98 protein-coding genes, 20 tRNA genes, 1 other RNA gene and 8 pseudogenes (2 of these 127 cut by a window edge) are annotated in these 115,343 nt (G+C 44.2%); 70 read left to right on the top strand and 57 right to left on the bottom strand.

The features are described from left to right. From ATG66_RS16635 to ATG66_RS16610, 7 genes and pseudogenes are all read left to right on the top strand, one after another. On the top strand, positions 1–1,148 hold the 3' portion of the coding sequence (locus ATG66_RS16635) for a TRAP transporter large permease (RefSeq protein WP_098416337.1). 142 nt of this gene lie to the left of the window's left edge; the window shows 1,148 of its 1,290 coding nt (coding positions 143–1,290); the start codon falls outside the window, past its left edge; the stop codon is at positions 1,146–1,148. A 78-nt stretch (positions 1,149–1,226) separates the two neighbouring features. Further along, entirely contained in the window at positions 1,227–1,493 is a 267-nt protein-coding gene (locus ATG66_RS16630) for a PTS transporter subunit EIIB (RefSeq protein ID WP_098416336.1), read from the top strand. A gap of 61 nt (positions 1,494–1,554) precedes the next feature. Next, the gene (locus tag ATG66_RS16625) at positions 1,555–2,805 is read left to right on the top strand and encodes an AGE family epimerase/isomerase (protein WP_098416335.1); all 1,251 of its coding nucleotides are present in this window, start codon (positions 1,555–1,557) and stop codon (positions 2,803–2,805) included. A gap of 174 nt (positions 2,806–2,979) precedes the next feature. Continuing rightward, the gene (locus ATG66_RS21240; RefSeq protein WP_441351607.1) at positions 2,980–3,165 is read left to right on the top strand and encodes a helix-turn-helix domain-containing protein; all 186 of its coding nucleotides are present in this window, start codon (positions 2,980–2,982) and stop codon (positions 3,163–3,165) included. Positions 3,166–3,336: 171 nt separating this feature from the next. Next, positions 3,337–3,531, top strand: a pseudogene (locus ATG66_RS21235) (IS30 family transposase); the annotation flags it as partial. Between the two features lie 381 nt (positions 3,532–3,912). Continuing rightward, positions 3,913–4,785 (top strand): transporter substrate-binding domain-containing protein, encoded by an 873-nt coding sequence (locus tag ATG66_RS16615; protein WP_218925183.1) that lies wholly within the window; start codon positions 3,913–3,915, stop codon positions 4,783–4,785. A 28-nt stretch (positions 4,786–4,813) separates the two neighbouring features. Then, complete coding sequence (locus tag ATG66_RS16610) at positions 4,814–6,307, top strand: methyl-accepting chemotaxis protein (RefSeq protein WP_098416333.1); 1,494 nt, start codon at positions 4,814–4,816, stop codon at positions 6,305–6,307. Between the two features lie 302 nt (positions 6,308–6,609). On the opposite strand, the pseudogene ATG66_RS16605 reads toward ATG66_RS16610, so the two are convergent. Further along, positions 6,610–8,136, bottom strand: a pseudogene (locus ATG66_RS16605) (ISNCY family transposase). A 250-nt stretch (positions 8,137–8,386) separates the two neighbouring features. Here ATG66_RS16605 and ATG66_RS16600 point away from each other — a divergent pair. From ATG66_RS16600 to ATG66_RS16580, 5 genes and pseudogenes are all read left to right on the top strand, one after another. Beyond that, positions 8,387–9,429 (top strand): annotated as a pseudogene (locus tag ATG66_RS16600) (IS481 family transposase). A 71-nt stretch (positions 9,430–9,500) separates the two neighbouring features. Continuing rightward, positions 9,501–9,802, top strand: a pseudogene (locus tag ATG66_RS21120) (transposase); the annotation flags it as partial. Between the two features lie 9 nt (positions 9,803–9,811). Further along, entirely contained in the window at positions 9,812–10,093 is a 282-nt protein-coding gene (gene tnpA, locus ATG66_RS16590) for an IS66 family insertion sequence element accessory protein TnpA (RefSeq protein ID WP_098416332.1), read from the top strand. Then, on the top strand, positions 10,090–10,446 hold the full coding sequence (gene tnpB / locus ATG66_RS16585) for an IS66 family insertion sequence element accessory protein TnpB (protein ID WP_143699714.1): 357 nt from the start codon (positions 10,090–10,092) through the stop codon (positions 10,444–10,446). The genes tnpA (ATG66_RS16590) and tnpB (ATG66_RS16585) overlap by 4 nt, the downstream gene beginning before the upstream one ends. Before the next feature lie 41 nt (positions 10,447–10,487). After that, a pseudogene (locus tag ATG66_RS16580) lies at positions 10,488–10,643 on the top strand (IS3 family transposase); the annotation flags it as partial. A gap of 215 nt (positions 10,644–10,858) precedes the next feature. Here ATG66_RS16580 and ATG66_RS16575 read toward each other — a convergent pair. Then, positions 10,859–11,719 carry a LysR family transcriptional regulator gene (locus tag ATG66_RS16575; RefSeq protein ID WP_098416331.1) on the bottom strand — a complete coding sequence of 287 codons (861 nt, stop codon included), beginning with the start codon at positions 11,717–11,719 and terminating at the stop codon, positions 10,859–10,861. 200 nt (positions 11,720–11,919) lie between these two features. Here ATG66_RS16575 and ATG66_RS16570 point away from each other — a divergent pair, with 200 nt between their 5' ends. The 10 genes and pseudogenes from ATG66_RS16570 to ATG66_RS16520 all read left to right on the top strand — a co-directional run bounded on the left by ATG66_RS16570 (position 11,920) and on the right by ATG66_RS16520 (position 19,340). Beyond that, positions 11,920–12,414 (top strand): YgjV family protein, encoded by a 495-nt coding sequence (locus ATG66_RS16570; protein ID WP_306471569.1) that lies wholly within the window; start codon positions 11,920–11,922, stop codon positions 12,412–12,414. 497 nt (positions 12,415–12,911) lie between these two features. Then, the gene (locus ATG66_RS16565) at positions 12,912–14,297 is read left to right on the top strand and encodes a carbohydrate porin (protein WP_098416330.1); all 1,386 of its coding nucleotides are present in this window, start codon (positions 12,912–12,914) and stop codon (positions 14,295–14,297) included. Positions 14,298–14,416: 119 nt separating this feature from the next. Further along, the gene (locus ATG66_RS16560; protein WP_179885706.1) at positions 14,417–15,094 is read left to right on the top strand and encodes a DeoR family transcriptional regulator; all 678 of its coding nucleotides are present in this window, start codon (positions 14,417–14,419) and stop codon (positions 15,092–15,094) included. A gap of 5 nt (positions 15,095–15,099) precedes the next feature. Continuing rightward, the gene (locus ATG66_RS16555) at positions 15,100–15,330 is read left to right on the top strand and encodes a hypothetical protein (protein WP_143699713.1); all 231 of its coding nucleotides are present in this window, start codon (positions 15,100–15,102) and stop codon (positions 15,328–15,330) included. A 114-nt stretch (positions 15,331–15,444) separates the two neighbouring features. Beyond that, positions 15,445–15,617, top strand: a pseudogene (locus tag ATG66_RS16550) (transposase family protein); the annotation flags it as partial. A gap of 452 nt (positions 15,618–16,069) precedes the next feature. Then, positions 16,070–16,369: an IS66 family insertion sequence element accessory protein TnpA gene (tnpA, locus tag ATG66_RS16540; RefSeq protein ID WP_143699712.1), complete on the top strand. Its 300-nt coding sequence runs from the start codon at positions 16,070–16,072 to the stop codon at positions 16,367–16,369. Continuing rightward, positions 16,366–16,710 carry an IS66 family insertion sequence element accessory protein TnpB gene (tnpB, locus tag ATG66_RS16535; RefSeq protein WP_098416327.1) on the top strand — a complete coding sequence of 115 codons (345 nt, stop codon included), beginning with the start codon at positions 16,366–16,368 and terminating at the stop codon, positions 16,708–16,710. The genes tnpA (ATG66_RS16540) and tnpB (ATG66_RS16535) overlap by 4 nt, the downstream gene beginning before the upstream one ends. An 84-nt stretch (positions 16,711–16,794) precedes the next feature. Further along, positions 16,795–17,022: pseudogene (locus ATG66_RS16530) on the top strand (IS66 family transposase); the annotation flags it as partial. A 2-nt stretch (positions 17,023–17,024) separates the two neighbouring features. Continuing rightward, the gene (locus ATG66_RS20880; protein WP_179885705.1) at positions 17,025–17,618 is read left to right on the top strand and encodes a hypothetical protein; all 594 of its coding nucleotides are present in this window, start codon (positions 17,025–17,027) and stop codon (positions 17,616–17,618) included. A 3-nt stretch (positions 17,619–17,621) separates the two neighbouring features. Continuing rightward, complete coding sequence (locus tag ATG66_RS16520) at positions 17,622–19,340, top strand: hypothetical protein (RefSeq protein ID WP_098416325.1); 1,719 nt, start codon at positions 17,622–17,624, stop codon at positions 19,338–19,340. Positions 19,341–19,387: 47 nt separating this feature from the next. Here ATG66_RS16520 and ATG66_RS16515 read toward each other — a convergent pair whose 3' ends face one another. Both ATG66_RS16515 and ATG66_RS16510 read right to left on the bottom strand, forming a co-directional pair. Then, on the bottom strand, positions 19,388–20,449 hold the full coding sequence (locus ATG66_RS16515) for a formylglycine-generating enzyme family protein (protein WP_098416324.1): 1,062 nt from the start codon (positions 20,447–20,449) through the stop codon (positions 19,388–19,390). 370 nt (positions 20,450–20,819) lie between these two features. Continuing rightward, positions 20,820–21,257, bottom strand: coding sequence for a DUF2787 family protein (locus ATG66_RS16510; RefSeq protein ID WP_098416323.1), 438 nt, complete (start codon positions 21,255–21,257; stop codon positions 20,820–20,822). Positions 21,258–21,749: 492 nt separating this feature from the next. On the opposite strand from ATG66_RS16510, the gene ATG66_RS16505 reads away from it, so the two are divergent. From ATG66_RS16505 to ATG66_RS16475, 7 genes are all read left to right on the top strand, one after another. After that, entirely contained in the window at positions 21,750–22,877 is a 1,128-nt protein-coding gene (locus ATG66_RS16505; protein WP_257145762.1) for a type I restriction endonuclease, read from the top strand. A 101-nt stretch (positions 22,878–22,978) separates the two neighbouring features. Continuing rightward, positions 22,979–24,493 (top strand): IS21 family transposase, encoded by a 1,515-nt coding sequence (istA, locus tag ATG66_RS16500; RefSeq protein WP_143699666.1) that lies wholly within the window; start codon positions 22,979–22,981, stop codon positions 24,491–24,493. Further along, positions 24,483–25,238 carry an IS21-like element helper ATPase IstB gene (istB, locus tag ATG66_RS16495; RefSeq protein ID WP_098413846.1) on the top strand — a complete coding sequence of 252 codons (756 nt, stop codon included), beginning with the start codon at positions 24,483–24,485 and terminating at the stop codon, positions 25,236–25,238. Before istA ends, istB begins: the two co-directional genes overlap by 11 nt. 26 nt (positions 25,239–25,264) lie before the next feature. Beyond that, the gene (locus tag ATG66_RS16490) at positions 25,265–27,301 is read left to right on the top strand and encodes a type I restriction endonuclease subunit R, EcoR124 family (RefSeq protein ID WP_306471570.1); all 2,037 of its coding nucleotides are present in this window, start codon (positions 25,265–25,267) and stop codon (positions 27,299–27,301) included. Then, positions 27,294–28,550, top strand: a complete 1,257-nt coding sequence (locus tag ATG66_RS16485) for a restriction endonuclease subunit S (protein ID WP_098416322.1) — start codon at positions 27,294–27,296, stop codon at positions 28,548–28,550. Before ATG66_RS16490 ends, ATG66_RS16485 begins: the two co-directional genes overlap by 8 nt. Next, positions 28,547–29,617: an AAA family ATPase gene (locus tag ATG66_RS16480; RefSeq protein ID WP_098416321.1), complete on the top strand. Its 1,071-nt coding sequence runs from the start codon at positions 28,547–28,549 to the stop codon at positions 29,615–29,617. Before ATG66_RS16485 ends, ATG66_RS16480 begins: the two co-directional genes overlap by 4 nt. A gap of 11 nt (positions 29,618–29,628) precedes the next feature. Then, positions 29,629–31,275 carry a type I restriction-modification system subunit M gene (locus tag ATG66_RS16475; RefSeq protein WP_098416320.1) on the top strand — a complete coding sequence of 549 codons (1,647 nt, stop codon included), beginning with the start codon at positions 29,629–29,631 and terminating at the stop codon, positions 31,273–31,275. A 73-nt stretch (positions 31,276–31,348) separates the two neighbouring features. Here the strand turns inward: ATG66_RS16475 and ATG66_RS16470 are convergent, their stop codons facing one another. The 3 genes from ATG66_RS16470 to smpB all read right to left on the bottom strand — a co-directional run bounded on the left by ATG66_RS16470 (position 31,349) and on the right by smpB (position 33,672). Then, positions 31,349–32,587: an integrase domain-containing protein gene (locus ATG66_RS16470; RefSeq protein WP_098416319.1), complete on the bottom strand. Its 1,239-nt coding sequence runs from the start codon at positions 32,585–32,587 to the stop codon at positions 31,349–31,351. A 165-nt stretch (positions 32,588–32,752) separates the two neighbouring features. Then, positions 32,753–33,120: a transfer-messenger RNA gene (gene ssrA / locus ATG66_RS16465) on the bottom strand. A 66-nt stretch (positions 33,121–33,186) separates the two neighbouring features. Continuing rightward, positions 33,187–33,672, bottom strand: coding sequence for an SsrA-binding protein SmpB (gene smpB / locus ATG66_RS16460; protein WP_098416318.1), 486 nt, complete (start codon positions 33,670–33,672; stop codon positions 33,187–33,189). Positions 33,673–33,787: 115 nt separating this feature from the next. Here smpB and ATG66_RS16455 point away from each other — a divergent pair, with 115 nt between their 5' ends. Beyond that, positions 33,788–34,231 (top strand): SRPBCC family protein, encoded by a 444-nt coding sequence (locus tag ATG66_RS16455; protein ID WP_098416317.1) that lies wholly within the window; start codon positions 33,788–33,790, stop codon positions 34,229–34,231. Then, on the top strand, positions 34,221–34,574 hold the full coding sequence (locus ATG66_RS16450; protein WP_098416316.1) for an RnfH family protein: 354 nt from the start codon (positions 34,221–34,223) through the stop codon (positions 34,572–34,574). The genes ATG66_RS16455 and ATG66_RS16450 overlap by 11 nt, the downstream gene beginning before the upstream one ends. A gap of 193 nt (positions 34,575–34,767) precedes the next feature. Here the strand turns inward: ATG66_RS16450 and bamE are convergent, their stop codons facing one another. The 4 genes and pseudogenes from bamE to nadK all read right to left on the bottom strand — a co-directional run bounded on the left by bamE (position 34,768) and on the right by nadK (position 38,666). Next, positions 34,768–35,127 carry an outer membrane protein assembly factor BamE gene (gene bamE / locus ATG66_RS16445; protein WP_098416315.1) on the bottom strand — a complete coding sequence of 120 codons (360 nt, stop codon included), beginning with the start codon at positions 35,125–35,127 and terminating at the stop codon, positions 34,768–34,770. Positions 35,128–35,400: 273 nt separating this feature from the next. Further along, positions 35,401–37,065, bottom strand: coding sequence for a DNA repair protein RecN (recN, locus tag ATG66_RS16440; protein ID WP_098416314.1), 1,665 nt, complete (start codon positions 37,063–37,065; stop codon positions 35,401–35,403). Between the two features lie 165 nt (positions 37,066–37,230). Then, positions 37,231–37,740 (bottom strand): annotated as a pseudogene (locus tag ATG66_RS16435) (DUF3103 family protein); the annotation flags it as partial. Positions 37,741–37,781: 41 nt separating this feature from the next. Further along, on the bottom strand, positions 37,782–38,666 hold the full coding sequence (gene nadK, locus ATG66_RS16430; protein ID WP_098416313.1) for an NAD(+) kinase: 885 nt from the start codon (positions 38,664–38,666) through the stop codon (positions 37,782–37,784). Between the two features lie 145 nt (positions 38,667–38,811). Between nadK and grpE the strand changes: the two genes are divergently transcribed. The 3 genes from grpE (at position 38,812) to dnaJ (ending at position 43,125) form a co-directional block, all read left to right on the top strand. Next, complete coding sequence (grpE, locus tag ATG66_RS16425) at positions 38,812–39,417, top strand: nucleotide exchange factor GrpE (RefSeq protein WP_098416440.1); 606 nt, start codon at positions 38,812–38,814, stop codon at positions 39,415–39,417. 440 nt (positions 39,418–39,857) lie between these two features. Continuing rightward, the gene (dnaK, locus tag ATG66_RS16420) at positions 39,858–41,771 is read left to right on the top strand and encodes a molecular chaperone DnaK (protein ID WP_098416312.1); all 1,914 of its coding nucleotides are present in this window, start codon (positions 39,858–39,860) and stop codon (positions 41,769–41,771) included. Positions 41,772–41,976: 205 nt separating this feature from the next. Then, a complete protein-coding gene (gene dnaJ, locus ATG66_RS16415) occupies positions 41,977–43,125 on the top strand; it encodes a molecular chaperone DnaJ (protein WP_098416311.1) in 1,149 nt (382 codons plus the stop codon). A gap of 79 nt (positions 43,126–43,204) precedes the next feature. Here the strand turns inward: dnaJ and ATG66_RS16410 are convergent, their stop codons facing one another. Continuing rightward, on the bottom strand, positions 43,205–43,639 hold the full coding sequence (locus ATG66_RS16410) for a type IV pilin protein (protein ID WP_098416310.1): 435 nt from the start codon (positions 43,637–43,639) through the stop codon (positions 43,205–43,207). Between the two features lie 103 nt (positions 43,640–43,742). Here ATG66_RS16410 and ATG66_RS16405 point away from each other — a divergent pair, with 103 nt between their 5' ends. From ATG66_RS16405 to tadA, 6 genes are all read left to right on the top strand, one after another. Continuing rightward, positions 43,743–44,258, top strand: a complete 516-nt coding sequence (locus tag ATG66_RS16405; protein ID WP_098416309.1) for a pilus assembly FimT family protein — start codon at positions 43,743–43,745, stop codon at positions 44,256–44,258. After that, on the top strand, positions 44,233–44,862 hold the full coding sequence (locus tag ATG66_RS16400; protein ID WP_098416308.1) for a PilW family protein: 630 nt from the start codon (positions 44,233–44,235) through the stop codon (positions 44,860–44,862). Before ATG66_RS16405 ends, ATG66_RS16400 begins: the two co-directional genes overlap by 26 nt. Next, positions 44,859–46,175 (top strand): hypothetical protein, encoded by a 1,317-nt coding sequence (locus tag ATG66_RS16395; RefSeq protein ID WP_257145761.1) that lies wholly within the window; start codon positions 44,859–44,861, stop codon positions 46,173–46,175. Before ATG66_RS16400 ends, ATG66_RS16395 begins: the two co-directional genes overlap by 4 nt. Then, complete coding sequence (locus tag ATG66_RS16390) at positions 46,165–46,575, top strand: type IV pilus modification PilV family protein (RefSeq protein WP_098416307.1); 411 nt, start codon at positions 46,165–46,167, stop codon at positions 46,573–46,575. Before ATG66_RS16395 ends, ATG66_RS16390 begins: the two co-directional genes overlap by 11 nt. Before the next feature lie 298 nt (positions 46,576–46,873). Beyond that, positions 46,874–48,433, top strand: a complete 1,560-nt coding sequence (locus ATG66_RS16380) for an AbgT family transporter (protein ID WP_098416306.1) — start codon at positions 46,874–46,876, stop codon at positions 48,431–48,433. A gap of 179 nt (positions 48,434–48,612) precedes the next feature. Next, positions 48,613–49,140: a tRNA adenosine(34) deaminase TadA gene (tadA, locus tag ATG66_RS16375; RefSeq protein WP_098416305.1), complete on the top strand. Its 528-nt coding sequence runs from the start codon at positions 48,613–48,615 to the stop codon at positions 49,138–49,140. Positions 49,141–49,409: 269 nt separating this feature from the next. Here tadA and mltF read toward each other — a convergent pair whose 3' ends face one another. Then, the gene (mltF, locus tag ATG66_RS16370) at positions 49,410–50,984 is read right to left on the bottom strand and encodes a membrane-bound lytic murein transglycosylase MltF (RefSeq protein ID WP_098416304.1); all 1,575 of its coding nucleotides are present in this window, start codon (positions 50,982–50,984) and stop codon (positions 49,410–49,412) included. A 298-nt stretch (positions 50,985–51,282) separates the two neighbouring features. Here mltF and purL point away from each other — a divergent pair, with 298 nt between their 5' ends. Further along, the gene (gene purL / locus ATG66_RS16365) at positions 51,283–55,176 is read left to right on the top strand and encodes a phosphoribosylformylglycinamidine synthase (protein WP_098416303.1); all 3,894 of its coding nucleotides are present in this window, start codon (positions 51,283–51,285) and stop codon (positions 55,174–55,176) included. Between the two features lie 227 nt (positions 55,177–55,403). After that, positions 55,404–55,706, top strand: coding sequence for a DUF3622 domain-containing protein (locus tag ATG66_RS16360; RefSeq protein WP_098416302.1), 303 nt, complete (start codon positions 55,404–55,406; stop codon positions 55,704–55,706). Between the two features lie 461 nt (positions 55,707–56,167). Here the strand turns inward: ATG66_RS16360 and ATG66_RS16355 are convergent, their stop codons facing one another. Both ATG66_RS16355 and ATG66_RS16350 read right to left on the bottom strand, forming a co-directional pair. Further along, positions 56,168–57,235, bottom strand: a complete 1,068-nt coding sequence (locus ATG66_RS16355) for a succinylglutamate desuccinylase/aspartoacylase family protein (protein WP_098416301.1) — start codon at positions 57,233–57,235, stop codon at positions 56,168–56,170. Positions 57,236–57,523: 288 nt separating this feature from the next. After that, positions 57,524–58,996: an aminoacyl-histidine dipeptidase gene (locus ATG66_RS16350; RefSeq protein WP_098416300.1), complete on the bottom strand. Its 1,473-nt coding sequence runs from the start codon at positions 58,994–58,996 to the stop codon at positions 57,524–57,526. A gap of 1,024 nt (positions 58,997–60,020) precedes the next feature. On the opposite strand from ATG66_RS16350, the gene ATG66_RS16345 reads away from it, so the two are divergent. The 14 genes from ATG66_RS16345 (at position 60,021) to pgpA (ending at position 72,935) form a co-directional block, all read left to right on the top strand. Beyond that, entirely contained in the window at positions 60,021–61,310 is a 1,290-nt protein-coding gene (locus ATG66_RS16345; protein WP_098416299.1) for an NCS2 family permease, read from the top strand. 271 nt (positions 61,311–61,581) lie between these two features. Continuing rightward, positions 61,582–62,046, top strand: coding sequence for an oxytetracycline resistance phosphoribosyltransferase domain-containing protein Tet(34) (tet(34), locus tag ATG66_RS16340; RefSeq protein WP_054389787.1), 465 nt, complete (start codon positions 61,582–61,584; stop codon positions 62,044–62,046). 91 nt (positions 62,047–62,137) lie between these two features. After that, positions 62,138–63,385: an esterase FrsA gene (frsA, locus tag ATG66_RS16335; protein ID WP_098416298.1), complete on the top strand. Its 1,248-nt coding sequence runs from the start codon at positions 62,138–62,140 to the stop codon at positions 63,383–63,385. Between the two features lie 113 nt (positions 63,386–63,498). Continuing rightward, complete coding sequence (gene crl / locus ATG66_RS16330) at positions 63,499–63,888, top strand: sigma factor-binding protein Crl (protein ID WP_098416297.1); 390 nt, start codon at positions 63,499–63,501, stop codon at positions 63,886–63,888. Between the two features lie 121 nt (positions 63,889–64,009). Continuing rightward, complete coding sequence (proB, locus tag ATG66_RS16325; RefSeq protein ID WP_098416296.1) at positions 64,010–65,149, top strand: glutamate 5-kinase; 1,140 nt, start codon at positions 64,010–64,012, stop codon at positions 65,147–65,149. Positions 65,150–65,166: 17 nt separating this feature from the next. Continuing rightward, positions 65,167–66,417 carry a glutamate-5-semialdehyde dehydrogenase gene (locus ATG66_RS16320; RefSeq protein WP_098416295.1) on the top strand — a complete coding sequence of 417 codons (1,251 nt, stop codon included), beginning with the start codon at positions 65,167–65,169 and terminating at the stop codon, positions 66,415–66,417. Positions 66,418–66,611: 194 nt separating this feature from the next. Next, positions 66,612–67,061: a transcriptional regulator NrdR gene (nrdR, locus tag ATG66_RS16315; RefSeq protein ID WP_098416294.1), complete on the top strand. Its 450-nt coding sequence runs from the start codon at positions 66,612–66,614 to the stop codon at positions 67,059–67,061. 7 nt (positions 67,062–67,068) lie between these two features. Beyond that, positions 67,069–68,193, top strand: coding sequence for a bifunctional diaminohydroxyphosphoribosylaminopyrimidine deaminase/5-amino-6-(5-phosphoribosylamino)uracil reductase RibD (ribD, locus tag ATG66_RS16310; protein ID WP_098416293.1), 1,125 nt, complete (start codon positions 67,069–67,071; stop codon positions 68,191–68,193). 12 nt (positions 68,194–68,205) lie between these two features. Beyond that, positions 68,206–68,859, top strand: coding sequence for a riboflavin synthase (locus ATG66_RS16305; RefSeq protein WP_098416292.1), 654 nt, complete (start codon positions 68,206–68,208; stop codon positions 68,857–68,859). A 123-nt stretch (positions 68,860–68,982) separates the two neighbouring features. Continuing rightward, positions 68,983–70,092 carry a bifunctional 3,4-dihydroxy-2-butanone-4-phosphate synthase/GTP cyclohydrolase II gene (ribBA, locus tag ATG66_RS16300; RefSeq protein WP_098416291.1) on the top strand — a complete coding sequence of 370 codons (1,110 nt, stop codon included), beginning with the start codon at positions 68,983–68,985 and terminating at the stop codon, positions 70,090–70,092. Positions 70,093–70,261: 169 nt separating this feature from the next. Beyond that, the gene (gene ribH, locus ATG66_RS16295; RefSeq protein WP_098416290.1) at positions 70,262–70,732 is read left to right on the top strand and encodes a 6,7-dimethyl-8-ribityllumazine synthase; all 471 of its coding nucleotides are present in this window, start codon (positions 70,262–70,264) and stop codon (positions 70,730–70,732) included. Then, a complete protein-coding gene (gene nusB, locus ATG66_RS16290) occupies positions 70,732–71,199 on the top strand; it encodes a transcription antitermination factor NusB (RefSeq protein ID WP_098416289.1) in 468 nt (155 codons plus the stop codon). The genes ribH and nusB overlap by 1 nt, the downstream gene beginning before the upstream one ends. Positions 71,200–71,420: 221 nt before the next feature. Continuing rightward, complete coding sequence (gene thiL, locus ATG66_RS16285; protein ID WP_098416288.1) at positions 71,421–72,386, top strand: thiamine-phosphate kinase; 966 nt, start codon at positions 71,421–71,423, stop codon at positions 72,384–72,386. Positions 72,387–72,428: 42 nt separating this feature from the next. After that, positions 72,429–72,935: a phosphatidylglycerophosphatase A gene (gene pgpA / locus ATG66_RS16280; RefSeq protein ID WP_098416287.1), complete on the top strand. Its 507-nt coding sequence runs from the start codon at positions 72,429–72,431 to the stop codon at positions 72,933–72,935. 74 nt (positions 72,936–73,009) lie between these two features. Here the strand turns inward: pgpA and dxs are convergent, their stop codons facing one another. The 3 genes from dxs to xseB are packed head-to-tail and all read right to left on the bottom strand — an operon-like array spanning position 73,010 to position 76,044. After that, positions 73,010–74,875, bottom strand: coding sequence for a 1-deoxy-D-xylulose-5-phosphate synthase (gene dxs / locus ATG66_RS16275; protein WP_098416286.1), 1,866 nt, complete (start codon positions 74,873–74,875; stop codon positions 73,010–73,012). 20 nt (positions 74,876–74,895) lie between these two features. Further along, on the bottom strand, positions 74,896–75,780 hold the full coding sequence (gene ispA / locus ATG66_RS16270; RefSeq protein WP_098416285.1) for a (2E,6E)-farnesyl diphosphate synthase: 885 nt from the start codon (positions 75,778–75,780) through the stop codon (positions 74,896–74,898). A 21-nt stretch (positions 75,781–75,801) separates the two neighbouring features. Next, positions 75,802–76,044: an exodeoxyribonuclease VII small subunit gene (gene xseB, locus ATG66_RS16265; protein ID WP_098416284.1), complete on the bottom strand. Its 243-nt coding sequence runs from the start codon at positions 76,042–76,044 to the stop codon at positions 75,802–75,804. A gap of 263 nt (positions 76,045–76,307) precedes the next feature. Here xseB and pomA point away from each other — a divergent pair, with 263 nt between their 5' ends. Together pomA and ATG66_RS16255 are read left to right on the top strand one after the other, a co-directional pair. Further along, positions 76,308–77,069, top strand: coding sequence for a flagellar motor protein PomA (pomA, locus tag ATG66_RS16260; protein ID WP_098416283.1), 762 nt, complete (start codon positions 76,308–76,310; stop codon positions 77,067–77,069). Between the two features lie 14 nt (positions 77,070–77,083). Beyond that, entirely contained in the window at positions 77,084–78,034 is a 951-nt protein-coding gene (locus ATG66_RS16255; protein WP_098416282.1) for a flagellar motor protein MotB, read from the top strand. A 246-nt stretch (positions 78,035–78,280) separates the two neighbouring features. On the opposite strand, the gene ATG66_RS16250 is transcribed toward ATG66_RS16255, so the two are convergent. Continuing rightward, entirely contained in the window at positions 78,281–78,832 is a 552-nt protein-coding gene (locus tag ATG66_RS16250; protein ID WP_098416281.1) for a gamma-glutamylcyclotransferase family protein, read from the bottom strand. 183 nt (positions 78,833–79,015) lie between these two features. Here ATG66_RS16250 and ATG66_RS16245 point away from each other — a divergent pair, with 183 nt between their 5' ends. Next, positions 79,016–80,200: an NnrS family protein gene (locus ATG66_RS16245; RefSeq protein ID WP_098416280.1), complete on the top strand. Its 1,185-nt coding sequence runs from the start codon at positions 79,016–79,018 to the stop codon at positions 80,198–80,200. A 62-nt stretch (positions 80,201–80,262) separates the two neighbouring features. Here the strand turns inward: ATG66_RS16245 and ATG66_RS16240 are convergent, their stop codons facing one another. The 5 genes from ATG66_RS16240 to ATG66_RS16220 form a co-directional block, all read right to left on the bottom strand. Beyond that, a complete protein-coding gene (locus tag ATG66_RS16240) occupies positions 80,263–81,210 on the bottom strand; it encodes a CorA family divalent cation transporter (RefSeq protein WP_098416279.1) in 948 nt (315 codons plus the stop codon). Between the two features lie 186 nt (positions 81,211–81,396). Then, a complete protein-coding gene (gene glpD / locus ATG66_RS16235) occupies positions 81,397–82,956 on the bottom strand; it encodes a glycerol-3-phosphate dehydrogenase (protein WP_098416278.1) in 1,560 nt (519 codons plus the stop codon). Between the two features lie 174 nt (positions 82,957–83,130). Continuing rightward, positions 83,131–83,925 carry a DeoR/GlpR family transcriptional regulator gene (locus ATG66_RS16230; protein WP_098416277.1) on the bottom strand — a complete coding sequence of 265 codons (795 nt, stop codon included), beginning with the start codon at positions 83,923–83,925 and terminating at the stop codon, positions 83,131–83,133. A 159-nt stretch (positions 83,926–84,084) separates the two neighbouring features. Then, positions 84,085–85,602, bottom strand: a complete 1,518-nt coding sequence (gene glpK, locus ATG66_RS16225; RefSeq protein WP_098416276.1) for a glycerol kinase GlpK — start codon at positions 85,600–85,602, stop codon at positions 84,085–84,087. A gap of 59 nt (positions 85,603–85,661) precedes the next feature. Beyond that, a complete protein-coding gene (locus tag ATG66_RS16220) occupies positions 85,662–86,516 on the bottom strand; it encodes an MIP/aquaporin family protein (protein WP_098416275.1) in 855 nt (284 codons plus the stop codon). Between the two features lie 890 nt (positions 86,517–87,406). On the opposite strand from ATG66_RS16220, the gene glpT reads away from it, so the two are divergent. Together glpT and glpQ are read left to right on the top strand one after the other, a co-directional pair. Beyond that, complete coding sequence (glpT, locus tag ATG66_RS16210; RefSeq protein ID WP_098416273.1) at positions 87,407–88,771, top strand: glycerol-3-phosphate transporter; 1,365 nt, start codon at positions 87,407–87,409, stop codon at positions 88,769–88,771. 56 nt (positions 88,772–88,827) lie between these two features. Beyond that, positions 88,828–89,883: a glycerophosphodiester phosphodiesterase gene (glpQ, locus tag ATG66_RS16205; protein WP_098416272.1), complete on the top strand. Its 1,056-nt coding sequence runs from the start codon at positions 88,828–88,830 to the stop codon at positions 89,881–89,883. 83 nt (positions 89,884–89,966) lie between these two features. Here glpQ and dapD read toward each other — a convergent pair whose 3' ends face one another. The 6 genes from dapD to miaB form a co-directional block, all read right to left on the bottom strand. Further along, positions 89,967–90,998 carry a 2,3,4,5-tetrahydropyridine-2,6-dicarboxylate N-succinyltransferase gene (dapD, locus tag ATG66_RS16200; RefSeq protein WP_098416271.1) on the bottom strand — a complete coding sequence of 344 codons (1,032 nt, stop codon included), beginning with the start codon at positions 90,996–90,998 and terminating at the stop codon, positions 89,967–89,969. A gap of 351 nt (positions 90,999–91,349) precedes the next feature. After that, entirely contained in the window at positions 91,350–92,867 is a 1,518-nt protein-coding gene (gene lnt, locus ATG66_RS16195; RefSeq protein WP_098416270.1) for an apolipoprotein N-acyltransferase, read from the bottom strand. Positions 92,868–92,899: 32 nt separating this feature from the next. Continuing rightward, on the bottom strand, positions 92,900–93,799 hold the full coding sequence (gene corC, locus ATG66_RS16190) for a CNNM family magnesium/cobalt transport protein CorC (protein ID WP_098416269.1): 900 nt from the start codon (positions 93,797–93,799) through the stop codon (positions 92,900–92,902). Positions 93,800–93,904: 105 nt separating this feature from the next. After that, positions 93,905–94,369, bottom strand: coding sequence for an rRNA maturation RNase YbeY (gene ybeY, locus ATG66_RS16185; protein ID WP_098416268.1), 465 nt, complete (start codon positions 94,367–94,369; stop codon positions 93,905–93,907). Between the two features lie 2 nt (positions 94,370–94,371). Beyond that, the gene (locus ATG66_RS16180) at positions 94,372–95,469 is read right to left on the bottom strand and encodes a PhoH family protein (RefSeq protein ID WP_098416267.1); all 1,098 of its coding nucleotides are present in this window, start codon (positions 95,467–95,469) and stop codon (positions 94,372–94,374) included. Positions 95,470–95,542: 73 nt separating this feature from the next. Then, positions 95,543–96,967, bottom strand: coding sequence for a tRNA (N6-isopentenyl adenosine(37)-C2)-methylthiotransferase MiaB (miaB, locus tag ATG66_RS16175; protein ID WP_098416266.1), 1,425 nt, complete (start codon positions 96,965–96,967; stop codon positions 95,543–95,545). Positions 96,968–97,224: 257 nt separating this feature from the next. Here miaB and ATG66_RS16170 point away from each other — a divergent pair, with 257 nt between their 5' ends. After that, entirely contained in the window at positions 97,225–98,403 is a 1,179-nt protein-coding gene (locus ATG66_RS16170) for a 2-octaprenyl-3-methyl-6-methoxy-1,4-benzoquinol hydroxylase (RefSeq protein WP_098416265.1), read from the top strand. 134 nt (positions 98,404–98,537) lie between these two features. Here ATG66_RS16170 and ATG66_RS16165 read toward each other — a convergent pair. The 25 genes from ATG66_RS16165 to lolB all read right to left on the bottom strand — a co-directional run bounded on the left by ATG66_RS16165 (position 98,538) and on the right by lolB (position 105,748). Then, positions 98,538–98,622 (bottom strand) — tRNA-Leu (locus ATG66_RS16165). Between the two features lie 53 nt (positions 98,623–98,675). Continuing rightward, a tRNA-Gln gene (locus tag ATG66_RS16160) sits at positions 98,676–98,750 on the bottom strand. Positions 98,751–98,800: 50 nt separating this feature from the next. Beyond that, positions 98,801–98,885, bottom strand: a tRNA-Leu gene (locus ATG66_RS16155). Positions 98,886–98,914: 29 nt separating this feature from the next. Next, positions 98,915–98,999 (bottom strand) — tRNA-Leu (locus ATG66_RS16150). 46 nt (positions 99,000–99,045) lie between these two features. Continuing rightward, positions 99,046–99,122: transfer RNA gene (locus ATG66_RS16145), tRNA-Met, on the bottom strand. A 22-nt stretch (positions 99,123–99,144) separates the two neighbouring features. Then, positions 99,145–99,229: transfer RNA gene (locus ATG66_RS16140), tRNA-Leu, on the bottom strand. A gap of 53 nt (positions 99,230–99,282) precedes the next feature. Beyond that, positions 99,283–99,357 (bottom strand) — tRNA-Gln (locus ATG66_RS16135). A gap of 50 nt (positions 99,358–99,407) precedes the next feature. Continuing rightward, positions 99,408–99,492, bottom strand: a tRNA-Leu gene (locus tag ATG66_RS16130). A gap of 52 nt (positions 99,493–99,544) precedes the next feature. After that, positions 99,545–99,621 (bottom strand) — tRNA-Met (locus ATG66_RS16125). A 22-nt stretch (positions 99,622–99,643) separates the two neighbouring features. After that, positions 99,644–99,728: transfer RNA gene (locus ATG66_RS16120), tRNA-Leu, on the bottom strand. Between the two features lie 53 nt (positions 99,729–99,781). Next, positions 99,782–99,856 (bottom strand) — tRNA-Gln (locus ATG66_RS16115). Between the two features lie 50 nt (positions 99,857–99,906). Continuing rightward, a tRNA-Leu gene (locus ATG66_RS16110) sits at positions 99,907–99,991 on the bottom strand. A 53-nt stretch (positions 99,992–100,044) separates the two neighbouring features. Next, positions 100,045–100,119 (bottom strand) — tRNA-Gln (locus ATG66_RS16105). Positions 100,120–100,170: 51 nt separating this feature from the next. Beyond that, positions 100,171–100,255 (bottom strand) — tRNA-Leu (locus ATG66_RS16100). A gap of 53 nt (positions 100,256–100,308) precedes the next feature. Continuing rightward, a tRNA-Gln gene (locus tag ATG66_RS16095) sits at positions 100,309–100,383 on the bottom strand. A 50-nt stretch (positions 100,384–100,433) separates the two neighbouring features. Next, positions 100,434–100,518: transfer RNA gene (locus ATG66_RS16090), tRNA-Leu, on the bottom strand. Positions 100,519–100,572: 54 nt separating this feature from the next. Further along, positions 100,573–100,649, bottom strand: a tRNA-Met gene (locus ATG66_RS16085). Between the two features lie 77 nt (positions 100,650–100,726). After that, positions 100,727–100,801, bottom strand: a tRNA-Gln gene (locus ATG66_RS16080). 51 nt (positions 100,802–100,852) lie between these two features. Continuing rightward, positions 100,853–100,937: transfer RNA gene (locus ATG66_RS16075), tRNA-Leu, on the bottom strand. Positions 100,938–100,978: 41 nt separating this feature from the next. Further along, positions 100,979–101,055, bottom strand: a tRNA-Met gene (locus tag ATG66_RS16070). 282 nt (positions 101,056–101,337) lie between these two features. Next, positions 101,338–102,429, bottom strand: a complete 1,092-nt coding sequence (gene ychF / locus ATG66_RS16060; RefSeq protein ID WP_098416264.1) for a redox-regulated ATPase YchF — start codon at positions 102,427–102,429, stop codon at positions 101,338–101,340. 10 nt (positions 102,430–102,439) lie between these two features. Continuing rightward, the gene (pth, locus tag ATG66_RS16055; RefSeq protein WP_098416263.1) at positions 102,440–103,030 is read right to left on the bottom strand and encodes an aminoacyl-tRNA hydrolase; all 591 of its coding nucleotides are present in this window, start codon (positions 103,028–103,030) and stop codon (positions 102,440–102,442) included. Between the two features lie 238 nt (positions 103,031–103,268). Next, entirely contained in the window at positions 103,269–104,213 is a 945-nt protein-coding gene (locus ATG66_RS16050; RefSeq protein WP_098416262.1) for a ribose-phosphate pyrophosphokinase, read from the bottom strand. 27 nt (positions 104,214–104,240) lie between these two features. Then, on the bottom strand, positions 104,241–105,113 hold the full coding sequence (ispE, locus tag ATG66_RS16045) for a 4-(cytidine 5'-diphospho)-2-C-methyl-D-erythritol kinase (protein WP_179885704.1): 873 nt from the start codon (positions 105,111–105,113) through the stop codon (positions 104,241–104,243). After that, entirely contained in the window at positions 105,110–105,748 is a 639-nt protein-coding gene (lolB, locus tag ATG66_RS16040) for a lipoprotein insertase outer membrane protein LolB (protein ID WP_098416260.1), read from the bottom strand. The genes ispE and lolB overlap by 4 nt, the downstream gene beginning before the upstream one ends. 134 nt (positions 105,749–105,882) lie before the next feature. Here lolB and hemA point away from each other — a divergent pair, with 134 nt between their 5' ends. The 8 genes from hemA (at position 105,883) to ybaK (ending at position 113,874) form a co-directional block, all read left to right on the top strand. After that, positions 105,883–107,139, top strand: a complete 1,257-nt coding sequence (hemA, locus tag ATG66_RS16035; protein ID WP_098416259.1) for a glutamyl-tRNA reductase — start codon at positions 105,883–105,885, stop codon at positions 107,137–107,139. Between the two features lie 29 nt (positions 107,140–107,168). Beyond that, complete coding sequence (gene prfA / locus ATG66_RS16030; RefSeq protein ID WP_098416258.1) at positions 107,169–108,257, top strand: peptide chain release factor 1; 1,089 nt, start codon at positions 107,169–107,171, stop codon at positions 108,255–108,257. Positions 108,258–108,260: 3 nt separating this feature from the next. Continuing rightward, a complete protein-coding gene (prmC, locus tag ATG66_RS16025; RefSeq protein WP_098416257.1) occupies positions 108,261–109,118 on the top strand; it encodes a peptide chain release factor N(5)-glutamine methyltransferase in 858 nt (285 codons plus the stop codon). A 42-nt stretch (positions 109,119–109,160) separates the two neighbouring features. After that, positions 109,161–109,544 (top strand): SirB2 family protein, encoded by a 384-nt coding sequence (locus ATG66_RS16020; protein ID WP_098416256.1) that lies wholly within the window; start codon positions 109,161–109,163, stop codon positions 109,542–109,544. A 5-nt stretch (positions 109,545–109,549) separates the two neighbouring features. Next, the gene (locus ATG66_RS16015) at positions 109,550–110,359 is read left to right on the top strand and encodes a SirB1 family protein (RefSeq protein WP_098416438.1); all 810 of its coding nucleotides are present in this window, start codon (positions 109,550–109,552) and stop codon (positions 110,357–110,359) included. A gap of 84 nt (positions 110,360–110,443) precedes the next feature. Next, positions 110,444–111,295 (top strand): 3-deoxy-8-phosphooctulonate synthase, encoded by an 852-nt coding sequence (gene kdsA, locus ATG66_RS16010; RefSeq protein ID WP_098416255.1) that lies wholly within the window; start codon positions 110,444–110,446, stop codon positions 111,293–111,295. Between the two features lie 320 nt (positions 111,296–111,615). Further along, positions 111,616–113,298, top strand: a complete 1,683-nt coding sequence (gene ushA, locus ATG66_RS16005) for a bifunctional UDP-sugar hydrolase/5'-nucleotidase UshA (RefSeq protein ID WP_098416254.1) — start codon at positions 111,616–111,618, stop codon at positions 113,296–113,298. 102 nt (positions 113,299–113,400) lie between these two features. Then, positions 113,401–113,874, top strand: coding sequence for a Cys-tRNA(Pro) deacylase (ybaK, locus tag ATG66_RS16000; RefSeq protein ID WP_098416253.1), 474 nt, complete (start codon positions 113,401–113,403; stop codon positions 113,872–113,874). Positions 113,875–114,000: 126 nt separating this feature from the next. On the opposite strand, the gene rluF is transcribed toward ybaK, so the two are convergent. Together rluF and smrA are read right to left on the bottom strand one after the other, a co-directional pair. Further along, on the bottom strand, positions 114,001–115,062 hold the full coding sequence (gene rluF / locus ATG66_RS15995; RefSeq protein ID WP_098416252.1) for a 23S rRNA pseudouridine(2604) synthase RluF: 1,062 nt from the start codon (positions 115,060–115,062) through the stop codon (positions 114,001–114,003). A gap of 93 nt (positions 115,063–115,155) precedes the next feature. Beyond that, a protein-coding gene (gene smrA / locus ATG66_RS15990; protein ID WP_098416251.1) for a DNA endonuclease SmrA crosses the window boundary here: on the bottom strand, positions 115,156–115,343 show its 3' portion. The gene runs 394 nt beyond the window's last position; 188 of the gene's 582 nt are visible here — the last part of the coding sequence; its start codon lies off the right edge, out of view — the gene reads right to left on this strand; the stop codon is at positions 115,156–115,158.

Below are 115,343 nucleotides of genomic sequence, written 5' to 3'. Positions count from 1 at the left end.
TGTACTCGGGATTAGACAGCTTCCTATTACTAGCTCTGCCGTTTTTTATGCTGGCAGGTGAGTGTATGACTGCTGGTGGTATCACACCGCGCATCATCGCTTTCGCGCAAACTATGGTACAACACTTTCGTGGCGGTCTTGGTCACGTAGTTATCCTTGCTGCAACCATTTTTGGAGCGTTAACTGGCTCGGCGGTAGCAGCGACCTCAGCGATTGGCGGTATGTTGATCCCTGAAATGAAGAAGTATAAGTACGATACTGGCTACTCGGCGGCGTTGACTGCAGCAGCTACAGTGCTAGGTAACATCATTCCGCCATCAGGGATAATGCTGCTGTACGCATTTGTTATGAACACCTCTGTAGCGGCAATGTTCTTGGCTGGTGTTACTCCAGGTATCATTTTTTGTATCGGTCTGATGATTATGAACCGATACCAGATTCGTAAATACCCAAATGTAAAACCGATGGAACGTGCGCCTGCTATGGAACGTAAGCAAGCTTTCCGTCTTGCTATGCTTCCATTGCTTACCCCAGTTATTATTCTTGGCGGTATTTACGGTGGTATCTTTACGCCAACTGAAGCCGCAGCAGTTGCGGTAGCGTATGCGATTGCAGTTTCACTGTTCATTATCAAAGTAACGAATGTTAAAGCGACCTATGCGCTATTTGCCAAAGTTGCAGTGAATGCTGCTTCGATTCTTATCATTGTTGCAGCAGCAAGTGGCTTCGCATCACTGATCAGTCTGTCTGGCGTTTCGAATATGGTTGCGGATTTCATGAACGGAATCACCGATAACCCGTACCTTCTGTTCGCGATTATCAACGTATTGTTGTTCATCATCGGTATGTTCTTGGATGCAGGTCCCGCGATTCTTATTTTCGCTCCAATCTTCGCTCCAATCATGATTAACGCTGGTATCGACCCGGTTCACTTTGGTGTGGTGATGTGTGCAAACCTATCTATTGGTCTAGCAACGCCTCCAATGGGACTCGTGCTGTTTGTAGCGTCAGGTGTATCTAAAGTTTCGGTATCGGAAATCTCTCGCAAGATCATTCCTTTCCTAATGGTCGAAATCGCGTTGATTTTCATCGTGTCGTGTTTTCCACAACTGGTTATCGGATTACCGCAGCTAGTGGGCATTATGTAGTTAGTTTTACAGCAAGCCTTTATGCGTGGTACTTGACTTCTACTTAAGTGTCGCGACTCAAGAATCAGGAGAAATTAAGTGATTAATGACAAAGGTAATTTACAAGTGAAAGCACAAAAGATATTGGGAGCGCTTGGTGGCATCGCAAACATCGCTGAAGGGAATATCGATAACTGTGCAACACGTCTGCGAATTCAAGTAAAAGACATGGGTGCGGTAGACGAAAAGATGCTTCTTCGCCAAGGAGCTCTAGGTTTTATTCGCCTTCCTGAAAACCAAATCCAAGTGGTATTCTTTGATGTTCATAACTTGGCTGATGAATTAAGAAATCAAGCGGAATGTTGAGAAGCAACGCTTCACGCTAGCTTCAAATTATAAAATTAGATTGACAAAAGGTAACGTTGAAATGAAATGGATAAACACTCGTTCTCACGCTTTCTGGTTAGAGACTGAAACCGACCGTATTTTTGAGTTTGGACGCAATTCGGTTGTACCAAATGGCTTTGGCTGGATTGGCAACAACGGTAATGTTCGCGAAGAGATGGGGACTCGTCTTTGGATTACGGCTCGTATGCTTCACTGCTACGCGCTAGCCGCTCATATGGGACGCCCAGGTGCTTACGATCTGGTTGAACATGGCATCGCTGCACTTGAAGGGCCTTTGAAAGATAAAACTCACGGAGGTTGGTTCGCGACTATCGAGAACGAAGGAGGTGGCATCATGGACTCGTCAAAGCAAGGCTACCAACACGCTTTTGTCCTGTTGGGTGCTGCAAGCGCGGTCACTACAGGACACCCACGTGCACAGGCTCTATTGGATGAAGCCATCAATGTTTACGAAAACCATTTTTGGGTAGAAGAAAAACAGATGTGTTTCGAGTCTTGGGATCAAGCTTGGACTGAAACCGAAGACTATCGTGGCGGCAACATGGCGATGCACTCGGTTGAAGCGTTTCTGATTGTTTATGATGTAACCAAAGACAAAAAGTGGCTAGATCGTGCATTGAATATCACCGAGTTTATGATCAACAAAACTGCGAAAAGTCTGAACTATAGAGTAAACGAGCACTTTGACTCGGATTGGAACCCACTGCCTGATTACAATAAAGAAACTCCGGCGAGTCATTTTCGAGCATACGGTGGTACTCCTGGGCACTGGATCGAGTGGGGACGTCTGATCTGTCATTTGCGCGCAACGTTGCAAGAGATAGGTGATTACTGCCCAGATTGGCTGCTAGAGGACGCTATTGGGTTATTTGATGCGACAGTGCGAGATGCTTGGTATGTGGACGGAGCGCCAGGCTTTGTTTACTCTGTTGGCTGGGAAGGTAACCCAGTTGTCCGTGAACGTATTCGCTGGGCACCTGTTGAAGCTATTGGTACGGCTTACGCACTTTATACCGTCACCGGTGACAAGAAATATGAGGATTGGTACCGTACTTGGTGGGATTACTGTCGTACTTATCTAATCGACTACGAAGGCTGTTCATGGTGGCAAGAGCTCGATGTCAACAACCAAGCGGGAACAAGCGTAGTTTGGGACGGAAAGCAAGATATCTACCACCTCATGCATTGTTTATTGATTCCTCGATTGCCATTGACTCCAGGTTTAGCACCTGCATTATCAAGTGGATTGTTGGATTCACAATGTAAATAGTTTTTTATAGGGTCACTTATAGTGTTATAGGCTGGCCCTCGGTTTCAGATAATAAATGCGACATTCATGGGGCGGTATAGGAGAGGAAGCCAAACACTGAAAGTTGTATGCTCTTCTCGCAAAAGAAACAAGCAGTACTACCATTAATTATCAGCAGTTGACTGAGGGCAGAAGGTGCTAGGTTTTTATCTTCTGGAACGGGGGATTTCGGTTTCTGAAATAGCTAAAACAGTTCATTGCCATCGCTCTACGGTGTATCGAGAGCTTAAATGGAGCCATTACTGCCCAGACGAAGCTCAGATGTTATCAATCAAAATCGCAAATCTACATGTAAGTACCGCACCCACAGGAACATGTTGACTTTATCCGTCTCCTTTGGAAATGGATGGAATCCTGAGCAGATACCCAATGTATTAACGTAGGTCGGTGCGCCAGTCAACCATGAGTGGAACTAGCGACTTATTGGGTAGGATAGACGCTTTGGTGGTAAGTTATATCGCCACCTGAGGCAAGAAGCGATCTTGTGATTGAGAAATCGACACTGCATTAAGCAAGCACGGCACTAGCGTTATGGTGACGATTTTAGAGCGTAAAACACGATTTACGTGGTAAAGAAAGTCTCATTCAAGTCAGTGGATTATGTCACCAAAGCAACAATAGAGGTACTCATGCCTCATAAGGAGCATGTCCATACCATCACAGCAGATAACGGGAGAGAATTTTCAGGTTATGAAATAATCGCAAAGGAGCAGGAGGTTTATGTGTACTTAATGAGAATACGAACGGCCTTTTAAGGCAATATGTGAAGAAAGTAACCGATCTAACAACGGTAACAGACAGCGATATTAAATTCGCTTTATCGCGGAAAAATTATCGACCGAAAAGTGTTTAGACTTCAAGTAAACAGCGATTGCCTTTAAAGAAATGGCATTAGCTGCTTGATATTGGCGAAAGTCGCACTTCGTAGTTGAATTCGGGAATTTTTGGTTTTCTTTACAGTGTTGTAACTCCAATTGAAAACAAGTTTAATTTTCTATGGGAGGGTAATGTCGTTTAATGAGGTACTAGAGCATGTTAAAAAATATAATGTTATTTGGAATATAACGTATGAAATTGAAGATTAGTGTTGTAAGGATAATGTTAATTTCCGTCTTGCCGATATTAACAGTTCCATTTAGTCCGTTGGCTTACGCCGAAACAATAAACGTGCGTAAAGTGGAGGGGTTAAAAGAGGAAATGGTCTTCGATATCCTCAAATTGGCATTGAGTAAAACTCGCCCTGATTCGAAGTTCATTACTTCAAGTCAATATTATAATGAAGCACGCTTAATGGGAGAGGTTATAGCTGGGAATATTGACGTAATGTGGGCTGGTGCCACACTTGAAAAAGAAGAACAAATGCTCTCGGTGCGCATTCCAATATTAAAAGGGCTTCTAGGTCATCGAATATTTATTATCCATCAAGAAGATAAGGGAAAATTTGCATCTATTCAAACGTTGAGTCAGCTCAAAGCTTTTGATGCAGGTCAAGGTACATTCTGGGGGGATACGAAAGTGTTAAAAGCCGCACAAATCCCCACCATCACTACTATTAAATATTCTAATCTCTTCCCTATGCTGGAAGGCGGGCGGTTCGACTATTTTCCTCGAGCAGTCCATGAACCATGGAGTGAAGTTGACTCTCGTCCAGAGTTGAATCTTACCATCGATAAGAATGTGATGTTGGTCTACCCATTCGCAATGTACTTTTTTGTTAGTCCTGACAATCAGACGCTGCATGATGATATTTATAACGGTTTCGAAATGGCAATTCAAGATGGTAGTTTCGATGAGCTTTTCTTTAACCATCCAATGATTAAAGAAGTCTTAGAGAAAGCTAACTTAAAAGATAGAACCGTCTTTCGTATTCCCAATCCATACATGCACGATAAAACGCCTTTTGAACGCAAGGAATTTTGGCTTGATGTTTCTAAATTGTAAGCATGCGTAACAAGAACAGGAAAGAATAATGAACTCTATTAAACAGAAGTCGATGGCACTATTGTCATTAGTGACGCTTGTGGTCATGATAGTTGCATTTATGGCGACATATTATGTAGCGAAGGGCTATCTAGATAAATCTTTGCAAAGTGACATCATAGACACTAACCAAACACTAAGTATCGTTCTTCAAGAGCCAGTTTTTGCATATGACCAAGCGCTCATTACGAATATTATCGATTCTTTTGTGGTGTATCCACATATTGAAAGTATTCAAGTAGCCGATCATCGCGGTAAAATCTTGGCAACAGCTAATGCTGACGAGGCAGCGGCAAAGCATGTCCTTAACTCTCAAATTGTGGATGTTTTTTGGGGAGAAGATAAAAAGGTAGGAGCTCTATCCATAGAATATCGTCTGGATGCCAATGACAGCTTGCTGCAGGCTCTCAAGTTCGTGTTGATAATGCTAGGTGGAGCGCTATTAGTAGCACTTCTAGCGACTAATTGGATAGTTCTTTCACTGTTTGTTGTGAAGCCTGTCGAGAAGGTTGCACAGGCGCTTCATGAAATTGCGGAGGGAGGGGGAGATCTGACTAAGCGACTCAATATCATAACAAATGATGAGTTTGGGCGTTTAGCCACGAGTTTTGACAGTTTTGTTGAACACCTACAGTCTTTAGTTCAAAGTATTGTGCATTCTGCAAACTCTTTAGGAGTGTGCTCAAGTGATATAAAGCGAAGTGCGCACATCAATGCCCAATCCATGAAAAGTCAGTCCGCTGATGTAGAACAAGTAGCGACGGCGTTGAATGAGATGAGTAGTGCGACTGAAGAGGTGTCTGGTAATGCGGTACAAACCTCAGAAAAAACAGTACAGTGCAGTGAGTTGGCTAATTCAGGGAGTGCAGTAGTAAGTAAAACAGTGTCGGAAGTTAAAGAACTCGGTGTACAAATAGAGCAAACATCACTTACGATAGGTGCTTTAAGAGAGAAAAGCTCTGATATTAATACCGTATTAGAAGTGATTAAAGAAATAGCAGAGCAAACCAACTTACTGGCGTTAAACGCAGCAATCGAGGCCGCGAGAGCAGGTGATCAAGGGCGTGGCTTTGCGGTTGTTGCAGATGAAGTTAGAGGACTCGCACAACGTACTCAAAACTCGACAGAGGAAATAGAGGAAATCATTCGAGAGTTACAGACTGCATCAACTCAAGCGGGTGAGCAGATGAGCAAAACGAGTGAGCGTTTGTCATATACGTTAGAAGAGTCAGATAGAGCCTTAGAAGCGTTAGCTGATATTTTAGAACATATCTCAGTAATCACTGACATGAATACGCAAGTGGCTACGGCAACTGAAGAGCAAAACGCAGTGGCAGCGGATGTTAGCGAGAAAGTAGAGAACATTAACACAACAACGCAGGAAGTCACTCAGAACGCGCTTCACGTGGGGGAGGTGGCTGAGAAACTAGACAAGCTTAGTGGAGAGATTAAGCTGGGCTTAAATAAGTTTAAAACCGATTAATGTTGATTAAACCAGTTCCGCACCAGCAATTTTGGACACCGAGTTAAGTGAGTACAATAATTAACGAGGTGAACCATGACAAGCAAGAAAACGTATTATTTGTATTCGTTCGGACTAGATCTGATACTTCAATTTGAGAAGAAGAGAGTTATCCGCTTTGATTAAAGGTGCTTAATCCGTAATCAAAGACAACAAGGGGTAACTCTCATGTGTATTAGTGTGATTACCAAGGGAGACTGACGGTATAACTACCAACCGATTTTGTCGTAGTCACACTAGCAATGATTTCCCAAGTTGGCAACTCAAGCCGACTTGGGAAGTAGCTCTAATTTCGCCAGCCTCAATGCTGCTGTATTCATGTTTTCTCTCAACCAGATCAACCTGACGCCATTCGGGCTGATTTCCACATCGTATTTGGCTTTTAACTGCCGTGAGACTTGGACCTGACCCAAGTGAGGATTTTGCAAGCTAAACTCTATGACAAGGCTTTCTAGCTCTGCGTCTGGCCTGTTTTTATGTCGCAGGTTAGGTGTTTCTTGACGTCTAGTGCGTCGATGCCTCCTTCTTTGAGCAATCGAATCGCCTATGACGATAGATGGTATCTCTGGACACGCCTGTAAGGCGAGAGGCTTCGGTAACGTTACCCAGCTTGTCCGCTAACGCTAATACGTCCAGCTTTTTCTGTATCTCGATGTCTTCTATTGCGGCTTTTGTAGGCTCAACCACTTCGCTAATTTGTAAGTGACGCCCAGCGAAGTAAGCGTCAAATTTGCCGTTGGAGACATTCCGTATTTCTATCTTTTGATGGGCAATCGAGTGCTTGATTGGAGACTCAATGAAGTAAAGTTTGTTGCCATAACTAAAGGTATGATCATTACGGATTTTACGATGCACTTTGGCCACACAGATATCATCTAGATTTATGTGAGCTGGCAGAGGCTTATATTCCGAGGCCAATGCCTTTGACTTAACGGTGAGTTTCTTGTGCCAGTACTGAGGGATAAACACATGCTGCAAATAGCTGTTTGCACCAGCCATATCCTTGATATTGTTTAACCTTAATTCAGGTATCAGCCTGTCTTGCAATGTATCGAATGCGCGTTTTATTCGACCTTTGCCCTGAGGAGAGCTAGCGAAGATGATCTCAATACCCAGCTCTTAGCACGCCCGCTGCATTTGAGAGAAGTTATTTCGCTTAGAGCCACCAAAGATACCTGCGCGGTCAACATACAGCGTTTTAAAAAGGCCACGCTTTTCAATGATCGTCCGCAATACTTTGAAACAGCCCGCAGTTGTTTCTGAGGGGAAGAACTCGGCAAATAACTCACTGGTGGCATCATCGATAGCGGCAATGAGACAGGATTTTTTATTGCCAAACCAACGGTGTGGACTGCCATCCATTTGCAGCATCAGGCCAGAGGCACCCATCCGTTCTCGATGCTTATGAACTCGACTTCTTCGGCGTTTAGCCCGTTTTACATGGTGGATATCATGCGCCCACCTTCTCAGCGTTTCACGCTTAACAACGATGTTCTCATTTGCTTCGAGCATGTCAGCCAGATTAAGCAGGTTTAAGTCATAGTACTTTTCACGGATAAGCCGCTGAACCTCTTGTTTAAGCTTATCAGGGGTTTTATTAGCAGGAGCCTTACCAGTGTTACCGTGAATGATGAACTGAATACCGACCTTGCGATACCGTTGAAGGTAACGCTCAACAGTCCGTCTGGATTTACTGAGAAGTTAGTAGCATTGGTAATGGTTAACTTACCTTCGGCTACTTTAGCAATGACATCGACGGTCAACTGAGCTTTGGAGTTCATAGTGGTCATCTTTAGCACCTCTCAAATGTTCAAAGTAAACATTTAAAAAGCACGGTTAAAGACCACCGTCAATTTCCCTTGGTAATTAGCGACTACGACAGAATCGCTTGGTAATTAAGATACGACAAAGTCGTTTGGTGTTCACACTCTCATGTGTATTAGTTCAGACTAGATCTGACACTTCAATTTGAAAAGAAGAGAGTTACCGCTTTGATTAAAGGTGCTGAATCTGTAATCAAAGACAAAAGAGGTAACTCTCATGCTTCATACTAACAATCCAATCATCAAACACAAAGCAGGCCTTCTCAGTCTTGCATAAGAATTCGGTAATGTCTCTAGAGCCTGTAAGGTTATGGGCGTATCAAGAGACACTTTCTATCGTTATCAAGAGCTGGTTGAAACTGGCGGTATCGATGCGATGATTAATCAAAATCGCAGAACACCAAACCTGAAGAATCGTGTCGATAGTGAAATTGAGCAAGCCGTTCTCAAGTATGCCATCGATTTCCCTGCTCATGGACAAGTCAGAACAAGCAATGAACTGCGTAAACTTGGCGTGTTTATTTCACCAAGTGGCGTCCGTTCAATCTGGCTTCGCAATGATCTGGAAAACTTCAAGAAACGGCTCATTGCTTTAGAAAAAAAGGTTAATGAGAACGGTATTATTTTAACCGATGAGCAAGTCGCTGCGCTTGAGCGTAAGAAACATGACGATGAGGCCTGTGGCGAGATTGAAACTGCACACCCAGGTTATCTCGGCTCTCAAGATACGTTTTATGTTGGTAACTTGAAAGGCGTTGGGCGGATCTATCAACAAACCTTCGTTGATACGTATAGCAAAGTCGCATTCGCTAAGCTCTACACAACAGAAACACCGATCACAGCAGCTGATATGTTGAATGACAAGGTTTTACCGTTATTCGAGGCTCATAAGCTACCGATGCTCTGAATCTTGACCGATCGTGGCACCGAATACACTGTGGTCGAGTTGAACAGCATGACTACCTGCTTTACCTAGCCATTAATGATATCGATCATACGAAAACAAAAGTCATGTCACCGCAGACAAATGGTATCTGTGAACGCTTCCACAAGACCATATTGAATGAGTTCTACCAAGTGACATTCAGAAAGAAACTGCATGGTTCGATGGACGAATTGCAGAAAGATCTGGACGAATGGATAGACTACTACAACAATCATCATACTCATCAAGGAAAAATGTGTTGCGGCAGAACGCCAATAGAAACAATAGAGGATGGGAAATCAATCTGGGCAGAAAAGAATCTAACCCAGATATAATCTGACAGACACCGAGTCCAAAAGTGGGTAACTGTCAGTTCAGGTCTGAATTAGTACATCTCATGCTTTATATGTCTGAAAGTGAAATAATGACCATCATTATTACTTTTCATATGTCACATCAACGTGATTTCAAGAATTTCTATCTTGGTATCATCCACCGATACCAAAAAAAATGAAGTCCCGACATTACTTAGTTACACGCTTTCTTGAAGTAATGCCTTCTGTGCTTGTTCCCCTCAGCTCCTTTTTTACTCATGTAAAAGGAGAGCTAACAGGTATTGAGTTTATTGACTCTACCAGTATTAAGGTTTGCCATAATTTGCGCATCCGAAGGCACAAAGTATTTAAAGGAACGGTCGCAAGAGGTAAAGGGTAAGCACTGTTTGAACAATATGAAAGCAGCAATATTACTCAGCGCGCTTTTTGCGAACAACATAGACTGAGTTTATCCACGTTCTTTTCAAAGCGACGTCAACTCCAAACGACAGACCAATCTGAGTCTATCGGATTTGTTAGAGCCGAAATCGTCGAAAATACAACAAAGTATCAGGCCCAGATAGCAACGGCGAATATGATACTTCTCATCAATGATGTAGAGCGGAGTATCCCTCAAGGCACGCCAGCGACCTATCTTGTTGAACTCATTGGAGCGTTGTCATGAAACGTATGCTCAGTGCTCCAAAGATTTACCTCTATCGTGAAAGCGTTGATTTTAGAAAGTCCATCAACGGGCTTGCGGCGATTATCGAGGAAAATGATACGAACTTGCCTCTTGGCAGCGGTGCATTGTTCCTGTTTACCAATAAACAACGCGATAAAGTCAAAGTGTTGTATTGGGATAAAACAGGCTCTGCCCTGTGGTATAAACGCCTCGAAAAAGCCAAGTACAAGTGGCTTTCAAAAGAGAAAAATGAGGTGTTTACCCTCACTAAATTTGAGCTTGAAAGACTGCTTTCTGGCTTCACAATTATCGGCCATGAACCCGTTGAAATAAACGATTTTACAATGAGTTAATCGAGAATAAAGCCTTATTCACCAAGCGTTAACAGCACGATTTTAGTATAATGAAAGTTGAAGCGATCCAATATGAGCCGTTCATGACCAGAGACGATATGCGTCAAACGGACTTCGAGTACATTGAAGTTGATTATAACCGGGCGAGAAGGCACAGTGCTCTTGGGTATCTAAGCTCAGTTAACTTTGAACAGTAAAATGTCGCTTAATGCAGTGTCCAGTCTGGCTGGAGCAGATCACAGCTGAATGTGACCGTCAAATCGAACGTTGTTTTGACTATAAAACGTTCACGAGCTCACACTGATCATACAGGAGATCATTCGATATGATCTAATCTTTACGTTGAGTGTCTCCTTGAAGCTAATACCAAACTTTATGAAATATTAAGGGCTAGAAAAGTGAAGAGACTTTTTTAGATTTTCACTTTCTGTATAAATGCATGTCGCACAGGGTCTGAAAAATTAGAGTTCCACAATAAGCCTACTGACCACAGAGCATGTTCTCCGGTTAATGGAATGAAGCGTATATGAGGTTGACTGATACGTGCCACACTTGCTGGAATGATAGTATAACCCAAACGAGCAGAGACTAATGCTAATACAGTAATTATGTCATCTGCTTCTTCAACAATTGTTGGTTGCTGCTGTGCTTCCCACAGGTAGGTGGTGATGTGCTTGTTCATTGTCGGGTTTTTATCACGGCTTAAGGCAAGGTAATTGAGGTGACTCAATGATCTCCACAAATTTTTAATGTCTATCATCTCTTTTTCATGGACGGCTATTGCCAGACGATCTGAGAATAAAGATATTGCTGTTAATGGTGATTCTATAGGAAGTCGGTCAAATCCCAATTGAAGATTACCCAACAGAAGTTCTTCGACTAGTTTATGAGATGGGTAATCGTTTAAAGTAACATGTACATTAGGGAAATCTTGTTTAAATCGGCCAATGTAGTTTGGGGCTTCGTGAAACGATGATATACCAAATCCGATATTCAAATGTCCTGATGTTCCTTCTGCTACAAACTTTGATAAAGCTTTGAACGAGTCAAATCCTTTCAAAACACGTTTTGCTTCTGGTAACAAGACCTTACCCATTGGGGTTAACTCTGCGCCATGTCTACCACGATCAAATAGCACTACATTGAGCTGCTCTTCGAGACGCTTTACTTTTTTTGTGAGTGCTGACTGAGTTATGTAAAGGTGTTCAGAAGCGACACGAAAGTTCATATCGTCAGCCAACTGGCAAAAAGTGCGAAGTAAATCTATATCCATTCTGTTTTGGAATCGAAAGCTGAATTTTATTCATTATAAATCATTGAATGTATCTTTTATAGTCATCAGCATGATAAGGCTGAAATATAGTTTAACATAAATCAATAACTGAGCTAAACGATCAATCTGTATAGGTTAACTGATAGTGATGTGGAACTCCTTGTTACAGTTTTACTCTTTGTTTACTTCTTGGAAATGAAATGATGAATGAAGTTTTGATTCAATCAATAGGATTTGTGGCTTTAGGCGTTAATATACTAGCCGCTTCATCGGTTAACGGTAACCGAATGAGAGCATTGATATGTGTGTCTTGTTTCATTTCCTCAATCCAGTTCATCTTACTTCGTGCTGTTGTTACTGGCTTTAACCTGTTTGTGAATTTTTCTCGTGTATCAGCTTCTGTTAAATTCAAGGGGATTAAAGTCTTTTTCATTTTCTTTGTAATCCAAGTTTTAATTAGTAGTTATTATTACTCTGGGCCTCGATATTCACTTCCGACTATAGCGTCAGTTATAAGTTGTTACGCTTTATTCAGTGCGCATGTTATGCGTATGAGAGTAGCTTTCTTTAATTTTACTCTTATCCGGGAAACTAATTGTTTTTTTGTTAGTTCATATAGTGGACTTTTTAAAAATTTATTCAATTTTATAATAATTCGCAATACTTTTTTTAGACTGAATAATAAAAAATTCTAGATAAAATCAATTAATTACTTTCCAGTTACTTATATTTAAAAATAACTTCTCTTCGTTTTAATAAAACAGTAATAAGAAGAGTCGTAACCAATAACCAATAACTAATAATCAATAATCAATAATACAGAAGGAAAAAATATGAAGAAAACACTACTGAACCTCACTTCGGCCTATCTTACCATCGCATCTACTGCAAATGCAGCAGAGTACATGTTAACAGTGCCTCATGTGACAACAACGGACGGCTATTACTAACAGTAGCTACTCGTACTTAATAACTATGTAGAGTAACGCTCGATCGAATGGCCAGATAGTAGTAGATATCTACCCTTCCGGTCATTTATGCTCCTCTACAAAAAAATATATCGCGGGTATACAAGCTAGTCTTTCCTAAAAAATCTAGGACTAAATTCTTCCTTTCTCTATTTAATAGGGAGAGGTTTACATATCTAAAATATAACAAACATATGTTAAACTTTACATTCAGGATAATATAAATGAAACAGATAACTCCTTTTTCTATTCCACATCTAATCTGTGCTAGCTTAGCAGCAGCTTCTATAAATGCGAACGCAGAAGACATAAGTCAAAAAAATTCTCAAGCGATTGAAGATATGAAAATTGAACTCAATAAACAAAAAGAAGAAGCAGTGCAATGGCACGGTTATTTTCGTGCTGGATTTACTTCCAACGAAAATGGATCGGGAGCCGGAAATTCAACTATACAAGCACCAAATGCCGGAGCTTTCTATCGTCTTGGTGGTGGTGAGAGTAACTACGCTGCTACTAATTTTAGTCGAAAATTCAATACTGACAGTGGAGCATGGGCAAAAGCTTATTTTGGCCTAGTATATGAAGATCGTGATGCAAGACGTTGGGTTTTTGATACTCAGAATAAAACCATTTTTATGGATAAGGCTTACGTAGAAATGGGTAATTTAGATTTTTCTCCTGAGGCTTTATTTTGGGCTGGACGTGTAAACTGGTCTGATGATATTCATATTTTGGACCGAAAATATTATGAAATTCGTTCTCCGGGTATTGGTATCAAAGGGGTTGAATTAAGTAACGGGAAATTGGATCTTTTCTTAACCTCCCACGATAGTGATGGAGATAAAACCTACACTGATGAGAATGGTACAACTGTGATCTATGAAGATGACGCAAGACCAAGAACACATACACTTGGTGTAGAATATCGCACTGGTCCATGGTGGTTAACTGGTAGCGTACAAACAAATAGTGAGAACAGTAGTTACTCTGTGACAAAAACAATCAACGGTGTGGAAGATACTTATGTCGGTGAAACTGCCAAAACCGGTGCACATATCATGGTCAATTACGCTCAGCCAACCTATTTTGGATTGACAGATGGTCGAGTGAAGTACGTCGCGCAATATTCTACTGGAACTTCAGCTGCATTTTTAGGTCGTCATGGTGATACTAACCAATCGAATGATGGTGGCCAGAACTACCGTGTGTTTGTCGATGGTTTGGCATCGTTTGGTAACTGGGACATTAATACTATTGCCTTGTTTCAGCAGAAGAACGACGTAGATTTTGAGGGTAACGACAACACATGGTGGACGATTGGTGGGCGAACTTCTTATTACTTCAATCAAAATTTAGCGTTGCAGTTTGAAGCTGGTTACAACGGTAGTAGTTATTCAAGTGATACGGAAGAAGAAGAGGGAGGGTTAGCTACATTTACTATCGCACCAACGTTAAAGCTTAAAAAAGCATTCTTTAGTCGTCCTGAAATCCGTTTTTATGCTACATATGCGAAATACACTGGTGATTACAATGCGGGCAGTTTAGACGGGTACAGTTCTAATGAGGATGATAGCTTTACGTTTGGTGCACAGGCTGAGATTTGGTTCTAAATACGTCCTCTAGGTAGAATTTAAATATAGTTTCACGATATTAATCGATATAAAAAAGGGGAAAGGTTTTTCCCCTTTAATTAGTTTAACTATTCTACGTAGTTTATATGAAGGGCAGTATGATAAAAAAGTATATAAAATTAAATCGAAGAAAAAAAATATTAGCAATGTATGAAAAGTCGGAGGATATAAGGACAAAGGATATCGCAATATATTTTAATGTCAGTACGCACACTATCAGACGTGACCTTAATGCTATTTCAATTGAAAATAATTTAAAAATTTATCATGGAGGGGCAAAGAAAGTTAAAAAAAACAAAATTGAAGATGGAATAAAATTTGTTGATGATATTATCTCTATTATATTTGAAGGATGTAATATCTATATGGAAACTTCTAGTGTTTCTGAGTATTTAGCGGACTTGTTACCCAATATAAATATCAAAGTTCTTACAAATGATATTAATATATATAAAGTAATAAAACACAAAGATAGAATACGGATGTTTTTCTTTGGAAATCACTCTTCAAGAGATGATTTAGGAATTAATTTTTCAGAATTCATTAATAAAGATATCTTTGAATCTATCGATATCGCCATTATCGAATCTGAGTATATTGATAGTGACGGATTTATGTTAAGTGAAAATTTATCTAGAGCGACATTAAATCGACTTGCTATTGATAAAGCAGAATACAGCTATCTTATTAAAAGCAAAAAAAAGTGTAATTCGACGAATTGTATATATAAAACCTGTTCAATAAAAAGTTTCGATAATGTCTTTGATGGGGAGTAATGGTTTTGGAAAATGAGAAAGTAAAGCATGAGTTAGAACATGCTAGAGCAAATTACTGGATATTGACAGTAATTTGTGGAGTTTTTCTATCTCTTATTATAAATAAAATCATGTTGTTGGAATTTGATGCTATCAGTGGTACGTATGTTCTTGCACTAATTTTTTCAGGAAATTTCGCAATAAAACTTTCTGCATATATAAACAAGTTAAAAGATATAAATATAAGAGGTGAGTAACCGTTCACTTCAGGGCGAGATCGCGAATGTTTTTTGACCGTTTAGATTGATCGATTTGACGATCGAAATTAGCTGTGATCATATACTCTCTTTGAGCGAGAGAGACTAACCATAATGCATATCGTTCAGTTCAAAGAACACTTCCAAGCCGTTACAGACAGCGTCAATCAGCAAAGGTAACGTATTGCTTATTCGAAGTCCTGTTTGGCTCATTGTGCGCTGTTATCGCGGGAGCTAAAGGTTGGTTTGATATTCGTGAGTACATTCTAGGTCATTACGAATGGTTTGGTAGTCAGTTTTGAGCATATGATGTTCGACGATTTCACGCAGCCAGTTATAAGCTGAGAGCTGTTGAAGTTTCGCAGTCTCGATAAGTGAAACATCCGTTCACGGAACAGGTCTCCTCGATATGAACGAGTTACGTAACAGCACTTTCTCATCAATATGTAATTACGACTCGTTCCGCTGCGTTGTTCGTTAACGGACATTCGGAGTCATTCATAAAGTGCCAGACCATAACATCATCTGTGATGAGATTACGGCACCGACCTCGATATCGTTTTGAACATTGATAACTGCCCAGTTTGAGCCAATGAAGCCTGCTCTTTCTTAATCGTCTGAGTCGACGATAATATTGGTTTTCGGTAATTTTGTTCTCGATATATCGTAAACGGTTAATCAACCACACATACTAAACGAGCTCGTCGTTTGCCATAGTACCTTTTTCATTGGAGGAACTATGGAACAACAAAGTAAACGAGACCATTGGGCTAATATTCTAGAGGAACAGCGGCAAGGTAATTTAACCATCAAGCAGTTTTGTGCCCAACAAAATGTAAGCTATCAGACTTTTCACTACTGGTCGAAAAAGCTCAATCAACCAGAGCCTGAAACCCAAGTTCAACCGATAGTGATCACAGAGTTAGCAGAGAGCAGTGCAAGTTGCGTAGTGCTCACGTCCAACAATGGTGTTCGTGCTGAGCTGCCAACAAACCTAAATTCGCTACAAATTAAGCATTGGGTTGAAGCTCTGCAATGACACCGTCAGGTAAAGTCTATTTAATCTCTGGCGTCACCGACATGCGTAAGTCTATTGATGGACTCTCGCTTATCGTTGCTGAAACACTTGAGATGGATCCATTCAGTGAGTCCTGGTTTATCTTCTGCAACCGAGCCCGAGATAAACTGAAAATTCTATTTTGGGATACCAATGGCTTTTGGCTTTACTATCGGCGTTTGGAAAAAGGCACCTTTAAGTGGCCCAAGCCGAACGCTGATGGTGCTATCCATATTAGTAAGCAACAACTGAGTTGGCTTCTCTCTGGGTTAACTCTTGACCATGCTAAAGCTCATCGTCCACTTTATAATCTAGAAGTGTGACCGCTGATACTGATCGTTATCTTGGACTTAAACGATCCTTTTTCGCTGTCACACTTAAGGCATTGAAATGACTTGAGCCTAGATATGACCGACCTTCCTGATGACATTGACCAGCTAAAAGCGATGCTGCTTGAGCTTCAGCAACAGAATGAAGCAAAAGACAAGCTGCTGGAGGCAAAACAAGAAGAGGTCGCTGAGCTCAAAACCAAAGTTCAACTTCTAGTCGAGCAGCTTAATCTTAGCAAATCCAAACGCTTTGCTTCTCAGAGTGAAAAAACACCCAAAGGTACATTCAACGAAGCAGAGCAACGAGAATGGGAGCGACAAAACAGGGAACATCAAGAGAAGGAGAAAGTGTTTATGATGTCGTCTTTATTACAGGTGATGGTCCGCTGGAATATTATTTATTAGACGAGAAAGCCAGTAATCAGCTAGAGCATGAAGCAAAGGAAAGCGACCGCTTAGTCGAAAGCTATAAAGCGTTGCTAAGCTCTGCCCCTAGCGATAAAAAGGCGACCCGAGAAGCACTTGAGCAACATACCTTGAAGAGAACAGCGTGGTTTGAAGATGCCATGCACGCGGGTATTTTCGGTGATAACAGCCGCCCGTTAAGCCCAGCTTCACAACGTGCCGCCGCCATGAGAGCGGCGCAGCCCAAGCCAAACCCGAACCTCGATTTAACTCAAGACAGACTGACTTCACTGCAACAGCGAAAAGCTTTCGTAGAGCAATACCGCTACCGTTGGCTCGAAGAAACCTCGATGGAAACACTGAGAAAAGAAACCCTTCGTCAGTTAGACCGTCAAATCGATGCATTCAAAAAGCTAGAAACTAAAGCAAAACCCAAAGAGGAAAGCACAACCAAGCTTGGCGTTGGGGCAGACAACTTCACCAATGATAAAACTTAGCTCGTGACACAAAAGGCCAAGCGTCATGTCGTTGAAGCCTACTCCATCAACCAAGGTCGTTACGTGTACCTTCGTAACGCCTTTTTTGAACGAGAAAAGCCACGTTGGAGCCAGTCTTATCATCACAGTAATGCCGATGCCGCGCTCAAGCGAGGGGACTTAAATCGTCTAAGTCAGGAGATTGCGAAAGACATCAAAGAGAGCGCCAAAGAGTTTAAGGTCGAAGCGAAGTTTGCCGAATGGAAAGCGGACGGCGGTAAATTCCATGAATGGAAGTCCACTCAGAAATACTTAACGGAAAGTGGTGAAACACGATTTGCGATTAGCCCAGAAGCGCAGTTGCTTCGCTGGGGCGCTCAAGCCAGTGTCGCGACAGTGTTTGAACCCACGAACGGGCGAGTTGACATCGGTATTGGCGCAGAGGCAAGCTTATCACTCGCTGAAGCAAAAATAGAAGCTAAGTGTTACCTTCCGTATGAGAAGGGTTTTCCTATCCGACTCACTTACCTCGATGCAAATAAAAAAATAGCGACTTATTCATTTGGTTGCTTCCGTTTTGTTGGCACTGCCGCCATCGGTTGTTTCACTGGCGCAATGGCAGAAGGCAGAGCGGGCGTTGCTGCGGGTGGGCGTCAACAAAGCAGAGAAGTCAATGAGTACGGCGAGAGCGTTGGCGTCATGTATTCACCGAAAGTGAACCTTGCCCAAGGGGCTAAAGGTGACGTCGGTTTTAAGGTGCAAGGGTTTGCGGGAATGCAGGCCAATGGTCAGTTAGTGGGTGGCGTTGAGTGGCTACCACCTAAAAATGCCTCTTCTTCAACAGATGAGCCGGAAGATAATCAAAAGGAAAGCAAAGAAGCCGAGTTTCAAGCATTAGCTGAAGTCAAACCAGAGGGTAATATTGCGTTTGGTGTGGGCGTCAACGCTGAGTTTCAACTGACTCTAGAGGGCGGTAAGTTTTATGTCAAATGCTCAGGTCAGATTGTTTGTGGTTTTGGTGCTGGCGGCGGTTTTGGCGCGATGCTCGACACGACCCAACTTTGGGCACTGACCAAAATCATTCTGCAAGGATTGCAGTACGTTGATTATCGGATGCTTAATAATATTAATTCACTTGCTTATGATTACTTGGTGAACTCAACACTGGTTGCGTTTGCTAGGGACTTGGTTGCCGATCCGGCTCAAGTGTTTGAGAAGGTTCTATTAGAGGGTGAAGCAGAAGTAAATAACTTAAGGGCTTCATTCAATAATTATAAAGATCGCCAAGAAAAAGCTATTGCACTAGCCACTCGTATTCTTGACGAATCGACATTGTCAGGTGTGCCATTCGAGCAACTGTTCCCCGAGGCTATTGGGATTATGATCGATGTATTGGTTGAAGAGTTTTTGTTTAGTTTTAATGAGCAACAAGAGAGTGCAATACATAAATTGCTTTGCAAAAGCACTTACAGTTGGCATAAGTTTGAAGAGATTTTGCAACGCATGAACCCAGATGGGCGTGCTATTGCTGGTGAGAAAGCGATGTTTGATAACCTTGCGCGCATTAATGCAATTTTGGACAACATCCAGCAGCATGACTTTAACTTGTGGGTGACGCAGTTAGCAGAGAAAAATAAACTGGATGCGACCAGCAAGCCTTACACACCCTTAAGTGGTGAGGCTCTTGCACGCAAGAAAGCCCAAATTACCGCACCTAGCGATGAATATCTGCCGTATCGATAAACCTAGCGAGAGGAAGTAGGTCGTTGTGACCTATTTCCTTCGCACCATTACTTAGCTGGTGTGGTTTGCTGAAGCGCGCAACGAAAGCTTACAGATACATAGTATTTTTTTTCGACTGGGGCATGGGGAATACGTGAAAAGACCATAGTGGCTCCCGCCGCATCACGGCGCACTTTTTCTATACCTGACTCGGGACCTTGCGGGTTATGTTCTGGTGAGACAAGATAATAATCTTTGGCATACCAATCATTAACCCATTCACTGACTTGGTTCGACATACCAGCCACTCCTAATGGGTTAGGCGGGTACGCGTCCACATCTTCGATGCGTCTAGCTGTATTCACCTCTTCGTCAGCATACTCAATATAACGATTGGATACAGGGTCAAAGTAATGGTCACCTTGGAGCTGTGCATAACCATTGTTGGTTGCAAAATATACCTTTTCCCCACGACTTCTGGCGGCATATTCCCATTGTGCTTCCGTTGGTAGATCGAATGGTAATGCACTGACATCACCTAACCATTGGCAGTAGTCTTTAGCTTCTTGCCATGTTTTAGTTGGTGCTGCGTTGTTCTTAAGATCAGTCGTCAGAGTGTTGTACCATTCGCTATCACGAAGCACCTCATAATTGAGAGTCTTGGGACCAAAACTACTTGCAACAGGTAATTTTTTAAGCTGACGCATCCACTCCATATCAATAAAACGCGTTTCAAATTTTGCAATCGAGTATGAGTCCAATGTTACCTTGTGCAGGTTATAAGCACCGGTTTCTCCGGTGTTCGGGGAGCTAAAGCACTGCACATCCGGTGACCAGTCCATACGATTTGGTGTGTCGCTTGGAATTTCACATGGTGCACCAAAGTCCCCCATCTCAAAACTTCCACCTTTAACAAATACAAGTTCTTCAATTGCTCGAACTACGGTTTTTGCTGCTCTCAGCTTTTGCTCTTGAGTTGCCTCTGGATAAAGCTTATTGATGTTCGACACAATCGTATCGATTTGCTTTTGAGATACGGTCTCGCTAGACACTGGGATTGCTGAACTCTCGCTATTGCACGCAACCAATAAAGGAAGCGTACAAGCCATACCTAACCATCTGTTTTTCATTTGATATTCCTTTTACTTTATGTGCATATTTTACGCAAAAATAAAAGGCGAAAACAGTTTCAAAGGCACTGTATGACTAGTTATAACGACTTCGTTCCTGTTTAGGAGTTACATTGTCTTAGAAGCTACTTTGTGGTCAAGCACACGAATACTCTAAAGACAAGGAGTATTCAGTGCCATCAAATAGCAACCTTAAACTGAACCAGATTATGATGGCTACCCAACAGTCGAATAATAAACTCTCACGCTCGTACCCTGCTAATTTGTAATGAAGGTCGTCTTTGGCGTTCATCGGTATGTTGATAGAGTCAATAGCCATCGTTAAATACTTTTGCTATGTGCTAGCTGCGCGAGAGTTTACAAACGAATATTAGAGTATGACTTTAATTTCGTCATAGCTCCCCTCCCGGACATGCTTAATAAAGCTTTTCTCCCATATTCGATATAAGTCCTCCACTTTGGATGATTGGATACGCTGCCAACCAGCTTCAATAGTGAAATAGAGTTGGTGACTAAAGTCGAAATCAATATGACGTTTTATCTCTGGATACAGATTCCCTACATAAGCGAAATCAGTGATGTAAATGATCGTTACATTTACCTTATTGGTTATGTTTAGACCAACTTCAACTGGATGGGAACCGCCGTTTTCTACGCTATAGCTTTTATCACGAAAGCTGAGAGTCAAGCGCTTGCTGGTGGCTTCCCAACCATCTGAAGCAAGTAACGTTTGACAGTGTTCGCTTAATAGTTGTTGAAACTGCTTGGATACTGGTAATGAAACGGAAATGAAGTTTAGTGTTGTCATGTGAGCTTCCTAAGAAAGAAATTCATCGTCAAAGTTATTGAAGGAGGGGATATTCTGTTTTGAATTGGTAACATCGGGAGTTAACAGGCGAGGAATTAGAATGTTTACCTTGGAGAGTGTCTTGTGCATAAAAACTCCTAAAAATTAATTGGTTAAGGTATGCACGAAGGTAATATATATCTAAGTTTATTTTGTTTAGATGGGCTAGTCATAAGCGTTGTTTGTGCTAGAGATTGGTGAAGCTACAAATGTAGCTTTCTCATTGAGAAACCTTGGGAATCACTAAATTCATTGATGACCAAATAAACGATAGAAAAGGAAGAGTAGAGTGTGGCGTGCTTTACGGATTTTACAGTTAGTTTGTTCGTTAACCAGAGAGTGCTATTAGTCATTCCATTCGATTCATAGTTCGATGTGGTTAGGGTACAATGCCCATCAGTCGAGACCAGTCATTATGACGTATTTATTCATTTACGTATTTGGTAGCAAAAAATGATAACGAAAGAAGCTCAAATTGAACAAGCGCTCATAGCTAAGTTGGGCGATCTAAAGTATTCGTACCGGAAAGATATCCGAACAGAGCGAGCTCTCAAGCAGAATTTTCGTGAAAAGTTTGAGGCGTTAAACTTTGTCAGCCTAACTGATAATGAATTTGAGCGCTTGTACCAAGACATTATTACGGCTGATGTCTTTGAAGCTGCTCAAACGCTGCGTGAACGTGGCTACTTTCAGCGTGAAGATGGCACGCCACTACATTACACCTTAGTGAACATTAGAGATTGGTGTAAAAATGAGTTTGAAGTCATCAACCAGTTACGCATGAACACAGATGATAGTAATCATCGTTACGATGTCATCCTATTGATTAATGGTGTTCCGACGGTGCAGATTGAGCTGAAAGCCTACGACATTGTAACTCGTAGAGCCATGGAACAGATCGTTGATTACAAAAGCGATATTGGTAATGGCTACACCAATACGCTGATGTGCTTCATTCAAATGTTTATTGTCAGTAATGAGCACCATACTTATTACTTTGCTAACAACCGGAATGAGCATTTTAGCTTCAATGCTGATGAACGTTTTTTACCAGTTTATCAACTAGCTAATGAAAATAACCGGAAAATATCGCACTTACATGACTTTGCCGATGCTTTCTTAGCGAAGTGTACTCTTGGTCAAATGATCAGTCGCTATATGGTGTTGGTTCAATCAGAACAAAAGCTTCTGGTTATGCGTCCGTATCAAATCTACGCAGTGGAAGCTATTGTTGACTGTATCCATGAAGGGCGAGGAAATGGCTATATCTGGCACACAACAGGATCAGGTAAAACCCTAACGTCGTTTAAAGCGTCAACGTTACTTAAAGATAATCCTGATATTGAAAAGTGCTTGTTCGTGGTCGATAGGAAAGACTTGGATCGTCAAACCCGAGAAGAATTTAACAAGTTTCAAGATGGTTGTGTGGAAGAGAACACCAATACAGAAACGTTAGTTCGTCGTATGTTGTCAGAAGACTATGCGGATAAAGTCATCGTTACAACGATCCAGAAACTCGGCTTAGCGCTAGATGAGAACAGCAAGCGCAACCAGAGTAAGCTTAAAGAGGGTAAGTGTTAAATTGCATCCAGAACTGATCCACTTCACCCCCTGATTTGCACCGAAAACTGATCCACATCATCTAACCTAAATCCTGCTGAGTCTTAGCAGGAGAATATGGAGTGATTGACGTGTCATTATTAAGTGTTATTCGTCGTTGGCATTTCCGCGAAGGAATGTCGCAAAGAGAAATAGCCAGACGTACTGGACTATCCCGAAATACCGTTAAACGTTATTTGAAAGATCAAACTATCGAACCTGTTTATCCAAAGCGGCATTCATTGAGTAAACTAGACGAGTTTAAAGAATTACTGACTTCTTGGCTAAAACGAGAAATGAAGCGACCGAGAAAGCAGCGCAAAACGGTCAAAAACCTTTTTCAAGACCTCGTTCCGCTAGGCTATAGCGGCTCGTATGACAGAGTCGCTTCATTTGCACGTAAATGGCGCGAAGAACAAAAACTCGATGCGTCTAAACGAACGTATATGCCGCTAGAGTTTGCCCCTGGTGAAGCCTTTCAGTTTGATTGGGGCGAAAATTGGGCCTATATCAATGGCCATAAAACCAAGCTACAGGTCGCTCACTTCAAACTCAGTCATAGCCGCGCATTCCTCCTTCGAGCCTATTATTCTCAAAGTCATGAAATGTTATTTGATGCCCATAACCATGCCTTTCGCGTGTTCCAAGGCGTTCCAGAACGGGGGATCTACGATAATATGAAAACTGCGGTTGATGCGGTCAAAAATGGCAAAGATCGAGTAGTGAATCGTCGCTTTTTAACAATGGTTAGTCACTACTTGTTTGAAGCCGACTTCTGCAACCCAGCCGCAGGTTGGGAAAAGGGGCAGATCGAGAAGAACGTGCGGGATGTGCGTTCTATCATCTGGCAGCGCGCTCCTAAGGTGAAAACCTTAGAAGAGCTTAATCAATGGCTTGAAGCCCAATGTTTACGGGACTGGCAGTCACGTAGACACCCTCAATATCGTGATATGACCATAGAGCAAACGTGGCTAAGTGAGCGCTCCCAATTAATGAAAGTCACAGCGCCGTTTGATGGTTTTATCGAGCAAAGCAAGCGAGTCTCCTCTACCTGTTTGGTGAACTTCGACAGAAATAAATACTCCGTGCCTGCAAGTTACGCAAACCGACGAGTGAGTCTGCACGCCTACCCCGATAGTATTGTTTTGGTGGCAGAAGGTCAGCCCATAGCAGAGCACCAAAGAGTCTTTAATCCTAAACATGAGCCGCCACACATTGTTTATAACTGGCGACATTACCTGTTGGTTGCGCAACGTAAACCAGGCTCTCTGCGTAATGGCGCACCGTTTCACTTGCTCCCTGAGAGCTTTAAGCACCTGCAATCAATATTATTACAGCGTCTTGGCGGCGATAAGGAAATGGTCGAAATCTTGTCATTGGTTATTCATCACGATGAAAAGCTGGTAGAGCAAGCCATTAATATGGCACTGGAAGCAGGCACACCATCAAAACAACACGTCATAAACTGTTTAAGCCGCTTACTCAATCCTTCTCCAGTTGTACCCGTCCCCGTCTCTCAAGGGTTGCGACTGGTTACCGAGCCAACCAGTGATACGTCGCGATATGACGAATTAAGAGGAAAACGTCATGCACAATGAAGCGTTATTAAGCACATTAAAGGCACTCAAGCTTCACGGCATGGTTAGCAGTATTGTTGAACTTGCCTCTCAAAACTCTCCTGCTTATCAACAAGCTCAACCCATCCTTGAAACCTTGTTAAAAGCAGAGATAGCAGACCGTGAAGTGCGCAGTATCGCTTACCAAATGAAAGCGGCAAAGTTCCCAGTCTATCGAGACCTATACGGTTTTGACTTTAGCGAGAGTACAGTCGATGAGTATCTAATACGAGGTCTGCATCGCTGTGAGTTTATCAAAGACAGCCAAAACATCGTGCTTGTTGGTGGTCCAGGCACAGGGAAAACGCACTTAGCGACGGCGTTGGGCGTACAAGCCATACAACACCATCAAATGCGGGTCAGGTTCCTATCGACCATAGAACTCGTCAATACGCTAGAGCAGGAGAAGCAAGCGGGTCATGTGGGCCGCCTCGCTAATCGATTAGTGAGCTGCGACTTAGTCATACTAGATGAACTTGGGTATGTCCCTTTTAGCCAAGCGGGTGGGACATTGCTGTTCCATTTACTCAGTAAACTCTACGAGCGTACGAGTATCGTCATTACCACCAATCTCAACTTCACGGAATGGTCGAAAGTGTTTGGTGATGCAAAGATGACAACGGCATTGCTGGATAGGCTGACTCATCATTGTCACATCATTGAAACGGGTAACGACAGCTATCGTTTTAAGGAATCAAAAAAGAAGTCGAAGGAGAAAACCAAATAGAAACTAACGTAAAAATGTAGTCTAGAATAGACTTACTTAGGTGGATCACTTTTCAGTGCAAATGGTGGATCAGATTTAAGTGCAAATTAACAGGTAAGAAAACCTTCAAAGAGCGATTAGAGCCATTACGAGATAAGCGTATTGTTTTTATCTTTGATGAGTGTCACCGCTCTCAGTTTGGTGAAAACCATAAAGCGATTAAAGAGTTTTTCCCTGAAGCACAATTGTTTGGCTTTACAGGTACTCCTATATTCGAGAAAAACTCAACGTATACTCAAATCGATGGCAATGTGGGTTCCTTTAAAACCACTGAGAGTATCTTTGAGCAAGAGCTACACCACTATACGATTACTCATGCAATTGAAGATAAGAACGTTCTAAGCTTCCATATTGACTTTTTTGGCAAACATTCTGCGAGCAAGCAACTAGCAGACGCCAGCAATGATGAAGCTGAAGCCACGGTGACAAGAGTTACACCTCCACCACGGGCTGTCGTTCAAGAGATACTAGAGAAGCATGATGCTGTGACGAATCACCGTCGATTCAATGCCATTCTAGCAACGGCTTCTATTAATCATGCAATTGAATACTTCGAAGAGTTTAAGAGCCAGCAAGAGCTTAAAGCCTCAGAGTCTGAAGACTATGTTCCGTTGAATATTGCTTGTGTGTTTTCGCCGCCAGCACAGCTAAGTGATAAGGATAAAGAAGATTCAGATTTAAATACACTCGCTCGAAATGTGAAAGATATCCAGCAATTACAGGAAGATCTCCCACAAGAAAAAGCCGATAACGAAGTTGAACCTGAGCGTAAGAAGCAAGCACTAATCGATATTATTAATAGCTACAACCACCAGTATTCAACAAATCATACTATTAATGAATTTGACCTTTATTACCAAGACGTTCAGCAGCGGATTAAAGATCAGCAATATGACAATGCTGATTATCCACATAAAAACAAGATCGATATTGTCATCGTCGTTGATATGTTATTGACAGGTTTTGACTCCAAATACCTGAACACTTTATACGTGGATAAGAATCTAAAACACCATGGTCTTATACAAGCATTTTCACGTACTAACCGTGTATTGAATGATAGTAAGCCTTGGGGGAATATTTTAGATTTCCGAGGTCAAGAAAAAGAAGTCAATGAAGCTATTAAACTTTTCTCTGGTAAAAAAGAAGAAGGTGCTGAACAGATTTGGTTGGTAGATCCTGCGCCTGTCGTCGTTGAAAAATTTAAAGAAGCGGTCGATAAGCTAGAAGCCTTTATGCAGAGGCAAGGTTTAGCATGTGAGCCTTCAGAAGTGACCAATCTTCAAGGTGACGCGCAAAGAGCTTCTTTTATTAATCACTTTAAAGAAGTACAAAAATTTAAGAACCAACTAGAGCAATACACAGAACTGGATGATGAACAGAAAGCTCAGGTAGCAGAGACATTACCGATTGATACCTTACGTGGCTTTAAAGGAGCGTATTTAGAAACAGCCAAAGACTTGAAACGCAAGCTAGACACGAATAAAGGGGCAGGAGACTTGCCTGAAGAGGTCGAACAGCTAGAGTTTGAGTTTGTGTTGTTTGCATCCGCTTTAATTGATTATGACTACATCATGGGATTAATTGCTAAATCGACTCAGGGAGCAAGTAAGCAAAGCATGACGCGTCAGCAACTCATTGATTTAATTTGCTCGCAATCGAACTTGATGTCGGAACGTGATGAGTTAATTGCTTATATACATAGTTTACCTTCTGGTGAAGCATTGAATGTGTCACAAATTCACACTGGCTATCAAGCATTTAAAATGAAAAAGGCCACCAGCGAACTAAATGATATGGCTATAAAGCACGGTTTAACTACTGAGAGTTTGCAGGCGTTTGTTGATGGAATTATGGGACGAATGATTTTTGATGGCGAGAAGCTAGGGGAGCTGTTGGAGCCACTAGATCTTGGCTGGAAAGAACGTACGAAGAAAGAGTTAGCGCTAATGGAAGATTTGGTTCCTTACCTACATAAACTAGCCCAAGGGCGTGAAATTTCAGGGCTTGCAGCATATGAGTAAGCAATACTTTAAGAAAGGGCTGCCTCAATTGCGGTTTTTGGAATTTAAAGATGGATCTGAGTGGAATCAGAAAAAATTGTCAGACCCCAAAGTTGCTACTTTTGTTAAGGAAAAAGGAAAAGTATCCAGCCTAACGTTAGATACCTATATAAGTACTGAAAATATTTTACCTGACTATCAAGGTGTAATAACTGCCTCAAAATTACCGCCATCTGGTAGCTTTACATTATATAAAAATAATGATGTCTTAATTTCCAATATTCGTCCATACCTTAAAAAAGTCTGGCATGCAGATAAAGCTGGTGCAGCGTCCAATGATATACTGGTAATTCGTGCAGGTTCGGATGTTAACTCTTTGTATTTATTATATTTGCTGAAAAATGATAACTTCATTGATTATATGATGAGTAGCGCTAAAGGCGTAAAAATGCCGAGAGGTGATATTGAATCTATTCGAAATTACCCTGTATTTGTGCCTGAACGAGAAGAGCAAACCAAGATTGCCGAATGTTTATCTTCATTAGATGACGTGATTACTACAAATACTAAAAAATTAGATTCGTTAAAATTGCACAAAAAAGGTTTAATGCAAAAACTTTTTCCTACTGAGGGGCGGGATGTACCTGAGTTAAGGCTTATTGGATTTGATAAGAGCTGGGAAACTAAGAAATTTTCCACATACATAAAACTATTTAGAGGAAGTTCGCCGAGACCAATAAGTGAATATATAACCAAAAGTAATTGCGGAGTTAATTGGATTAAAATAGGTGATACTAGTCAGATTAGTGATTTTATAATAAGAAGCGTGTCACAAAGGATAACACCAGATGGTGCAAGTAAGTCTAGATATGTAAAAAAAGGTGAACTTATTTTAGCGAACTCTATGAGTTATGGTTCAACCTATCAACTGGATATTGATGGTTATATTTATGATGGTTGGTTTGTCCTGAGGGAATATGAGGATTTTTTTGATAAGCAGTATTTACTTCAAGTGTTAAACTCTAATTATATTCAAGATCAGTACAAGAAATTAGCTGCTGGTGGTATTGTTCAAAATATAAGTAGTGATATTGTTAATAGTGTGGTAGTGCCTAAACCTACAATTGAAGAGCAAAAAAAAATTGCTGATGTTTTAAATTCTATAGATGATTTAATTAAATTTGAATCTGTGAAAATTGAAACTCTTAAAAACTATAAGTTAGGTTTGATGCAACGTTTATTTCCTTCATTTAAGGAGTTAGCTATATGAGTTTATTAAATGTTGCTAATCAGATACAAGAGATGAAGTATCCAATAATCCTTATTTATGCTTTCAATGGTACAGGGAAAACTCAGCTATCTGTTGCTTATAAGAATATTACAAAGCAGTTAAATAATGGTGAGCATGCAGGAGTTTATTATAATGCTTACAGTGAGGATCTATTTAGGTGGGATAATGATGAAGGAAATGATGGTGTAGATGTAAAGTTGTTACTTTTACCAAGTAATCTAAATCGATTTCATAGTTTTATTTCTGATGATCCTCAGGTGATTGAAAGTAAGCTGGCGTTATATAATGCCAGATTTAAGTTTGAATTGAATCTGTTCGAAGATATTGAAAAAGGTATAGAGTCTATAAGTTTCTATACTTTGGATGATGAAGAAAAGAATAACCCTATAAAAATTTCTAGAGGTGAGGAAAGTATTTTTATATGGTGTTTTTATCTGGCACTACTTGATGTCGATGGTTGGGCTGATGAACAGGATGCTCATGTTTTTATTGATGATCCTGTATCTAGTTTAGATGAGAATAACATATTCATTACGGCAGATACTATTTTTAGTCAAATAGAATCCCACTATGAAAGAAAGAAGATAATAATAACAACTCATCATATAGGTTTGTTTTCTATTTTGGCTAATCGTTTATTTAATAGTGACAAAAGCGGGCGTTATAGAAACTTGACGACGTGCCGAATATTAAAACGGTCTGGTGACGATATAGTGTTAGAAGAAACAAAGAAAAATGTGTTTCTCTATCATTTACACTTACTCCAAGTTCTTAGTGAAGCTATAAATGATCAGCTTTATACCTATCATTTCGCATTACTTAGGCAGCTTTTAGAAAATATTTCGTCATTTCAGGGTAGTGGTAGTTCAGGACGAGTTCTAGGGAAGTTAGGATTCGAAGAAGTTGAATCATTAATGGAGCTTGTTAATACGCATTCACACAAAACACCATATTATTATCAAACTGAAATGATGAATGAAGCTGAGCAGTCTGATTTTAAAAAGATATTTAATAAGTTAATTGAAATGTATCATTTCAAATTTTAAACGGGAAAGTTATGACTCAAGAGCAATTAAATAAATTAGGTAAAACTCTGTGGGATATCGCGGACACTTTGCGTGGAGCAATGAATGCTGATGATTTCCGTGATTATATGCTTTCCTTTCTGTTTTTACGTTACTTATCCGATAACTTTGAAGCCGCAGCTAAGAAAGAGTTAGGGAAAGACTACCTTGATTTGCCTAAAGATGTACTTAGGGATCTAAAAATGTCTAACCCGTTGGAAGTGTGGTATGACGAAAACCCTGATGACATCTCATTTTTTGAAACGCAAATGCGCCGTAAATTGCATTACATTATTAAGCCTGAGCATTTATGGTCAAGTATCGCTGAAATGGCGAGAGTTCAAGATGATGAGTTGCTCAAAACGTTAGAAGAAGGATTTAAGTACATTGAAAACGAAAGTTTTAACAGTAGCTTTCAAGGCTTGTTCTCTGAGATAAACTTAAACTCAGAAAAGTTAGGGAAAAAGCCATCAGATCGCAATGCAAAGCTATGTACTATTATCCAAAAGGTTTCTGAAGGTATTGCTCAGTTTTCCACTGATACTGATATTTTAGGGGATGCTTACGAATACCTGATTGGTGAGTTTGCTGCCAACGGTGGTAAGAAAGCTGGGGAGTTTTATACACCGCAACCAATATCAACTATCCTCTCAGAAATTGTCACATTAGACAGCCAAGAACCAAAGATGGGTAAAAAGAAGAACTTAAACCGAGTATTGGACTTTACTTGTGGTTCAGGTTCTTTGTTATTGAATGTGCGTAAACATATCACGTCTGCTGGTGGTAGCATCGGTAAGATTTACGGACAAGAAAAAAATATCACTACCTATAACTTAGCTCGCATGAACATGTTGCTTCATGGAGTAAAGGATACAGAATTTGATATTTTTCATGGTGATACGTTATTTAATGACTGGGATCTACTTAATGAAAAGAACCCAGCTAAAAAGCTTAAGTTTGATGCTGTAGTCGCTAACCCACCATTTAGTTATCGATGGGAATCAGATAGAGCCGAGTTTAAAGAAGATTTTCGTTTCAAGAACCATGGTATAGCTCCTAAATCTGCTGCTGATTTTGCTTTTCTACTGCATGGTTTCCACTTTTTAAGTGACGAAGGCACGATGGCTATTATCCTGCCTCATGGTGTTTTGTTTAGAGGTGGAGCGGAACAACGCATACGCAGCAAGCTATTAAAAGATGGGCACATTGACACGGTTATTGGTCTACCTTCGAATCTGTTCTTCTCAACAGGTATCCCTGTCTGCATTCTAGTGCTCAAAAAATGTAAGAAGTATGATGATGTTTTGTTTATCAATGCTAGTGATGAAGAGAACTTCGAAAAGGGTAAGCGTCAGAATAAGCTTCGCCCAGAAGATATTCAAAAGATAGTCGATACCTATAGGTTTAGAGATCAAGAGGAACGCTATTCTCGCCGAGTTTCAATGGAAGAGATCGAGAAGAATGATTTCAACTTGAATATCTCGCGATATGTAAGTACGGCTAAAGCTGAACCTAAGGTGGATTTACACGCAGAGCATAAGAAGCTCGTTGATATTGAAAAAGATATTAATGAAGCTTTAGACAAACATAATAGCTTCCTTAAAGAACTTGGCTTGCCTCCGTTACCTAGATTGCAATAGTTTGTAATCTGTTACAGGCTGCATACACAAGTAAAGTGGTGCAGCCTTTGTTATTTATCTTTGTCGGTTAAATTTAGATAACTTTCAACTGTTTAGTTCCCGTTACAGAGAGGCTGCCTTTGGCGGCCTCTTCTATATGTCCGCTCCACCAGCTCATCATTGGTCGGCGGCGTTCAAGATAGTCAGTACGGTTATAAGCACTACGTACTTGGTTATCATCAACGTGGGCTAGTGATGCCTCGATTAAGTCACGGTCAAAGCCTTGTTCATTGAGAGTGGTGCTCGCTAGAGAGCGTAGACCGTGGCTAACTAATCTTCCTGCAAATCCCATACGTTTCAGAGCCATATTTGCAGTTTGGCTGTTACATGGTTTCTTTGGATCGCGATCTGAAGGAAAGATAAATTCACGATGGCCGCTTATCGGATTCATTACTTCTAGTAGCGCCAGCATCTGCTCTGTGAGCGGGATGCGGTGCTCTCTTCTTTTTTTCATTCTCTCGGCTGGAATAGTCCATATCTTTTCTTCCCACTCAATCTCATCCCATTTTGCGCCTGAGGTTTCAGAAGGGCGTGTCATGGTGTGTAATTGCCACTCAAGTAAGCAGCGGGTAGTGCGCTTTATATTGGCATTGGCAATCGCCCCCATAAGCTCTGGTAGTTCTGCGGGTGTCAGTGCTGCCATATGTTCTTTTTTTGGTTTTTTGAATACTTTATGAATATCTTTAAGTGGGCTGGCCGGAATAAAGCCACAGTTAGCAGCATACCCCATGACCTCATTAAGGCGCTGAATTAGTCGCTTAACGGTCTCAAGGCTGCCTTTGGCCTCTATGGGTCTGAGGAGATCTACAACTTGTGGTGCTGTAATTTGTTTAACTGGTGTATCGGATAGATAAGGAAAAATATGTAGTTCAAGAGAGCGCCAGATATCAACAGCATAGTCAGAAGTAACATTGTGTTTCTTGATTTCAAACCACTCTTTAGACACATTCAAAAATGTATGCTCATGAACTTCTATATGTTCCTGTAGTTTTTTCTTTTTGTGTTCTTGAGGATCTATGTCTTGTGCGATCAGCTCTCTTGCTTCTTGAGCACTTTTTCTCGCTTGTACAAGAGAAACATCAGGGTAGCGTCCTAAGTTGAGATTGGCGCGCTTTCTGTTTGTTGGGCGGTAGTAATTAAGTTGCCATTGTTTAGAGCCACTGGGTAGAACTCTTAATTTCAGGCCTTGTCCGTCAACGAGACTGTATTCTTTCTCTTTGGACTTCGCGTTTTTGACTTCTGTTGCTGTGAGCGGTTTCGTTTGTCTAGGCATGTTAGGAACCAAAAGTAAGGAACACAATACTAAGGTTCCTACAATGGTTACTAAAAGTCAAAGATGTAGTGAAACACCTTGAGATACTATGGGATGCTAAGTTATTGATTTTACATTGATTTAGATACAAAAAAAGACGTCCTGAGACGTCTTTAGATGTTGAATTGGTGGAGCTGGCGGGAGTTGAACCCGCGTCCGAAAACCTTTCATCATTGGTACTACATGCTTAGTCGATCTTTAATTTCGCCACCCATCTGCGAACCGACACGCTAATGAATGACTAGCCTGAATTAGAATTCGCCTTTCATCTCTCAGGCGGGAGAATCCGGGCTAGCGCGTTTGGGTTTGATCTCTCGTTATTCCCCGTCTTACGTGCGGAAGCTAGGGCGAGAGAGCTCTGAGCAGGTTATTAAGCTGCTAGTGCGTAGTTTTCGTCGTTTGCGACTATTTTTTTGCGGTTTGTTAACGAGGCCTACCGCACCTCGGCATGCACCTCAGACTTCTGAATTCCCGTCGAATCCTAAATCAGCCCCAGGTAATGTTGGCATAGTAACAGAAAAGCATTGCCTGTCCAGTACTATGCGTTTAAGTGGTCAAGATTAACGCAGTGTGCTCTTCATTACGCGTGCTTTTTCCCTTGCCCAATCTTTTTCTTTAAGATCTGTACGCTTGTCGTGTAGCTTTTTACCTTTAGCTATACCAATTTTTAGTTTCACCCAAGAGCGAGACCAGTACAGAGAGAGTGCCGTTAATGTCATTCCTTCACGGTTAACACGTCCAAATACGTTGTCTAACTCACGACGACTCATTAGTAGTTTACGCACACGAGTAGGGTTCGCCACTACGTGTGTCGATGCCTGATTTAAAGGAGTGATTGTCATGCCACTCACAAAGGCTTCACCGTCACGCATAAATACGTAACTTTCGGAAATATTGGCTTTACCTTGGCGAAGGGCTTTCACTTCCCAACCTTGGAGCTCCAAGCCAGCTTCGATTTCATCATCAATGAAATATTCGTGGCGAGCTTTTTTATTTAGCGCGATAGTGTTACTACCCGCTTTTTGCTTCGTTTTTTTCTTTGCCATAATAGACCATTATACGGATTGGATATCGGATAGGAAATCCTTTATTTGCGCAATCGTGGAATAAAAGTAAAATTGGCATGAGCTTAAGTCTGTACATGTATCGATAGGAGTATGTATGAAGCAGGTCACTCGTTCTGCATTGGTGTCTTTTAGCGCAGAACAGATGTTTAATCTGGTCAATGATATTGCTAAGTACCCTGATTTTCTGCCTGGTTGCTCAGGCTCTAGGATCATTGAGTCTTCGGGTAATGGTATGGTGGCTTCTGTCGATGTGGCGAAAGCTGGTATCAGCAAAACGTTCACCACCTCAAATGAGCTTATTCCCGGGCAAGCCATTATGATGAACTTGGTCGATGGACCGTTCAAAACGTTACGAGGTGGTTGGATTTTTACTGCACTGGATGAACAAGCCTGTAAGGTTGAATTGAAACTAGAGTTTGAATTCTCTAGTAAAATGATTGAAATGGCTTTCGGTAAAGTTTTTAACGAGCTAACCCATAATATGGTTAACGCATTTACCAAACGGGCAAAACAGGTGTACGAGTGTTATGAGTATTGAGTCGGACATGATCCACGTCGAGGTGGTTTACGCGCTTCCCCATGAACAACGCGTATTTAACTTAGTGGTGAATAATCACGCAACAGTAGAAGAGATTATTCGTCAGTCCGGTGTGCTGGAGTTGTACCCAGAAATAGATTTGTCTAAAAACAAAGTTGGCGTGTTTAGCCGTAATGTAAAGTTAGACGCTACCGTTCGTGATAGAGATCGAATCGAAATTTATCGACCATTGTTAGCCGATCCAAAAGAGATCCGTCGTAAACGTGCTGAGCAGGCAAAAGCGGCGGGGAATGCAGATCCTGTAACTGGCGGTAGGCCAAGTTCGGTGCGTAAGAGTAATTAATACAATAAATAACGGGGCACCTAGCTTGTTTGATGACACGTAAGCAATGTTGAACTTTCGAATTTATAAAGCAAATGTGCTGAGTGAAAGGAGCCTTGTTTCTGCGTTATTTTAGAACACTATTTTGATTGGCGGAAGTGCAAGAGGTATGCAAAAAAGACCTTCCAATAGGGAGGTCTTTTACAAAAATTGTTTACTGAATTTGCTCGTAAAAGGCATCACTTTTCGGAAAGTTACCACTAATATCAGCTAATGTACCCTGATCGTTGAAGTTGACGATCAGGTCTTTTTGTTCAGGCTTTCCGTGCCCAGGGGTATGATGATAGATGTAATACCAAGTGTTTGGGTAGCCATTTTCGATAAGCATTGGCGAGCCTAATACGAAGCGAACCTGTGCTTTAGTCATCCCAAACTTTAATTTATCTACCGCACTTTGTTCTACATAGTTGCCTTGGTTGATATCAATGCGATAAACCAGTTTTTCTAATACCGAACATCCTGTCAGCAATGTCATTGCTAATGGTACGGCAACTAACCACTTCTTTAATTGCATAATAATTTCTTAGTAACCTTTAAAATACTGCGCTGATAATAAACAAGCTCGACGCAGATGTAAAAAACTATGCGCCGTATGATAGGAAATCTGACAATGAATTTTGAGTTGAGTTGCATTTATTAACAGTTGTGAGCGTATGTTTGTGCACAGAAGTTATTGTCGATGAGTTTTACTGGTTTGTTGGACTACTTGCTTCTCAGTGTCTTCACTGAAGCAGCCTCAGAGCGAGTTACTGATTATGTGTCAGTAACTCGCTCTGTAAACTTGACGTTAAGCGGCGATCAGTAGCTCTTTGGCATTCGCGAGAGTTGAGTCTGTTATCTGGCTACCACCGAGTAAGCGTGCTAACTCTGCCACACGTTGTTGTTCATCTAAGGCATGCATTTGCGTTTCTGTTTGGCCCGCCTTAGTTTGCTTAGCGACAAACATTTGTTGGTGTCCATAACCTGCGACTTGAGGAAGGTGCGTCACACATAATACTTGGGTTGACTCCCCAAGTTTTCGTAGCATCTTGCCAACCACTGCTGCTGTCGGGCCACTGATCCCCACATCAACCTCATCGAAGATAAGGCTAGGAGTATCGACCTTTTGAGCTGTAATAACTTGAATGGCTAGAGAGATACGTGATAGCTCACCACCTGAGGCTACTTTTGCGATGGGCTGTAGCGGCTGACCCGGGTTGGTGGAAACCAAGAAACACACGCTATCCATACCAAGAGGAGATGGATGACCATTATCGCTGTTTACTTCGATTCTGAAGACGGCCTTTTCCATACTAAGTTCATGCATGCTTTGGGTAATGAGTTTGTTCAACTCTTTTGCATAACGGCTGCGTGATTTATGTAGTCTTTCTGCTTGGGTTAAGAAGTTTTGATATTTCTGTTCTACTTCTTGAGCCAGTTCATCCAACTTTTCATCAGAGCAATCTAACGCTTCTACTTGGGCTAGAAGATCTTGATGATGTTGATATAGTTCTTCTGGCATCACGTGATGTTTACGTGCAACAGACATTACTTTCGAAAAGCGTGTTTCTACATAGGCCATACGACTAGGATCGACATCAATACCATCTAAGTAACTACGTAATTCGTTCTTCGTTTCTTCGAGTTGGATCATTGCTTCTGAAAGCATATTTGGTAGCTCGGATAACTTTTCATCTAACTCGCCCAATTGAATTAGGGAGTGATTGGCCGATTGCAAAATACCAAGCGCATTGACTTCTTCACCTTCGTAAATCAGTTCGATGGCTTGCTGGCAGGTAGCGGCGAGCTCACCGCTATTAGATAGTCTTTTGTGTTCTTGTTCGAGCTCTGCAAATTCTTCTTCATCTAGTGATAATTCATTCAGTTCTTTGATTTTGTATTCAAGTAACTGTTTTTGCGCTTGGTTCTGCTGGCTATTTTCTTTTAGCTGCTTGAGGCTATTATCTGCTTGGCGCCAATGTTGGTAGGCGCTTCTTGTGCTTTTTAATAGGTTTAAATGTCCTGCATATTGATCGAGCATAGCCATTTGATGATCGCTTTTCATCAATTGATGGTGTGCGTGCTGCCCATGGATATTGATTAGTAGCTGCCCTAGAGATTTGAGTTGTGATAGTGGAACAGGGCTGCCATTAATGAAGGCTCTTGAGCGGCCTTCTTTTGTGATAATGCGACGCAAAATACATTCACTGCCATCAAGCAGATCGTTATCTTCTAGCCAACGCGTTGCGTTTAGATTGCTGTCCAGTAAAAAAGCAGCGCTAACTTCGGTTTTTTCTTCACCTTGTCGCACCATACCAGTATCTGCTCGTCCACCTAAGCAGAGTCCTAGTGCATCGATAGCAATGGATTTACCCGCGCCTGTTTCACCTGTAATGGTGGTCATGCCCTTAGACAGCTCGAGTTGTAAAGATTTAACAATCGCAAAATTATTAACACTTAGATGACCCAGCATTTTATTTACCTGTATAACTGAACAATACTGTATAAGATGACAGTATATACTGTTTCTTTATACAGTAAAGTCAGGTGAGAAAAATTTTCTGTATGAGGCGTTTTTTGTGATGGAGTAGGAAAAATGAGCCGGTGTGATTACAACGACTCATTAAGATTGAACAGGTTACGGACGAGTTGGGTTAATCGTTAGTGGTTCTAGTGTGACGACGGCATTCACCCCAGCTCCTGGATGATCAACGTATGATGTGTCTTGCATTAATGTGTAGTAAACGTCTACAAAGTCATCGTCGTTCGTCAGCACACCGTCAGGAAGCGTGTCGATGATCTTATTCGTGATTTGCGGAATAATCGCGTAAGCCTGAACTTCTGGATCTGGAATCGCTTTTAGCATTTCTCCAGCAACTTGAACGAGGAGTTTTGCCAATTGTTTATAGTCTGTACCGTCGTCTTGCTCCATTAGTACAATGTCTGCAGCGCCCCATCGGTAACGAGACCAGTGAATAATAATCTGATTCGGGTAGTAATCTTGATTATCGTAGTCTAAGTATGGAAGTTCCACTAAATCGAGAGTGGGTTCATCACGACTTGGGTTGACGCCTGTTACGATAGCGTAGATTTCTACCTTGCCAGAGACCCAAGGTTCTTTGTCATCTGCCAGACGGATCTTTTTAATAGTGTTGTCTGAATTGACGTTATTTCCCTAAATAACAAACGTTAGAACAATTTGCTAGACCAACCAAGCTTGTTACGTAAAACGTGGTAGTAACTGTAATCTTTTGGATGGATAAGTTTGAGCACATTTAAACTTTGATAAATATGGATTTCGTCACCAGGTGATACCGGTAATGATACTTGTCCATCGCAACTGACCTCTTGTGCACCGCGATTTTCCGGAGACACAATCAGCTTGACTCGTCGTTTTCCATCAACAACCAATGGGCGGCTTGAAAGCGTATGCGGAAACATCGGCACGAGCGAAATCGCGTTTAAACTTGGCGAAAGAATGGGACCACCACCTGAGAGTGAGTAAGCGGTTGAGCCGGTAGGCGTAGAGACAATTAAACCATCGGCACGCAGTGAGAAAGCAAAACTGTCATCAATGTAAACCTCAAATTCAATCATATGAGCTATCTGCCCCGGGTGGAGAACGGCCTCGTTTAAAGCTGCATTGTGGCTTTTTATTTGACCATGACGATGCACTTCAGCTTCAAGCAGAAAGCGTTCTTCTTCAATGTATTCTCCATCAAGTACCGCTTGCAGAGACGCTTGAAATTCGTCCGGATTTAAATCTGTCAAAAAGCCAAGGTTCCCTCGGTTAACACCTATCACGGGGACATCAAATCGTGACAAAATACGCGCTGCGCCGAGCATATTGCCATCACCGCCGACGACAATCGCAAGATCTGCGTTTTTTCCAAGCTCGACTAAGCTGGCAAATTGACTTTGCGGAATATCGTCTAAAATTGCAGCAAGGCGATCATCAATAAATACTTTGTAACCTTCTGAAGTTAGCCATTGGTACAGTTCTTTATGAGTTTGAATAGCTTGTTGATCTCTTGGTTTTCCGATAATCGCGATCACGTTACATGGATTTTTCATAGACTTTCCGCATTAAAGAGGCTTGAATCAGGAATCTTCATCCCCATAATAATGGCAAGTCACCTAAATATGCGAATTTTTATGTGGTTAAAGTCCGTAAAGTGTGCGTGGCTTTAAGAACATTATGTTGAATTCTGGAGATATCATGAGCAACGAAGAGAAAAAGATCCAAGAAGAAGAGCTAAAACAGCAAGAAACCGTTGAACAAGAAGCGGAAGCTGTCGGCACTGATGGTGATATCGAATGGAACGAAGAAGAAGTGGAACTGGACGAAACAGAAGCAAAAATTGCTCAGCTTGAAGCAGCGCTTCTTTCTAGTGAAGCGAAGGTAAAAGAACAGCAAGAGGCCGTTTTACGCTCTAAAGCTGAAGTGGAGAACATGCGTCGTCGTACCGAGCAAGAGATCGACAAAGCACGTAAGTTCGCGCTTAACAAGTTTGCGGAAGAGCTGTTGCCTGTTATTGACAACCTAGAGCGTGCAATCCAAGCGGCGGATACAGAAAATGAGACTGTTAAGCCATTCCTTGAAGGCGTAGAACTTACGCATAAAACCTTTATAGATGTTGTTGCTAAGTTTGGACTAACCGCAATTAATCCTGAAGGTGAAGCGTTCAACCCTGAGTTTCATCAAGCAATGTCTATTCAAGAAAGCCCTGATCATGAATCAAACACAGTGATGTTTGTTATGCAAAAAGGCTATGAGCTAAATGGTCGAGTGGTTCGTCCTGCGATGGTCATGGTTGCTAAATAACAATTATTAACATCCTTATATAGATAAAATGCTCGTCACAATAGTGATGGGCATTTTTTTTAACGCTTTTGGTGAGCTAATGACTGTTACTGGTATCTTTGCATTGGAGCGATCATTTTCCTTTAGCGTTTGATTGGCGAAGGTAGTGAGCCTAGCGGCGCGAAGTGATGGTAGGCATACTCCTACCTTAAACTAAGGTTTTATTGAGTCACGACAGTGAGACCAACTCCCAACAAATCAAAAAGAATGGGATTAATTCAGAAAAAAAACGCTTTTTTTTAATTCTGCCCTTGAAAAGCATTTTGCCGCCCTTATCTATGTGGCATAGAGAAGCAAACATTGATTATTTTTGTTTGTGAGCAAGGGTTGAAACCCGATTCTCCTTCCCCCACATTGGGGTTATAACCAAACGAAAATAGAATTTATTCGGAGATAGCCAGATGGGTAAAATCATTGGTATTGATTTAGGTACTACTAACTCATGTGTTGCTGTATTGGACGGCGACAAACCACGTGTAATTGAAAACGCAGAAGGTGAGCGCACCACAGCATCGGTCATTGCTTACACTGACGGAGAGACGCTAGTAGGTCAACCGGCGAAACGTCAAGCAGTCACTAACCCTGAAAATACGCTATATGCAATTAAGCGTCTGATTGGTCGTCGTTTTGAAGACGAAGAAGTACAGCGTGACATCCAAATTATGCCTTACAAAATCGTTAAGGCTGACAACGGTGATGCTTGGGTAGAAGCGAAAGGCCAAAAAATGGCGGCTCCTCAGGTTTCTGCTGAAGTTTTGAAGAAAATGAAGAAAACAGCAGAAGACTTCCTAGGTGAAGAAGTAACAGGCGCTGTTATCACAGTACCTGCTTACTTTAACGATGCTCAGCGTCAAGCAACCAAAGATGCTGGTCGTATCGCTGGCCTAGAAGTTAAACGTATCATCAACGAGCCAACAGCGGCAGCACTAGCTTACGGTCTTGATAAGAAAGGCGGCGACCGCACTATCGCGGTATACGACCTTGGTGGTGGTACATTCGATATTTCTATCATCGAAATCGATGAGGTTGAAGGTGAGAAGACGTTCGAAGTTCTAGCAACTAACGGTGACACTCACCTTGGTGGTGAAGACTTTGACAACCGTCTAATCAACTACCTAGTAGATGAGTTCAAGAAAGAGCAAGGTATCGATCTTAAAAACGATCCACTAGCAATGCAGCGTGTTAAAGAAGCAGCAGAAAAAGCGAAAATCGAGCTTTCTTCTACTTCTCAAACTGACGTAAATCTACCTTACGTTACTGCAGATGCAACGGGTCCTAAGCACATGAACATTAAAGTGACACGTGCGAAACTAGAATCTCTAGTTGAAGACCTAGTACAACGCTCTCTTGAGCCATTAAAAGTAGCTCTAGCTGACGCTGACCTATCAGTAAACGACATCACTGACGTAATCCTAGTTGGTGGTCAGACTCGTATGCCAATGGTTCAAGCGAAAGTGGCGGAGTTCTTTGGTAAAGAAGCGCGCCGTGACGTAAACCCTGATGAAGCAGTAGCTGTGGGTGCTGCAGTTCAAGCAGGTGTACTTGCTGGCGACGTTAAAGACGTACTATTGCTAGACGTAACTCCACTGTCTCTAGGTATCGAGACAATGGGTGGCGTAATGACTAAGCTAGTTGAGAAGAACACCACTATCCCAACTAAAGCGAACCAAGTTTTCTCTACTGCAGAAGACAACCAGAACGCGGTAACTATCCATGTTCTACAAGGTGAGCGTAAGCAAGCGATGTACAACAAATCTCTAGGTCAATTCAACCTAGAAGGCATCCAGCCTGCGCCACGTGGTATGCCACAAATTGAAGTAACTTTCGACCTTGATGCGGACGGTATCTTACACGTATCAGCGAAAGACAAGCAGACTGGCAAAGAGCAGAAGATCACAATCCAAGCTTCTGGCGGTCTAAGCGATGAAGACATCGAGAAAATGGTTCAAGAAGCAGAAGCTAACAAAGAAGCGGACAAGAAGTTCGAAGAGTTAGCGATTGCACGTAACCAAGCAGACCAAATGGTTCACGGCACTCGTAAGCAAGTAGAAGAAGCTGGTGAAGCTCTACCTGCAGAAGAGAAAGAGAAGATTGAAGCAGCTATTTCTGAGCTAGAAACTGCGCGTAAAGGTGAAGATAAAGAAGCTATCGACGCTAAAGTTCAAGCGCTAATGACTGCTTCTCAGAAGCTGATGGAAATCGCTCAACAACAAGCTCAAGCGCAGCAAGCAGAAGGTGCTGACGCCGGTGCACAGTCTAAAGAAGACGACGTTGTAGATGCTGAGTTCGAAGAAGTTAAAGACGACAAGAAATAAACGTTCTTAACCAGATGGCTGAAAAGCCATCTGGTGTCGATAAAACTTCTGTGTGCGGGCGTTAGGGGGGACTCTTACGCCCGTCTGTTTGTAAATGCTGTCTTTCTAGTTAAGTATGTTGCGGATAAGTGCACTTACCTAGAGCGATACAAACACTAAACGGTGAATTAATGCCGTTTGTAGTAATTAACTGGTGACGAAGAACATGTCAAAACGTGATTTTTACGAAGTATTAGGCGTAAGCCGTGATGCCTCAGAACGCGATATTAAAAAGGCGTACAAGCGTCTAGCGATGAAATTCCACCCTGACCGAAATCAGAGTGATGAGTCTGCGGCGGACAAGTTTAAAGAAGTAAAAGAAGCGTACGAAGTTCTGACCGACCCTCAAAAGAAAGCGGCGTACGACCAGTACGGTCATGCTGCTTTTGAACAAGGTGGCGGCGGTTTCGGCGGCGGCTTTGGTGGCGGCGGTGGTGCTGACTTCGGCGACATCTTTGGCGACGTATTCGGCGATATCTTCGGTGGCGGTCGTCGTGGAGGCGGAGGTCACCGTGCCCAGCGTGGTGCGGACTTGCGTTACAACATGGAATTAACGCTAGAAGAAGCGGTACGTGGTGTCACAAAAGAAGTCGAAGTACCGACCCTTGTACACTGTGATACTTGCGATGGAAGCGGTGCGAAGAAAGGCTCGTCTGCGGACATATGCGGCACTTGTCATGGTCATGGTCAAGTACAGATGCGACAAGGTTTCTTTGCTGTACAACAAACCTGTCCTACTTGTCATGGTAAGGGTAAGATCATCAAAGACCCTTGTAACGAGTGTCATGGTCAAGGCCGTAAACAGAAAACTAAAACACTTAACGTTAAAATCCCAGCGGGTGTTGACACTGGCGATCGCATTCGTCTATCTGGCGAAGGTGAAGCGGGAGAAATGGGGGCGCCAGCCGGTGACTTGTATGTACAAGTTCATGTGCGGGAACACCACATTTTTGAACGTGATGGCAACAACTTGTACTGCGAAGTGCCAGTTAGCTTTGCAATGGCGGCTTTGGGCGGTGAAGTTGAAGTGCCAACTCTAGATGGTCGCGTGAGCCTAAAAGTACCTTCAGAAACGCAAACAGGCCGTATGTTCCGTATGCGTGGTAAAGGTGTGAAGGGGGTTCGCGGTGGCGGTATCGGAGACTTAATCGTTAAGTTAGTTGTGGAAACGCCTGTGAAATTGAGCTCTCGTCAAAAAGAACTGCTAAAAGAGTTTGAAGAATCATGCGGCGGTGAGGCGGCGACACGGCATAAGCCGAAAGCTGAAGGTTTCTTCAACGGTGTGAAGAAGTTCTTCGATGATTTGACGAGCTAAGATTCAGCGAATAATTAGCTAAAAGAAATACAAAGGCCTGCAGAAATGCGGGCCTTTTTATATGTGTATTTCGAGACTTTTACTTCCAGCATGTGGCTGGTGTTTCAATATTCGTAGAGGTTAGTTTGATGCTGTTTTCCCGTGAAGGGAAGCAACCGTCTGCATCCTGTCCTAGGTCAGACTTCGCTGTCGCCTCAATCGTATAAGCCATACTTGCTGAACTGACGATAGAAAATGAAAACCTATCAGTATCAGAGTCACATAACGTACAACTGCCACCAGAAATAATATGGCTCCAGTCATATCCGTTATCATAAGACGTTTCTAACGCCAATTGAATGCGACTGAGGTCACTCAAAGCAACGGTGCGGTGAGACTTGATCACATGGCGAGTATAAGAAGGATAAGCAACCGCAGAAATGATCCCGATAATTACGACGGCGATCATTAATTCGATCAATGTCATCCCTCTTACTCTTTTTTTGTAGCTGTTACAACGAGAAATTCGAATCATCACGAGTAGTTCCCTTTTCACTTTTCCGCCTATTTTTGGCAGGTGATAGCATCAGTGCAAGATGAATTACAGCCTACTGGCTGTTTGCATAGGAATTTGGGAAATGCCTCGCGGGTTTACGTTATTGGAGCTTCTAATCACTGTTTCGGTACTGAGTATTTTATTGGTGACGGCAGCACCAAGTTTTAGCCATGTATCTCAAACCGTACAAATGCAGAGTTTGGCCACGGAGTTGGTTGGTTTTCTCAGTCAAAGTAAGTCCGAAGCAGTCATGCGCAACAAAAAACTTTATGTTCGTTTCTCCATTCCTAAAGATACCGAGGTGCAGGATGGAGCGTGGTCATTGCGGTTAATGGATACCGCTAGCGGGGCAGGGAATACCATCCTTAACCTCTCCGGTTCCGCCTATTCGGACTTATCTGTGAAACATAATTTTGCAAATAATAATATCAGTTTTGATGAAGTGCGAGGTCGGCCAAAAAGAGGAAGGATTGAGTTTTTTTCTACTGCTGATCAAAACCTAAAATTAAACGCGGTACTTTCTAACCCGCCAGGGCGAATTAAAGTGTGTAGCCAGACTGGATCTCAATTATATGATTACCCGAAATGCCCCAAGTAACCTAAATAGACGTTATCAAATCGGTAGCTCTTTGATTGAGTTAATGATCAGTTCGCTAATTGGACTGATTGTACTCGGTGTTGTGGGCTCGGTATTTATGACCTTACAGAAAAACACGAAGGAAAAAAGTTTAGAACTGAACCTATTGCAGGGGTTGAATATCACCCTAGCGGTCATGAAAGAGGATATTCAACGCGCCGGTTACGATGGTGGTAACGGTACTTCACTCAAGCTCTCTGGTGCAAGTGAGACCATTACGGTCAGCGGTGGCGCGTCTGTAGGATTTGTCTATTTCAGAGAAGGTTCAGAAGATAATAAAGATTATCGAAACATTAAGTATGAGAAACGAGGCTCTCGGCTTTTTATCTGTGAAAACGGCGTAGTGTCTCAAGCTCAAATACTAGCTTATGATGGCGTGGATTTTTGTCGCTCTTTATTTGATGAAGAAATTTTTCGGGTAACAAAGTTTGATGTGAGCACAAGAATGATAACTAATGGTGGTAATAGTAGCACCGTTACAGACGTAAAACTGGGCTTACGAACCATAGATGGCGGATTGAGTGAAGTTGCAAAGTTTTCAATTAAGCAGAGGAATTGGCAATGATGTGTGAAACTAATCGTTCTGGTTATATCACTTTGCTTGTAACCTCAATATTACTATTGCTCACACTGATTGTTTCACTGGCTGCGTCGAAGGGCGTGTTTTTCCAAATTAAGATAGCGCAAAACGAGCTTAAAGCGCGCCAAGCACATTGGAAAGCGGAGGGCGGTTTGGAGTGTGCTTACTCACAGATAAAAAGTGAAATCTTAACGTTACCTCTTTCTGGTGCGGTCTCGTTAACCGGGTGCACGCCGGCAGTGTCGATAGAGAAGGTGAGTAATTCAGATTTTATAGTGAAGTCGAAACAAGCCGATACGCAGTTAAAAAAGGTGATGTTTGCCCCAAACACAGGGTTGGGGGCGGTGCTTAAAACCAGTGCATCGGTGGAACTGACCGGTTCGATGCACTTTGTTCCTCAAGCGGACGGCCCTGTATCAGAAAGTGAGTGCACCTCAATTGTATCAGGAGGCAGCGTTAACTATGTATCCAGTACGAGTGGTACGGACGAGCATTTTCTAAGTGTGGATAGCACGTTAATTAGCCACTCAACTGTTCCTTCAACGCCTACTTTTACGTGTAAAGATTCGCATCGCTCGAATTTATTTGACTCGGCGAAAACGCCAAAATACCTAGAAGATGTAACGCCTACTCCAGTCTCAATAAAAGGCAAAGACATTCAAGAAAATGTGACCGACATATCGGCGTTTTACGACTTATTTAATCAGGAGTTTAACGCGTCAAATGTGGCGAAATTAAGAAATGAGATCCAGACAGACCCTGTGGGTATTGTGCTTGATACGGATAAAACAGCGAAAGGGTGGATAAAGTCTTGTCATACGAAGTTAGACAACGCCTATAAAGCTGGCAAGCGACGCTTCTGGATTGACGGTAGCTGTGCAATCACGGGAAATATATTCGGAGATAGCACTCAGAGCGAAGAGAATGCGGTTCAGCTTATTGTGTATGATGGGCTGTTATATATTAAGGCTATGTCATATTTTGATGGCCTCCTCTATCAATACGTAGCAAAGACATTTGGGGCAAAAGAAGCGTGGCTTGATCTTTTTGATTCTCAGTCAACTATTGGTGTCAACCCTACTAGCTTCCATAAACACGATGTAGAAAGTAATAGCGCTTACAACAAATATCCGTTTTTACTAGATGGCTCGCTGCATTTAGACGGCGGTTTGGGATTAGACGTGCAAGACAGAACGATAAAACTCAATGGTTCACTGATCCCTGCTTATAACGGCGGCAAGATTGGTAAGCATATTACGAAAATAGAATGGCAGCGGGGCTCTTGGAATGATCTCTAAACAAAAAGGTTTCAATCTGCTTGAGGTATTAATCGCTTTTCTGCTCCTTGGGGTGGGCGCGTTAGGGCTAACCAAGTTAAATGTCTACCTAGAGCGTGAATCCGACTATGCCATTCAAAGTATTGAAGCGCTGCGTCTTGCAGAAAACCAATTGGAATGGTTTCGTACTCGCGGGGCGTCTGATGCTCTCTCAACCATTTCTACGGCCAGCTTTGCTTCTATTGTAACAGGATCTTCTGTTGCCGGTGCGTATACCGTGGAGTGGGATGTGCCGCCAGCGACTGTCTCCGGTTCGCTCAAAACGATTACGGTTACCACAAGCTGGGAAGATAGAATGGGACAGGCACAATCCGTGAAGCTACAAACGATGATTTCGCAGTACAGCGAATTCGATAATTAAGCGGATGAAGTAAAGACAAACCTAATTTTTGATGAGACTTCTTGTATCTTAAATGTGATTTCGTCTCATTTAACTCCGTTAATGGATGGTTTTTGAGCTGTTAAAGTGAATGATGGGCAACTGTTTTTATTATGTTTAGTTGGGATGGTGTTTTTGCAAAATATGTCTCCAATTATGGAAAAACTTGTAGAACCTTGTGCTTTCTTTATTCGTATTCACTAGAATACTCGGTTGATAATAGGCCGTTATAATTATTCAAACAGGCTATGGCACCAACATCATTCATTATGGAGTTACCATGAGTAACCAAGCTGTAAATAAAGCACCATCATCGAAGCCGAGCGGGATGGAGCGCTTTCTAAACTTTATCGAGCGAACAGGTAACAAAATTCCAGATCCTGCGATTTTGTTCTTCTGGGCATTGATTCTCACTTGGGCTGCATCTGCACTTTTATCGAATGTCACATTCGACCTTCCAAACCCTCGAACGGGTGAAGCTCTGACTATCACCAACCTTCTGACGGGAGAAGCACTGGCAAGTTTCCTAGCGAACATGGTGACTACCTTCACCGGTTTTGCGCCGCTAGGTATCGTACTGGTTGCCATGTTGGGTGTTGGTGTGGCGGACTCTTCTGGCTTTATCACCACTGGCCTTAAGAAAATGCTGAACTTTACCCCAGCTAAGCTTCTTACCCCTATGCTGATCTTAGTGGCTATCGTATCGCATACTGCAGCAGACGCAGGTTATGTGTTGGTTATTCCTCTAGGTGGTATTATTTTTCACGCTGCAGGTCGCCATCCGTTGGCGGGTATTGCCGCGGCGTTTGCCGGTGTATCCGGTGGTTTCTCCGCAAACTTTATCCCTTCAGGTATTGATCCACTACTGGCGGGTTTTACTCAAACGGCAGCACAGGTTCTCGACCCTGAATATGTGGTTAATCCACTCGCAAACATCTTTTTTACTGGATTGTCTTCCGTTCTGATTGTGGCTATCGGTTGGTATGTCACCGAAAAAGTTATTGAGCCTCGTCTCTCTAAAATGCCGATTGATGATGATGCTGAAACTGCGCCAAACCTAGGCTCTTTCACTGAGATTGAATCAAAAGCATTCAGCTACGCAGGTTGGGCGATGATGGGGGGCATTGCACTGCTAGTCGCAGCACTGCTGCCAGAAACGTCAGCACTACGTTCTCCTGAAGGTGAAATAACAGCGTTCTCTGCGCCTATCATGAAGTCTATTGTGCCGTTGATCTTCATTTTATTTATCATTCCTGGTTACGTCTACGGGCGAGTTGCAGGGACGTTCAGGACCAGTAACGACATCATTAAAGCAATGGCTGACACTATGTCGACCATGGGCGCTTACATTGTAATGTCTTTCTTTTGTGCGCAGTTTTTATCGTCGTTTGCTCAGTCAAATATCGGAACAATGCTTGCGCTATATGGTGCCGAAGGTCTGAAAGCGATGAACCTACCAGGTGAAGTTACCATCATAGGTATGATCCTTCTGACGGCGTCTGTAAATCTGCTTATCGGCTCGGCGTCAGCGAAATGGGCTCTGATTGGGCCGATTTTGGTCCCTATGCTGATGGCGGTTGGCATTTCCCCTGAACTTTCTCAAGCCGCGTATCGTGTTGGTGATTCGGTATCGAACATCATTTCACCTCTGATGGTATTCTTCCCTCTCGTGGTGGTTTACTGTCAACGTTACGTGAAGTCTGCCGGTATTGGCACGTTGGCGTCGATGATGATGCCGTTCTCTATTGCGATGCTGATTGGTTGGTCAGTGTTCCTAGTCGCTTACTGGATGATAGGTATCCCACTGGGAATTCAAGCACCCTACACTTACACTATGTAATTGATACTACAATCAAGCTTAAAGCGCAGCCCTAGGGGCTGCGCTTTTTTTCTCAGAGAGGGAGGCTTTTTCCCTTGAATTTTTACTAGACGTTTCATTACCCAGTTGTGCGGCTGTAGCGAAACAAAACTTAGTGGTAATATTCCTGCACTCAACAGCTATTTTTCTCTGGAGCCCTCTTGTCTAACCATCCATTTACCCCTCAAGACGAATTGTTTATGCGCCGAGCCATCGAGCTTGCCAAGGTGGCCGAAGTGGAAGGTGAGGTGCCCGTAGGTGCCGTTTTAGTCAAAGACGGAGAGATCATCGCTGAAGGTTGGAACCGCTCTATCTGTGCTCACGATGCGACAGCACACGCCGAGATTCAAACATTACGCAAAGCCGGTAAAGTGCTAGAGAATTATCGTTTGCTTGATACCACGTTATACGTGACTCTAGAGCCATGTCCAATGTGTGCTGGGGCCTTATTACACAGTCGAGTCAAGCGAGTGGTGTTTGGGGCGCCAGATCTCAAAGCGGGCGCGGCTGGTACGGTACTTAACCTTTTTGAAAGTCAGGCTGCCTACCATTATGCAAGGATCGATAAAGGTCTTTTAGAAGATGAATGTCGTACACAGCTGCAAGCGTTTTTTAAGCGTCGCCGTAAAGAAACGAAAGCCAAAAAACAAGCACAAAAAGCGCTAGAGAACGGACAGGATGGACAATAAAACGAGCGAAACTGAGCAAAGATCTACTATTTAGTCGAAGTTTGCCTATGGATACAAACCACAAGTGCTCTCTTTGGTGCCAGTATGGTGCAGGGCTGCGTCAACAACCACAATGGATAAGAATTACATTCAATTGTAAGAGGTAATCCGCTTAGGATGCTCGAATGGATAATGGCTTGTATTACTCGCAATATTGGATTTTAGAGAAGCTTTAGCTTAGTTAGGGCTTAATAAAAATGACGAGCCTATGAGCTCGTCATTTTTCTCACTTATTCTTCGAGAGCTTCTTTTATTGGCTCTTCAACCGTTACTTTTGAGGCGCCAGACACTTGCTCTGCCATTGTCTCTACGGCCCCTGAAGTGAGTAGCTCAGGGTTGAGTGGTGGAATGACTTGCAAGTCATCACTGTTCTCATCAACCGTTGGCGTCTGGCTAACATGCCCAACGATGGATTGATAGTAGCGACGAATGTTTTCGACGTAATTGAGTGCTTCATCCCCTCGGGCGTAACCATAGCGAGTTTGGCTGTAGTAACGCTTTTGGCGTAGTAACGGTAGCCTGTCTTTCACATCGGCCCATGCATCAGGATCGCCACCTTGTGCTTTGGTGAGCCGTCGAGCATCCATCATATGGCCATAGCCGATATTGTATGAGGCCAAAGCGAACCATATTTTTTCATGCTCATTGATACTATCCGGAACTCGGCCAACAATACGACGCAAGTACTCGACGCCTCCTCGAACGGATTGCTCCGGATCAAGTCGGTTTGTAACGTCAACACTCTTCGCGGTAGGGAGGGTGAGCATCATCATTCCTCTAACGCCGGTAGGGGACTTGGCTCTTGGTTTCCAATGGGATTCTTGATAAGCCAATGCTGCAATTAGGCGCCAATCAAATTCTTCACTGTATTTTTGGAATAGGGGGGCCCACTTCGGCAACTTATCATCAAGAGCTCGAATAAAGGCTCGTGTATCCACGTAGTCAAAAGCTTCGATATGACCGATGTACTTCTCTTCGAGTGTGGCGAGATCTCCCGATTGTTTGATGTTACCGAAAAACTCAATCAGCATGGCATACAAGCTTTCATCTTCAGAGCGGCGCGTAAACCAAGAGACTGGTTGATCTTCTGTCAGTTCGAAAGCAAGCGCTAAATCTGGATAAAGGCGCTGAGCCAGTGACAGCTCGACTGAGTCAGTTACCGTAAAACGAAGTTCACCCGTTGACACATATTTTAGTAAATCTCGAGTATCCGCATCTCCCACAATTTCAAATTGCAGTTCTGGATACTGTTTTCTCAATGCCGTCAGTGTGGGAACATATTGTGACTGCTCAACGATTTTCAGTGTTTGAGTACCAGCGTTGGTACCTTCTTCAGCTTGGCTGTCTTTCGATGCTTGGTACTCAATCAGTTGTTCAATGTCGCGAGGTCGAAGTTGTCCATTTTTATAAACAACTTGTTGGCTTACGTAGTAATAAGCTGGGCCGGGCCTAAATCGCTTCACGGCTTGAGGCGTTTGATTTAAACCTGTCGCAATAATATCGATATCCCCTTTCTTCAGAGCAGGGAAAAGATCAGCTTGACGAAATGCAGGCTTAATTTCGAGTTTTACGTCGAGTTGTTCTGCGAACTGACGTGCCAGTTCGTAGTCTAATCCTGCGGGACCGTCGGGGCCAATATAATAGGAAAGCTGGTCGTTTAGCGTGCCCACTCGAAGCACACCACGTTCTTGAATTTGTTCGAATTCACTTTTTGGATCCGATTCAATCTGACAGGCAGAAAGTAGTAGCACAGAAACAGAAAGTAGGGCGCTGCGCTTGAATCGGTTGAACTGACTTATTTGCATTAATAGGTACGTCTCGGGAAATTTCTATCTACCTTTATATCAAAGCGCGGTCATGGGGCAAAGTGAATCACACCGTTAGAGTGCGACGTTGTGTGTTTTATCGACATTTTGGCTTCAACTCATATTTGATGAAAAAATGACGCAAACGGTTGCTTCTGGTGTTACATCACAAAAACAATTGCTATATAATGCGCTCGCAGCGGAGAGGTGAAATCGGCATAAGTTCGAGGTTTATTGTTTTAACATACTGAATTTATTCCAATATCACCTTAATCAATAGTATAAGAGACCTAAGCTCATGAGAATTTTGCGTGGCTCCCCAGCTCTTTCTGAGTTCCGTGTTAATAAACTTCTGGAACTTTGTCGTGAACAAGCTCTGCCTGTAACGGGCATTTATGCCGAGTTTATGCATTTTGCAGATCTCAAATCTGACCTTGACGGCCAAGAGTTCGAAAAACTTCAAAAGTTGCTGACTTACGGCCCAACTATCGAAGAGCATGAGCCTGAAGGCCTTCTACTGCTTGTTACCCCTCGTCCTGGCACCATTTCTCCTTGGTCTTCTAAATCTACGGACATTGCCATTAACTGCGGTTTAGAAAAAGTGAAACGTCTTGAAAGAGGCACGGCGTATTACATAGAAACGTCCACTGCACTTTCTAACGCCCAAGTAGCCGACGTAAAAGCACTTATCTATGATCGTATGATGGAAACGGTATTCACAGAATTCGAAGCTGCGTCAGCACTGTTCACAGTCGCAGAGCCTAAGCCTGTGGCGCATGTTGATATCTTAGCGGGCGGTCGTCTTGCGCTTGAACAAGCAAACGTTTCCCTAGGTTTGGCGCTAGCCGAAGATGAAATTGATTACTTGGTAGAGAATTTTACTAAGCTTGGTCGTAACCCAAACGACATTGAATTGATGATGTTTGCTCAGGCTAACTCAGAGCACTGTCGCCACAAAATTTTTAACGCAGATTGGACTATCGACGGGGTTGAGCAACCGAAGTCGCTGTTCAAGATGATCAAAAACACGTTTGAAACGACACCAGACTACGTTCTATCTGCCTACAAAGACAATGCGGCGGTGATGACGGGGTCTAAAGCTGGTCGTTTCTTCCCAGATCCAAAAACACGTCAATACCATTACCACCAAGAAGATGCGCATATTTTGATGAAGGTTGAAACCCACAATCACCCAACGGCAATTTCACCGTGGCCTGGGGCTTCAACCGGTTCTGGTGGTGAGATCCGTGACGAAGGTGCAACCGGTATTGGTGGTAAACCAAAGGCTGGTTTAGTTGGTTTTACGACTTCGAATTTACGTATTCCTGGCTTTGAGCAGCCGTGGGAAACGGACTTTGGCAAGCCTGGCCGGATAGTCAACGCGCTAGACATTATGCTAGAAGGCCCTTTAGGTGGCGCAGCGTTTAACAACGAATTTGGTCGCCCAAACCTATTGGGGTACTTCCGTACTTACGAAGAAAAAGTGACGTCACACGCAGGCGAAGAAGTGCGTGGTTACCACAAGCCAATCATGATTGCTGGTGGTATGGGGAACATTCGTGACGAACATGTGCAAAAGAAAGAAATTCCAGTTGGTGCGAGCCTGATCGTACTTGGCGGCCCAGCCATGAACATCGGTCTTGGTGGCGGGGCTGCATCGTCAATGGCGTCTGGTCAGTCGGCAGAAGATTTAGATTTTGCGTCAGTACAGCGTGAAAACCCAGAGATGGAACGTCGCTGTCAGGAAGTGATCGACCGTTGTTGGCAGCTAGGCGACGACAACCCAATCGCATTTATCCACGATGTGGGCGCGGGCGGTATCTCGAATGCCTTACCTGAGCTTGTCGACGACGGTGAGCGTGGCGGTAAGTTCCAGCTCCGTGATGTTCCCAATGATGAGCCGGGCATGAGCCCGCTAGAAATCTGGTGTAATGAATCTCAGGAACGTTACGTTCTTGCGGTCGCACCAGAGAACATGGCAGTATTTGATGCGATTTGTAAGCGTGAACGCACACCGTACGCTGTTGTCGGTGTCGCAACAGAAGAACGCCATCTAACATTAGAAGATTCGCACTTCGATAACACACCTATCGACATGCCAATGGATATCCTACTTGGCAAAACACCGAAGATGCACCGCGACGCTAAAACACTGAAAGTGGAGAGCCCAGCAATGTCGCGTAATGGTATCGAAATCAATCAAGCGGCAGACCGAGTCCTACGTTTACCAGCCGTCGCGGAAAAGACCTTCTTGATCACCATTGGTGACCGCACAGTGTCAGGCCTAGTGGCTCGTGACCAAATGGTTGGCCCTTGGCAGGTACCAGTGGCGAACTGTGCAGTAACTGCCGCGAGTTACGATACTTATCACGGCGAAGCGATGTCGATGGGGGAGCGTACACCCGTAGCGCTGCTCGATTTCGGTGCATCAGCACGTCTAGCGGTCGGTGAGTCACTAACTAATATCGCAGCGACTGATATTGGTGATATCAAACACATCAAGTTGTCGGCAAACTGGATGTCGCCGGCGGGTCACCCAGGTGAAGATGCGGGTCTTTATGAAGCGGTGAAAGCGGTCGGTGAGGAGCTGTGTCCAGCGCTCGGTCTGACTATCCCAGTAGGTAAAGATTCCATGTCGATGAAAACTCAGTGGGAAGAGAAAGGTGAGATCAAAGAGGTCACATCGCCACTGTCTCTTGTGATCACGGCATTTGGCCGTGTGGAAGACGTACGTAAGACCGTGACCCCACAACTACGCACTGACAAAGGTGAATCTTTCCTTATTCTTGTTGACCTAGGTAACGGTAAGAACCGTCTGGGTGCGACAGCATTGGCACAGGTTTACAAACAGCTTGGTGATAAACCAGCTGATGTTGATAACGCTGAGCAGCTCAAAGGCTTCTTCGATGCGATACAATCTTTAGTTCGTGATGACAAGTTGGTGGCTTACCATGATAAAGGCGATGGTGGCCTATTCGTGACACTTGCTGAGATGGCATTCGCGGGTCACAGTGGTGTGAAAGCAAACATCGCCGAGTTAGGTGATGATACGCTTGCTGCGCTATTTAATGAAGAATTAGGTGCGGTGGTTCAGGTTAAGAACGATGATCTAGATGCAGTGCTATCAACGCTAGCGGCAAACGGTCTAGAAACGTGCTCACACGTGATTGGCTCTGTTGAAGCTTCAGATAACTTCGTTATTACTTCAGGTGATGCAGTTGTACTTGAACGTTCTCGTACTGAACTACGCACTATCTGGGCTGAAACGACGCATAAGATGCAGGCGTTACGCGATAACCCAGCATGTGCAGACCAAGAATTTGAAGCGAAGAAAGACAACACAGACCCAGGTTTGAGCGTGAAGTTAAGCTTTGATGTTAACGAAGATATCGCAGCGCCTTACATTGCAAAAGGTGCGAAGCCTAAGATGGCGATTCTACGTGAGCAAGGCGTTAACTCCCACGTTGAAATGGCAGCAGCGTTTGACCGCGCAGGTTTTGAAGCGACGGATATCCACATGAGTGACATCCTAGCGGGTCAAGCCGTTCTGGATGAATACCACGGCCTAGTGGCTTGTGGTGGCTTCTCTTATGGCGACGTACTAGGTGCGGGTGAAGGTTGGGCTAAGTCTATCCTGTTTAACGCACAAGCTCGTGAGCAATTTCAAGTGTTTTTCGAGCGCAATAACACTTTCTCTTTAGGGGTGTGTAATGGTTGTCAGATGCTATCAAATTTGAAAGAGCTGATCCCCGGTGCTGACTTATGGCCGCGCTTTGTACGCAACCAATCAGAACGTTTCGAAGCGCGCTTTAGTCTCGTTGAAGTTCAGAAATCTGATTCTGTATTCTTCGGCGGTATGGCAGGTTCGCGTATGCCAATCGCAGTTTCCCACGGTGAAGGTCGTGTAGAAGTACGTGATACTGACCACCTAGCTGCGATTGAAGCATCAGGTACGGTTGCGGTTCGTTACGTGGATAATCTTGGTAACCCAACGCAACAATACCCGAACAACCCGAACGGTTCGCCAAATGCGATTACCGGCTTAACAACGCAAGACGGCCGTGTGACTATCATGATGCCGCACCCAGAGCGCGTATTCCGCACTGTAGCGAACTCATGGGCACCAGAAGGTTGGGGCGAGAACGGTGCATGGATGCGTATGTTCCAAAACGCGCGTAAGAATCTCGGTTAATCCAGTTTCGCCTTGAAAAATGATAAGCGCAGTTCGAAAGAGCTGCGCGTTTTTATTATTAGCGGGGAGAACATTGCATCGTGTATTTTTCGCGAAAAAATTACAGCAAAACACTGGATTTTATGCTCTAATACCGCGCTTACCAAGGGATGGTGTTAAACAGCTCAGCTTAGATGGAGTTATCAAGTTGACCGAATCCCTGATTAATCCCTTAGGAAATGAAAGACATGTCTAAAAATCCAAAATTTGCTATTCGTATCACTGAAAAACGTAATGGTTGGAGCGCTGAAATCACTCGACAAGTGACGTCTCGCAAAACCGTTGTATCAAAGCGTGAAACCGGCTTTGACAGTGAAGCCAAAGCACAAGCTTGGGCTGAAAAAGAACTGGCTGAATTTATTCAAAACCAAGTTGTTCGTAACGAGCGTAAAGCAGTACAACGCCAAGAGCGTGAGGCTGAACAGCTTGCAGCAAAAGCTCGCAAAGAAGAAACTCGTCAAGCGCGCGAAGCTGACGCTGACGAAGAATAATTGCACATTGCCAAGCGTTGATTTTTATGCCGCTGGGCATGAAGTTAGAAATGCCCTGAGTTTATCTCGGGGCATTTTTATTTACGCAGAATTATAAACCGTTCGAAGAAACCGATAGATTAAACGGCCCTTTTACTCGCATTGAAAATTGCTCATTTCAGGTTGTTCATTATTTTCGTCGCCGACTGTACCAGTAGGTTGCTAGCTCGTAACCTGAGTCATTCAAAATCTCACCATTGCCAGCTTTCATGTTATCAGAGTCTTCTTCTGGGCCATTTACGAGGAATAAAGTGAATCGTTTTCGCCTAGATTGTTAGCGTATAAGTATTTTTTCATGCGTGGCAAAGTACGAGGTAGCGTGTTGTGAGGGAATAAAAAAGCCCAGCAGTTGAGGAGCAGGGCTAGTAGTTGGTTGGATAAAAATGTAAACAAGGTGAGTCAGTTAATGCTCCACGGTGGCACTATGGAGTCTCAAGCCTAATCTGCCCGGTTGTGACTTGATCAACATCGAACTCCGTCAGCTCTTCGATATAATTTTCTACAACTTGTGCTGCCATACCATCACCTAGTTTGAAGTAAGCCAGATGGAAGGTGGCGTCGCCTTCATTAACCAATGGCAGTGTTTGTTGGCCGATAACAAAACCACTTTTTGGTGCCTTTACTTCGATCTCATTGTGGCCGAGAGGAGAGCTGATGTAAGCAAGGATTTCTCCTTGTTCGACTTTGTCTCCTAGGTTCACGACAGTGCGTAAAATGCCGTTTCCAGATGCGCGCACCCAGCTGGTGGATTTTGCAATCACAGGTTCTCGGTTCTTTTTGCGACTGGCGCGTAGCATACCGATGGCCTGCATGACGCGTTGAACACCCAGCACCCCTGCGCTGATTGATAACGGGTCAAAGCGCAACGCTTCCCCAGCTTCGTAAGTCAATACTGGAATATCGCATTTCTCGGCTTCACTGCGTAAAGAGCCGTCACGCAACGCAGAGTCTACAATCACTGGTGTGGCAAAAGCTTTGGCGATGCGCAAGGTTTCGGGGTTACTCAAGTTTGCACGGATCTGAGGCAGGTTGGTGCGGTGAATGGCACCTGTGTGTAGGTCTAAAATGTAATCACAGCGTTTAGCGATATTATTAAAGAAACCGTGTGCGATACGAGACGCGAGGGCGCCTTTTTCACTACCAGGAAAGCAGCGATTGAGATCTCGTCGGTCGGGTAGGTAACGGGATTTATGAATAAAACCGAACACGTTGACAATTGGGACCGCAATGACCGTGCCTTTCAGCTTTTGCGGATCCAGTTGATTGATGATCTGACGAACGATTTCTACACCATTAAGTTCATCGCCATGGATAGCAGCGTTCACCATTAATACTGGCCCTTCTTGTTTACCATGGATGATCTCCACAGGAATCGCGAGGGGGGAATGTGTGTACAATTGTGCCACTGCGAATTCGATCTCTAATCGTTGCCCTGGTTGGACTTGATATCCGAGAAGCTCAAATACTTTATTTTTTTTAGTTCTGGTCATAAACCATCTCTGCCGTATGCGTTAGCAACAATGTAACAACTGCTTCAAAATCACACTAATCATTCTCATTACCGACACGATAAATTGTTCTAATCAATCTGAGTAAAAGTTCATCAGGTGTTATATTTTCGTTTTAATTTTAACTTTATATCAGTGTAATACATAGCTCGATAGAAAGAACAGGTGGGAATAATAAGCTTTATCGCGACTTGTGCCGAAAGCTGCGATAAAGCATAAAAAAAGGTGCCACTGAGGCACCTTTTTTTATGTATGACGTTTGTTTTGCAATTATGCTTTTTCAGGAATGGCTTCTAACAACGCAACCATTTGATCCCAATATAATTGAACCGTATCAATCTTCACTTTCTCATCAGGAGAGTGAGGGAATTTGATCGTTGGACCGAAAGAAACCATGTCCATATGTGGGTAAGGTTCTTTGAACAGACCGCACTCAAGACCCGCATGGATCACCATAATATTTGGTTTATGACCGTAAATACCTTCGTACATGTCACGGAAAATGGTCATGATTGCTGAATCTGCATCTGGCTTCCAACCAGGGTAAGCCCCAGAGAACTGAATTTGTGTACCCGATAATTCGGAGATTGAGCGAAGCATACTTTCTACTTGGCTACGGCCAGAGTCAATCAGCGAGCGAATCAAGCAAAGCACGGTGACTTTGTTCTGTTGTGTATTGATTACACCAACGTTGAGTGACGTTTCTACAACACCTTCCACTTCATCACTCATGCGTATTACGCCATTTGGGCAAGCATTAAGTGCGGCAATGAAACGCTGCTGATCCGCAACAGAAAAAACTTGGGCGCGAGTAGTGATGACTTCGTTGAAAGTGACGATATCAGTTTCAATTTTACCTAGCTCAGTTTTAAGTAGAGCTGTGTATTGATTAAATAGCGCCGATAATGTTGCTTGGTTTTTTTCAGGAAGGGCAACGGTGACAAACGCTTCACGAGGAATGGCGTTGCGTAAGCTACCACCACGGAACTCCACTAAACGTAAGTCTAGTTCCTGAGCATGGCCAGCGAGGAATCGACCAAGCAACTTGTTTGCGTTGCCTCGGCCGGTGTGAATATCACAACCGGAGTGACCACCTTTTAGCCCTTTAAGTGTTAACTGACGAGTGACGAAACCTGCCGGAATCGATTCTCGATTGATATCGAAAGCCATAGTCGCATCGACACCACCGGCACAGCCCATGTACACTTCGCCTTCTTGCTCAGAGTCAGTATTTAGAAGGATCTCACCTTCTAGCCAACCTGCTTCAAGGCCGAAAGCGCCCGTCATTCCTGCTTCCTCATCGATGGTTAGCAGTACTTCTAAAGGCCCATGCTGGATTTCTTTTGACGCCAGCACGGCAAGACAAGATGCCATGCCAATCCCATTGTCTGCACCAAGCGTTGTCCCTTTTGCGGTGACCCACTCGCCATCAATGTAAGGTTGGATGGGATCGGTTGTGAAGTCGTGCTCGGTGTCTTCATTTTTTTGCGGCACCATGTCGATATGCGCTTGAAGGACAACGCCCTTCTTATTCTCCATTCCAAGTGTCGCAGGTTTCTTAATAAATACGTTACCCGTTGGGTCTCGACGAACATCAAGTCCTTGCTCTGTAGCCCAGTTAGTAATGTATTGGGCTAATGCTTCTTCATGTTTGGATGGATGAGGGATAGAACAAATCTTATCGAAAAACTGCCAAAGTGGAGCAGGTGATAAGGTACTGACTTCAGAATGGAACTCAGACACGGAGGACTCCTTTTTTATGTGCTTTGCCAAATATATACCGTAAAAAGTTATTGGGTTAGCATTGAATGCTGGACGATTTGGCTTTCAGATTATCGTTTAGCATACCACCAGATAAAGGGGACGAGTAGTCGCTGGTGTAAGGATTTCTTCCTGAACTGTCACACGTTTATAAACGTTAAATCGGTCTTTGTGCTCTCTTTTTATACCGATTGAAAGATAGCTTATTTTTAAATTACAGATGTGTAGTTTAATTACATTAAAAATTTGAGCTGGATCGGTATAAATAACTTTTTGTGACTTGAATCACCAAATTTGTTGTAATTAAATTTCTTGGTGGTATATTTATAACCAGCTTCTGAGAGAAGAACGAAATGCTCAAAGGATGAGTCCGTTTTATCGCCTCCAAGGAACCGAGAAATCAACGATTGTTTTAATTGATTTAAAAGGTGATAGTTATGAAAGGTTTACCAAGTGCAATGTTCTGGAATAGCAAATCTGTTTACACCGGCAACTTTGTATACCCAACAAGCTTTGGCTACTAATTGCAGTCAACGCATGTGACTCGAACAGTTTGTTCACCCCTATAAATTGGAATTTCTTTTCAGCGATAGCGCTGATATGATTCGCCGCCACCCTGTTTGGGTGGCGTTTTTTTATGCCTTTTTTCTACTGTTGGCTAAGTTATCACCATCAAGCCTCCATTCTCTGACGAATCCTTCTCGTTATTTCATTTTTCTATTAAATCTGCCTGAATTTCATGTCAAAAAGCGTCTTTTTTGTTTGAAAGTTTAGTACATTGTTCAGTTTATACACGGTGCAAAGTTTCGAGTTTATTTTTGTTAATCTTTGTTTTATATAAACTTTTTTATTTATAGTTTTTGTTTCTAACTAATAAGTTTCATATCCTACGAAAAAAAATGCATTAGAGTGAAGATTCTACCTAGAATTTACTATTTGATAACTTTATAATTCACGCCAATCGATTACGCAACCGTTTACTTTTCCACCTTTACAGGATTTGATCATGCTCGAGAGGCTATTTAAACTCAGTGAAAATGGCACTAATGTGCGCACTGAGATCATCGCAGGTATTACCACCTTTCTTACCATGGCTTACATTATTTTTGTAAACCCAGCTATCCTTTCGGATACTGGTATGGACCGTGGTGCTATTTTTGTTGCGACTTGTCTTGCGGCGGCTATTGGCTGTTTCATTATGGGATTTGTTGCTAACTACCCAATCGCCCAAGCTCCAGGCATGGGACTTAACGCATTTTTTACTTATTCTGTTGTATTGGGAATGGGCTACACATGGCAAGTCGCATTGGCTGCTGTGTTTGTTTCTGGTCTGCTGTTCATTCTTCTGAGTGTGTTTAAGATCCGAGAGTGGATCATCAACTCGATTCCACACTCTTTGCGTACTGGCATTTCGGCCGGTATCGGACTTTTTCTTGCTTTTATCGCATTGAAAAACGCAGGGATAGTGGTTGATAATCCGGCAACATTGGTTTCAATGGGAGACATCACTTCATTAACTTCAGTGCTGGCGGCTATTGGCTTTTTTCTAACGATTGCGCTGGTTCACCGTGGTGTGAGAGGCGCCGTTATGATTGCTATTCTGGGTGTTACGGCGCTGGGTCTGTTATTGGGTGATGTGCAGTGGGGGGGCATTATGTCAACACCACCAAGTATCGCCCCAACCTTCATGCAATTGGACTTCTCTGGTTTGTTTGAAGTTGGCATGATCTCAATTGTATTTGCTTTCCTATTTGTCGATTTGTTTGATACCGCAGGTACGCTAGTTGGTGTTTCTCAAAAAGCAGGCCTAACTGATGAGAATGGCAACATTCCTCGCCTAAACAAAGCGCTCCTTGCGGACTCAACCGCGACTTCAGTTGGTGCTCTACTGGGCACATCGAATACGACTTCTTATATTGAGAGCGTTTCTGGTGTCGCTGCGGGAGGTCGTACTGGTCTAACAGCAGTGGTTGTTGGCGTACTCTTCTTGCTTGCTCTATTGTTCTCGCCACTAGCAGGTATGATCCCGGCTTACGCAACGTCGGGTGCTTTGTTTTATGTCGCGATTTTGATGCTGTCTGGGCTCGTAAGCATCGACTGGCGTGACCTAACTGAAGCCTCTCCAGTGGTGGTGACTTGTTTGGTTATGCCATTAACTTTCTCTATTGCAGAAGGTATTACACTTGGTTTTATCGCTTACTCCGCTATCAAGCTATTCAGTGGCAAAGGGCGTGAGGTGTCGATGAGTGTTTGGGTGATGTCAGCTATTTTCATCGTTAAATACCTGGTCGGTTAATTTTTCACAACCAGTCCGTGTGAATGTTCGTCCACACTGACTGGTTGTTTGTAGAGTATACTCGAATTCACCGAATAGGATTTTTCTGCACAGTAGACAGAGAATTTTGACATCAGCGTTGGTATTAATAACGTGTTTCGGTAGAATAATCGTTTGCGCAGCTTGAAACCCCGTCTTTTTACGTAAGAAGATTCTAGTAAATACATCGCTATATTTAAGGAATATTACTGGAGCTGGGGGATGCATATTTTCAATTTATTAGGTTATTACAATGAGTAAAAAATTCATTATCACTTGGGATGCAATGCAGGCTTATTGCCGTGAACTGGCTGAGAAACAAATGCCAGCTGAGCAATGGAAAGGTATTTGGGCGGTAAGCCGTGGTGGCTTGGTACCAGGCGCTATTTTGGCTCGCGAGCTAGGCATTCGTTACGTAGATACTATTTGTATTTCAAGCTATGACCATGATCATCAGCGCGATATGACAGTGCTTAAAGCACCGGAAGGCGATGGTGAAGGTTACTTAATCGTTGAAGACCTAGTAGACAGCGGTGATACTGCACGTAAATTGCGTGAGATGTATCCAAAAGCGAAAATGATCGCTGTTTGCGCTAAGCCATCGGGTAAAGAGTTGTTAGATGACTACGTCGTGGACATCGCGCAAGACACATGGATCGAACAGCCATGGGATATGTCCATCCAGTATGCTGAGCCAGTGAATCGCAAACAAAAATAATTGCTATTGAAGAATATTGAGAAATGCCCCTGTATAGGGGCATTTTTTTTATTATCATTATATTTATTGCCAATAGCCTAGGGTTCTTTCTATGTCTGAAGACGTCAGTAAAAATATTTCCGAAACTTTGTTCGTGAAACATAAGCAAGCAAAAGAAACCTCAGCCCTCACTCAATACATGCCGAGCAGTCAAAAGATTCTTGATGAGCGAGAATCACAGGGGGGGAGTGCTTGGTATCGTCATTTACGCCGCTTACAATGGGCATGGCAAGGGTTGTCGCCAATAGAGATGGAAGGTGTACTGTCTAAGATCGCTTCTTCCTCACACTCTCGAACTAATGATAACTGGTTAGATACCGTCATGGGTTACCACAACGGTAACTGGACGTTTGAGTGGATCAAATTAGGCATGGAGCATCAAAGGCGTTCGAGTGAGTTGCAAGGTGAAGCGGCCGCGGATGAGCTGTTCACTGCCTCTTTGTGTTTCAGTATCGCAGGCTATCCACACCTTAAGAACGATAACTTGGCATTACAGGCTCAAGTGCTGGCAAATAAGGCTTATTCAGATGGTGCAGAAAAAACGCAGTACACCATTAAGCAAATTGAAGTGCCTTATCAAAATCGCAAAATCATTGCGAATCTGCATCTACCTAGAACCGATAAACAATTGCCAGTCGTGATGGTGAGCGCGGGGCTAGACTCGTTGCAAACCGATATGTGGCGTTTGTTCCGTAACCATCTCGCCCCGAAAGATATTGCGATGTTGACGGTCGACATGCCGTCAGTCGGGCATAGTTCACACTGGCCTTTAACTGAAAATTCAAGCTGCCTTCACCAAGCAGTACTGAATGAGCTTTATTCACTACCTTGGGTCGATCATCATAAAGTTGGTTTAGTCGGATTCCGTTTTGGCGGTAATGCGATGATACGTCTCTCATTTGTCGAACAAGAGAAGATCAAAGCGTGCGTCGCATTGGGCGCACCAGTGCACGATATCTTTACTTCCCCAGAAAAGCTGCAAAAGATGCCGAAGATGTATCTGGATCTTTTAGCTTCTCGGTTCGGTAAGAATACCGTCGATATTAACAGTATGGCTGGGCAGATGATGGCGTGGTCGTTGAAAGTACAAGGGTTTTTGAGTAGTCGAAGAACGAAGGTGCCTATTCTGGCACTGAGTTTAGAAGGGGATCCTGTCTCGCCACACAGCGATAACCAACTTGTCGCGTTGTTCAGTCAGTATGGCCGAGCTAAGAAGATCAGTTCCAAAACGATTACAAAAGGATATGAGCAATCCCTCGATTTAGCCATAAAGTGGTTAGAAGATGAACTATTAAGATGACAAAGCTTCTAAATTAGTTAAAAGTGATGTAACTGAGCAAAAAACAAGCTCATGATAATTAAAATAATAATCATTCTGGGTGTTTACTTTTAACTATGGAAATGGAGATTCATATGTCAGAGACAACTAAGGGCCCAACCCACTTTCGCTTGATATCAAAGTTGAAGGCAATTGGCCCCTATCTACGCGAACCGCAATCACAAGAAGGGCGTTACTATTTTGATTGCTTATCGGTTTGTATAGACGAAAAAAAATCGCCAGAAAAGCGAGAGTTTTGGGGTTGGTGGATGGACTTGGAATCCATCGAAGGAGGCTTTACAGCAAAATATCACATCGGTAAATACAATAAAGAAGGCCTGTGGGTATCAGAAGTATTACCTAAAAAAACGACAGAGGAAGTCTACCTAACACAGAGAACCTTCCATCAAAAACTCGTTGATACTTTAGAAGAGCATTTCAAACTAGAAGTCGAATATCACACGGAGTCTTTCGATTTCGTCTAATTTGCTGGCTTTAATTTAGAACAAAACAAAAAGGTGCGTTTTCGCACCTTTTCTCTTGTTAAATCCTTATTTGATTGTTAAAACATCCCCTCTTTATTTGTTTTTCACTTCAGAAGACATCATGACAACGAATCAACAAAATGCAGTTGTTTCACAACCACAAACCGTCGTTGTGAAACTGGGTACAAGTGTGCTAACAGGCGGCACGTTGGCGCTCGATCGTGCTCACATGGTTGAGCTGGCGCGTCAGTGTGCAGAGCTTAAAAAACAAGGTCATTCAGTAGTAATGGTTTCGTCTGGTGCGATTGCAGCAGGCCGTGAGCACCTTGGATACCCCGCATTGCCCAACGATATGGCGAGCAAACAGCTACTTGCCGCGGTGGGCCAGAGCCGTTTGATTCAGGCATGGGAATCGTTGTTTAGTATTTATGGGATTAAAATTGGTCAGATGTTATTGACGCGTGCCGACTTAGAAGATCGTGAGCGTTTTCTTAATGCACGTGACACCATTAATGCCCTTGTTGCAAATGACATTATTCCTATCGTGAACGAAAACGATGCCGTGGCAACGAGCGAAATTAAAGTCGGTGATAATGACAACCTTTCTGCTTTGGTCGGCATTTTGTGTGGTGCAGATAAACTGTTGCTCCTCACCGACCAAAAAGGCTTATTTACTGCCGATCCGCGTAAAGATCCAAGCGCAGAGCTGATCAAAGAAGTGAAAACCATCGATGACACATTGCGTAAAATTGCAGGTGGAAGTGGGACAACGCTAGGCACGGGCGGTATGGCAACCAAACTGCAAGCGGCAGATATTGCTCGCCATGCGGGTATTGAAGTTATTATCGCTGCCGGCAGTGCACCAAATGTTATCTTTGACTCTTTAAGTTCAGAACCACAGGGCACACGTTTCTTGCCCTGTTCAGAAGCACTGGAAAATCGTAAGCGTTGGATTCTTGCTGGTCCTGCCGCCTCTGGCGACATCATTATTGATGATGGTGCCGTTAAGGCTGTAGTTGGTAAAGGCAGTAGCTTGTTGGCAAAAGGAGTGGTCAAAGTTAGTGGAGACTTTGCCCGTGGCGAAGTCGCGCGCATAACAAATTCTCACGGAAAATTGGTGGCTCGGGGTATTAGCGCTTACTCGAGCGACGATCTTACAAAAATCACGGGTAAGCACAGTAAAGATATCATCTCTATTTTGGGCCATGATTATGGTTCAGAGGTGATTCATCGTGATGATCTGGTCGTCATTCAAGAATAAAATTAGAGGGAAGCAACATGGATTTAACGAACATGGGTAAAGCTGCCAAAACTGCAGCTTTTGAACTGGCGACAGCGTCAACCGCGCAAAAAAATCAAGCACTCTCTATCATCGCTGACGAGTTAGAAGCGCACTCTGCAACTATTTTGGCGGCGAATGAAAAAGACATTGAGTTAGGCCGAAAAGCGGGCCTGACAGAAGCGCTATTAGATCGCTTACTTCTCAATGAAGAGCGATTAACGGCGATAGCCAATGACGTACGCAATGTTATTAGCTTGAATGATCCTGTTGGCAGTGAAATGGATAGCAAAGTGCTAGAAAACGGCATGTCGTTGTCTCGCCGCCGGGTACCACTGGGTGTGGTTGGTGTGATTTACGAAGCACGGCCAAATGTAACGATCGATATTGCAGCCCTGTGTTTAAAAACGGGCAACGCCAGCATCTTACGTGGTGGTAAAGAGACGTTTTTCTCAAATGTGGAACTGGTGAAAGTGATCCAGTCTGCATTGACAAAAGCCAACCTGCCAGCGGCATCTGTTCAATACATTGAGAAGCCAGATCGTGAGCTTGTCTCTCAGCTACTAAAATTGGATGAGTTCGTGGATATGATCATCCCACGTGGTGGTGCGAGTTTGCACAAAATGTGTAAAGAGAATAGTACGATTCCCGTTATTATTGGCGGCTTTGGTATCAGCCACATCTTTGTGGATGAATCGGCGGATCTTGAGAAGTCTTTAAATGTGGTTGAAAACTCAAAAGTGCAGCGTCCGTCGGCATGTAACTCTTTAGATACCCTGTTGGTGCATGAGAAGGTTGCAACGCAATTCCTACCAATGATCGTTGAGCGCATGAACGACAAAGTCACGTTCGTTGCAGAGCAAAAAGCCAAAGTATTGATGGCGAAAGCGAAACAAGTACGTGATGCGGGGGAAGATGATTTTGATACGGAATGGTTGAGCTACACCCTAGGAGTCAAAGTTGTGTCTGACGTAAAAGACGCGATTGACCATATGCGTGTGCACAATGCCAGCCATTCAGATGCAATCATGACTAACAGTTTGGAAAACTCAGAGCTGTTCATCAATTCTGTAGGCTCTGCGGCGGTTTATGTGAATGCCTCAACGCGCTTTACTGACGGTGCGCAATTTGGTCTAGGGGCTGAAGTTGCAGTATCCACGCAAAAGCTGCATGCCCGCGGACCAATGGGATTGGAAGAGCTAACTAGCTACAAGTGGGTTGGTAAAGCAAATTACTTAGTACGCGGTTAACATATTCGACTTGATATTGATTGAAAAAGGGGCGCTAACGCCCCTTTTTGTTTTCTATGGCATATCAATTCCGCTACACTACAGGGGCTTTGATTCGGCTCTATACCCAAATGACTTCAAACAAGACGAAGTACATGGCCGTGGTTAACTGATGCCAACTTTCGAGGTTATTTTGGTATAGATATGGAGGTGATATGCATTGTCCTTTTTGTTCCGAGAACGATACAAAAGTGATTGATTCTCGCTTAGTCGCAGATGGCCATCAAGTCCGTCGTCGTCGTCAATGCCTAGCGTGCAGCGAACGTTTTACTACGTTTGAGACGGCTGAGTTAGTGATGCCAAAAGTGATTAAATCTAATGGTAATCGCGAACCATTTGATGAAGATAAAATGGTCGGCGGTATTCAGCGTGCGTTGGAAAAACGCCCAGTGAGCGCAGACGCGATAGAGTTAGCGATCAGTATGATTAAATCGCAACTGCGAGCAACAGGTGAACGTGAAGTACCCAGTGACATGATAGGTAATTTGGTGATGGACCAGCTTAAAGAGTTAGATAAAGTGGCTTACATTCGTTTTGCTTCCGTTTATCGTAGCTTTGAAGATATTCGCGAGTTTGGCGAAGAGATTGCCCGCCTTGAAGACTAAGTTGCCCATGACTCAATACACTCCTCAAATAGAATTTTCCTCTCAAGATTTTTCCATGATGTCGCGAGCAATCATGCTAGCGAAACGTGGTGTTTTCACCACCGCCCCAAACCCGAATGTCGGTTGCGTTATTGTGCGTGATGACGAGATTGTGGGCGAAGGCTACCATCATCGTGCCGGTGAGCCTCATGCTGAAGTGCATGCATTGCGTATGGCTGGTAAGAAAGCCGAGGGCGCGACTGCTTACGTTACCCTAGAGCCGTGCTCTCACTATGGCCGAACGCCACCGTGTGCTGAAGGGTTGATTAAAGCGAAAGTGGCACGTGTAGTATGTGCAATGCAAGACCCAAATCCTCAAGTTGCTGGTCGCGGTATCCAGATGCTGCGAGATGCGGGCGTTGAGGTTCATGTAGGCTTGCTAGAACATGACGCGAATGCGCTCAATCCGGGTTTTATTAAATTTATGCGTACCGGGATGCCGTTTATTCAGTTGAAAATGGCTGCAAGCTTGGATGGCCAAAGTGCCCTGAGCAATGGCCAAAGCCAATGGATTACCTCCCTAAATGCTCGCCAAGATGTACAGCGTTACCGTGCCATAAGTGGCGGTATTCTCTCTACCAGTAAAACCGTGGTTGATGATAACGCATCGCTGAATGTGCGCTGGGATGACTTGCCAGAAAGCGTCCAAGCACAGTATTTACGAGAAGATCTTCGCCAGCCCGCAAGAGTGATTTTAGATCGCCAGAATCATCTTACGGATACGCTTAAACTGTTTAATACTGAGGGGGAGCGTATCATCGTTAGCCAAGGTGGTGACATAGTTCCGCAATTGGATAGCTCTGGTCACGTGGATCTTGCAGCGATATTCAAAAGCGCTGCGAACGATTTCCAGATCAATCATTTATGGGTAGAAGCGGGAGCAACCTTCGCGAGTGCGCTAATTAAAGCTAATCTTGTCGATGAGTTGATTGTTTATCTCGCGCCAAAATTGATGGGAAGTGACGGTCGTGGCTTAATTGGTGCGCTTGGGTTGACTGAGATGGCGAAAGTCATTGATTTAAACATTACTGATGTTCGTATGGTGGGGGTGGACATCCGCATCACCGCTACGATCAAACGCACTGAAATCTAGATAAGAAGCATTATGTTTACAGGAATTGTAGAGGCAGTTGGCATACTCACTGCCATCACGCCGAAGGGCGAAGACATCACCGTCACCGTTGAAACAAGTCAACTTGATATGTCTGATGTCAAGTTAGGTGACAGTATTGCGACCAATGGTGTTTGTTTGACTGTGGTTGATTTCGGCAACCACTATTACAGTGCCGACTTGTCTTTAGAGACACTGAAAAAAACGGGGTTTGCAGAATATCAGGTTGGCGATAAGGTAAATTTAGAAAAAGCCATGCTGCCAACCACGCGTTTTGGTGGTCATATTGTTTCTGGTCACGTCGATGGCGTGGGAGAAATTGTAGAACGTAATCACGTTGGCCGAGCGATAGAGTTTTGGGTCGCAATGCCAGTTGCAATCAGCAAGTATGTGGCAGGAAAAGGCTCTATCACGGTTGATGGTATTAGCTTGACCGTGAACGACTTACGTAAAAATGCGTTCAAATTGACGATTGTTCCTCATACTAGTGAAGAAACTACTATTGACCAATTTCAAGTGGGACGTAAAGTTAATCTAGAAGTTGATGTGCTCGCTCGTTACATGGAGCGCTTGCTGCAAGGTCAGCAAGAAGAGAAGTCAGAATCTGGAATCACCATGGACTTTTTACAGCAAAATGGTTTTGCCTAATGCCTGTATGGTCGAGGTGATTAAGTTAAACCAAAGCTCAGACGGTAACGTTGAGTGTATGAGTAACAAGACGTTAACCATTGCTGCCGCAATAATAAATTTAGAATAACGGGAAAACAGATTATGCCAATCAGTACGCCACAAGAGATTATTGATGATATCCGTACGGGTAAAATGGTCATCTTAATGGATGATGAAGATCGTGAGAACGAAGGGGATTTGATCATGGCTGCCGAGCATATTACGCCGGAAGCGATCAACTTTATGGCAACTCACGGCCGTGGTTTGATTTGTTTGACAATGACAAAAGCGCGTTGTGAAAGTTTAGGCTTGCCACCAATGGTGCAAGATAATAATGCGCAGTACACCACGAATTTTACGGTTTCAATTGAAGCAGCTGAAGGTGTCACAACGGGAATTTCTGCAGCAGATCGGGCTCGTACTGTTCAAGCTGCGGTGGCTCCAAAAGCGAAAGCCGCAGACTTAGTTCAGCCTGGTCATATTTTTCCTTTAGCGGCACAAGATGGTGGCGTATTAACTCGTGCCGGTCATACAGAAGCTGGTTGTGATTTAGCTCGGCTAGCGGGTCTTGAACCAGCATCGGTTATCGTCGAAATCTTAAATGACGACGGCACCATGGCTCGTCGCCCTGATCTAGAGATCTTTGCAGAGAAGCACGGCATTAAACTAGGCACTATCGCCGACTTAATTGAGTACCGCAATAACACCGAAACCACCATCGAGCGTGTGGCGGAGTGTAAATTACCGACAGAGTTTGGTGAATTTACGCTGGTCACTTATAAAGATACCATCGATAACCAAGTGCATTACGCAATGTGCAAAGGTGACTTACAAGAAGGCGCGCCATTGGTACGTGTGCACCTACAAGATATCTTTACCGATTTGCTGCGCAGTGACCGAAATGCGGAACGCAGTTGGACGCTAGACAAAGCGATGAAACGCATCGGTGAAGAGGGCGGGGTGTTGGTCGTGCTTGGTCATGAAGAGTCAACAGAGTTACTCATCCATCGCGTGAAAATGTTCGAAGCGCAAGACAAAGGCGAAGCGCCAACGCTTGCGAAAAAGCAAGGAACGTCTCGCCGTGTGGGGGTGGGATCGCAAATTCTGGCGGATTTGGGCATACATGACATGCGCCTTTTATCGTCGACTAACAAAAAATATCACGCATTGAGTGGCTTTGGTCTGAACGTGGTTGAATACGTCTGCGATTAACGGCTGGACGATAAGTTTCTAGTCTTTTACGAGCTTAAGCTACAAACGACTAGGAACTGGTGGTCTGCATCCAATTTCCATTAGATATTGCTCACAAATTTGTGCTAGAATCCGGCGATTCTCACTTGATGAACATATTTCACTTATAAATAGAGTTAAAGGAAAGCTTATGAAAGTGATCGAGGGTGGCTTCCCAGCGCCAAATGCAAAAATTGCTATCGTTATTTCTCGCTTCAACAGTTTTATTAACGAAAGCCTACTTTCTGGTGCGATCGATACACTAAAGCGTCACGGACAAGTAAGCGAAGACAACATCACGGTTGTGCGTTGTCCAGGTGCCGTAGAACTACCTCTAGTAGCTCAGCGTGTTGCTAAAACTGGCAAATTCGACGCTATTGTTTCTCTAGGGTCGGTTATTCGCGGTGGAACGCCTCACTTTGACTATGTTTGTAGTGAAATGAACAAAGGTCTGGCACAAGTGTCTATGGAATACAGTATTCCAGTAGCATTTGGTGTGTTGACTGTTGATACGATCGATCAAGCAATAGAACGCGCAGGAACCAAGGCTGGTAATAAAGGTGCAGAGGCTGCACTAAGCGCACTTGAAATGATTAATGTACTATCTGAAATAGATTCCTAATGGGGGCCAGTGTGAAACCAGCCGCACGTCGTAATGCACGTCAATTCGCTCTACAGGCGATCTACTCATGGCAAATTACTAAAGAGAACGTTGCCAAAATCGAAGAACAGTTTTTGTCTGGCGACAAATACGATGAAGAAGAACTTCACGCATCAGAGCCAGCGCTTGCTGCTCCAGAGACTGACGTCGCTTACTTCCGTGAACTACTAAGCGGTGTTGTACTTAGCCACGCTGAGCTAGATAGCAAAATTCGTCCATATACCTCTCGTCCGATGCAGGACCTAGATATGATGGAGCTTGCCCTTCTTCGCCTTGCTATGTACGAGATGACTCGTCGCGAAGATGTTCCTTACAAAGTGGTAATCAACGAAGCGATTGAACTTGCTAAAGTATTCGCTGCGGAAGACAGTCACAAATTTGTGAATGGTGTGCTAGATAAAGCCGCCCCTCACGTCCGTAAGAAATAACGATTTCTTCAGTGAAAAGGTCAGCTCATGCTGGCCTTTTTTGTATTATCCCCATACCATTAATCTCTATCCGGCTCTGTCTGGTTTAAGAGCACAAGAACGGCGTTAAAGGTATGCCTGTAGCGTTGCTATTTAACGCACTGTTTCTTTGTTTTTGCGTTCTTTCCAGCGCCGTTTTCGAACCCTAATAAATTGCATTGGCGTGAAAAGATAAATGAATTATGTCTGGTGAATTTAACCTGATCGATAAATACTTCGTTGGACGTCAGAACCAACGTAAAGATGTCCACCTCGCCGCAGGTGATGATTGTGCACTCGTCAAAGCTCCAGCTAATGTTCAGATTGCCATTAGCACTGATACGTTAGTATCTGGCACTCACTTTCTGTCACACGCCAACCCTGCTTGGGTAGCACATAAGGCGCTTGCTTCTAATATTAGTGATTTGGCGGCGATGGGCGCAACTCCTGCTTGGGTAAGTTTTGCGTTAACGATGCCAGAGCCGGATGAGACGTGGTTAGCTCCTTTCTGTGATGCGTTTTTTGAGTTGGCCGATTACTTTGGTATCCAGTTAATCGGTGGGGATACGACCAAAGGCCCTCTGAGTCTGACGTTGACAGTGCAGGGTTTTGTACCTGAAGGCAAAGCGTTAACACGATCAGGTGCTAAAGTTGGCGATTGGGTATACGTTACAGGCCATCTTGGGGATGCGAAAGCTGGGTTGGATGTCATTCTCAATGCGTCTCTGCGTAGCCGAACGGGCGCAGAAGAGCTAGAGCGGGCGCATTACCTCAGTACGCCTCGCGTACTTGCAGGGCAAGCCTTAGTCGGCTTAGCATCATCCGCTATCGATATTTCAGATGGTTTGATGGCTGATATCAACCATATTTTGCGACGCTCTCAAGTAGGCGTGAGTATTGATGTCTCTCACTTACCCATATCTTCGGAGTTAATGCAGTTTTTAGATGATAAGGTTAGTGCTCAGCAGTATGCTTTAGCAAGTGGCGAAGAATACGAATTGTGCTTTACTGTGCCTGAACAAAACCGAGGTTCACTGCAAAGTGCACTGTCGCATACTGGTTGCAAAGTTACATGCATTGGCCAAATTCGACCCAATGGTTTTTTTGAACTGCATGACAGTAACCAACCTCTCGATTGGGATCTCAGTGGTTTCGACCACTTTAAGTGACCTTAAGATTGAAACCAAATTAGCAGTATAGGCTTTAAGGATATGACCAACCCTCTTTCTCTGATTTCACTAACGAATCCATGGCACTTATTGGCGACTGGGTTTGGTAGCGGCTTATCACCTTTTATCCCTGGCACTATGGGAACATTAGCGGCGATACCGTTCTTTTTACTTTTGGCTCAGTTACCATTTCCAGCGTATGTCATTGTCGTTCTGATTTCGTGTGTTATTGGCATTAAAATTTGCCAAATCACTTCTGCAGATATGGGGGTTCATGATCACGGTTCGATAGTATGGGATGAGTTTGCTGGTTATTGGATCACGATGGGTATCGTACCGGCACTAAACATTCCATTAACCGAATGGAAGTGGCTGCTCACTGGTTTCATCTTATTCCGTTTTTTCGATATGGTGAAACCTTGGCCGATTGGTTGGTTAGATAAGCGCGTTCACGGCGGATTCGGCATCATGGTGGATGACATAGTGGCAGGTATTATGGCGGGGATTACGCTGTTTTTAGTCGCGAAATACGCGGGCTGGATGAACTAGATATTCATCAACAACAATCATGGAAGAATTAAAAAGGGATGCACATGGCATCCCTTTTTCGCATTTTGGTTAGGCTATTTGTCGAGGTAATCGACAATGGACTTCTCTATCCCTTTCGCATCGAGTCCAAGCGCTGCATGCAACTCGTCTTGAGTCCCTTGGGGGATAAATTCATCTGGGAGACCTAGGTTTAAAACTGGTTTAATGGTTTTATCTTTCATCATAAATTCTACGACACCAGCACCAGCGCCGCCAGAAATGACGTTTTCTTCCAGTGTGACCAGTACGTCATGGCCTGCGACGAGTTGACGAATTAGTGCTTCATCAAGAGGTTTGACAAAGCGCATGTCAGCCACGGTCGCATTGAGCTTATCTGCCACTTCCAGCGCATTGCTTAAGAAGGTGCCAAAGTTCAAAATGGCGACTTTCTCCCCTTTACGTACGATGCGACCTTTACCAATTTCTAGCGCAGTGAATTCCGTTTCCATCTCTGCCCCCATACCATTTCCACGTGGGTATCGAACCGCACTTGGACCAGTATGCTTGTGACCAGTGTAAAGCATTTGACGACATTCATTCTCGTCGCTTGGTGCCATGATCACCATGTTTGGGATACAACGCATAAAGCTGAGATCGAACGCACCTTGGTGAGTTTGGCCATCAGCGCCAACGAGACCTGCGCGGTCAATAGCGAACATCACAGGTAAGTTCATGATCGCCACATCGTGGATCAGTTGATCATAACCGCGCTGCAAAAAGGTGGAATAGATGGCAACGATAGGGTGATTGCCCGCGATGGCCATGCCTGTCGCGAGCGTGACTGCGTGCTGCTCTGCAATCGCCACATCGAAGTACTGCTCTGGATACTCTTTTGAGAATCGAACCATGCCTGAGCCTTCACGCATCGCTGGCGTAATCGCCATTAGCTTCGGATCTTGCGCGGCCATATCACATAAAAAATCACCAAAGATTTTTGAAAAGGTGGGCTTTCCGCCGCTGCTTTTAGGCAGGCAGTGATGCGTGGGATCAAATTTAGGAACGCCGTGATAACCAATCGGATCTTTTTCTGCGGGTTCATAACCTTTGCCTTTCTTGGTCATGATGTGCAGGAATTGAGGACCTTTAAGCTCACGCATGTTTCTCAGGGTTTTGACCAGCTCATTCACATCGTGTCCATCGATTGGACCAATGTAGTTGAACCCAAATTCTTCAAACAGCGTGCCCGGTACGACCATCCCTTTTAGATGTTCTTCGGTGCGGCGAACCAGTTCTTTAATGGGGGGCACGCCAGACAGAACCTTCTTACCGCCTTCACGAATGGAAGTATATAAACTACCAGAAAGCACTTTGGCGAGGTGATTATTGAGAGCGCCAACATTTTCTGAAATCGACATTTCATTGTCGTTTAGAATCACTAACATGTCAGAGTGAACATCACCCGCGTGGTTCATCGCTTCGAATGCCATGCCTGCGGTAATCGCACCATCACCGATCACACTCACCACTTTACGACCTTTGCCTTCTTTTTGTGCGCTAATGGCCATGCCCAGTCCTGCACTGATAGAAGTAGAAGAGTGACCAACAGATAACGTGTCATACTCGCTTTCTTCACGCCAAGGGAAAGGGTGTAGACCATCTTTTTGGCGAATGGTTGGCATTTGATCGCGGCGGCCAGTGAGAATTTTATGCGGGTAAGCTTGATGACCAACATCCCAGATCAACTGATCGATTGGGGTATTGTAAACATAATGCAAAGCGACAGTTAGCTCTACGGTGCCTAAGCCAGACGCTAAATGTCCACTAGATTGGCTGACTGAATTTAGCAGATACGTTCGCAATTCATCACACAAAGCTGGTAATGTTTCTTTCGGAAGAAGACGTAGCTCTTCCGGAGTATTTGCTAACGCCAGTGTTGGGTACTTTGAAATATCAAGAGTCATATAAATGCGCGCTTATAGTGTTAATTTTTGCGCTCGATGACATATCGGGCGAACTCTTCGAGTAACTGAGTATTGTATGGGATAGCTTCTAATGCTTGAAGCGCTTCCTGTAACAGAGTGTGAGCTTTCTCTATCGCTCCGTCTAAACCCAGCAAGGAAGGGTAAGTGCTCTTGTTCAACTCTTGGTCTGAACCTTGAGGCTTACCCAGTGTTTCTGTGTCACTGATGATATCAAGAATATCGTCTTGAACCTGAAACGCCAAACCAATAGCTTTCGAGTAACGTTTTAGGTGAGGTAAAACCTCAATACCTTTTTCACCAGCGGCGAGAGCGCCTAGTTTAACTGCGCAGTCAATCAGGGCTCCGGTTTTCTTCCGATGTATCACTTCCATTTCTTCAAGAGAGACTTGACGGTTTTCTGCACCTAAGTCCAGAGCTTGTCCAACGCACATCCCCTGAGCACCAGAAGAGTGAGCCAGCGCCTTTATCATATTGATACGTTGCGTTTCTGCGACTGGATTTAACTGGCCATCAGCAATAATAGTAAAGGCGAGAGTCTGGAGTGCATCGCCAGTTAGTATTGCCGTTGCCTCATCAAATTTGATGTGACAAGTGGGCTGACCACGACGCAGCTCATCATCATCCATGGCAGGCAGATCGTCATGAATAAGTGAGTAAGCGTGAATGCACTCAATAGCCGCGGCAGGCGTGTCTAAGTCTTCAGATTTACAGCCGAGCATTTGACCTGTGATGTAAACAAGAAAAGGGCGAACGCGTTTTCCACCTAGCAAAAGGCCGTACTTCATTGCTTGAATCAATGGCAACTCTTGATATGGGAGATGATCGAGCCATAAATTCAATTGCTGATTGTTTCTTTGTTGAAAAGACGTCAATGTCTGTTGCATCACATTGCTCACTACTGATGATTATTCTGAATCTGGTTTGAAGTCACTTAATGATACTTCGTCATCTTCGCTAAGAAGAATGCTTACGCGTTGTTCGGCGTCGCTGAGTTTGGTTTGGCCAGCTCGAGCTAAGGCAATGCCTCGTTCAAACTTACGTAGGGCATCATCTAGGGCAAGGTCGCCATTTTCTAATTTATCAACCAAGCTATCAAGCTCTTCAATGGTTGCTTCGAAGGTCATGTTTTCTGGTTTCTTGACCGCCATCTATTTTCTGCCTTAATCAAGCCTTGGATAAGATGCACGAAAGTTACCTTAGCCTAATAACTTGGTCAAATTTAACCTTGTATAATTGTCATAAAATTAGCTCTAAACGGGTCTGATCGGTGAAACTCCATATTTTGGTTAAGGTTGTTCGGCGTAATTTGTGATCCATTAGCTAAGATTTTTCTAAAAATTCTGTTCTAGCTGTCGATACAGGTAGTATTCCGCCTAGTGGCAGTATTTGAGTATAGCGTGAGGAGTGCTTTGTGGATTTAGCTACCCTATTAGGTTTGATTGGTGGTTTGGCATTCGTCATTATGGCGATGGTGCTAGGAGGCAGCATTGGTATGTTCGCCGATGTTACCTCGATCCTTATTGTCGTTGGTGGCTCAACATTTGTCGTGTTAATGAAGTTCACGATGGGGCAGTTTTTTGGTGCGACTAAAATCGCAGGTAAAGCCTTCATGTTTAAAGCGGATGAACCAGAGACCTTGATTGCAAAAATTGTAGAAATGGCAGATGCGGCACGTAAAGGGGGGTTCCTTGCTCTAGAAGAGATGGAAATCAACAACACCTTTATGCAAAAGGGGATTGATCTGCTCGTTGATGGTCATGACGCAGACGTAGTGAGAGCGGCGCTGAAAAAAGACATTGCCCTGACGGATGAACGACATACGCAAGGTACTGGCGTGTTTAGATCCTTTGGTGATGTCGCGCCTGCGATGGGGATGATCGGGACCTTGATTGGTCTGGTCGCGATGCTTTCGAACATGGATGATCCTAAAGCGATCGGGCCAGCAATGGCGGTTGCACTTTTAACCACATTATACGGTGCGATCCTATCGAACATGGTGTTCTTTCCGATAGCCGATAAGCTCTCTTTGCGCCGGGATCAAGAAACGCTCAATCGACGCTTAATCATGGATGGGGTGCTTGCTATTCAAGATGGTCAAAACCCGCGAGTTATCGATAGTTACTTGAAGAACTATCTCAACGAAGGTAAACGTGCCCTCGAGATTGACGATTAACCTGGAGAGTAGTGATGGATGATGATGACGATAATAAATGCGATTGTCCGCCACCCGGCCTTCCTCTCTGGATGGGGACTTTTGCGGACTTGATGTCGCTGTTGATGTGTTTCTTTGTTCTTCTGCTTTCGTTTTCTGAGATGGACGTACTGAAGTTCAAACAGATTGCGGGATCCATGAAATTTGCCTTCGGTGTACAAAATCAGCTTGAAGTGAAAGACATTCCCAAAGGCACCAGTATCATCGCGCAAGAGTTTAGACCCGGTCGACCTGAACCCACCCCGATTGATGTCATCATGCAGCAAACCATGGATATTACGCAGCAAACGCTCGAGTTCCATGAAGGGGAATCGGATCGTGCTGGTGGTACTAAACGTGATCAAGGTAAGTTGACGGGAGGGCAATCGCCTGAAACGTCAACGAAGAACAACCAATCAGCGGAAGCAGACATGCAACAACAGCAGTCTGAAGACATGTCTCAAGAGATGGAAACCTTGATGGAAAGCATCAAGAAAGCGCTTGAACGAGAGATTGAACAAGGCGCAATTGAAGTCGAAAACCTTGGGCAGCAGATAGTGATTCGTATGCGTGAGAAAGGCGCTTTCCCTGAAGGCTCTGCATTTTTACAACCAAAATTTCGCCCTTTGGTTCGACAAATTGCAGAGTTGGTGAAAGACGTTCCTGGTGTCGTGCGGGTATCAGGCCACACAGACAATCGACCGCTGGATTCGGAGCTCTATCGCTCAAACTGGGATCTCTCTTCTCAGCGTGCAGTGTCAGTAGCGCAAGAGATGGAGAAGGTCAGGGGGTTCTTTCATCAGCGTTTGAGGGTTCGAGGAATGGCGGATACGGAGCCATTGTTACCGAATGATTCTGATGAAAATCGTGCGCTCAACCGGCGTGTTGAAATCAGCATCATGCAAGGTGAACCACTTTATAGTGAAGAAGTGCCCGTAATACAGTAATCACGCGTTATAAGGTCTAATCTAGCGACGAGGCCTTTTATTGCTTGCTGGCGGATAACTTTGCCTCCTCTTTTTTGATGAGGCAAAGACTTTCTTCATCTCGGGCATTTATCAGACAGAAGCCATATGGGAGCCGTCTTCTGTATCGAGTCAATAATATTCGCCATTTATTTATTAACAAGCTTGAACCTAATTGGATTAGGGCGACGGCATTTATCTGCCCTACCACAAAATGCCATCAAGCCTTTAGATTCTCTTTTTGATTAGCGTATCAATCAATTCGTAATGATGTGGCTGCACGCCGGCAAGGTTGCCATATTTCGGCTGATGGCGGTCATTCTCTTTCGCATAATGCCATCCGATTGTGTGACGCACAAAATGTTCTGCAAAATCGTGGGACACCTCTAGGCAACCCGCCAAAACGGTGTCGACGTAGCTTTGCATAATTGGGCTTTTGCCGCAGGGCGGTAATGGTTCATCTTTTACGTACACCCAGATGTCATGGTCGTGATGAAAGCTGGAATCAGTTTCAATCTGCTCTGGCTGGATTTGGATGCGATGGTACCCGCGTTCACGACGGTCAAATTCTGTTAATGCATCTTCATTCACTTCGAGCAAAACACCGTTTACCTGACCATCGCCTTCATTAACGATGAGTGGAGACAAAGTATAACTGTCATCGATTTTCCCCCAGTAGCGAACCAGTCCATGCGCAATGACGGGAATGGCTGTCCCCGTTTGTCCGGTCAACTTGCGTGAAGCAGAATTGATCAAACTGCCATAACCAAAAATGTACATCTTAGTTGCGTCCCTTAGCTTATTATGATCACTATTGGCTTTATACCTAACCCGCCACCGAAGCACAATGTTACCCCTAACGTATCACTCCAATCTTTAACATGTATTTTTTATACATGTTTGTGTTAGCATGGAGCTCGTCGTTGAGTTAACCAGCATCGAGAGAAGCTTGAGGGCAAAATAATGCTGAATATTACTGATAAAAAAGTGGAAGAAAAAATTCCTGCATGGCTGCGATTAGGCTTTCGGCCGTTTTTCCTGTTTGGTTCGATTTACGCCATCCTTGCGATAGCGGTATGGGTGTGGATGTTCCAAAGCGGTCAGCCAAACGCATTAGGTGTGCCAGCGTTGTGGTGGCATGTTCATGAAATGTTATTCGGCTTCGCGATGGCAATCGTTGTGGGCTTTGTGCTAACCGCAGTGCAAAACTGGACAGGCATTAATGGTACCAAGCATTACACGCTTTTAGCGCTGTTTAGCTTGTGGCTAGTGTCAAGAGTATTGTTCTGGACACCTACACCGCTATGGTTAATCAGCAGTGTAGAAGCGATTTTTTTATTGTTCGTCACGTATGAGATTGGTATTCGTGTGTACCGAGCTAAAGGGTGGCGCAACTTGTTTTTTGTGCCGCTGTTCTTATTAGCCATCTTTGCCAATTTTGCCAGCTACGCAACGATCAAAGGTATGCCGCCGTTTACATCATCAGCTGTGTGGCAAGCCATGTTGTGGTGGTTCACGTTGCTGCTTTCAATAATGGGGGGACGAGTGATCCCATTTTTTACGGCGCGACGTTTTAATTTCGAAAAAGCACAACCGCTGATGTGGCTGGACTGGATGGCGAACTTGCCGCTGGTGATGTTGTTTGTGTTGAGTTTTTTCCCAGTGACGTTTGCGGAATTAGGTAAGCCTCTGATGTTGTTGGCTGGTATTGCACAGCTGAGCCGTTTCTTGCGGTGGAAGCCTTGGTTAACGTTAAGTGAGCCCTTAGTGTGGTCTCTGCATGCCGCGTATCTGTGTTTGCCACTAAGTTTGATTTTTCGTGGCGCGTGGGGAGACGCTTTTGCCAGTCATAACTTAATTCATTTATTTGCGATCGGTGCTTTGGGTGGTTTGATTTTGGCGATGATTACGCGTGTGACCATGGGGCATACTGGGCGGATGATCTACAAAGGGCCGAACATGAGTATCGCGTTTGTCGCCATTATTGCCGCTGCGTTGGTGCGCAGCTTGGCGGTGATATTTGACCCTGCCAACATGATGCTTTGGATTGACATCAGCGCCGGCTTATGGATTTTATCCTTTGGGATGTTTGTGTGGCGCTTTGGTATCATGCTCATTACGCCTCGAGTTGATGGTCACCCAGGGTAAGTATCAATAAAAGAAAGAAGAAGAGGAGCGAATGCCTCCTCTTTTTTTTGGCTTAAATGAGTTTAACTGTCATCATCTTTATTCGTGAACCCCAAACGTTTGAACAGTAGCCATTCGAGCGCGAAGATCACAATTAAAGCGATACAGAACCAAGTGAACGCCGCCGCTGACTCTACGCCTGGCATCCCCCCAATGTTGATCCCCAGTAGACCTGTTAAAAAACTCGTCGGTAAAAAAATAGTGGCAACTAAGGTAAATAGATAGCTGTTTTTATTCGTTTTCTCATCGCGGTTGTATTTTATCTCATCTTGGAAAAGGGCTACTTCACCAAGGTAAAACTCAATCGTTTCGTTGATTCGCGTAATGTTATTATGAGCAAAGCGATACTGGTGAGGCTTGGAGGCCACCAGCCCTGACTCGGACTCAATTAAATCTCGAATCGCGTACTGTTGCGGACGAATAAAACGTTTAATTGAAATAAGTGCTTTTTGAATTGAAATATGCTTGTAGGTCGATTCGTCATTAACGTTGAATTGACTCAACGTATCTTCGATGGTGTCGAGGTACACGTCGATTTTACTGTTCAACCCTTCAATGATTTGATGGAGTAGGCTTGCGAGGCTTTTGGGACCGTTATGCTCAACTAACGCTTGGCGGAGCTCCATAATGGCGCGCGATGGGATCTTACGCGTTGAAATAAGGGCACCTTGAAAGTAAAGAATGCGGATACTGAGCATATCCTCTGGTGATGCATTTTCGTTCATGTTAACCCCACGTAGAATCAACATAAAGTTTTCATCATCCAAGTGATGAAAAGAAGGGCGGCTTTCGTCGGCCAGCAAATGATCAATGGTTGCACGCGGTACTTGATTGTGAGCTAGCCAGTCTCGAATGTCAGGGTGCTGCCTTTCGCAGTGGTACCAATGGTTTGCTTGGATATTGTCTGACGTTATTGCTTGTTGAGTCGCCACCGGAACCGAAAAGTCCCAATGTTCAATCATAAAACCCATTTTATTTCCCTTATCATGAGCTTATTTACTTAATTACAATAATTATGAAGTCATTTGAGTATAAGTGCTACGAGTAATTAGGCTTAAACGCATTCTAGCGATGCAAGATTGTGAGTCGTCAGTAGTGATGAAAAGCAACAAAGCCTGCCACGAGGCAAGCTTTGTCATCGGTGAGAAAAGGAACGGTTAACCAACTTGAGAAAGATTAACCACCTTCTGCTGTAGCTTTTCTTTTAGGTACTCCGTAAGAGCGTGTTTTTCTTCATCGTTCATGTACAGACCAAGCTTAGTACGACGCCACAAAATGTCTTCATCGGTCATCGCCATTTCATGGTTCATCAAGTAGTCGATCTCGCGTTGATATACGCCACCGGCTTGTGAAGAGAAAGCATGGCCAAGGTCGGCTTCGCTTGTTGTTCCTGCCATTAAGTCCCATGTTTGTGTACCAAACTGAGTTACGTAACGAAGGATCAGTGCTTCAGGTGCCCATCGGTATTTTGCATGGATTTGTTTTGCTAATTGTTCACGGCTACAGCTAAAGTTACCGCCTGGTAATGTTTGGTTTGCTGTCCAATCACTGCCCATTTCTGGTAAGAAAGGAGCCAGTTTTTTCATGGCGGCTTCACCGAGCTTACGATAGGTTGTCAATTTCCCCCCAAATACAGAAAGCAGAGGCGCGTGATCGTATTCAGCATCCAGTTCTAGGGTATAGTCTCGTGTGATCGCTTGAGGAGAGTCAGATTCATCATCACATAAAGGGCGAACCCCGCTGTATGTCCAAACCACATCTTCACGAGTTAGCTGGTGAACAAAGTGTTGGTTAACGATATCAACGAGGTAATCGACTTCATCATCTGAGATCGCCACTTCTCGTGGATCACCGTTGTATTCCAAATCTGTGGTACCGATGATAGAAAACTTATCTAAGTACGGGATCATAAATACGATGCGGTTGTCTTTGTTTTGAAGAATGTAGGCTTGCGGCTCGTTGTGGATACGAGGAACCACAATGTGCGAACCTTTGATCAAACGAATGTTACGTGGGGAAGTTTGTTTTAATCCATCATCAAAGAACTGTTTTACCCAAGGCCCAGCCGCATTTACTAACGCTTTAGCTTTGCGTTCGAAGCGTTGATCCGTCATTACGTCATGGATAGTGACATGCCAGATGTCGCCTTCACGATGAGCTTTCTCTACTCGACAGTAGTTACGTACTTCTGCATGATTTTCACGTGCAGCAAGGATATTAAGCAATACCAAACGCGCGTCATCGACCCAGCAATCTGAATATTCGAAACCAGTTTTTATTTCAGGTTTGAGCAAACCAGACTTTGCTAAGTTAACCGTTTTACTGCCTGGCAGCGTCGTCCGTTTACCTAAATTATCGTAAAGGAATAAACCACAGCGGATCATCCAAGCTGGACGCAAGAATGGGCGATGAGGTAAACGGAAACGCATTGGCAGTGCAACGTGTGGCGCTTTACGAAGAATCACTTCACGCTCTGCTAGCGCTTCCGAAACTAAGCGAAATTCGTAATGTTCAAGGTAGCGTAATCCACCATGAATAAGTTTAGAGCTTGCCGAAGACGTTGCAGATGCAAAATCGTTAGCTTCGTATAAACCGACGTTTAAACCACGTCCTGCTGCATCGGCTGCAATACCAGCCCCGTTAATGCCGCCACCGATCACGATCAAGTCTAAGGCAGTGGATGAGCTAGTTGTGGCGTCATTTTGTTGTATACTCATAAATTTGACCTCTTGGTGAGCGAACGAGCATTTTAGAACATATTGTAATCGTAGCTTAGCTTTCGTTTGTGATCATCTATTATTTTCGTTTGTGAGTGTTTTGTGTGATTTAGGCACAAAAAAACCTCTGCCAGATTAAGACAGAGGTCATTTGAAATGCCAAAATTGAATGGTTTATTGATCCGTTTTGAACGCTACCTCGTTGGCTTCTACCACCTCAAGGGGGATCGCGGCTTCTTTCAAAATCGACAGAATTTCTTCTGGGGGCTGTTTGTTGGTGAATATCATGTTCAATTGCGCGATATTGCCCAATTTCACCATTGCGTTGCGTCCAAACTTAGTATGATCGACCGCAAGAAATACACTCCGGCTGTTGTCGATGATCGCTTGCTTCACTCGCACTTCGTGGTAATCAAAATCCAATAACGAACCATCGAAGTCGATGCCACTGATACCGAGAATGCCAAAGTCGAGACGAAATTGTTTAACAAAATCTAACGTTGCTTCCCCAACAATGCCACCATCACGATTTCGGACTTCTCCGCCAGCCAAGATAACCTTGATCTCAGGGTTAGGGAATAGAATGGTCGCGACATTCATGTTGTTGGTGACAACACGCAGTTGTTTATGGCTTTTGTTGAGCGCTCGTGCTATTGCTTCGGGTGTGGTACCGATATCAATAAATAAAGTGGCACCGTCAGGAATGTGCTTCACCACCTCGTCTGCGATGACATCTTTTTCATTGAAGTTGAGCGCTTTGCGCGTGTTGTAAGATGTGTTTTCAGAACTGAGAGGGATGGTGGCACCACCGTGATAACGACGAATCTTGTTGTCGTCGGCGAGTTCATTCAGATCGCGGCGGATGGTTTGTGGGCTGACATTGAATCTTTCTACTAACTCATCCGTGCTGACATAGCCTTGCTTTTTCACCAATTCAACAATCTGCTGGTGTCTAGGTATTTGCTTCACTTACCACTCCCTTGTGCATTGGTAACGGCCAATGCTTCAAATTCGAAGCGTTATTGTGCGCGAATTTGCGCGTTGTGAGAAGTAAAGGGCATCAGGAATCCGGGATAAAACGCAAAAAAGAGCGCTCAAATGGCGCTCTTTTTTCGTATGGATGGAAAATTAATCCTCTTCGTCGTGAAGTTCAGACCAAGTTTGTGCGCACTTCACTGCACGTTTCCAGCCTTTGTAACGACGATTACGTTTCTCTTCGTCATCATGTGGCTCAAAGGTGTGCTCAATGACGGCTTTGTTTTGTAATTCGTCGATACTGTCCCAGTACCCAACGGCTAGGCCTGCAAGATATGCCGCACCTAACGCCGTCACTTCGGTGACTTGAGGGCGGTGCACTTCGGTGTTCAACACATCAGATTGGAACTGCATTAAGAAGTTGTTGGCGACCGCGCCACCATCTACGCGGAGGTTCGCGAGCTTAATCCCTGAGTCCGCTTGCATCGCATCCAGTACATCACGGGTTTGGTAAGCAATGCCTTCCAATGTCGCACGGATAATGTGGTTTGAATTGACACCACGAGTTAGGCCGAGAATAGTGCCACGTGCATACGCATCCCAGTACGGCGCACCAAGGCCTGTAAAGGCAGGCACCACGTAAACGCCATTGGAGGTGTCGACTTTTGTTGCGAAGTATTCGGAGTCTTCCGCGCCTTGGAGGAGCTTAAGTTCATCACGTAGCCATTGAATCGATGCGCCCCCCATAAATACAGCACCTTCAAGCGCGTAAGCAGGCTCACCATTTGGACCACAAGCCAGCGTGGTTAGTAGGCCGTGCGTCGAGGTCACTTTTTCTTGCCCAGTGTTCATTAATAAGAAACACCCCGTGCCGTAAGTGTTTTTCGCTTGGCCTGCCTTAACACACATTTGTCCATAAAGAGCGGCTTGTTGGTCACCTGCAATACCAGAGATAGGAATACGAGTACCGCCTTTACCACCGATGTTGGTTTTTCCGTAAACCTCTGATGAACGTTTTACTTCGGGCATCATTGAGGCTGGAATGCCCAGTTCATCTAACATTTTTTGATCCCAACAGAGGTCATTAATGTTAAATAGCATGGTACGTGAAGCGTTGGTGTAGTCGGTTACGTGCACACGGCCTTGGGTCATCTTCCAAACCAACCAAGTATCGACCGTTCCGAATAATAGTTTACCTGCTTCAGCGTCTTCGCGTGCGCCTTCAACGTTATCTAGAATCCATTTGACTTTAGTACCTGAGAAGTACGGATCAAGCACTAAGCCTGTATTGTCACGAACGTAATTTTCTAGGCCGCGAGCTTTAAGCTCTTCGCAGATTTCAGCAGTACGACGGCATTGCCATACGATTGCGTTATAAACAGGTTTACCGGTTTCTTTATTCCAAACGATGGTGGTTTCGCGCTGGTTGGTAATGCCGATGGCCGCCAGTTGATCGCTACGGATGCCTGACTTAGCTAAAGCTTCAACAAGGGTAGAGCTTTGTGTCGCCCAAATTTCCATTGGGTCGTGCTCAACCCAGCTGGCTTGTGGGTAAATCTGAGTAAATTCGCGCTGCGCGACACTTACGATGTTCGCATCATGGTCAAGAATAACGGCGCGAGAGCTTGTTGTACCTTGGTCTAGGGCAACAATATATTTTTGCTCAGTCATGGTAAGAATCCTTTTGTTTCGTTATTTATATTTTAGTAAATGTTGGGGCTACATAGGGGTTAAGCTCTCGCTTCTTCTGTTTCTTCTTCCGTTTCACATTGGTTTGGAATAGTGCAGCCGTGCCCTTGTTGTGGAAGGTAAGCGGCAATCGCTTTTGGATATAGCCACCCACCGAAACACGCACCAGCGATTGGAGCAAGCAAAGGCACGATAAAGTAAGGAATATCTTTTGCGCCTGTTAGTGCGTAATCCCAGCCAGCAAAGTAAGCAAAAAGTTTGGGTCCAAAGTCACGAGCAGGGTTCATCGCAAAGCCTGTTAATGGACCAAGTGAACCACCAATGACAGCGATCACAATACCAATTAATAGCGGGTTCATTGCCCCACGCTCTGCACCGTTTTTCTCATCTCCTAGGGCCAAAATTGCAAACATTAGCACTGCAGTGATAACGAATTCCACAGCAAAAGCGCCAAAGAAAGAAAGTGAAGCGTGTGGATAGGTTGAGAAGATACCCGCGGTTGCCAGTGCATCTTGGCTACTACGAACGAAGTTATGCGCAATTTCGTAATCAGTAAAAAGATTGCTGTATAACCCATAGACCAATGCCGCTGAGCAGAAAGCGCCGAGCATTTGAGCAATGATATATGGCAGTACTTTTGTTTTGTCAAAACCATGGAACATCGCCAGAGCAATAGTGACCGCAGGGTTGATGTGCGCACCTGAGACGCCGGCAGTACAGTAAATGGCGATGGCGACACCTAAGCCCCAGATAATACTGATTTCCCATTGGCCAAAAGATGCACCAGTTAAAACTAAGGCGGCGACACAGCCTACGCCGAAGAAGATAAGTAAGCCTGTACCGATAAACTCGGCCAAACATTCTCCGAGCAGAGAGGGGTGTTTGTTTGTTGTCATGTTAATAGTCCTTTGTTCATGTTGACTTGTCTAACGCAGCAATATTGTGCACATATAAACGTTTGCGAAAACAAACGAGCATCAAAAGTGAGTGTTTGAGCGTAAAGTTGTTAGTTAAATTCTTTATTTTTGTTAAATGGCGCATTTTTTAATAGAAATAGAGCACAACGGAAAGAGACCTTGGGTGATGAACTGTGCTGGCGGAAGCGCTTAAATTACCGATGTGGAAAAGAATGCACAACTGGTAAGAGGAGTTTTGTGAGGCGGCGTCATTACTGAAGAGTTATTACGCACTTTTTGTACAGAGTTTAACCCTAAATAGGCATGGGAAGCGAGGTACAACAAAGGATCGAGTGGGGGGGATGAATGTTTTCAACAATACCTCAGGTGATAAAGTGTTGCTTTTAATTGCAGATAACAATGTGTTTTTTAAAAATAATAAGGACGGTTTATGTCGTTGAGCTCTCCGGCATGGTTGCTATTGTTCGTCGATCGTTTTCAAGTTTTTTTATTTCGTTTAACACTAAATGTCAGTTTTTTTTAGCCTTTTAGTTATTACTCTTTTTTCAATCATTTAGTGGTGTTAATCGCATTATTTGTCCCTAATTTTTATTCCTATTCGAGTCTTAAGTTTGTTTTGTTGCGAACGTGAATGCTCAAATGCGCTCTTGCCATCTAAATATATAGTAACGCTTTATGAGTAAAGTTGAATCGCTGTCTAATTAATGTTTTCTAATACGCTGTATTTAAAGTAATTTAATATGTGTGCAACATTTGTCACAAAAATAAAATCCTAACGCCATACAATACATTTGCTTTCGAACGAAGCTTTTTGTTTCGTTCGCTCCTTTTTTGGTTTCTACCATCGCATACAAAATAATGAGGTTCCTATGTTTGGAATATTCAAACCTAAGGCGCACATTGATCGCTTATCGTCAGATAGCATTGATGGTGCCTACTCCCGATTACGTTGGCAGCTTTTTATCGGTATTTTTGTTGGTTATGCCGGATACTATTTAGTTCGTAAAAACTTTAGCTTGGCGATGCCTTACTTGATCGAACAAGGGTTTAGTCGTGGTGAGCTTGGGGTTGCACTTGCCGCTGTTTCAATTGCTTATGGCTTATCTAAATTTTTGATGGGCAGTGTATCTGACCGTTCTAATCCGCGTTACTTTTTAAGTGGCGGCTTACTGATGTCTGCATTGGTTATGTTTTGCTTTGGTTTTATGCCATGGGCGACTGGCAGTGTGACGGCAATGTTTATTCTACTTTTCTTGAATGGCTGGTTCCAAGGCATGGGATGGCCTGCTTGTGGCCGAACCATGGTGCACTGGTGGTCACGAAAAGAGCGTGGTGAAACGGTTTCCGTTTGGAACGTTGCGCATAATGTTGGTGGTGGTTTGATTGGCCCATTATTCCTTCTCGGCCTTTGGGCGTTTAACGATGACTGGCGCGCTGCATTCTATGTTCCAGCATTTTTTGCCACGTTGGTCGCGGTGTTTATTTGGATGACGGTTCGAGATACCCCTCAATCTTGCGGTTTGCCGCCAATTGAAGAGTACAAAGATGACTACCCTGATGATTATAAAAAGTCGCATGAACAGGAAATGACGGCGAAGGACATCTTTTTTAAATACGTACTCAACAACAAACTATTATGGTCGATTGCGATAGCCAATGCCTTTGTTTATCTGATTCGTTACGGTGTGTTGGATTGGGCGCCCGTTTACCTAAAAGAAGCTAAGGACTTCTCGGTAGATAAATCATCTTGGGCTTACTTTTTGTATGAATGGGCGGGTATCCCCGGGACGCTTTTGTGTGGCTGGATTTCGGACAAGCTGTTCAAAGGCCGCCGCGCGCCAGCAGGTATTTTGTTTATGGTGCTTGTAACCATCGCGGTTCTCGTTTATTGGTTCAATCCTGCAGGTAACCCTACAGTGGACATGATGGCTCTGATTGCTATCGGTTTCCTAATTTATGGTCCAGTGATGTTGATTGGCTTGTATGCACTGGAGCTTGCGCCGAAGAAAGCCGCAGGTACGGCGGCGGGTCTAACGGGCTTATTTGGATACTTAGGAGGGGCGGTTGCCGCTAACGCGATTCTTGGTTATACCGTAGATCACTTTGGTTGGGATGGGGGATTCATCATCTTAGTTGGCTCTTGTATTACTTCCATCGTTTGTTTGCTGTACGCGTTTTTTGGAGAGCGTGCGCACCACGAACAAAAAGAGCGTGAAAAGGAAGCGCTAGCGTAATATTTATTTAAAGAGGCAGTGGAATACTGCCTCTTGGCTTTATTAAGGAAATAACGATGAAAACAAAGTCAGTATGTCTTACTTTTTTTGCACTTGGCCTCTCTGCCGGTGCGATTGCGAAACCGCTTGTGATTGCTCACCGTGGCGCATCTGGTTACTTACCTGAGCACACGCTGGAAGCTAAAGCGCTTGCTTACGCAATGAAACCTGATTACATCGAACAAGATGTGGTGATGACCAAAGATGACCAGTTGGTGGTTCTCCATGATCATTATTTGGATCGCGTCACCGACGTTGCTGAGCGGTTCCCTGATCGCGCGCGCAAAGATGGTCGCTATTACGCGATTGACTTTACTCTGGCAGAAATCAAATCGCTACGAGTCACGGAAGGGTTTAACATCGACGAAAACGGCAACAAAGTAGCGGGTTATCCAACTCGATTTCCAATGTGGCAATCGGATTTTACCGTGCCAACATTTGCTGAAGAGATAGAGTTGATTCAAGGTCTTAACAAGACACTGGGTTACGACATCGGCATTTACCCAGAGATCAAGGCCCCTTGGTTCCATCGCCACGAAGGCAAAAACATCTCTAAAGCTGTACTTAAAGTCTTGAAGCAGTACGGTTACGACTCGCAAGACGACAAAGTTTACCTGCAGTGCTTTGATGCGAATGAACTGCAACGTATCAACAGTGAGCTCATGCCTGCAATGGACATGGATTTAAAGCTCGTTCAGCTCATGGCTTACACCGATTGGAACGAGACCATGGAGTACAAAGGTGATACCGCAACACCATACAGCTATGATTGGATGTTCGAAGCCGACGGCATGAAGAAAGTGGCGAGTTACGCCGAAGGGATTGGCCCTTGGAAACCGATGCTGGTGGATGTTAAGTCAACCAAAGACAACATCATCATTAAGCCTCTGATGGAGGCAGCAAAAGACGCTGGCTTGCAAGTTCATTCATACACGTTCCGTGCCGATCCAGGACGCATTCCAGCGTATACGGATAGCTTTGATGGCATGATGGATGTTTTCTATAACCAAGTGAAAGTCGATGGGTTGTTTACTGACTTCCCAGACAAAGCAGTGAGTTTTTTAAATCAGTAATCAGTACGTCAGGCATTCTGCTTTAAGCTAAAAAATCCCCCAACAGTTTCCTATTGGGGGATTTTTAACACTGATACTACAGCTTAGTTGTTTTTATGCAGTTCGCTGTTCAGTTCAACCGCGCTCTTATTTGCAAGACACTCGATTTGACCCGTTACAGAGTTACGACGGAACAGGAGATCAGACACGCCTGCAAGGTCGCGCGCTTTTACGATTTCTACTTCATTGCCTTCAGAATCTAGCATGCGTACTTTAGAGCCAGCTGTCACGTATAGGCCCGATTCGATAGTACAACGGTCACCCATTGGGAAGCCTAGACCTGCGTTTGCGCCAAGGAGTGAGTTTTCACCGATAGAAACCACCACTTTACCGCCGCCAGATAGCGTACCCATGATAGATGCGCCACCGCCGATATCTGAACCGTTACCAACCACTACGCCAGCAGAGATACGACCTTCAACCATGCTCACGCCAGTTGTACCTGCGTTGAAGTTGATGAAGCCTTCGTGCATAACGGTTGTGCCTTCGCCCACGTGCGCGCCAAGACGTACGCGAGACGTGTCTGCAATACGAACGCCTGCTGGAACCACGTAGTCCACCATTTTAGGGAACTTGTCGACGCAATCAACGCTTAGCGTACGGCCAGCTAGGCGCGCTTCGATTTGACGCTCTGCCAGTTCAGGGAGGTCGATTGGACCTTCGTTTGTCCATGCGATGTTGTGCAGCAGGCCGAAAATGCCATCCAGTACTGTGCCATGCGGCTTAACTAGACGGTTAGAGATAAGTTGAAGTTTTAAGAAGCCTTCAGCAACAGATTGTGGCTGTTCATCCGTAGCGAGGATAACCAGTACAAGCGGTTGTGCTGATTCTGCTGCTTTCGCGGCGAAAGATGCGTTTGCTGCATCGCCGTTTGCTTCGAATGCTGTTGCAAGTTCTGCGCTTTGTGCTGCAGAGATCTCAATAACTTGGTTGCCTTGTTCATAACCAACCACTGCTGCTAGTGCGTTGACTAGTGCTTCGCTTGGGTTAAGAGCGGGGGTTGGGAAAAACGCTTCAATGATTTTGCCATCGCGGTTTTTAGTCGCTGTACCATAGGCTAGAGAAAAGAAAGCCATAGTTGTTCTCCGTCTGTTGAGTCTGTGTCTCGTCTATTTACTGACAAGAAATTATTTAGTTGTGAGTCATCATAAAGAGAGTGCTGGGGAGTTTAAAGAGGGGAGTTAGAGAAAGTCCGTAGATGGATATCGTCTGTCTTTTGGGAGATATATCTGTCTGATGAGAAATGTTTTCTAAGGGAGGGGAATCAGCATGATGCGAACGATGTTGTCGTAGTTGACGAAGCCTGACAGCGCTTTAATCTTTACTGGTTTTAGTTTGAAAGTACGCGCAAAAAGACATCGCTGTACTTTTTCCATGCTTCACATGGATTTAATTAGCAGCCTATTTTTTAGGCTGCTTTATTATTCTTATTTCTTCTTTCGTGGTAACCAGAGAGCCAGCGTTAAACTTAGCACCACCCAAAGGTACAATGGCCAGGAGCCAAAGGATCGGTAGGGCGTTTGTCCATCTGTTGGCGTCAGCTCTGCACGCAATACGGCAGTCTCGAACTGAGGGATTTGTTCGATGATTCTACCTCTGTGGTCCGTCACTGCCGTTAAGCCATTGTTGGTCGAGCGGATCAGTGGTTTTCCTAGCTCTAATGCACGCATACGTGCGATTTCCATATGCTGAAGTGGGCCGATAGAGCGACCAAACCAGGCATCATTAGACAGAGTCAGAATGAAGTCTGTGTTGTTAGTAACATTCTGGCGTACTTGCTCGTTAAAAATAATTTCGTAACACAACGCTGGGTTCATGTGCTTACCGTTTGCTACGGTGTTTGGTTGGACAAAGTCCCCACGGCTAAACGATGACATCGGCAAATTGAAGAATGGTGCCAGTGGGCGCAATACGTCTTCAAAAGGGACAAACTCACCAAATGGCAGTAGATGGTGTTTGTGATAACGTTCGCTCATATCAAAGCTGTAATCGCCGTATGGTGTGACACCAAGCGACAGAATGCTGTTATAGAACTGGCCATTTTCATCTTGGTTGACCACGCCAGTGATAATCGCGCTATTGTTCATTTTCGCGGCCGCGTCAATGTTTTTCAGGAATGACGGCACTTCGATTTCAAACGCTGGAATCGCGGCTTCAGGCCATACGATGATGTCAGCATCCCAATTCTCACGCGTGAGATCGGCATACTTCATGATGGTCGGCCAGCGTTGGCTCGGTAACCATTTTAAACTTTGATCTACGTTGCCTTGAATAAGCGCTACTTTTGTTGTGTCTTCTGAGCGTGGAGACACCCAGTCGTAATGGCGAATACCAAAGCCAGTGCTTAAGAAGACGGCAGGAATAAGAATCATCAACCACTGCTTGTGAATCCAAGCATAGGCTAATGCACCGGCACTGATAAGAATCAACAGCGTAAGTAGTTCTACACCGCCAATAGGCGCAAAACTTGAGAAAGGGGCATCGATTTGACTGTACCCCAGCCAGAGCCAAGGAAAGCCCGTCATCACCCATCCTCGCAACCAATCACTGATTAACCATAGCGCTGGAGCTGCAAGTAGTGCTTTCGTCAGAGTGAATTGAGGAAAGAGTTTGTTGTTGAGCCAAGCAAACAAGCCTGAATAAACCGCCAAGTAGGCAACAAGCAAGCCCATTAAAAATAAATTGGCAATCAGCGGCATTCCGCCAAAGCCAGAGATGCTGATGTAAACCCAGCTAATGCCCGTTGCAAACTGACCTAAACCCCAGGCATAGCCAATCCCAAGTGCACGTTTAGAGGATTGATTTGCGAGCAGGATAAGTAAGAGAGCCGGGCTTAGAATGGCAATAGGCCACAGCTGATAAGGAGCAAATGCTAGGGTAGTCGAGGCGCCAACAAAAGCGGCCGCTAAGGGCCGCTTGAGGCGATGAAAGAGTTCATTCATCATTATATTTTCTGATATTCCCGTAGGGGATCGCGTTACTCTTGAGTGATCTCAACCATGGACTCTTCGTCTGGAATCGTCACTTGAAGTTGAATGACACGACGGTTATCGGCAGCGGTGACTTTGAAGTTATAGTTTTCAATCTCAACCAGTTCACCACGAGAAGGTAGATGACCAAAGGCTGTCATGACCATGCCGCCAACGGTATCCACTTCTTCATCGCTGAAGTTGGTGCCGAATGTCTCATTAAACTCTTCAATGGTTGTTAGAGCTCTGACAGCATACGTGTGCTTACTCAGCTTACGAATGTCAGTCTCTTCGCTTTCATCGAATTCGTCTTCGATATCCCCGACGATTTCTTCAAGGATATCTTCAATGGTCACGAGACCAGAGACACCACCGAATTCATCAACAACAATGGCCATATGATAGCGTTCTTCACGGAATTCTTTGAGCAGGCGGTCAACACGTTTGCTTTCCGGTACCACGACTGCTGGTCGAATTACTGCTTCAATATCAAATGGGTTACTGTCCGAGCCTAAGTATTTAAGTAAGTCCTTCGCTAGGAGAATGCCTTCCACATGGTCTTTGTCTTCGCTGATCACAGGGTAGCGAGAGTGTTGAGCATCGGTAATTAACGCGACCAGTGTATCTAGATCGTGAGTACGCTCAACCGTAACCATTTGCGAACGCGGGATCATAATATCACGCACACGCATCTCGGCGATTTCCATAACACCCTCAAGCATATCGCGGGTGTCATGATCAATCAGGTCATTGATTTCTGAGTCGCGGATAACATCCACAAGCTCCTGGCGGTCTTTTGGTTCGCCCTGAAATAGTTGACCTAGACGTTCAAAGAAGGACTTTCTACTCGGACCTTCTGCCTTTTCTTTCTTACCTTCGTTAGAAGAGGGAGAATTATCTTCGTTCATTGTTTCTCAATTAAGTAACGCTATCAGAAGTGTGATAGCTCACATCGAGAGGCGAACACGAGAGTAATCTAGGTGGTTCGCCTTTCCTTATCGAGTGCCCAAGGGCTACTCTTTTTCAGCAATGTAAGGGTCTTCATAACCCATACCCTGCATGATTTCTGTTTCGAGGGACTCCATCTCTTGGGCTTCGTCATCCTCAATATGATCATAACCTAGCAGATGCAAGCTGCCATGTACAACCATATGCGCCCAATGTGCTAGCAGAGGCTTGCTTTGCTCAATTGCCTCTTTTTCAACGACTTGGCGGCAAATGACTAAGTCACCAAGGAGGTCTATTTCCATGCCCGGTGGGGCTTCAAATGGAAAAGACAGCACATTGGTGGGTTTATCTTTGCCTCGATATTCGTGGTTGAGTGTGTGGCTTTCATGCTCATCCACAATTCGAATCGTGAGTTCGGCTTGTGGCTGAAAAAGAGGAATGGTCTTATCGAGCCACAATTGCAAATCTTGTTTTGAAGGTAATCCTTCTTCGCTTTCGACTGCCAGTTGTAAATCAAGTTCAATCGCCATGATTATTCCTTAGTTGACGCAACTTGGGAGCTCAGTTCTGCTTTTGCTGTTTCTAGCAATTTGGCGTCACGCTCTTCACGACGGCGTTTTTCGAATTCTTTACGTTCTTTTTGGTCTTGCGCTTCCCACTTCTCATAAGCATTAACAATACGAGCCACAACTGGGTGACGTACCACATCGTCAGCTTGGAAGAAGTTAAAGCTTATGTCGTCGACCTCGCTCAATACTTCGATCGCATGGCGTAGACCAGACTTTGCACCGCGTGGTAAGTCTATCTGAGTTACGTCACCAGTGATGACGGCGCGTGAGTTAAAGCCAATACGTGTCAGGAACATTTTCATTTGCTCGACCGTCGTATTTTGGCTCTCATCGAGAATGATAAAGGCATCGTTTAATGTACGACCACGCATGTATGCCAGAGGTGCTACTTCAATCACGTTACGTTCGATCAACTTCTCAACACGTTCAAAGCCCAGCATTTCAAACAGAGCATCGTACAACGGGCGTAAATATGGGTCGACTTTCTGGCTTAAATCACCAGGTAGAAAGCCCAATTTCTCCCCAGCTTCAACCGCAGGACGAGTCAATAGAATACGACGAATTTCTTGACGCTCTAATGCGTCAACCGCTGCCGCAACGGCGAGGTAAGTCTTACCGGTACCCGCTGGGCCAATACCAAAAGAGACATCGTGCGTGACCATGTTGACCAAGTATTGAGCTTGGTTTGGCGTGCGCGGTTTAATCACCCCTTTCTTGGTTTTGACGAAAACTTCTTTACCATGTTCAAAGTTGGACTCAGTGTTTTGTTCCAGAATGCCTGATTCTTTAATCGCTAAGTGGATCTGTTCAGGTTCGATATCTGGGAGCTCACCTCGGACAGGGGCGGTATCAACATAAAGAGTTTTTAGGATATCCAGCGCAGCTGCTGCGGTATGAGGTTTGCCCACAATGGTAAAATGGTCACTGCGGTGGTTGATTTCAACGCCTAGACGACGTTCTAAATGCTTGATGTTGTCATCGAATGGACCGCACAGGCTAGCAAGTCGGCGGTTATCTGAAGGTTCTAGGTTGATTTCTAAAGTTACGATTTTATTGCTCAATGTTGCCTCTCATTTTATGCCACTGAGTGAAAGCCTGATAACGACCAGGCTCTCCATGGCTATTTTTACGAGCTTAAGGCGTAAAAGTGGTTACACCCAGCTCATCTTCGCGGCGTGTTTTTGCCATCATCTGCGTTGGCGAAATCATGCTACGAAGATCCATGTCTGTTTCAGTACGTATCAGCTCACCACGCAGTGAGTTTGCAAATACGTCTACAATCTTCACATCAACGAACTGACCAATTAGGTCTGCGCTACCTTCAAAGTTTACTACACGGTTGTTTTCTGTACGAGCGCGCAGTTCCATAAGATTCTTCTTCGAAGGGCCTTCAACCAAGACACGTTGTTCTGTGTCAAGCATTAGACGAGAATAACGCATAGCTTGAGCATTAATGGTTTGCTGTAGTTCGTAAAGACGCTCTTTCTTTACTTCTTCTGACAGGTCACAAGGGTAGTCCGCTGCTGGCGTACCTGGACGTGGAGAGAAGATAAAGCTAAAGCTCATGTCAAAGTCGACTTCTTTGATGAGTTTCATCGTATCTTGGAAGTCTTTGTCTGTTTCACCCGGGAAACCCACAATAAAGTCTGAGCTGATTTGAATATCAGGGCGTGCTTTGCGTAGTTTACGGATGATAGATTTGTACTCGATTGCTGTGTGAGGACGTTTCATCATCGTAAGAATACGGTCACTACCACTTTGTACTGGTAGGTGCAGGAAGCTTACGAGTTCTGGCGTATCTTCGTAAACCGCGATGATATCGTCAGTAAACTCAAGTGGGTGACTGGTCGTGAAACGGATACGGTCGATACCGTCGATAGACGCGACTAGACGAAGCAGCTCTGCGAATGAACAAATCTCACCATCATGAGTCGGACCACGGTACGCGTTTACGTTTTGGCCGAGAAGGTTCACCTCACGCACGCCTTGTTCTGCTAGTTGTGCGATTTCGAATAGAACGTCGTCCATTGGACGGCTTACTTCTTCACCACGAGTGTACGGCACTACGCAGTAAGTACAGTATTTTGAGCAGCCTTCCATAATCGAAACAAACGCTGTCGCTCCTTCAGCTCGTGGGTCTGGTAGACGGTCAAACTTTTCGATCTCTGGGAACGAAATATCCATAACTGGTGCATCGTCAGATTGAGATTTTCTGATCATCTCAGGCAAGCGGTGCAGAGTTTGTGGGCCAAAAATCACGTCAACATATGGAGCTCGTTCACGAATATGGTCACCTTCTTGCGTTGCTACACAACCACCAACACCGATAACCACGCCTGCTTTTTTATCTTTTAGTGTTTTCCAACGGCCGAGCTGGTGGAACACTTTTTCTTGCGCTTTTTCACGGATCGAACAGGTGTTAAGTAGAAGTACGTCTGCTTCCTCTGGCTCTTCCGTCAGCTCGTAGCCGTTTGCAGCATTAAGCAGGTCGGCCATTTTTGATGAATCATATTCGTTCATCTGGCAGCCCCAGGTTTTAATTAGCAGTTTCTTACTCATCTCACTTTCGCTCGTTCAGTTGTACTTAAATTGGAGAGCTGTTGCTCAAATTATAGCCGCCATCACGGCGGTAAGCGGCGTATTGTACTGCTTTAAAAAGCACCTGACTAGTGATCTGGCTAATTCTCTGCAAAGCCTGATGAAATCTAGTTTTTCGCCCTATGCAGAACAAGGTTTTTTGTTAAACAATTTTGTAAAAATAGCCATGGAAAGTACAATAAAAAACGCCAATTAATCAGCACGATGAAGAGTAAAAAATGAACAAGTATGACATCGCCGTGATCGGTGGCGGTATGGTTGGGGCAGCCGTCGCTGTTGGATTTGCCAAGCAGGGCAGAAGCGTTGTCTTGGTTGAAGGTGCAAAACCCAAAGCTTTTGATGCCGCTCAGGCGATGGATATTCGCGTATCTGCGATTTCGCACCAGTCGGTGGAGTTACTTGATTCACTCGGCGCATGGTCAGAAATTAAAAGTATGCGAGTTTGCCCTTATCGGCGTTTAGAAACTTGGGAGCACCCGGAGTGCCGTACTCGTTTTCACTCTGATGAACTGTCATTGGAGCAGCTAGGTTATATCGTTGAAAACCGCCTAATCCAATTAGGTCTTTGGCAAGTCTTCTCTCAGTATGACAATCTAACCGTGATGTGCCCAGAGCGATTAAAAGACATTGAATGTGCAGATGCGAATATTGTAACGCTAGAAAGCGGTGCGCAGTTCGAAGCACACTGGATTGTTGGCGCCGATGGTGCCAATTCTAAAGTACGTCAATTAGCGGGTATTGGTGTGACAGCGTGGGATTACCGTCAACACTGCATGTTGATTAACGTGAAAACAGAATTGCCACAGCAAGATATCACTTGGCAACAATTTACACCTTCAGGCCCGCGTTCATTTTTACCTCTGTGCTCTTTGACTAACGAAGACGGTCAAGAAGTCGGCCAAGGTTCGTTGGTTTGGTATGACTCGCCAAAACGCATTAAACAGCTGTGTGCGATGAGCAAACCTCAACTAAGGAAAGAAATCTTACGTCATTTCCCTGCTGAACTGGGAGACATTGAGGTTTTACAGTTTGGCTCATTCCCACTCACTCGTCGTCATGCGCAAAGCTACTCAAGCAAGAATTGTGTATTAGTGGGGGATTCTGCCCATACGATCAACCCGCTTGCAGGACAAGGGGTAAACTTAGGCTTCAAAGATGTAGATGTTCTCCTTTCGGTAACGGAACACCAAGAACTGCTGGAAGATGCCTTACTCGCGCAATACGAACGCGCACGTCGACCTGACAACTTACTCATGCAGACGGGCATGGACTTTTTCTATAAAGGCTTTAGCAACGATCTTGGGCCTCTGAAGTTTGCGCGTAATGCGGCATTGAAGCTCGCTGAAAACTCAGGACCGATTAAGTCTCAAGTGTTGAAATACGCTTTAGGTATGTAAGCTATTCAACGAACAGATAGAAAAAAAGCGAGCCATGAGCTCGCTTTTTTAATTCGGAAAACCTAATGATTTCCCGAGTCCAGAATCAAAAAAAAAGAAAAAACCCAGCAAAATCATGCTGGGTTTTCCGATAATGGTGCGGAAGGAGAGACTTGAACTCTCACACCTTGCGGCGCCAGAACCTAAATCTGGTGCGTCTACCAATTCCGCCACTTCCGCAACTTAATCTATAGATATCAAGATAATTGGTAAAATCTCAACGTCGTTGTATGTGGCAGGGCTACCTGGATTCGAACCAGGGAATGGCGGCATCAAAAGCCGCTGCCTTACCGCTTGGCGATAGCCCTATAGCTTAAATAGTCGATGACTACTTAACTTCTCTTATCGAGAGATATAATGGTGCGGAAGGAGAGACTTGAACTCTCACACCTTACGGCGCCAGAACCTAAATCTGGTGCGTCTACCAATTCCGCCACTTCCGCGTGTTTTGATAGTGTAGATTAATTTAAGATGGTGCGGAAGGAGAGACTTGAACTCTCACACCTTGCGGCGCCAGAACCTAAATCTGGTGCGTCTACCAATTCCGCCACTTCCGCATCTTAAATCTACACGACTGCTAGCTTATGCTAACAATTCAATCAATGGTGGCTACGACGGGATTCGAACCTGTGACCCCATCATTATGAGTGATGTGCTCTAACCAGCTGAGCTACGTAGCCATTTTAAACATTTTATCAAGAATGGTGCGGAAGGAGAGACTTGAACTCTCACACCTTGCGGCGCCAGAACCTAAATCTGGTGCGTCTACCAATTCCGCCACTTCCGCAACTTGATCTATAGATATCAAGATAATTGGTAAAATCTCAATATCGTTGTATGTGGCAGGGCTACCTGGATTCGAACCAGGGAATGGCGGCATCAAAAGCCGCTGCCTTACCGCTTGGCGATAGCCCTACAAATTAAATAGTCAAACACTACTTAATTTCTCTTATTAAGAGAAAGAATGGTGCGGAAGGAGAGACTTGAACTCTCACACCTTGCGGCGCCAGAACCTAAATCTGGTGCGTCTACCAATTCCGCCACTTCCGCAACTTATTCTGTAGTTATTAAGGTAATCGGTAAAACCTTAATAACGTTTTTATGGTGGCTACGACGGGATTCGAACCTGTGACCCCATCATTATGAGTGATGTGCTCTAACCAGCTGAGCTACGTAGCCATTTTAAACATTTGAACAAGAATGGTGCGGAAGGAGAGACTTGAACTCTCACACCTTGCGGCGCCAGAACCTAAATCTGGTGCGTCTACCAATTCCGCCACTTCCGCAACTTGATCTATAGATATCAAGATAATTGGTAAAATCTCAATATCGTTGTATGTGGCAGGGCTACCTGGATTCGAACCAGGGAATGGCGGCATCAAAAGCCGCTGCCTTACCGCTTGGCGATAGCCCTACAGCTTAAATAGTCAAAGACTACTTAACTTCTCTTATCGAGAGAAAGAATGGTGCGGAAGGAGAGACTTGAACTCTCACACCTTGCGGCGCCAGAACCTAAATCTGGTGCGTCTACCAATTCCGCCACTTCCGCAACTTGATCTATAGATATCAAGATAATTGGTAAAATCTCAACATCGTTGTATGTGGCAGGGCTACCTGGATTCGAACCAGGGAATGGCGGCATCAAAAGCCGCTGCCTTACCGCTTGGCGATAGCCCTACAAATTAAATAGCCAAAGACTACTTAATTTCTCTTTTTTAAGAGAAAGAATGGTGCGGAAGGAGAGACTTGAACTCTCACACCTTGCGGCGCCAGAACCTAAATCTGGTGCGTCTACCAATTCCGCCACTTCCGCAACTTGATCTGTAGATATCAAGATAATTGGTAAAATCTCAATATCGTTGTATGTGGCAGGGCTACCTGGATTCGAACCAGGGAATGGCGGCATCAAAAGCCGCTGCCTTACCGCTTGGCGATAGCCCTACAGCTTAAATAGTCAAAGACTACTTAACTTCTCTTATCGAGAGAAAGAATGGTGCGGAAGGAGAGACTTGAACTCTCACACCTTGCGGCGCCAGAACCTAAATCTGGTGCGTCTACCAATTCCGCCACTTCCGCAACTTATTCTGTAGTTATTAAGGTGATTGGTAAAAACCTTAGTAACGTTGTTTATGGTGGCTACGACGGGATTCGAACCTGTGACCCCATCATTATGAGTGATGTGCTCTAACCAGCTGAGCTACGTAGCCATCTTTTAGAGCGAAACAATATAAACCTTCGCGCTCTTAGTGACAACCCCTTTTATAAAGGAATCTCACTGGAATAATGGCAGGGCTACCTGGATTCGAACCAGGGAATGGCGGCATCAAAAGCCGCTGCCTTACCGCTTGGCGATAGCCCTACAGCTTAAATAATCCAAAGACTACTTAATCTTTCTTTTTAAGAGAAAGAATGGTGCGGAAGGAGAGACTTGAACTCTCACACCTTGCGGCGCCAGAACCTAAATCTGGTGCGTCTACCAATTCCGCCACTTCCGCATCTATCCCTAACAGCTCTTATATAAAAGAACGTTTAGGGATGGTGGCTACGACGGGATTCGAACCTGTGACCCCATCATTATGAGTGATGTGCTCTAACCAGCTGAGCTACGTAGCCAAAACCATATCTTTGTTCTCAACGCTTTGTGGTCTTGTCGTCGGGAACGGCGCGCATTATGCGAAGTTGAGTGAGATCCGTCAACAGTTTTTTTTATAAATTTCGGAAAAAACCTTGTTCGCTTTCTTTTTGAACAAAGAGGCGCGTTTATGATCTAAAACTGGAAATAAATTAGCTTGCAATTAGGTAGTTAATTTTTTGAACTTTGATTGGAAACATAAAAAAACCAGCACAACGGCTGGCTTTTAGTGTAAATGAAATGTTTAAAATTCATTCATTTAATTAAACGTTGAAGCGGAAGTGCACGACATCACCGTCTTTAACTATGTATTCTTTACCTTCTAGACGCCATTTACCTGCGTCTTTTGCGCCACTTTCACCGTTGTATTGGATGAAATCGTCGTAAGCCACCACTTCTGCACGAATAAAGCCTTTTTCAAAGTCGGTATGGATCTTACCTGCTGCTTTGGGCGCTGTTGCCCCTACAGGGATTGTCCATGCACGTACTTCTTTAACGCCGGCCGTGAAGTAAGTGTGTAAGTTAAGTAGCTCGTAACCTGCACGGATAACACGGTTTAGCCCCGGCTCTTCAATACCAAGATCCGCTAAAAACTCTTCACGTTCGTCATCTTCCAGTTCCGCCATCTCTGACTCGATTGCCGCACATACTGGAACAACAATGTTGTTTTCTTTTGCAGCGTATTCACGGACTGCGTCGAGGTATGCGTTGTCTTCAAAACCGTCTTCATTAACGTTAGCGATATACATCGTTGGCTTTAGAGTTAGAAAGTTCAGGTAACCTACTGCTGCGAGCTCTTCTTTAGCAAGCTCAACAGTGCGTGCCATCCCACCTTCTGTTAAAACAGGAAGCAACTTTTCTAGTACTGCCAGTTCGAATTTTGCGTCTTTATCGCCGCCTTTTGCCTTCTTCGCGTTACGTTGAATCGCACGCTCACAAGCATCAAGGTCAGCCATTGCGAGCTCAAGGTTGATAACTTCAATATCTTCGATTGGAGATACTTTACCTGAAACGTGAACAATGTTGTCGTTTTCGAAACAACGAACAACGTGACCGATAGCGTCAGTTTCTCGGATGTTAGCTAGGAATTTGTTACCTAGGCCTTCACCACGTGATGCGCCTGCAACTAGACCCGCAATGTCTACGAATTCCATTGTAGTAGGCAGAACTTTCTGTGGGTTAACGATCTTTGCTAATGCGTCTAGACGTAGATCGGGCACAGGAACCACACCAGTGTTTGGTTCGATAGTACAGAACGGGAAGTTTGCTGCTTCGATGCCCGCTTTAGTTAGTGCGTTGAACAGAGTTGATTTACCCACGTTAGGTAGACCAACGATGCCACATTTAAAACCCATGATAGTAACCTTATTCAGCTTTGAACGTGTGGAGGCGATTTTGTGCTTTAGATAGGCCATCCTTAATTAGGATGTCTAGACAGCGAACAGCTTCATCAGCCGCGGCGTCTAAAAGCTCTTGTTCTTTTGCTGGAGCTTTACCTAGTACAAAACCCGCCACTTTATCTTTGTGTCCCGGATGACCAATGCCAATACGAAGACGATAAAAATCTTTGTTGTTGCCCAGTTTGCTAATGGTATCACGCAGGCCGTTATGCCCTCCGTGACCACCACCTTTTTTAAATTTAGCGACACCCGGCGGTAAATCTAGCTCGTCATGAGCGACCATGATTTCTTCAGGCTTAATTTGATAAAACTTCGCTAAAGCAGCGACCGATTTACCCGATAGATTCATGAAAGTGGTAGGGATAAGCAAACGGAGATCCTGGCCGTTGACCATAATGCGCCCGGTTAGGCCAAAAAACTTTGGTTCATTCTTCAGTGTAACGTTGTGAACGCGTGCTAATTCTTCTACAACCCAAGCCCCTGCATTGTGACGGGTTCTGGCATATTCTGGTCCCGGATTAGCAAGACCAACAAGAAGTTTGATTGGTTGACTCAAGGTTAGGATCTCTCTGGAATCTCAAAAAGCGCAGTATGATAGCACAGAAAACTCACAGTGGGCGACCAAGTGATTTTCGTTCGATTAATACCCCCCAAGTAACCCCAAGAACTGTAGTTCTGCGAGAGTCACTTAGTCGATAGGTGCGGCAACGTTCTGAAATTGGCATCTTAGATATAGAATAAAAAACACCCCTAAAGAGGGGGGCTTTCAATTTGGTTTATCTGAAACGTCTGTATTAGTTGAACATTGCAGAAATTGATTCTTCGTTGCTGATACGACGAATCGCCTCAGCGAGCATGCGAGATAGGCTTAGTGTGGTCACTTTGCCAGTTGCTGCCATCTCTTTAGATAGAGAGATAGAGTCAGTCACAATAACTTGATCAAGAACGGAGTTCTTAATGTTGTCCGCCGCGTTGCCTGAGAATACTGCGTGAGTTGCGTAAGCGAATACACGCTTAGCACCACGCTCTTTAAGCGCTTCTGCTGCTTTACATAACGTGCCGCCAGTATCGATCATGTCATCAACAATCACACAGTCACGACCTTCAACGTCACCGATGAGGTTCATCACTTCAGAAACATTTGCACGTGGACGACGCTTATCGACGATGGCAATGTCGATATCACCTAGCGCTTTCGCTGTTGCGCGAGCGCGAACAACACCACCTAGATCTGGAGAGACGACAACAGGGTGATCTAGCCCACGAGCCTGCATATCTTCAAGTAGCACTGGAGTGCCAAAGATGTTGTCTACAGGTACATCGAAGAAACCTTGGATTTGCTCTGCGTGCAGGTCGATAGTAAGAACGCGGTCAACGCCAACGTTAGATAGGAAATCAGCAACAACTTTTGCAGTGATTGGCACACGCGAAGAACGTACACGGCGATCTTGGCGAGCGTAGCCGAAGTAAGGGATAACAGCAGTGATACGGCCTGCTGAAGCACGGCGCATTGCATCAATCATAACAACCAGTTCCATTAGGTTGTCGTTAGTCGGTGCACAAGTGGATTGAATGATGAAAACATCGCTACCACGAACATTCTCATTGATTTGAACTGCAACTTCGCCATCAGAAAAGCGAGAAACAGATGCATCACCAAGAGAGATGTAAAGACGATCAGCAATACGTTGGGCTAGTTCAGGTGTTGCGTTACCAGCAAATAGCTTCATATCAGGCACGGTGGAAACCTCAGGTTTGCGTCCAGTTTAAATAGGTCGGTGTGAGGCTGATTGGTATTCAGCCAAGGTCTCTTTTAGCGGCGAAATATTGCGCCCTTGAGCGACAAATGCCGAGACATTATCAGAGAGTTGTGCAAGGATAGTTTCTGCTTCAGGTTTGCTTGAAAACTCAGCAAAAATGCAAGAGCCTGTCCCCGTCAATCTTGACGGCGCGTATTGTAGCAGCCAAGAAAGTTTCTTATCAACCTCTGGGTAGAGCATTCGTACAATTTTTTCGCAATCGTTTACGCTTGGCGTATTCAAAAGCGTTTCTAAATCTCGTTTTGGTGTGTTTCTCGTCAAGTCTGGATGACGAAATACATCCACAGTAGCGATAGAAACATCCGGTCTAACAACGAGGTACCATTTTTCTTCCGGATAAGCGGGAGAGAGCTTTTCGCCTACACCTTCCGCAAAAGCTGCAAACCCTCTTATAAACACTGGGACATCTGCCCCAAGTGTTAAGCCGATTTCAGCCAGCTCGTCATCCGTCAATTCAAGTTGCCACAAATAGTTGAGCGCAACTAACGCGGTTGCGGCGTTTGACGAACCGCCACCGATGCCGCCACCCATAGGCAAGACTTTATGCAGCTCAATGTGCGCGCCAAACGGGCAATTTGCGTAAGTTTGTAATGCGGTTGCAGCTTTCCAAATTAAATTATCTTGAAGAGGAACGCCTTCTATCTCCGGCGAAATGGTGATTTTGCCAGAATGATTGGCTTGGATAGTCAGTTCGTCGCCATGATCGACGAACTGGAAAAGTGTTTGCAGCTCGTGATAACCGTTTTCTGTACGGCCATTAATGTAAAGAAAGAGATTCAATTTCGCAGGAGAAGGCCAGCGGGTTGAAAGTTCGATCATTGGGTGATGTTCCATTTTGTAATCACTAAATTTATTTTGACGTCTGACGAGGTGAGTCTCAGTTGGCTTGGAAGGGGCAGTGTCTGCTCATGCCATTGAATATCACCATAACGCTGATAAGCAATGTTCCAGTTATTTAAACCAATTTGTTTGTTTAGAGCTTGCAGTGTATTTGTAGGAGATAATTGGAACTTGTCTGCATCGGTCGGTAAACCCAATAACCAGTCAGGCATATTATCGACGGGCATCATCAAACCAGTTAGGCGGTAAATGAGTTGATTAGCGCTGCTTGATGAGAGGGTTTGATCATCGTAAGTCTCTACCGTTGCACCCTGCGGCGTTATAGTGAGCTTTAGTGCGGTTTGCCCAAGGATGGTCGTTAAGCGAAGTTGGCTGAGTGCCGCCGAGTGTTTCCAAAAAAAGTTTAGGTTTTGTCTTTGGTCCGGACCAATATAACCTAGCTTGCCTGTCGCTTGAAAATCTTGAATGGCTTCAAGTCGTTGCTCGTGAGCTTGCCATTCAACGCTGGTGATACTCTCGGGAACGGAAGTACAGCCAGCGAGTAGTAAGCTCGACAAAGAAAAAATAATAAAGGAGCGTAAGGTCATGGTTGATGGCTTATTAATCAGTTTCATCGAGAATCGCTCACAACTATAGCATTGAAAAGACACACGTAGGAAAACAAATCCGGCTTACCCTTTCAATAACTGCGTGCTTACAGTAAAATTCTGAACCTATTTTATAACCTATCTCAGAGATACCACGTTAGATGTCCTTGCTTGCTATTGGAATCAATCACAATACAGCGTCTGTCGACTTGCGAGAGAAGGTGGCGTTTGGTCCGGATAAACTCGGGCCGGCACTCGAGCAACTTAAACAGCACGAAGCGGTTAACGGCAGTGTGATTGTTTCAACCTGTAACCGAACTGAGTTGTACTGCGATGTTAAGCAAGGAGCGCGAAACAAGTTAATCGATTGGCTTGCTCAATTTCATCAAGTGAGCCGAGAAGACTTAATGCCGAGCTTGTATGTGCATGAAGAACAAGCCGCAATTAAACATTTGATGCGCGTATCATGCGGTCTTGATTCTCTGGTATTAGGTGAACCTCAGATTTTGGGTCAGGTAAAACAAGCGTTTTCTGACTCACGAGATCACCAAGCTGTCGATACGTCGATTGATAAGCTGTTCCAAAAAACATTTTCTGTTGCAAAACGTGTTCGAACGGAAACCGACATCGGTGGTAATGCTGTGTCTGTGGCTTATGCCGCATGTACATTGGCAAAACATATTTTTGAATCTTTATCTGATTCAACCGTGCTTTTAGTTGGTGCGGGTGAAACCATAGAATTGGTTGCTAAGCATCTAGCGTCCAACGGTTGCTCTAAAATGATCGTGGCGAACCGCACCAAAGAGCGGGCGCAAGGCTTAGCTAAACAATTTGGTGCCGAAGTGATCAGCCTGAATGAAATACCTGATCATCTGGCAAAAGCGGATATCGTGATCAGTTCAACTGCGAGTCCTTTGCCTATTATTGGTAAAGGTATGGTGGAAACGGCACTTAAACAGCGCCGACATCAACCCATCTTGCTGGTTGATATTGCGGTACCAAGAGATGTGGAATCGGAAGTCGGTGAGCTCAATGATGCGTATTTGTATTCTGTCGATGATTTGCAATCGATTATCGACAGCAACATTGAGCAACGTAGAGTAGAAGCGATTCAAGCTGAAGCAATTGTCAGTGAAGAGAGCGCTGCGTTTATGACGTGGTTGCGTTCACTCCAAGCGGTGGATAGTATCCGTGACTACCGTAAAGCAGCCAGTGAAATACGTGAAGAGTTACTGAGTAAAAGTTTGCAATCATTAGCTGCTGGCGCAGAGCCGGAGAAAGTGCTGCGCGAACTCAGTAATAAACTCACCAACAAACTGATTCACGCCCCTACTCGAGCATTGCAAAATGCGGCAGAGCAAGGCGAACCAGCAAAATTAACGATTATCCGCCAAGCACTTGGTTTGGATGATCTATAACTCACGCTTTTTATTAAGAAAACGACATTATGAATGCCTCTATTCTGACTAAGCTAGAAACGCTAGTAGAACGTTACGAAGAAGTTCAACATCTTCTTGGTGATCCTGACATCATTGGAGATCAGGACAAATTCCGTACTCTATCAAGAGAATACTCTCAACTAGAAGAAGTAACCAAGTGCTTCCAAGCTTATCAACAAGCGCAAGAAAATCTTGTCGCCGCTGAAGAGATGGCAAACGAAGACGACGAAGAAATGCGTGAAATGGCGCAAGAGGAAATCAAAGAGGCGAAAGAAATCATCGAACGTCTTGCTGATGAACTGCAAATTCTTCTTCTACCAAAAGATCCAAACGATGATCGAAACTGTTTCCTAGAGATCCGAGCTGGTGCTGGGGGGGACGAAGCAGGTATTTTCGCGGGTGACCTGTTCCGTATGTACAGCAAGTACGCGGAGAAGAAAGGTTGGCGTATTGAAGTGATGTCTTCAAACGAAGCGGAGCACGGTGGTTACAAAGAGATGATCGCAAAAGTGAGCGGCGACGGTGCGTACGGGGTACTTAAGTTTGAGTCTGGCGGTCATCGTGTTCAACGTGTTCCAGCAACAGAATCTCAAGGTCGTGTCCATACTTCTGCCTGTACCGTTGCAGTAATGGCAGAAATCCCTGAAGCGGAAATTCCGCAAATTAAGGCCGCAGACCTGAAAATCGATACTTTCCGCGCGTCAGGCGCAGGCGGTCAGCACGTTAACACCACGGATTCTGCAATTCGTATTACACACTTACCAACGGGCACGGTGGTTGAGTGTCAGGACGAGCGTTCACAACATAAGAACAAAGCGAAAGCAATGGCGGTACTGGCTGCACGCATCATCCAAGCGGAAGAAGCGAAGCGAGCAGCCGAAGTGTCCGACACACGTCGTAACCTGTTAGGCTCTGGTGATCGTAGTGACCGTATCCGTACTTACAACTACCCTCAAGGTCGTGTTTCTGATCACCGCATCAACCTAACGGTCTACCGTTTGAATGAAGTGATGGAAGGGGATCTACAAAGCCTGATCGACCCTGTGATTCAAGAGCACCAAGCGGACCTATTAGCGGCGCTTGCAGAGAACGGCTAATCGATGAGCCAAGTTCAATCTATTGAGCAAGCACTGAAAAGTGCAACGGCAACATTGACAGAAGGCGGCAAAGAGTCGCCTTCTCTCGATGCGGCTGTTCTGCTTTGCCATGTTCTCGGCAAACCAAGAACTTACCTGCTTACATGGCCAGAGAGCAGATTAGAAACTGAGCAGCAAGCTCAGTTTGATGCTTTACTGGCAAGACGTTTAGCTGGAGAACCCGTTGCTTACATTATAGGTGAACGCGAGTTTTGGTCTTTACCGCTCAAAGTCTCTCCTTCTACCTTGATTCCACGACCGGACACTGAACGATTAGTGGAAGTTGCGTTGGACAAAACTCATGGACAAACTGGACCGATTTTAGATCTCGGAACGGGAACGGGAGCGATTGCAATCGCTTTGGCTTCAGAGTTGCCGGAACGTCAAGTCATGGGGGTGGACCTTAAGCAAGAAGCAAAAGAACTCGCCGAGTACAATGCGGCGCAATTAAACCTTAAAAATGTGACGTTTGACCAAGGTAGCTGGTTTGAGCCTATCGCCAGCGGAACAAAGTTTGCTTTAATTGTTTCCAACCCACCATATATCGATGAAAAAGATCCGCACTTATCTCAAGGGGATGTGCGTTTTGAGCCAAAGTCTGCATTGGTCGCAGAGGAAAATGGTTTAGCGGATATACGCCATATTTCGGATCTGGCACGTCAATATCTTGAAGAAGGCGGGTGGCTCGCTTTTGAGCATGGCTATGATCAAGGCGACGCCGTACGTGAGATAATGCTTGGCTTTGATTATCATCATGTTGCTACGGAACAAGATTATGGCGGGCAGGACCGAGTGACATTTGGTCGCTTCGCCTCCAAATAATAAACGAGCAAGTCTGCAAACACTTATCAAAAGAGAAGAAACATGTACGTAGCTCTAAAACATATTCACTTAGTGACGATCGCACTTAGCGCGACATTACTATCGATTCGATTTGCGCTCATGATGATGGATTCACCAAAGCGTCATAATCGTTTTCTAAAAGTTTTCCCGCACATCGTTGATACCGCATTACTAGTGTCTGGGATTGGCCTTATTTTTATCACTGGCTTTATTCCGTTTACCGACGCCGCCCCATGGCTAACAAACAAGATTACCTGTGTATTGGCGTATATTGCTCTTGGCTTTTTTGCATTGAAATTAGCGAAAAATAAACTATTGAAAGTATTTGCTTTCTTCGGTGCGTTGGGCTGGTTAGTGATGGCTGCGAATATTGCTGTATCCAAAAACCCAACGTTGTTTGGGTAATGGTCATGCTTGAGTTTTTTGACGAAGATTTTGACAACGTTGCGTTGGTCGAAGGTGCGCTTGAGTTAAACAAGGCAATCAACCCAGAAACTAAGGTTCATTGGGCACAGCAAGAATTGGAACGCCTTTACCAAGACGCTAAAGCCGCTTTAATTGGCGAGACGGATGAAGAGCCGCGATTTGATGCTTTTTTGCACCTATTTTTCCAAGAGTGGGGCTTTAAAGGCGACGAGCAAGAGTATTTTATTTCTGACAATAGCTTTATTGATAAAGTGCTAGATCGCCGAAAAGGTATCCCTGTCAGCCTAGGTGCCATTTTACTGTATTTGGGTAAAAAGCTCGGTTTTCCATTGCAAGGCGTCACTTTTCCAACCCAGTTTCTTTTAAAAGTTGATTGGGAACATAAAAAACCGGATTACATCAACCCGTTCAATGGGGAGTATGTAAGCAAAAGGATTCTTCACGCTTGGCTGATTGGTCAAGAAGGGCCACTGGCACAGCTGAAGCCGGAACACTTTAAAGAGGCGGACAATCCAACCATTATTGGTCGTTGGTTAGCCCTTATCAAAAGTGCCATGTTACGTGAAGAACACTACACACAGGCGTTACGCTGTACAGACCTTGCGCTAACCTTTGTGCCGGATGACCCCTACGAAATTCGTGATCGTGGTTTCATTTTCCAACAGCTGGAGTGCCATCAAATCGCGGTGTCTGATTTTCAGTACTTTATTGACCAATGCCCTGACGATCCAGCGTCTGATCTACTAAAATCACAAGTTAATGTGATGAGTGAAAAGCACATTACGCTTCACTAAGTGTGACATGTCTAGAGCGACAAACACTAAATTTTATCGGTGTGCCTCACTAGGCGTACCGTAGACAGAAAAAAGAGAATCAAAATGGAACAGAAAATCGTTAATATTGGCGACATTCAGGTTGCTAACGACAAGCCATTCACCTTATTTGCAGGTATGAACGTCCTTGAGTCTCGTGACCTTGCAATGCAAATTTGTGAGCACTATGTCAAAGTGACAGACAAGTTGGGCATTCCATACGTATTTAAGGCGTCGTTTGATAAAGCAAACCGCAGTTCTGTTCATTCATACCGTGGGCCTGGCCTTGAAGAAGGTATGAAGATTTTCCAAGAGCTGAAAGACACATTTGGCGTGAAGATCATTACAGACGTCCACACGGAAGCGCAAGCGCAGCCTGTTGCTGAAGTGGTGGATGTGATTCAACTTCCGGCGTTTCTTGCGCGCCAAACGGATCTTGTTGAAGCGATGGCAAAAACCGGCGCTGTTATTAACGTGAAAAAACCTCAGTTCATGAGCCCAGGTCAAGTTAATAACATCGTAGAGAAGTTTGCTGAGTGTGGTAACGAAAATATCATCCTTTGTGAACGTGGTTCTTGCCACGGTTACGATAACTTAGTGGTTGATATGCTTGGCTTTGGTGTGATGAAGAACGTATCGAAAGGTAGCCCAATCATCTTTGACGTAACGCACTCATTACAAATGCGTGATCCATCTGGTGCTGCATCTGGTGGTCGCCGTGAGCAAACCGTTGAGCTTGCAAAAGCCGGTCTTGCAACCGGAATTGCGGGTCTATTTATTGAAGCGCATCCGAACCCAGATCAAGCACGTTGTGATGGACCATCGGCATTGCCATTAGACAAACTTGAACCTTTCCTAGCACAAATGAAGTCACTGGATGATTTGATTAAGAACTTCGCAGATATCGACATCAAATAATCAATAACACTAAACGGAAAGATGAAATGGTCAGCATTATGCTGGCCATTTTTGTTTTTTGGTCTCGAGTTTGTGCAAGATCACAGCAAAACGATTGCTTGTGAAAGTGTTTATAATTCAGTGAAATATTCTCGTAGCGTTACAGTTTATAAAATAATAATGAGTGATCGAGGCATCATAACCTTGAGATCAATATGTTAGATCCATTTTTTTCTTTTAGACTGAATCAAGTTTTTGCTCTTCTACTGTCAGGAACAGAGCTTCTCTCATCACTTTGAAAGTGCAATGCAGTAGATTCAGACAATAAAAAAGGTAAAACAATGAAAAAACGCCTAATGATAAAAACCGCTTTGAGTGCCGCAATTCTCGCTACGTTAGCTGGGTGCGCCACCGAGCCTGCGCATGAATGGAATGAAAAAACGACGTATAAGCTAACGGTTTTGCATACTAACGATCATCATGGCCGTTTTTGGCAGAATAAATACGGTGAATACGGCATGGCTGCACGCAAAACGTTGATCGATGATTTACGAGCAGACATCCAAGCGCAAGGTGGCAGTGTGTTGTTATTGTCTGGCGGGGACATTAATACGGGTGTTCCTGAATCTGACCTGCAAGATGCGGAACCTGACTTCAAAGGTATGAGTAAAATTGGTTATGACGCGATGGCGTTGGGTAATCATGAATTCGATAATTCATTAGACGTACTCTTTAAACAGGAAGACTGGGCAAACTTCCCAATGCTTTCAGCGAATATCTACCACAAAGAGACGGATGAGCGCCTATTTCAACCATACGCCATGTTTAAAAAACAAGGCATCAAAATCGCGGTTATTGGCCTAACCACGGAAGATACTGCCAAGATCGGTAACCCAGAATACATTGCGCAAGTCGATTTTCGTGATCCAAAAGAAGAGGCGACAAAACTGATTGCCGAGCTAAAAGAGACAGAAAAACCAGATTTGATTTTTGCTGTGACACACATGGGACACTATGAAAATGGTAACCATGGTGGTAATGCGCCGGGTGATGTAGCGTTAGCGCGTTACCTAAATGAGGGCGATCTGGACATGATTGTGGGTGGTCACTCACAAGAGCCTGTGTGTATGGAAGGGGCAAACACATACAACACAAACTTCAAGCCGGGTGATGAGTGCAAACCGGATCAACAAAATGGGACCTACATTGTGCAAGCGCACGAGTGGGGAAAATATGTAGGCCGTGCTGACTACGAATTCCGCAATGGCGAATTATCCATGGTGAGTTATGACCTGATCCCAGTTAACTTGAAGAAGAAAATCAAAGTTGACGGCAAGTCACAGCGCGTCCTTATTGAAGATGAGATTGAGCAAGACCAAGATCTCTTAGAGTTTTTAAAACCGTACCAAGAAAAAGGCCAAGATAAACTCAGTGTGAAAGTTGCCGAGTCAAACGGCAAGCTTGAAGGCGATCGAAATGTCGTTCGCTTTAAGCAAACGAATTTAGGTCGATTGATTGCAACGGCCCATATGGAGCGAGCGAAAGCCGACTTTGGCGTCATGAACTCTGGCGGTGTTCGAGATTCTATTGCTGCAGGAGACATCACTTATAAAGATGTGCTTACTGTTCAACCGTTTGGGAATATGGTGTCATACGTGGATATGACGGGTAAAGAAGTGCTGGATTACCTAAATGTCGTGGCAACAAAACCTATCGATTCTGGTGCGTATGCTCAGTTTGCGGGTATTGCGATGAGTGTTGAAAACGGTAAAGTGACCAATGTGTTTATTGGTGATGAGCAACTCCGCTTGGATGGTCATTACCGCTTTACTGTTCCAAGCTATAATGCCTCAGGTGGTGACGGTTACCCTAAAATTGATGAGCACCCTAATTACGTAAATACGGGTTTTACCGATGCTGAAGTATTGAAAGAATACTTGGAAGTATACAGCCCGATAGACGTGAATGAGTTTGCGCCCTCTGGTAACATCACTTACACAACTAACAACGTTATTGATCAATAGAGTAGATAAAAAGCGATTGACTCAAACTCGCAGATATCTTTAACTGAAAGCGCAGCCGCGACTTACTAAGGCTGCGTTTTTGTTTCTATTAGGAGAATCTTGATGACTCCGGCCATTAAGCTTGCAGAAAAGAAAAAAATCCCCCACACCATTCATCAGTACGTGCATGATCCTCGAGCTGATAGTTATGGATTAGAAGCGGCCGAGGTGTTGGGACAGGATACAAATAAAGTATTTAAAACGTTATTGTTTTGCCTCAACGGCGAGCCAAAGAACTTAGCGGTAGCGATTATTCCTGTCGACCAAAAATTAAATCTGAAATTGGCAGCCAAAGCAGCGAAAGGAAAGAAAGCCGACATGGCTGACCCAGAGATCGCTCAGAAAGCGACAGGCTATGTTGTCGGTGGTATTAGCCCACTAGGGCAAAAAAAGGCCTTACCAACATTTTTACACGAAAGTGCGGGCGTACAAGACACGATCTGCGTGAGTGCGGGCAAGCGTGGTTTAGAAATAGAGCTTGCGCCAAAAGACCTACTGGCGCTAACACGTGGCCAGTTTGCGGCGCTGTGCTTATAAGACGCATCACTATAAATAACGGGTTATCTTTGTTGGTTAACATTTTCGATAACCGCGTTATACAAGCTCAGCTTGCCCTTAAGTGTTGTCCTCACGTCATTCATCAGCGCTGACTTTATGGTGTTATTATTTTTTCAGGCTTAACGTGCCGCTCGTTCGTTTTGCTGGTTTCTTTGGCTTGGTGGAGCCTAGGTTGTCATAGCGTAACTTTGGTTTACGCTCAGGGCCTGTGTTCTTAACGCTATCTTTGGATGAGCGGGGGTTGTCGCTATCGTCACGGCGTCTTTGTTGACCTCTTTTAGAGTTAGGTGCATGACGGAAGTCATCGGCATTGTTACCGCGGTATGTTCGTGGCTTTTGATTACGGCGAGAGTTCGAGTCTTGGTGCTCGTCGCGGCTATCAAACAGCTTAGCATCCGTCGCTTTGCGAATATTGCGGCCTTTAGAATCAACTTGAGACGCCTCTTCTGTACTAACCGAACCATCACACATCGCTAGGATCTCTGACACTTCATTGTCCGTTAAATAACGCCATTTTCCGTTAGGAATGCCATCCAGAGAGATGTTCATAATGCGGACACGGCGAAGCTTAAAGACTTCGTAGCCTAACGTTTCACACATGCGACGAATCTGACGGTTTAAACCTTGAGTCAGTATGATACGGAAAGAGAATTTAGTCTCCTTGGTGACTTTACAAGGCAGCGTTACCGTATCAAGGATTTTTACACCACTCGACATCTGCTTAAGGAATTCACCTGTGATCGGTTTGTCGACGCGTACCACGTATTCTTTTTCGTGGTTGTTGCCAGCACGGAGGATTTTATTCACGATGTCACCATCGTTGGTCAAAAAGATCAGACCGTCGGATGGCTTATCCAAGCGACCGATCGGGAAAATACGTTTTTTATGCCCGATAAAGTCAACAATATTTCCTGGTACATCTCGCTCAGTCGTACAAGTGATACCGGTTGGTTTGTTGAGCGCGATATAGATAGGCTTCTCTTTTGCTGCGACCGGCTTGCCATCCACACAAACATCATCACCTAATAGGACTTTTGTTCCCATTTCTGGTTTATGGCCATTGACGGTGACACGACCTTGTTCAATCAGTCGGTCTGCCTCACGACGTGAGCAAAAGCCCGTTTCACTGATGAATTTATTTAATCGTTTTGCGTTGTCTTGTGACATGTTGTCTCCTAACGTTTCACAACGGCGAATGAAGTTTCCTTCCCCTAAAAGGAAGGAGGAATAAAGGCGGGCATTCTAGCACTGAGGTGAAAGTTAGCCTAACCGTTTTTGGTGACGTTCACGGGTTTCTAGCTTCTTTTCCGCGCTTTTTCTTAGTAGGACGTATACGGCTCCGGTTCCGCCATGAAAGCGCTGTGTACTATGCACGCACTGTACTTCCCTGATTTGTTGTAGCCAACTGCTCACAAAGCTTTTCATCATTGCTGGTGGGTTGGAGCGTT

The organism is Vibrio sp. ES.051 (assembly GCF_002563795.1).
In the GTDB taxonomy this organism is placed as follows: Bacteria; Pseudomonadota; Gammaproteobacteria; order Enterobacterales; family Vibrionaceae; genus Vibrio.
The sequence above is the reverse complement of the archived record's forward strand: the minus strand, read 5'-3'. Positions and strand labels throughout refer to the sequence as shown.

What these genes read in the sequence shown, in the direction of transcription:
- ATG66_RS16625 (WP_098416335.1), top strand. Translation starts at nt 1,555, where the DNA reads ATGAAATGGATAAACACTCGTTCTCACGCTTTCTGGTTAGAGACTGAA.
- ATG66_RS16615 (WP_218925183.1), top strand. Translation starts at nt 3,913, where the DNA reads ATGAAATTGAAGATTAGTGTTGTAAGGATAATGTTAATTTCCGTCTTG.
- ATG66_RS16610 (WP_098416333.1), top strand. Translation starts at nt 4,814, where the DNA reads ATGAACTCTATTAAACAGAAGTCGATGGCACTATTGTCATTAGTGACG.
- tnpB (WP_143699714.1), top strand. Translation starts at nt 10,090, where the DNA reads ATGAAACGTATGCTCAGTGCTCCAAAGATTTACCTCTATCGTGAAAGC.
- ATG66_RS16575 (WP_098416331.1), bottom strand. Translation starts at nt 11,719, where the DNA reads ATGGATATAGATTTACTTCGCACTTTTTGCCAGTTGGCTGACGATATG.
- ATG66_RS16570 (WP_306471569.1), top strand. Translation starts at nt 11,920, where the DNA reads ATGATGAATGAAGTTTTGATTCAATCAATAGGATTTGTGGCTTTAGGC.
- ATG66_RS16565 (WP_098416330.1), top strand. Translation starts at nt 12,912, where the DNA reads ATGAAACAGATAACTCCTTTTTCTATTCCACATCTAATCTGTGCTAGC.
- ATG66_RS16560 (WP_179885706.1), top strand. Translation starts at nt 14,417, where the DNA reads ATGATAAAAAAGTATATAAAATTAAATCGAAGAAAAAAAATATTAGCA.
- tnpA (WP_143699712.1), top strand. Translation starts at nt 16,070, where the DNA reads ATGGAACAACAAAGTAAACGAGACCATTGGGCTAATATTCTAGAGGAA.
- tnpB (WP_098416327.1), top strand. Translation starts at nt 16,366, where the DNA reads ATGACACCGTCAGGTAAAGTCTATTTAATCTCTGGCGTCACCGACATG.
- ATG66_RS20880 (WP_179885705.1), top strand. Translation starts at nt 17,025, where the DNA reads ATGGGAGCGACAAAACAGGGAACATCAAGAGAAGGAGAAAGTGTTTAT.
- ATG66_RS16515 (WP_098416324.1), bottom strand. Translation starts at nt 20,449, where the DNA reads ATGAAAAACAGATGGTTAGGTATGGCTTGTACGCTTCCTTTATTGGTT.
- ATG66_RS16510 (WP_098416323.1), bottom strand. Translation starts at nt 21,257, where the DNA reads ATGACAACACTAAACTTCATTTCCGTTTCATTACCAGTATCCAAGCAG.
- ATG66_RS16505 (WP_257145762.1), top strand. Translation starts at nt 21,750, where the DNA reads ATGATAACGAAAGAAGCTCAAATTGAACAAGCGCTCATAGCTAAGTTG.
- istB (WP_098413846.1), top strand. Translation starts at nt 24,483, where the DNA reads ATGCACAATGAAGCGTTATTAAGCACATTAAAGGCACTCAAGCTTCAC.
- ATG66_RS16485 (WP_098416322.1), top strand. Translation starts at nt 27,294, where the DNA reads ATGAGTAAGCAATACTTTAAGAAAGGGCTGCCTCAATTGCGGTTTTTG.
- ATG66_RS16480 (WP_098416321.1), top strand. Translation starts at nt 28,547, where the DNA reads ATGAGTTTATTAAATGTTGCTAATCAGATACAAGAGATGAAGTATCCA.
- ATG66_RS16475 (WP_098416320.1), top strand. Translation starts at nt 29,629, where the DNA reads ATGACTCAAGAGCAATTAAATAAATTAGGTAAAACTCTGTGGGATATC.
- ATG66_RS16470 (WP_098416319.1), bottom strand. Translation starts at nt 32,587, where the DNA reads ATGCCTAGACAAACGAAACCGCTCACAGCAACAGAAGTCAAAAACGCG.
- smpB (WP_098416318.1), bottom strand. Translation starts at nt 33,672, where the DNA reads ATGGCAAAGAAAAAAACGAAGCAAAAAGCGGGTAGTAACACTATCGCG.
- ATG66_RS16455 (WP_098416317.1), top strand. Translation starts at nt 33,788, where the DNA reads ATGAAGCAGGTCACTCGTTCTGCATTGGTGTCTTTTAGCGCAGAACAG.
- ATG66_RS16450 (WP_098416316.1), top strand. Translation starts at nt 34,221, where the DNA reads ATGAGTATTGAGTCGGACATGATCCACGTCGAGGTGGTTTACGCGCTT.
- bamE (WP_098416315.1), bottom strand. Translation starts at nt 35,127, where the DNA reads ATGCAATTAAAGAAGTGGTTAGTTGCCGTACCATTAGCAATGACATTG.
- recN (WP_098416314.1), bottom strand. Translation starts at nt 37,065, where the DNA reads ATGCTGGGTCATCTAAGTGTTAATAATTTTGCGATTGTTAAATCTTTA.
- nadK (WP_098416313.1), bottom strand. Translation starts at nt 38,666, where the DNA reads ATGAAAAATCCATGTAACGTGATCGCGATTATCGGAAAACCAAGAGAT.
- grpE (WP_098416440.1), top strand. Translation starts at nt 38,812, where the DNA reads ATGAGCAACGAAGAGAAAAAGATCCAAGAAGAAGAGCTAAAACAGCAA.
- dnaK (WP_098416312.1), top strand. Translation starts at nt 39,858, where the DNA reads ATGGGTAAAATCATTGGTATTGATTTAGGTACTACTAACTCATGTGTT.
- dnaJ (WP_098416311.1), top strand. Translation starts at nt 41,977, where the DNA reads ATGTCAAAACGTGATTTTTACGAAGTATTAGGCGTAAGCCGTGATGCC.
- ATG66_RS16410 (WP_098416310.1), bottom strand. Translation starts at nt 43,639, where the DNA reads ATGATTCGAATTTCTCGTTGTAACAGCTACAAAAAAAGAGTAAGAGGG.
- ATG66_RS16405 (WP_098416309.1), top strand. Translation starts at nt 43,743, where the DNA reads ATGCCTCGCGGGTTTACGTTATTGGAGCTTCTAATCACTGTTTCGGTA.
- ATG66_RS16400 (WP_098416308.1), top strand. Translation starts at nt 44,233, where the DNA reads ATGATTACCCGAAATGCCCCAAGTAACCTAAATAGACGTTATCAAATC.
- ATG66_RS16395 (WP_257145761.1), top strand. Translation starts at nt 44,859, where the DNA reads ATGATGTGTGAAACTAATCGTTCTGGTTATATCACTTTGCTTGTAACC.
- ATG66_RS16390 (WP_098416307.1), top strand. Translation starts at nt 46,165, where the DNA reads ATGATCTCTAAACAAAAAGGTTTCAATCTGCTTGAGGTATTAATCGCT.
- ATG66_RS16380 (WP_098416306.1), top strand. Translation starts at nt 46,874, where the DNA reads ATGAGTAACCAAGCTGTAAATAAAGCACCATCATCGAAGCCGAGCGGG.
- mltF (WP_098416304.1), bottom strand. Translation starts at nt 50,984, where the DNA reads ATGCAAATAAGTCAGTTCAACCGATTCAAGCGCAGCGCCCTACTTTCT.
- purL (WP_098416303.1), top strand. Translation starts at nt 51,283, where the DNA reads ATGAGAATTTTGCGTGGCTCCCCAGCTCTTTCTGAGTTCCGTGTTAAT.
- ATG66_RS16360 (WP_098416302.1), top strand. Translation starts at nt 55,404, where the DNA reads ATGTCTAAAAATCCAAAATTTGCTATTCGTATCACTGAAAAACGTAAT.
- ATG66_RS16355 (WP_098416301.1), bottom strand. Translation starts at nt 57,235, where the DNA reads ATGACCAGAACTAAAAAAAATAAAGTATTTGAGCTTCTCGGATATCAA.
- ATG66_RS16345 (WP_098416299.1), top strand. Translation starts at nt 60,021, where the DNA reads ATGCTCGAGAGGCTATTTAAACTCAGTGAAAATGGCACTAATGTGCGC.
- frsA (WP_098416298.1), top strand. Translation starts at nt 62,138, where the DNA reads ATGTCTGAAGACGTCAGTAAAAATATTTCCGAAACTTTGTTCGTGAAA.
- crl (WP_098416297.1), top strand. Translation starts at nt 63,499, where the DNA reads ATGTCAGAGACAACTAAGGGCCCAACCCACTTTCGCTTGATATCAAAG.
- proB (WP_098416296.1), top strand. Translation starts at nt 64,010, where the DNA reads ATGACAACGAATCAACAAAATGCAGTTGTTTCACAACCACAAACCGTC.
- ATG66_RS16320 (WP_098416295.1), top strand. Translation starts at nt 65,167, where the DNA reads ATGGATTTAACGAACATGGGTAAAGCTGCCAAAACTGCAGCTTTTGAA.
- nrdR (WP_098416294.1), top strand. Translation starts at nt 66,612, where the DNA reads ATGCATTGTCCTTTTTGTTCCGAGAACGATACAAAAGTGATTGATTCT.
- ribD (WP_098416293.1), top strand. Translation starts at nt 67,069, where the DNA reads ATGACTCAATACACTCCTCAAATAGAATTTTCCTCTCAAGATTTTTCC.
- ATG66_RS16305 (WP_098416292.1), top strand. Translation starts at nt 68,206, where the DNA reads ATGTTTACAGGAATTGTAGAGGCAGTTGGCATACTCACTGCCATCACG.
- ribBA (WP_098416291.1), top strand. Translation starts at nt 68,983, where the DNA reads ATGCCAATCAGTACGCCACAAGAGATTATTGATGATATCCGTACGGGT.
- ribH (WP_098416290.1), top strand. Translation starts at nt 70,262, where the DNA reads ATGAAAGTGATCGAGGGTGGCTTCCCAGCGCCAAATGCAAAAATTGCT.
- nusB (WP_098416289.1), top strand. Translation starts at nt 70,732, where the DNA reads ATGGGGGCCAGTGTGAAACCAGCCGCACGTCGTAATGCACGTCAATTC.
- thiL (WP_098416288.1), top strand. Translation starts at nt 71,421, where the DNA reads ATGTCTGGTGAATTTAACCTGATCGATAAATACTTCGTTGGACGTCAG.
- pgpA (WP_098416287.1), top strand. Translation starts at nt 72,429, where the DNA reads ATGACCAACCCTCTTTCTCTGATTTCACTAACGAATCCATGGCACTTA.
- dxs (WP_098416286.1), bottom strand. Translation starts at nt 74,875, where the DNA reads ATGACTCTTGATATTTCAAAGTACCCAACACTGGCGTTAGCAAATACT.
- ispA (WP_098416285.1), bottom strand. Translation starts at nt 75,780, where the DNA reads ATGCAACAGACATTGACGTCTTTTCAACAAAGAAACAATCAGCAATTG.
- xseB (WP_098416284.1), bottom strand. Translation starts at nt 76,044, where the DNA reads ATGGCGGTCAAGAAACCAGAAAACATGACCTTCGAAGCAACCATTGAA.
- ATG66_RS16255 (WP_098416282.1), top strand. Translation starts at nt 77,084, where the DNA reads ATGGATGATGATGACGATAATAAATGCGATTGTCCGCCACCCGGCCTT.
- ATG66_RS16250 (WP_098416281.1), bottom strand. Translation starts at nt 78,832, where the DNA reads ATGTACATTTTTGGTTATGGCAGTTTGATCAATTCTGCTTCACGCAAG.
- ATG66_RS16245 (WP_098416280.1), top strand. Translation starts at nt 79,016, where the DNA reads ATGCTGAATATTACTGATAAAAAAGTGGAAGAAAAAATTCCTGCATGG.
- ATG66_RS16240 (WP_098416279.1), bottom strand. Translation starts at nt 81,210, where the DNA reads ATGGGTTTTATGATTGAACATTGGGACTTTTCGGTTCCGGTGGCGACT.
- glpD (WP_098416278.1), bottom strand. Translation starts at nt 82,956, where the DNA reads ATGAGTATACAACAAAATGACGCCACAACTAGCTCATCCACTGCCTTA.
- glpK (WP_098416276.1), bottom strand. Translation starts at nt 85,602, where the DNA reads ATGACTGAGCAAAAATATATTGTTGCCCTAGACCAAGGTACAACAAGC.
- ATG66_RS16220 (WP_098416275.1), bottom strand. Translation starts at nt 86,516, where the DNA reads ATGACAACAAACAAACACCCCTCTCTGCTCGGAGAATGTTTGGCCGAG.
- glpT (WP_098416273.1), top strand. Translation starts at nt 87,407, where the DNA reads ATGTTTGGAATATTCAAACCTAAGGCGCACATTGATCGCTTATCGTCA.
- glpQ (WP_098416272.1), top strand. Translation starts at nt 88,828, where the DNA reads ATGAAAACAAAGTCAGTATGTCTTACTTTTTTTGCACTTGGCCTCTCT.
- dapD (WP_098416271.1), bottom strand. Translation starts at nt 90,998, where the DNA reads ATGGCTTTCTTTTCTCTAGCCTATGGTACAGCGACTAAAAACCGCGAT.
- lnt (WP_098416270.1), bottom strand. Translation starts at nt 92,867, where the DNA reads ATGATGAATGAACTCTTTCATCGCCTCAAGCGGCCCTTAGCGGCCGCT.
- corC (WP_098416269.1), bottom strand. Translation starts at nt 93,799, where the DNA reads ATGAACGAAGATAATTCTCCCTCTTCTAACGAAGGTAAGAAAGAAAAG.
- ybeY (WP_098416268.1), bottom strand. Translation starts at nt 94,369, where the DNA reads ATGGCGATTGAACTTGATTTACAACTGGCAGTCGAAAGCGAAGAAGGA.
- miaB (WP_098416266.1), bottom strand. Translation starts at nt 96,967, where the DNA reads ATGAGTAAGAAACTGCTAATTAAAACCTGGGGCTGCCAGATGAACGAA.
- ATG66_RS16170 (WP_098416265.1), top strand. Translation starts at nt 97,225, where the DNA reads ATGAACAAGTATGACATCGCCGTGATCGGTGGCGGTATGGTTGGGGCA.
- ychF (WP_098416264.1), bottom strand. Translation starts at nt 102,429, where the DNA reads ATGGGTTTTAAATGTGGCATCGTTGGTCTACCTAACGTGGGTAAATCA.
- ispE (WP_179885704.1), bottom strand. Translation starts at nt 105,113, where the DNA reads ATGATCGAACTTTCAACCCGCTGGCCTTCTCCTGCGAAATTGAATCTC.
- lolB (WP_098416260.1), bottom strand. Translation starts at nt 105,748, where the DNA reads ATGAAACTGATTAATAAGCCATCAACCATGACCTTACGCTCCTTTATT.
- hemA (WP_098416259.1), top strand. Translation starts at nt 105,883, where the DNA reads ATGTCCTTGCTTGCTATTGGAATCAATCACAATACAGCGTCTGTCGAC.
- prfA (WP_098416258.1), top strand. Translation starts at nt 107,169, where the DNA reads ATGAATGCCTCTATTCTGACTAAGCTAGAAACGCTAGTAGAACGTTAC.
- prmC (WP_098416257.1), top strand. Translation starts at nt 108,261, where the DNA reads ATGAGCCAAGTTCAATCTATTGAGCAAGCACTGAAAAGTGCAACGGCA.
- ATG66_RS16020 (WP_098416256.1), top strand. Translation starts at nt 109,161, where the DNA reads ATGTACGTAGCTCTAAAACATATTCACTTAGTGACGATCGCACTTAGC.
- ATG66_RS16015 (WP_098416438.1), top strand. Translation starts at nt 109,550, where the DNA reads ATGCTTGAGTTTTTTGACGAAGATTTTGACAACGTTGCGTTGGTCGAA.
- kdsA (WP_098416255.1), top strand. Translation starts at nt 110,444, where the DNA reads ATGGAACAGAAAATCGTTAATATTGGCGACATTCAGGTTGCTAACGAC.
- ushA (WP_098416254.1), top strand. Translation starts at nt 111,616, where the DNA reads ATGAAAAAACGCCTAATGATAAAAACCGCTTTGAGTGCCGCAATTCTC.
- ybaK (WP_098416253.1), top strand. Translation starts at nt 113,401, where the DNA reads ATGACTCCGGCCATTAAGCTTGCAGAAAAGAAAAAAATCCCCCACACC.
- rluF (WP_098416252.1), bottom strand. Translation starts at nt 115,062, where the DNA reads ATGTCACAAGACAACGCAAAACGATTAAATAAATTCATCAGTGAAACG.